Here is a 94,718-nt window from a genome sequence, read left to right on the forward strand (position 1 = left end):
ACCCGCCCGCCGGTCAGGGTCAGCCTGGTTACCCGCCGGCCGGCCCGGGTCAGCCCGGCTACCCGGCGGTCGGTGACCAGCCCGGCGCCTACCCGCCGCCCCCAGGGGGCGAGGCCCCGCCGAAGAAGAAGGGCGGCGCCGGCAAGGTCGTCCTGCGCATCGTCGGCGCGGTCGTCGTCGGCCTGATCATCATCGGTCTCAAGGTCGGCATCGGCTCGGCCCTCTTCGGCGACAAGGCCAAGGACGCCAAGGCGGGCGACTGCATCGCCGCCGGCAAGGAAGTCAAGGACGAGGGCACCACCGAGACCGACGCCGACGTCGTCGACTGCGGCTCGTCCGAGGCCAAGTTCACCGTCGTCTCCCGCATCGACGGCGAGAGCTCCCCGGACAGCAAGTCCTGCGACAAGTTCTTCAAGGAGGGCGAGGAGTTCTACGTCTTCGGCAGCTCCTCCGGCAAGGGCTACCTCCTCTGCCTGCGCCCCAAGGCCTGACGATCCATCAGCGGCCCGGTGCCCCCGTTTTCCCGGGAGCGCCGGGCCGTGCTGTGCTTGATCTGTGATTCCCAGGGAGCCGCGAGCGCGGACCGCCGAGGACGTGCGCCGGGAGGCGGCCGCCGCGTCGTCGCTGGACGTGCTCGACCAGTGCGTCGTCGACTGTTTCGCCTGCCCGCGACTGGTGGCCTGGCGTGAGGAAGTGGCCGCCACCAAGCGGGCGTCCTTCCGGGAGTGGGATTACTGGGGCCGGCCCGTCCCCGGCTACGGCCCGGCCGGCGCCGAGATCGCCATCCTCGGCCTGGCCCCGGCCGCCCACGGCGGCAACCGCACCGGCCGCATCTTCACCGGGGACCGCTCGGGCGACGTGCTGTTCGCCTCCCTCCACCGGGTCGGCTTGGCCAACCAGCCCACCAGCGTCAGCGCCGACGACGGCCTGGAGCTGAACCACTTGCGGATCTTCTCCGCGGTCCGCTGCGCGCCCCCGGACAACAAGCCCCTGCCGGAGGAACGGGACAATTGCGCGCCCTGGGCGCATCGCGAGACCGCCCTCATCAAGGACAGCCTGCGGGTCGTGGTGGCACTGGGCGCCTTCGCCTGGCAGGCCTGGTGGCCCACCCTGACCGCCGTCTACGGCCTCAAGCCACCGGTCCCGCGTCCCAAGTTCGGCCACGGCGCCCTGGTCAGCCTGCCCGGCGCCCCGCACCTGCTCGGCTCCTTCCACGTCAGCCAGCAGAACACCTTCACCGGCCGCCTGACCCCCGGCATGCTCGACGCGGTTTTCCGGCAGGCGAAGAACCTGGCCGGCCTGGCCTGAATCCACGTGTCTGCGGGCAGTACGTTCACCGGTAAGCTCACCCCGGCCGAGCTGGACGACGCCCGCGCGGGCGGGGGAGCCGGCCGGTTGATGGAGACAACGTGGACCTCGGTGCGGTGCGACGCTGGTGGCCTCTGGCCGCCGTCCTCGTGCTGCTCTTCGTGACCTCGCTGGCCGCCACCCGCAGCGAGGCCCAGCTCGACGAGATCGCCCGCGACCAGCCGGTCGGCCAGGCCCCGGCCCTGCCCAGCGCGGTGCCCTCGGCCGCGGCCCCGGCGCCCGAGCCCGAGCCGGCGCGCGGCCTGCCCGACTGGGTGGGCACGGTCGCCCTGGTCGTCATCGGCGTCGTCGGCGTCCTCCTGATCGGCCTGGTCGTCTACGCGCTGCTGCGCGACCGCCGCGGCCGCAAGGGCAAGAACCCGAAGAAGCGCAAGAACAAGCGGGATCAGCCGCGGACGGCCGAGGAGCTGGTGGCCGCCCTCGACGCCGGCCTGGAGGAGCTGTCGGACACCGACCGTGACCCCCGCCGCGCCGTGATCGCCTGCTGGGTGCGCCTGGAGCAGGCCGCCGCGGCCGCGGGCACCCCGCGCCATCCGGGCGACAGCCCGACCGACCTGGTCGGCCGTCTGCTCAACGAGCAGCAGGTGGACGCCGGGGTGCTGGCCGCCCTGCTCGAGGTCTACCGGCAGGCGCGCTACGCGACCCACACGGTCGACGACCAGATGCGCCGGCAGGCCCGCGAGGCCCTGCAGCGGCTGCGGGCCGACCTGGGCGCCCCGGTCGAGGCGGCGGCCCGATGAGCCTGGACGAGCTGTTCGGCCACCGCGAGGAGCCGCCACCGCCGGAGGAGGAGTCCGCGCCGGTCAAGAGGCGAGGGTCGTGGCTGCTGATCAACCTGGTCGTCATCACCCTGCTGACCGTCGTGATCGTGGCCGCCCTCCGCTCGTCCGACATCGACATCTCCGTCGTCTTCGTGGTGACCGCGCTGGTCGCGCTGCGCCTGGTCGTGCTGGCCGTCCAGTGGGTGCGCGCCCCGGCTCTCCCGAGACGCTCGGCCGCCGGGCGCGGCGGGAGCGACCGGTCCGGCCCGGACGCCCTGCGGGCCGCGGTCCGGCGGTGGGAGCAGACCCTCGAGTGGGCCCAGGACAATCCCGATCAGTACTCGCGTAACGTTCTGCCGGTGCTGGCCGAGCTCACCGACGAGCGGCTGCGGTTGCGTCACGGGATCACCCGTCAGTCCGATCCGCGGCGCGCCCGGGAGCTGCTCGGCGACCCGTTCTGGGCGGCTCTGCACGACACCGGGCGGCGTACGCCTAAAGTGCGCGACCTGGAGACGTATGTCGAAGCGTTGGAACGACTGTGACTAGAAGGGTGCCCCGGTGACCGAGACAGGCGTGCAGGCTCTTCCCCCGTACGAGGTGGGCAGACTGGCCAATGCCGTCCTCGACTCGGTCGGCAGCGTCGTGGTCGGCAAGCGTGACTCGCTCGAGCTCGTGCTGGCCGGCATCCTGGCCGGCGGCCACGTCCTCCTGGAGGATCTGCCCGGTCTCGGCAAGACGCTGACCGCCCGCTGCTTCGCCCAGTCGCTGGGCCTCGACTTCCGCCGGCTGCAGTTCACCCCCGACCTGCTGCCGGCCGATGTCACCGGCTCCTTCCTGTACGACCAGCGCAAGGGCGACTTCGCGTTCCGGGCCGGCCCGGTCTTCACCAACATGCTGCTGGCCGACGAGATCAACCGGACGCCCCCGAAGACCCAGGCCGCGCTGCTCGAGGCCATGCAGGAGAAGCAGGTCTCGGTCGAGGGCGTCACCTACCGTCTCGATCCGCCGTTCCACGTGCTGGCCACGGCCAACCCCATCGAGTACGAGGGCACCTATCCGCTGCCCGAGGCCCAGCTCGACCGCTTCCTGCTGCGGGTCTCGTTCGGCTACCCGACCGCCGAGGAGGAGTGGGACGTGCTGCGCCGGCGCATGTCGCGCCGCCAGGAGGAGGCTTTCCTGCCCGCGGTGGTCGACTCGGCCACGCTGCAGTCGATGCAGGCCGCCCTGGAGTCGATCACCCTCGAGGACTCGATCGGCCGGTACATCGTCGCACTGACCTCGGCCACCCGCGAGCACGCGTCCGTCCTGGTCGGCTCGTCGCCGCGTGGCTCGCTGGCCCTGCTGCTGCTGGCCCGGGCCCGGGCCGCGATGGCCGGCCGTGACTTCGTGGTGCCCGAGGACGTGAAGGACGTCGCCGTGCCGGCCCTCGCGCACCGCATCACGCTGCGGCCGGAGATGTGGCTGCGCCGCGTCGACCCGTCGTTCGTGGTCGAGGAGGTTCTCCAGGCGACGCCCGCGCCGGCCAGCGGCGCCCTCCCCACGTACGCGACGTGACCAGCCCCGATCTGCGTCTGCGCCAGGCGGTCCCACCCCCGTCGACGGGTGACGGCCCGTCCGCCCCGGCCTGGGTGCCGACCCGGGCGCTGGGCCGGGCCGTCCTGCTGACCGGTCTGCTGCTGGTGCTGGGCGTGGCGCTGGGCCGGGTCGATCTGGTGCTGCTGGCCGCCCCGTTCGCCGTCGGCGTCGCGATCAGCCTGCGCCGCCGGCCGGGCTCGTTCCCCGAGCTGACCGTGCAGGCCGATCAGGAGTACCTGGTCGAGGGCGGCCGGGTCGAGGCCTCGGTGATCGTCAGCAATCCCGACGAGATCTCGTACGACCTGGTGGTGGTCCGCACCCGCACGTCGCGCTGGCTGAGCCTGGAGCAGTCGGACCGCCCGTTCGCGATCACCGTGGGGGCCGACGGCTGGGCCGCGGTCGAGCTGGAGGGCGAGGCCCTGCGCTGGGGCCGTCAGGCCGTCGGCCCGGCCGCCGCGCGCGTCGCCACCTGCGGTGGCCTGCTGGCCTGCCGCCCGGTGATCACCGACGGCAGCGAGGTACGGGTCTACCCGGTGACCGAGCCGTTCAACGCGATCGAGGCCATGCCGGCCGCGGCCGGGCTGGTCGGCAATCACCGGTCCCGCCGGCCGGGGGAGGGCGGCGAGCTGGCGGGGGTACGGCCGTTCGCGCCGGGCGACCGGCTGCGGCGCATCGACTGGCGCGTCTCCCTGCGGACACGGGATCTGCATGTCGCCTCGACCCTGTCCGACCGCGACGCCGAGGTGGTCCTGCTGCTCGACGTGCTGGGCGAGGCCGGCCTGGCCGGCAGCGCCTCGGTGCTGGACACCACGGTCCGCGCGTCGGCCGCGATCGCCGAGCACTACCTGCAGCGCGGCGACCGCGTCTCGCTGCTGGAGTACGGCGCGACCGCCCGCCGCCTGCGCCCGGCGACCGGCCGCCGGCAGTACCTGATCGTCCTGGAGTGGCTGCTCGACGTGCGCCCGGACCCGATGGAGGCGAGCGAGCACGACTTCGGCGCCCACCACGTCTCCTCGGACGCGCTCGTCGTGGTGCTGACCCCGCTGATCGATCCGCGGTCGGCCGACATGCTGGCCTCGCTCGCCCAGTCCGGCCGGTATGTCGTCGCCGTCGACACCCTGCCGCCGGGCGCCGCCCCCGAGATGCGCGACCAGTGGACCCCGCTGGCCACCCGGCTGTGGCGGATGGAGCGCGAGAACGTGCTGGGCCGTCTGCGCGAGCACGGCGTCCCGGTGGTCGCCTGGGCCGGCGCCGGCAGCCTCGATCTGGTCCTGCGGGACGTCGCCCGCCTCGCCTCGGCGCCCCGGGGGCACTGACGTGTTCAGCCTGTTCGCCCGCAAGCTCACCGGGGCCAAGACCGTCCTGACCCGGGCCACCGTGCTGCCGTTCCTGGTCCGGTGCGCCATCGCGCTGTGCGGCCTGGTCGCGATGGCCGTGGCCTGGCCGGCCGGGCTGCTCGCCACGCAGTTCTTCGCCCCGCTGGCGCTGGTCGCGGTCTACCCGGCGGTGGCGCCGCGGGGCCGGGGCGCCACCTTCGCCGCGCTGGTCGTGGTGGCCGGCTGGCTGGTCGATACGGTCATGCAGGATTCGCCGGTCGCATTGTGGCGGGTCCTGACAATTGCTACGGCGCTCTATCTTGGACATTCGCTGACGGCATTGGCCGCCGTTCTGCCGTACGACGCCGTGGTGAATGCCGACGTGATCGGGGTCTGGCTGGCCCGGGCGCTCGTTGTGGTGATTGTCTCCGCCGTACTCACCGTAGCCATTCTGGGACTCACCGCTGATTTGGCCGGAAGCGCGTTTCTGGTGGCCACACTGGTCGGATTGACCGGTGCCGCGGGGGCCACGCTCCTCATAGCACGCCTCGTTCGCAGGGCGTAAATGTCCTCGAAATATGTGCGTCACGGCACTTGACAAATGGACTTGGGATAGATCACACCAAGAGGCGTGGCGAGCCGCGAACAGCGACAATGGAAGGCGTGAATCCGCAGCGCATTGTCGTCGTAGGGGCAGGTCACGTTGGGCTCTATGCCGCCCTGCGACTGTCGAAGAAGCTCAGCCGCCGCAAGGCCGAGATCGTCGTCGTCGACCCCCAGCCCCACATGACGTACCAGCCGTTCCTGCCCGAGGCAGCGGCCGGCAACATCGAGCCGCGGCACAGTGTCGTGCCGCTCCGCCGCGAGCTCAAGAAGTGCCGCGTCATCGTCGGCGAGGTCACCAAGGTCGAGCACGCGCGCAAGACGGTCACCGTCCAGCCCATCGAGGGCCCGGCCACCGAGATGGAGTACGACCACATCATCGTGGCCCCCGGCTCCGTCTCGCGGACGCTTCCGATCCCCGGCCTCAGCGAGCGCGGCATCGGCTTCAAGACCATCGGTGAAGCCATCTACCTGCGCAACCACATCATGGAGCAGCTCGATGTCGCGGCAGTGACGCCCGACCCCGAGATCCGCAAGGCCGCGCTCAGCTTCGTCTTCGTCGGCGGCGGTTTCGCCGGTGTCGAGGCGATGGCCGAGATGGAGGACGTGGTCCGCGACGCCCTCAAGTACTACCCCGAGCTCGACCAGAACGAGGTCAAGTTCGTCCTGGTCGAGGCCAGCAACCGGATCCTGCCCGAGGTCGGCGCCAAGATGGGCGCGTACGCGGCCCGGCAGCTGGCCAAGCGCGGCATCTCGATCCGTCTCGAGACGTTCCTCAAGTCCTGCGTCGACGGCAACATCGAGCTGTCCGACGGCGACAAGTTCCGCGCCGAGACCGTGGTCTGGACCGCCGGCGTCAAGCCGTCGCCGATGCTCGACGTCACCGATCTGCCGCGCGGCCCCAAGGGTCACGTCAACTGCCTGCCCACCCTGCAGGTGGCCGACAGCGACGGCAATGTGCTCGACGGCGCCTGGTCGGCCGGCGACTGCGCGCAGGTGCCCGACCTGACCAACCCGGGCGGCTGGTGCTCACCGAGCGCCCAGCACGCCGTGCGCCAGGCCAAGGTGCTGGCCGACAACATCAAGTCGGTCGTCCTGGGCGGCCTGCCCAAGGAGTACCGCCACAAGTACGTCGGCTCCGTGGCCGGCCTCGGCCTCTACAAGGGCGTGGCGCACGTCTACGGCATCAAGGTGCGCGGCCTTCCCGCGTGGTTCATGCACCGCTCGTACCACATGAGCCGGATCCCCTCGTTCAACCGCAAGGTCCGGGTCGTGGCCGACTGGACGCTGGCCTTCGTGCTCCGCCGCGAGACGATCGCCCTCGGCCAGCTGCACCACCCGCGCGAGGAGTTCCTCGAGGTGACCCCGCCGGTGCGCAAGCCGGAGGAGAAGCCCGAGGGCCGCACGACCGTGGGCGCCGGCACCCACTGAGGTAATCTCCGTTTCCGCCTCCCGGCCGGCAACCTATACGGTGTCACCAGGCCCGCCCGGGTGGTGGAACGGCAGACACGGCCGCCTTAAAAGCGGCTGCCTCACGCAGGCGTGCGGGTTCGAGACCCGCCCCGGGCACCAGTACGACCATCAGGACCACCGCAGTCAGCTGCGGTGGTCCTTTTGTTGTGCCAGCGCGGCACCACTGTGTGCCAAGTGTCTTGGCTGTGGTGCCACTCGTGTGCCATAGTGGTGCCATGGACTTGACCACGTATGTGAACAACCTCGGCCGCGAGTTCGCCACCCTGGCCGAGGCGGGCGGCGAGGATTCGCGTGCGCTGGTCGAGCGCCTGACCGGTTCCCTCGAGTCGGCGATCCGGATGACCCTGCTGGAGGCGCTCTCCGGCGCCGCCGACGAGATCACCGGCGACCTGGCTCCCGGCTCGGTCGAGATCCGCCTGCGCGGCCGCGACCCCGAGTTCGTCGTCACCGCCCCGCCGGCCCCCACCGCCGAGCCGGCCGCGACGGCCACCACCGCGAACGACGGCGACCTCCCGTTCGCCGAGGACGGCCCGGCCGCGCGGATCAACGTCCGCATGCCCGAGCAGCTCAAGACCGCGATCGAGGAGGCCGCGGCCGCCGAGGGCCGCTCGGTCAACGCCTGGCTCGTCCGGGCCGCCTCCTCGGCCCTGCGGCAGCCCGATCACCATCAGCGCCCCGAGCCCCGCGACACCGGTAAGCGAGCCGCCCAGCGTTTCACCGGCTGGGTGCGCTAACCGCCTCTGACCAGCAGAGACCTTCCGTCGACCCAGGAAGTGGGTACCGCCATGCCAAAATTCGAGACCCCCACATCGATCGCCGTCACGATCGAGTACTACGTCGGCGACGTCCGGATCGTCGCCACCGATCGCACCGACACCGTCGTCGAGGTGCGCCCGAACGACGAGAACGACGAGTCCGACGTGCAGGCGGCCCAGCAGATCAAGGTCGACTACGCGAACGGCGAGTTGCGGGTGATCGGCCCCAAGCGCACCTTCGACTTCTCCAAGAAGTCCAAGGCGGTCGCCGTCTCCATCGAGCTGCCCACCGGCTCGCAGGTCGCCGCGCATCTGGTGATGGGCGGTTTCCGGTGCGCCGGCCGGCTCGGCGACACCCGGATCAAGAGCACCGGCGACATGTGGCTCGAGCAGACCGGTTCCCTGCGCCTGCACACCGGTTTCGGCCACGTCACCGTCGACCGGATCGCCGGCGCGGCCGAGGTGTCCACCGGCTCCGGCCGGATCCAGCTCGGCGAGGTGACCGGCACCGCCGTCGTCAAGAACTCCAACGGCGACACCACGATCGGCGCCGTGACCGGCGACGCCCGGGTCAAGACGGCCAACGGCGACATCGACATCCAGCGGGCCGGGGCCGGCGTCGACGCGAAGACGGCCAACGGCCGGATCCGCCTCGGTGAGGTGGCCCGCGGCGTGGTGGCGGCCGACACCGGGGCCGGCGCGCTGGAGATCGGCATCGCCGACGGCACCGCGGCCTGGCTCGAGCTCAACACCGGCTTCGGTCAGGTGCACAACGAGATGGAACAGGCCAGCAGCCCCGGCGAGGCGGCCGAGACCGTCGAGGTCCGCGCCCGCACCGGTTTCGGCGACATCCTCATCCACCGATCCTGAAGGAGAACCCCAGATCATGGACGATCGGACCCCGGCCATCCGGGTGCACGGATTGCAGAAGTCCTACCAGGACGTGGCCGTTCTGCGGGGCGTCGACCTGGAAGTGGCCCGCGGCAGCATCTTCGCGCTGCTGGGCTCCAACGGCGCCGGCAAGACCACGACCGTACGAATCCTGGCCACCCTGCTCAAGGCGGACGGCGGCACGGCCGTCGTCAACGGCTTCGACGTGGCCGCCGAGCCGCAGCGGGTGCGCGAGTCGATCAGCCTGACCGGCCAGTTCGCGGCGGTCGACGAGATCCTCACCGGCCGCGAGAACCTGGTGATGATCGCCCGGCTGCGGCGGGTGGACGATCCCGCCAAGATCGCCGACGACCTGCTCGACCGGTTCGGCCTGACCGACGCGGCCGGCCGCCGGGTCGGCACCTACTCGGGTGGCATGCGCCGCCGCCTCGACATCGCGATGAGCCTGATCGGCGACCCGCCGATCATCTTCCTCGACGAGCCGACCACCGGCCTCGACCCGCAGGGCCGCCTCGAGGTGTGGAAGGTGATCGAGAACCTGGCCGGCGGCGGCACGACCGTCCTGCTCACCACGCAGTACCTGGACGAGGCGGAGAAGCTGGCCGACCGGATCGCGATCCTGCACGAGGGCGCCATCATCGTCTCCGGCACCCTGGCCGAGCTCCGCCGGCTGCTCCCGCCGGCGAAGGTCGAGTACGTGGAGCGGCAACCCACCCTGGAAGAGATCTTCCTGGCGATCGTCGGCGACAAGAAGGGGCCACGATGAGCACGCACGTCCTGACCGACACCAATGTGATGCTCGGCCGCTCGATGCGGCACATCACCCGCAGCCTCGACACGATCATCACCGTCACGATCATGCCGATCGCGTTCCTGCTGCTGTTCCGCTACGTCTTCGGCGGCGCCATCCAGACCGGCGCCGGCAACTACACGAACTACCTGATGCCCGGCGTCCTGCTGATCGCCATCGCCAGCGGCATCTCCTACACCGGCTTCCGCCTCTTCAACGACCTGCAGGGCGGCATCTTCGAACGCTTCAACTCGATGCCGATCGCCCGCTCCTCGGTGCTGTGGGGCCACGTCCTGACCTCGATCGTCTCCAACGCCCTGTCCTGCGCCGTCATTGTCCTAATAGGACTATTGATCGGCTTCCGCTCCTCGGCCGGCGTGCTCGCCTGGCTCGCCGTGATCGGCATCCTGCTGCTGTTCACCCTGGCCCTGACCTGGATCGCCGTGCTGGCCGGCCTCTCCGCCTCCTCCCCGGACGGCGCGAGCGCCTTCTCCTACCCGATCGTCTTCCTCCCCTTCATCAGTTCGGCCTTCGTCCCGACCGACACGATGCCCACCCCGGTCCGCGTCTTCGCCGAGAACCAGCCGGTCACCTCGATCGTCAACTCGATCCGGGCCCTGCTCGACCAGCAGCCGGTCGGCCACGACATCTGGATCGCCCTCGCCTGGTGCGCCGGCATCACCGTCGTCGCGTACGCCCTGGCCATGCGCGCCTACCACCGCAAGATCTCCTGACCCCACCCCGATCGCCCGCCCGGCGCCTCATCCGTTTCGGATGACGCCGGGCGGTCCGGCATCTATCTACGTTGGCCGCATGCGACTCACGCCGGGGCGTCTGGTCGCCGGGGCAGTGGCCCTGGCGCTGCTGTCGGGGATCACCGGCGGTCTGCTCGGCGCGGCCGCGTCCGGTCCGGACGGTGACGGCCGTCCGGCCGCGGCGGCCGCACCGGCCGGGACGGCCTGCGACGTCACCGCGGTGGCCGGTGTGGTCTTCCCGTCCCTGGTCACCGTCAACGTGCGGCGCGGGGCGACCGGCGGGCTCGGCTCGGGCTCGGTGCTCGACCGCGACGGGAACATCCTGACCAACGACCATGTCATCGCCCCGGCGTTCACCGCACCGGCTCCGGGGACGGGCGCGGTCGCCGCGGGGACCATCACCGTCGACTTCGCCCGTGGGGCGGCCGAAGTGCCGGCGACCGTCGTCGGGCGCGACCCGGCCACCGATCTCGCGGTGCTCCGGGTCGACCCGGCCGCGGCCACCCTCACCCCGATCGCGACCGGCGACTCCTCAGCCCTTGTCGTCGGTCAGCCGGTGGTCGCGGCCGGTTCCCCGCTCGGTCTCAACAGCACCATCACCGCGGGCGTGGTCAGCGCCCTCAACCGGTGGATCGACGTGGGCCAGGGCGACGAGCCGGCCGCCCTGGTCAACGCCGTGCAGACCGACGCCGCGGTCAACCAGGGCAACAGCGGGGGCCCGCTCACCGACTGCGCGGGGCGGCAGATCGGGGTCAACTCGGCCGGCGCCCAGCCCCCGGAGGGCGGCGGCGGCAGCATCGGCCTCAACTTCGCCATCCCGATCGACTTCGCCCGCTCGGTCGCGCAGCAGATCATCGAGGCCGGCCGGGCCACCCACCCGGTCATCGGGGTGATGTCGGTGACCGTGACCGACGAGATCGCGCGGGCCACCGGCCTGCCCCGCGGGGCCCTGGTCGAGCAGGTGGTGCCCGGCTTCGGCGCCGCCCGCGGCGGGCTGCGCCCGGGTGACGTGATCACCCAGGTCGCCGGGACCGCGGTCAACAGCACCGATCAGATGCTGGTGGCGATCCGTACGCACAAGCCGGGCGACACGGTCGACCTCCGGTTCAGCCGCGGTGGCGCCGCCCAGAGCGCCCGGGTGCCGGTGACCGAGCCGTGACCACGACCGAGACCTCCACCGCCCAGAAGCTCACCCTGCTCACGATGACCACGATGGTCATCGGCGGGATGGTCGGGGCCGGCGTCTTCTCGCTGCCCCGGCGTTTCGCCCAGGAGACCGGGGTCTACGGCGCGATCATCGCGTGGGCCATCGCCGGGGCCGGCATGCTCATGCTGGCCTTCGTCTTCCAGACCCTGGCGTTGCGCAAACCCGAGCTCGACGCGGGTGTCTACGCGTACGCCAAGGCCGGTTTCGGGGAGTACCTGGGCTTCTTCTCGGCCTTCGGGTACTGGGCCAGCGCCTGCGTGGGCAACGTGACGTACTGGGTCCTGATCATGTCGACCATCGGCACGATCTGGCCGGCCATGGGCGACGGCGACACCCTGCTCGCGATCACCGTCTCCACGGCCGGGATCTGGCTGTTCTTCTACCTGATCCAGCGCGGGGTCAAGGACGCGGCCGCGCTCAACCGGGTCGTCACGGTGGCCAAGGTCGTGCCGATCATCGTCTTCGTCCTGATCGCGCTCTTCCTGCTCGACCCGAAGGTATTCGCCGACAACCTCAGCGGACCGGCCGACTACGGCTCACTTTTCGAGCAGGTCAAGGGCACGATGCTGGTCACCGTCTTCGTCTTCCTGGGCGTCGAGGGCGCGAGTGTCTACTCCCGCCACGCCAAGCGGCGGCGGGACGTCGGACGGGCCACCATCCTGGGTTTTCTCGGCGTGTTCGCGATCTTCGCGTCGGTCACCATCGTCTCGTACGGCATCCTGCCCTCCAGCGAGATCGCCGAGCTGCGGCAGCCGTCGATGGGCGGGGTGCTGGAGGCGGCCGTCGGCACGTGGGGCAAGGTCTTCGTGAGCGCCGGCCTGATCGTCTCGGTGCTCGGCGCGTACCTGGCCTGGACCCTGATGGCGGCCGAGGTGCTGTTCGTGGCGGCCGCCGACGACGACATGCCGCGGTTCCTGCGCCGTACCAAGCGTGGCGACGTGCCCTTCAACGCGCTGCTGCTGACCTCGATCCTGATCCAGGTCGTCCTGATCGTCACTTGGTTCTCCTCCGACGCGTTCAACTTCGCCCTCGACCTGACCAGCGCCCTCACCCTGATCCCGTTCCTGCTCGCCGCCGCGTACGCCCTGAAGTTGGCCCTGACCCGCGAGACCTATGTGGAGCAGCCGCAGGGGCGGGGGCGCGAGCTCACGGTCGGGGTGCTGGCCGTGGCGTACACGATCTTCCTATTGTTCGCCGCCGGGCCTAAGTTCGTGCTGGTCTCGCTGATCATCTACGCCCCGGCCACGCTGCTTTTCGTCCAGGCGCGCCGGGAGCAGGGCCGGCCGCTGTTCGACGGCCGCGAGCTCGTCATTCTCGCCGTCTCGGTCCTTGGCGCCGTCGTCGGCGTCGTGGCGCTCGTGGCGGGCTGGATCTCCATCTGACGACAAGGAGCTGACATGGAACACGGAGTCCATTCGGAGGTCGGCCGGCTGCGCAAGGTGCTGGTCTGCGCGCCCGGGCTGGCCCACCGCCGGCTCACCCCCGGCAACGCCGACGACCTGCTCTTCGACGACGTCATGTGGGTCGAGAACGCGCAGCGCGACCACGCCGACTTCGTCAACAAGCTGCGCAACCGCGGCGTCGAGGTGGTCGAGCTGCACGAGCTGCTGGCCGAGACGATGGCGATCCCCGAGGCCCGCTCCTGGCTGCTCGACCGCAAGATCATCGCGAACGAGGTCGGCCTCGGCCTGCTCGACGACACGCGGGCCTTCCTGGAGGACCTCAAGCCGCGCGAGCTGGCCGAGTTCCTGATCGGCGGCCTGGCCACCGCGGATCTGCCGCCCGAGTTCCGTAAGTCGGCCTACGTGTCGCTGGCCCGCGAGGCGACCGGGGTCCGCGAATATCTGATGCCGCCGCTGCCCAACACCCTCTACACCCGCGACACCACCTGCTGGCTGTACGGGGGTCTGACGCTGAACCCGCTGTACTGGCCGGCCCGGCACGACGAGACCCTGCTGATGAAGGCGATCTACGAATTCCACCCGGACTACGTGGGCTCGAAGGTCTGGTGGGGCGACCCCGAGCAGGACTGGGGCCTGGCCACCTTCGAGGGCGGCGACGTGATGCCGGTCGGCAACGGCGTGGTGCTGGTCGGGATGAGCGAGCGCACCTCGCGCCAGGCCATCACCCAGGTCGCCCAGTCGCTGTTCGCCAACGGCGCCGCCGGGAAGGTCATCGTGGCCGGCATGCCGAAGCTGCGGGCGGCGATGCACCTGGACACGGTCTTCACCTTCGCCGATCGTGACGTGGTCACCCTCTACCCGAACATCGTGGACGGGATCCACCCGTTCACGCTGGTGCCCGGCTCGTGGGGGGTCGACGTGATCGACGAACAGGGCCGGAGTTTCGTCGACGTGGTGGCCGAGTCGCTCGGCTTCAAGCAGCTGCGGGTCATCGAGACCGGCGGGGACGTGTACGCCTCCGAGCGCCAGCAGTGGGACAGCGGCAACAACGCGGTCGCGGTCGAGCCGGGTGTGGTCTTCACCTACGACCGGAACACCCAGACCAACACCCTGCTGCGCCAGGCCGGCGTCGAGGTCATCACGATCGTCGGGGCCGAGCTGGGCCGCGGCCGGGGCGGCGGGCACTGCATGACCTGCCCCCTCGTCCGCGACGCGGTCGACTTCTAGCGATGTCCTTCAAGTACGACGCCCTGGTCCTGTTCCTGGCGTTGTTCGCCCTCTACAGCCCGGTCGCGGCGCTCTCGTCGTACCTGCCCATCGTCCGGCCCTACACGCACGCGGAGCAGGTGCGGCTCGCCCTCGGCCTGGTCGTCAACGTGGTGGTCTTCGTCCTGTTGGCCATCTGGGTCGGCGAGCCGCTGCTGGAGCTGCTCGGGATCAGCACGGCCGCCCTGACCGCGACCGGTGGCATCGCGCTGATCCTGGCCTCGGTGCCGCTGATGACCGGCAGAGTCGGCCCGGCGTCGGCCACCGCGACGGACAAGCCGGCCAAGTCGGTGCTGTTCACGCCGATCACCTTCCCGCTGACGGTCGGCGGGACGACGTTCGCCTTCGGGGTGGCGGCCGCGGCCGACGTCGGCAGTGTCACCGGTCGATTGCTGCTGTCGGTGGCGGCGCTGGCCTACGCGATCGTCACCGGTCTGACCCTTTACGCCGCCGGCCACGTCGAGCGGCGGATCTCCGGGGCGGCCGCGGCCATCCTCGACCGGATCGCCGGCATCCTGCTGACCGCGATCGCCGTGGTCCTGCTGACCAACGGCTTCACCGAGCTCGCCCTGTCCGCGATCGACCGTTTTCAGTAACTTCACAGTTTCACCTTCAGCTGGTTCACAGCCTTCGGGCGGGCCAGGAAGTGACTCTTGCCCGTACCCTGGAAGAGCACGTCAAGGTGCCATTACCTCGTGCCTCAACCTCAAGGGAGGCTGGACACAGTGAAGACTTCGAACCCGGTGCTCTCGCGCCTCGGCCAGGCGGCCGAGCGGGAGCGTACGGCCGGGTACGGGGCGTACGGCCCCGCCGGTGCCGCCCCGGGTTACGGTCAGCCGTACCCGACGGCGCCGGACTACCCCGCCGCTCCGCCCGCCGTGCGCCCGATGACGGTCGACGACGTCGTCGTCAAGACGGTGACGCTGCTCGGCATCACCGGCATCTCGGCCATCGTCGCCTGGAACGTGGTTCCCGACTCCGCGACCGGGGCGGCCTGGATCGGCGCCGCGATCGTCGGCCTGATCCTGGGCTTCGTGATCTCGTTCTCGCGCATGGCCAACCCGGCGCTCGTGGTGGCCTACGCGGTCATCGAGGGCGTCTTCGTCGGCATGGTCTCCAAGACCTACCAGGAGTTCTTCGGCTACGACGGGATCATCCTGCAGGCGGTGACCGCCACCTTCGGCGTGTTCTTCCTGATGGCGGTGCTCTACCGGGCCCGCGTGATCCGGGCGACGCCCAAGTTCACCCGCGGCCTCATCGCCGTCATGGGTGGCCTGTTCGCCGTCATCCTGATCAACCTGGTGCTCTCGCTGTTCGGCTTCAACACCGGCCTGCGTGACAACGGCCCGCTCGGTTACGTCTTCAGCATCGTCTGCATCGTGGTGGCCGCGCTCAGCTTCATCCTGAGCTTCAACGAGGTCGAGGAGGGCGTGCGGATGGGTCTTCCGCAGCGCTACTCCTGGGTGGCCGCCTTCGGCATCCTGGTCAGCCTCGTCTGGCTCTACCTCGAGATCCTGCGCCTGTTGAGCTTCCTGCAAGGCGACGACTGATCTCTCAGCTCGACCGACAGCGCCCGGCCCGTCTCCCCACGGGCCGGGCGCTGTCTTATGGTCGTCCGGTGACTGACTTCGCGACCTCGATCGAGCGGCTGCTCAACCAGGTGCGCCACTGGGAGGCGCCGCGCTGGCGGGCCGACGGCCGTGGCGACAAGGTCTACGCCCTGGTGCAGCGTCTGGCCGATCTGGCCGCCGACGCCGAGGGCCGGCCGCGGCGGGTGGTCCCGCGCGAGTCCGATCTGGTCCTGCCCGACCAGCTCCGGGTGATGGCCGACGACCTGCCGGCCGCTGCCGCCGCCTCCGCCGAAGCGCTCGCGGCCGTCGATTCCGTACGGCAAAGCCTGTAAAAAGCCGACCGCCGAGCCCGGCCGCTCGTGGCAGGCCGGACCCGGCGGAAATCCGGGGTGAAACAGGCCTTAGCTGAGCCGCTCCAGGACGAGGGCCATGCCCTGGCCGCCGCCGACGCACATCGTCTCCAGGCCGATGCTCTTGTCGTGCCAGTCCAGCGAGTTGAGCAGGGTGCCGGTGAGGCGGGCGCCGGTCATGCCGAACGGGTGGCCCACCGCGATGGCGCCGCCGTTCACGTTCAGCTTCTCGATCGGGATGCCCAGGTCCTGGTACGAGGGGATGACCTGGGCCGCGAAGGCCTCGTTGATCTCGACCAGGTCGACGTCGCCGATGGTCATGCCGGCCCGCTTCAGGGCCTGCCGGGACGCCTCGACCGGGCCGAGGCCCATGATCTCGGGGCTGAGCGCGGTGACGCCGGTCGAGACGATCCGGGCCAGCGGCGTGATGCCCAGCTCGCGGGCCTTGGTGTCGCTCATGACGACCACGGCCGCGGCGCCGTCGTTGAGCGGGCAGCAGTTGGCCGCGGTGACCCGGCCGTCGGGCCGGAAGACCGGCTTGAGCTGGGAGACACCCTCCAGCGTGACGCCGGGGCGGGGGCCGTCGTCGGTCGCCACGACCGTGCCGTCGGGCAGCGTGACCGGGGTGATCTCGCGCTCCCAGAAACCGTCGGCGATCGCCTTCTCGGCCAGGTTCTGGCTGCGGACGCCGAACTCGTCCATCTCCTCGCGGCTGATGCCCTTGATCTGGGCGAGGTTCTCCGCGGTCTGGCCCATCTGGATGTAGATGTCCGGGAGCTTCCCGTCCTCGCGCGGGTCGTGCCACGTCCGGCCGCCCTCGGCGAGGGCCTGGGTGCGAGCCCGGGCCTCGTCGAACTTCGCGTTCTCCCAGCCACCGCCGACCAGCGCCTGGGCCTCGGACGGCAACCCGTCGGAGCTGCCCCGGGCGTACCGGGAGACGGTCTCGACCCCGGCCGAGAGGAAGATGTCGCCCTCGCCGGCCTTGATGGCGTGGAACGCCATCCGGGTGGTCTGCAGCGAGGACGAGCAGTAACGCGTGACGGTGGCGCCCGGCAGGCCGTCGAGGCCGAGTTGGGTGGCGACCACGCGGGCCATGTTGAAGCCCTGCTCGCCCCCGGGAAGCCCGCAGCCGAGGTAGAGGTCCTCGATCAGTGTCCGGTCGAGCTGCGGCACCTTGCTCAGGGCCGCGTCGATGATGGTGGTGGCAAGGTCGTCGGGACGCAGATCCCTCAGCGATCCCTTGGCGGCGCGGCCGATGGGGGATCGGGCGGTGGCGACGATGACAGCTTCCGGCATGGAGTCAATTTAACTCGCGGGTAACTTAGCCGGAAGCACAACTTCGTCACACAGCCGTCATATGCGCTTACTGAACGGAGGAGAGGGCGGCCTTCACGACCGCCGGGTAGAGGGCGTGCGCCCAGACCCGGTAACCGTCGGCCGAGGGATGGAAGCCGTCGTAGCACAGCGTGCCGGCGTCGGCCCGGAACACCGCGCCTGTCTCCTCGGCCAGGTCGACCACCGCGCCGCCGGCCGCTGTGACCGCCTTGGCCTGCGCTTTCGCCATGCGGCGGCCCATCACGCCGGCCACCTGCCGCAGCGGGGGAGCGATGGCCCGCAGCGCGCCCAGGTCGGGGCAGGTGCCCACGACGACCCGGACGCCCGCGTCCCGCAGTCGCCGCACCGCCGTGCCGAGCTGGGCCGCCGACTCCTCGGGGCTGCGCAGGCTCGTCGCGTCGTGGGCGCCGATCAGCACCACCGCCACGTCGGGCCGGTCACCCAGTAAGGCCCGGGCCACCTGCGTGCCCAGGTCGGCCGAGCGCGAGCCGGCCACGCCGACGCTGGAGAGCAGCACGTGCCGCTCGCCGGTCTCGGCCGTGCCCTCGGCCAGCAGCCGGGCCAGCTGGCCACCGACCGTCTCGGAGAGCCACTCCACGCCCACCCCGATCGCCGCCGAGTCACCCAGCAGCACCAGGCGCAGCGGCGGGGCCGAGACCCGGCCCATCGACGTGCGCAGGGCCAGGCCCATGGTCGGCTTCGCGTACCGCCGGGCCTTGGCGGCGAGGATCTCGCCCACCAACAGGGCGGCGCCACCCACGGCGCCGGCGAGCAGACCGGTGGCCGTGGCCTTGCCGATCCGTGCGTTGAGCCCCGCCATGTCGCCTCCCTGCCTATTGATCCTCTGGGGTCCACCCTACGGCGCTCGACGCTGAGCGGCCGCTCGGAACCGTCGTAGTCCCACCGTCGGCCGGGGCCGGCCGATGGCCGAACCAGTGCCGCGGCTCGCCGAACCACGGGTGGCGCCGCAGCACCGCCCAGCGGCCGTGCGCGCTCACCTCGGTGCCCGCCGCCCGCACCGCCTCGTGCGCGGCCTCCTCCAGGCTGTGGACGCCCTCGGTGGCCACCGGCCGGGTGCGGTCGTCCTCGCCCAGCGAAGCCATCAACGTCGGCATCACCACGGCCGCGGCCCGGGCGTACCCCTCGGCGGACGGGTGGAAACGGTCGGAGCTGAACATCCGGACCGGATCGGCGATGAACATCGGGCCCAGCAGGTTGCCCAGCGACACCGTGCGCCCGCCGGCCTCGACCACGGCGACCGTCTGAGCGGCGGCCAGATCACGGCTCCACTTGCGGGCCAGCCAGCGCAAAGGCGGCTTGATGGGCTGGATCGCGCCGATGTCGGGGCAGGTGCCGACCACGACCTTGCACCCGGTGGCGCGCAACCGGCGCACCGCCTCGCCCAGATGGCGCACAGCGCCGGCCCGGTCCGAGTAGTGGGTGACGTCGTTCGCGCCGATCAGGATCACGGCCACGTCGGGCTCGTGCTCCAGGGCGGCGTCCACCTGGTACGGCAGGCCGGACGACATGGAGCCGACCACGGCCAGCCGGTGCAGCCGGACGGGCCGGTGCAGCCGCCGCGACACGCCGGTGGCCAGCAGCGCCCCGGGTGTCTCGCGCGGACGGTGCACGCCGTACCCGGCGGCCGACGAGTCGCCCAGGACGACCATGGTCAGCGGCTTGCCGCCGAATTTCGCCCCGTACACGCCGTCGCCCCGTGGCGGGGGCGCCTCGGCCATGGGAATCACACGCCGCGCGTCCGCGGCCTGCCGCAGCAGCAGCCCGGCCGACACGGCGGTCAGCCCGGCCAGCGCACCCGTCACGCCGCCGAGCACCCGCCCGGCCAGCTTGATCCGGCGCCAGTCGTCCGCGGTGATCTGGATGGTGGTCACGGGCTCCCTCGCTCGCGGGTCAAAACAACGCCAGTAGGGAATTACGAGGCTAACGCGCGACGGCGAGAGGTAATCATGGCGCGCCCAAGTCATGCTGGAGTAGCGGAGAGGGGAACATCATGGCGAAAACACTGAAACGTGCGGCGGCGTTCAGCGCGCTGACCAAGGCACTCGTGTCCGGCGCCCGGGGCGGCCCGTCGCTGAGCAAGCGGGTCGCGGCCATCCCGCGCATGCTCAAGGCCACCGCGAGCGGCAAGTACGACGGCGGCATGCGGCTGGCCCTGATGACCGCCGCCACCGTCTACGTCGTGTCGCCGATCGACGTCGTCCCCGAGGCCTTCCTACTGGTGCTCGGCCTGGCCGACGACGCCGTCATGATCGCCTGGCTGGCCGGGGCGGTGCTCGCCGAGACCGAGCGCTTCCTGGAGTGGGAGAGGCAGCGGGATCGGATCGTCGTAGTCTAGGGCGTGCGCTACTACGACAACGTCGTCGACATCATCGGGGACACCCCCCTGGTCAAGCTGAACAAGGTCACCGAGGGCATCGCCGCCACGGTGCTGGCCAAGGTCGAGTACTTCAACCCGGGCGGTTCGGTCAAGGACCGGATCGCCCTGCGGATGGTGCTCGACGCGGAGGAGGCCGGCCTCCTCAAGCCCGGTGGCACCATCGTCGAGCCGACCAGCGGCAACACCGGGGTCGGCCTGGCCCTCGTCGCGCAGCGGCGCGGCTACAAATGCGTCTTCGTCTGCCCCGACAAGGTCAGCGAGGACAAGCGGAACGTCCTGAAGGCGTACGGCGCCGAGGTCGTCGTCTGCCCGACCGCGGTCGCCCCCGAGGACCCGAGGTCGTACTACAACGTCTCCGACCGCCTGTCCCGCGAGATCCCCGGCGCCTGGAAACCCGACCAGTACAGCAACCAGGCCAACCCGCGCTCGCACTACGAGCAGACCGGCCCCGAGCTGTGGAAGCAGACCGACGGCCGGATCACCCACTTCGTGGCCGGCGTGGGCACCGGCGGCACGATCACCGGCGTCGGCCGCTACCTCAAGGAACAGGGCCCGGTGAAGGTCATCGGGGCCGACCCGGAGGGCTCCGTCTACTCCGGCGGCACCGGCCGTCCCTACCTCGTCGAGGGCGTGGGCGAGGACTTCTGGCCCACCACGTACGACCGCTCGCTGGCCGACGGCATCATCGAGGTCTCCGACTCCGACTCCTTCGAGATGACCCGCCGCCTCGCCCGCGAGGAAGGGCTGCTCGTCGGCGGCTCCTGCGGCATGGCCGTGGTGGCCGCGCTCGAGGTGGCCCGCAAGGCCGGCCCCGACGACGTGATCGTGGTGCTCCTGCCCGACGGCGGCCGCGGCTACCTGTCCAAGATCTTCAACGACGACTGGATGGCCCGCTACGGCTTCCTGCGTACGGTCGAGGGCCAGCCCACCGTGGCCGACGCCCTGGAGAGCAAGGGCGGCACCATGCCACCCCTGATCCACGTCCACCCGACCGAGACCGTCCGCGACGCCATCGACTACATGCGGGAGTACGGCGTCTCCCAGCTCCCGGTCCTCAAGGCCGAGCCCCCGGTCGTCACCGGCGAGGTGGCCGGCTCGATAGCCGAGAAGGCCCTGCTGGACGCGCTGTTCACCGGCCAGGCCCACCTGCACGACACGATCGAGCGCCACATGGGCGACCTCCTCCCCATGATCGGCGGCGGCCAGCCCGTCAGCGAGGCCGTCGCCCTGCTCGAGAAGGCCGACGCGGCGATGGTCCTGATCGACGGCAAGCCCGCCGGCGTCCTGACCCGCCAGGACCTCCTGGCCCACCTGTCCTGACCCAGCGACCGAGCCCGCCGCGCTGATCGAGCCCGGCGGGCCCGCCCTGGCCCGGTTCCGGGAAAATCTGTACAGACTTCGCGCCATCTGCTGCCGGCTTCAATTAGCCGGGCCGGCACGCTGAACCGGCACGGAGCGCCGGGGTAGACCGAAATCCCGAACTCCGTGCCGGCTGTCAGTCGAGTTCGGCGGGCACCGTGACCACGTCGACCAGGGCGTTCTTGCGGAGCAAGGTCATGGGGAGCTGCTGGCCGATGGCGGGGCCCAGCATGAGCTGCTGGAGCTCCTGGACGGTCTGCACCGGTTTGCCGCCGGCGGTGAGCAGGATGTCGCCCAGGTAGATGCCGGCCTGGCCGGCGGGGCTGCCGGGGACGACCTCGACCACGCGCAGGCCCAGTTTCTGGTCGATGCGGGCGGCCAGCTGCGGGGGCAGCGGGGTGGGTACGCCCGCGACGCCGAGCCAGGCTCGGCGGACCCGGCCGGAGGCGACGAGCTCGCCGATGATCGAGCGGGTGGTGGCGTTGATCGGGACGGCCAGGCCGAGGCCGTAGCCGGCGACCGCCGTGTTGATGCCGACGACCGTGCCGGTGGAGTCGGCCAGGGCCCCGCCCGAGTTGCCGGGGTTGAGGGCGGCGTCGGTCTGGATGACGCTGTCGATGATCCGTACGCGGCGGCCGTCGCGGGCCGGCAGGGAGCGGCCGAGCCCGGACACCACGCCGGCGGTCACCGAGCCGGCGAGACCCATCGGGTTGCCGACGGCCACCACGAGCTGGCCGATCTGCAGGGTGTCGGCGTTGCCGAGCGGGGCGGCCGGCGCGCCCGAGTTGTGCACCCGCACCACGGCCAGGTCGGAGAGCGCGTCGGACCCGACCACGTCGAATTTCGTCTCGGTGCCGTCGGCGAAGGTGGCCGTACCACCGTTGGCGCCCGCGACTACGTGCGCATTTGTCAGGAGAAAACCGTCATCGGTGAAGGTGACCGCCGAGCCGGCGCCGGCGCCGCGGGCGGTACGGACCGACAGAGCGGCCACGGAGGGCAGGAGCTTGGCGGCGACCCCGGTCACCACACGGCTGTAGGCATCGAGCGCCCCAGATTCGACACCCGTGTGTTCGGTATCCATGACGGGCTCAACATCGGTGTGAGCGGGGTCGATGCCCGCGGGGGATAAGCCCACGGCGAACGTGCCAGTCACGCATAGTCGCCACAGTCGCACAGAAAGTCCGACCGGAGGATGGCGCTGGGCGGTTGTATGGGTCGTGACAGTCGCATGACGAACGGCGGGGGTGGGGAATGGTCATCGCCGACCGGCCGGTGCCAACCGACATTGTGGACCGACTTCTCTGGCGGGACGCCCAGAGCATGCTCGGGCGCCACACCGAGGCGGGTCACGACGGCAACTGTGTCTGGTGTGGATGGCGCTGGCCGTGTGCTCCGCGCCGGCTGGCCGAGCGGGCCGAGGCGGCCTCCCGGCGGCCCTGGCGGGAAGCGTGGACCGTACGCCACGACCTGAACAGCATTCGCGGGTTGCCGGCGATGCAGCACAAGCGCCCGCAGAACCGCGGCTACTTCAACTGAACAAAGACTTTGGACGTCGCCGTCCGCTTGACCTCCCCCGGCAGGCCACGGCTTGACAGCCCGGTGACGTCCCTCCCGGCGGTGAGTTCGCTGCGCCCCGCCAGCGCGGCGTCCTCCCGCATCAGGACCCGCCCTTGAACTGGCCAGGACCGGCACGCCTCCGCCGGTCCAGCGCCTCCGGCCAGGCGCGACCCCCGGTTCGGGCGGGGCGGTTGGCGGGAGCGCGTGACCACAGGTTCCCCCGTTCCATCTCGGTCGCGCGCTCCCGCCCAACCATCACCGTGCAAGATCGAATGAGTAGCGCAACTGCCGCACCGGCACCCCGTTGATCGGCTCGACGCGGTCGGCGCCGTCCGGCTTCCAGCCGCCGCGCTCGTAGAAGCGGCGCGCCACGTCGTTGCCCTCGAGCACCCAGAGCACGGCCCGCTCCTCACCCAGCCCGCGCAGCTGCTCGAGCGCGTTGACCATCAGCTCGCGGCCCACGCCGGTGCCGACCAGTTCGGGCGCCACATGGATCGCGTACAGCTCGGAAGCCCCTGGGGTCTCGCTGGGCCCGGCGTAAGTGAACCCGACGATCTCGCCGTCCACCACGGCGACCGTCATCTCGTGCGTGTCGCGCTCCCACTTGTAGCGCTCGGCCCACCACTCGCCGAAGCCCTCTTCGGACCGCGCGCCCAGCACCTCCGGGTCGAGGAGGTGCGCATAAGCGGCGACCCGGGAGCGCTGGTGCACGGCGCCCACCGCATAAAGGTCAACTTCCTTGGCCGTACGGAGGGACAGGCTCATCGCTCGACGGTAGCGGGGCGGCGCGCGGGCACCGGGACGCGCATGAGGTCCTCCGCGATCACGATCTCACCGGGGAACTCGGGCCCCGCCTCCTCGAGGAAGCGCCCGGCGTCGGCGTAGCGCTGCGAGAAGTGGGTCAGCACCAGTTTCCGTACGCCCGACTCACGCGCCACCGACGCCGCCTGAGCGGCCGTCAGATGACCGACAATGGCTGCCATCTCCGCGTCCTCGGTCAGGAAGGTCGACTCGATGACGAGCAGGTCGACGCCCTCGGCCAGCTTGTAGACGTTGTCGGTGAGGCCGGTGTCCATGATGAAGGCGAAGCTCTGACCCGGGCGCTCGACGCTGACCTGCTCCAGGGTCACGTCGCCGAGGCGGCCCGCGCGCTGCAGCTCGCCGACGGCCGGCCCGGTGATGCCGTGCGCGGCCAGCAGCTCGGGCACCATCCGCCGGGCATCGGGCTCGTCCCACCGGTACCCGTACGTCGGCAGTGAATGCCAGAGCGGCAGCGCGGTGAGGCGCCCCGCCGGGGTCTCGGCCGAGAAGCTCGCGCCCTCGATCGGCGCGGCGACGATGTCGGCGTTGTCCCAGTAGCTCGTGGCGTGCCGCAGCCGGTCGTAGAACTCCTGGCCGGCGCCGGGGTAGTGCACGGTCACCGGATGCGGCACCTTGTCGAGCGAGATGCGCTGCAGGATGCCGGGCAGGCCGAGGCTGTGGTCGCCGTGGAAGTGGGTGATGCAGATGTGCCGGATGGGGGTGACCGGGAGGCCGGCGAAGAGCATCTGGCGCTGGGTGCCCTCGCCCGGGTCGAAGAGGAACACCTCGTCGTCCCAGCGCAGCAGGTAGCCGTTGTGGTTGCGATGCCGGGTCGGCACCTGGCTCGCGCTGCCCAGAATGACCAGCTCGCGCATGAGACGTCCCCCGAAATGAAGCGACCCCTGGGGACTTCCACGCACGAGTGCGTGGTCCGGTCGGACTAGGCCGGATCCCCAGGGGTCGGGTGGCTGTCTGGTATTCGCCGAACCGCTGCCACACGGTCCCGACGTATTACTTCGAACGAAGCTGTCGAGGACAGCGGCTAGCGGACAGCCACCTCACGAGTCCCGTTGCTATACAACTTCGGACCACCTCCCTTCACGTGTACGGCCACGTTATCCACCCGAGGGGCCCTTCGCCAATGCTTTTTGAATCACTACAGACGAGGGAATACCCGCGGGGACATTTCGGTGCCTTCCACCGCGAGCGAGGCCGGGCCGACGATCAGCGGATCCGGGGTCCCGACGACCTCGGGGTCCTTGTTCTCGTAGTCGAACCGGTTGAGCACGTGCCGCATCGCCTCGAGCCGGGCCCGCTTCTTGTCGTTGCTCTTCACCACGGTCCACGGCGCGTCGGCGGTGTCGGTGTAGAAGAACATCGCCTCCTTGGCCTCCGTGTAGTCGCCCCACTTGTCGAGCGAGGCCAGGTCGTTCGGCGAGAGCTTCCACTGCCGTACCGGGTCGACCTGACGGATGGCGAAACGGGTCCGCTGCTCCTGCTGGGTCACCGAGAACCAGAACTTGACCAGGTGGATGCCGGAGCGCACGAGCATCCGCTCCAGCTCGGGGGTCTGCCGCATGAACTCGAGGTACTCGGCCCGGGTGCAGAAGCCCATGACCCGCTCCACGCCGGCCCGGTTGTACCAGGACCGGTCGAACAGCACGATCTCGCCCGCGGCCGGCAGGTGGGCGATGTAGCGCTGGTAGTACCACGAGGTGCTCTCGCGCTCGTTCGGCTTCTCCAGCGCCACCACCGACGCGCCACGCGGGTTCAGGTGCTCCATGAAGCGCTTGATCGTGCCGCCCTTGCCGGCGGCGTCCCGGCCCTCGAAGAGGACCACCAGACGCTCACCGGTCGACTTGCACCAGTTCTGCAGTTTCAGCAGCTCGATCTGGAGCAGCCGCTTCTGATGGTCGTACTCCTGCCGGGACATCCGTTCGTCGTACGGATAGTCCTCGCGCCAGGTGTCGACCGGGCTGCCGTCCGCGTTGAGCAGCACCGGGTCGTCGTCATCGTCGTCGGCCACCCGATAGCCGTCGAGCTCGGCGATGGAACCGTCGTACGGCTCGCTGTACTGCTCCTGGACCTCTTCGAACTCCGCCTCCGCCTGCATGACCGTCATACTTACCCAGCGAAAGTGAACATCAGCCGATCCATTTCCTAAGGTTCTTCTTCCGCGAGGACTCCACCACGGGCGGCAGCTGCGCGTGGGTCTCGACGCCGACCTGCTCCTAACGCCCGTAGAGCACGCCGAACCAGAAAGCCTCCTCGCCGCTGCCGCCGATCTCCTGCAGCAGCTCGCGGGCGACCACCGAGTCCTGGTGGGCGCCGAGCACGTCCTGCAGCTCGGTCAGGGCGTCGACCAGCTGCTTGCCCGGCTTGCCGGCCCGCGGGGCGAAGACCTCGACCGCGTAACGGGCCCGCTTGTAGGCCTTGCGGGCGTCGTGCAGCTCGTGGTCGATGCCGTCGGCCAGGGCCTGGTCGAGCAGCGCGTCGGCCTTGGTCAGGCTCTTGGCGGCCCGCTTGAGCGGATCCTTCTCGGTGGTCTGCTGCTCGGCCAGGCGGTCGATGCGGTCGAGCAGGGCCAGGTAGCGCTCGCTCTCCAAGGCCTCGGCCAGGGCGGCCCGGCCCCGCTCGACCTGCGCGTCCAGATGCTCGCGGATGCGGGCGGCGACCGGCGCGAACTGCGGGCCGTCCTCGATCTCGGCCAGCAGCTTCTGCTCCTGGACCTGGCCGTCGCGCACCTCGCCCAGCAGGTCGGCCAGCCACTTGAGCTCGTCGCCGATCTCCTGGGCGTCGCCGAAGCTGCGCTTGAACGTCTTCAGGGTGCTGCGCAGCCGCCGCGTGCCGACGCGCATCTTGTGCACCGCCTCGGCCTCACCCTGGCGTACGCCCGGGTCGAACCCGGTGATGGCGTCACGCTGCTCACGGACGTACGCCAGCACGGGGTCCTTGGGGGTTTTGGACGGCTTGCCCGGTTCGGGGTTGCCGAGGGCCCGGGCGACCTTGGAGGGGCCCGCGGCTGGGCGCGCGCCGGCCGCCTCGAGCGCCCGGCCGATCCTGGCCAGCAGCTTCGGGGTGCCGTCGACCAGCTCGACCTCGACCTCCTGCCAGCGCTGCTCCCGGCCGTCCCGCTCGGCGATCACCTGATCCTGCGCGATCAGGGCGAGCGTGGTGCCGTCGGCCTTCTTGAGCGGCGTCTCGACCCGATGCGTGCGCAGGCGGGCGATCGGCTTGAGCTCCCGCCGCCGGATGATCGACCGGACCAGGCCCGCCAGCTCGCTGGGCACGATGTCCGGCTGGCCGTTGAGCGGCAGGCGGTGCTCCTTGCGGCTGAAACCCTCACCGGGCGTCTTCAGATGCCAGCCCGCGTCGGCGCCCCCGCTCCGGCGGCGCAGCGTCCGCCGGTGGCGCAACAAGGTCAGCTCGTCGGTGTCGAAGTAGGTGGCGTCGAGGTCGTGCGTCTCCGCCCCATCGACACGAAAAACACCCGATTCGCCGGCGAAGTCCGGCAACGAGAAGCCGTCGGGCACGTCGTATTTGAGTTCCGTTTCGCTGGCGATCTCCATGTGTTCATGGTGCCCGACTTCCCCCGCTCGACACAGAGAACTGATTGGCAGGTTGTGCACAGCCGGATCTCAGCTTGGTCGGGCATCGTGGTGGCCTACTTCTCGTAGGAGGTACCAGCGTGGAGAAGCCCGACCGCCGCCCGGTGTCCCTGGCCGGCCTCGGCCTGATCGGGGCCGGGGCCGTCCTCGGCCTCGCCCTCACCGGCCCGGCCTCGGCCGCCCCGTCGTCGTCCTCGTCCCCCTCGGCCGCACCGGCCACGTCGACGTCGATCGATCAGCCTTCGAAACCCGCCAAGGAAGACTCCTAGACCCCGGCCGTGCGCACGGTGCGCAGGTAAAGGGCACGCGAATAGGCGGCGGAGGCCGCGCTGTAATACATCGTCGCCAGCCCGACATGGAAGCTGTTGTTGGTCAGCGCGTTCTTGGCGTTGGCCGACGCCGACCAGCGGATCTCCGCATCCGACTCGCTGATGCCCTTGCGGGCACACCGCAGCCGGTTCATCTCCTTGCCCGTCTTCCAGGTCTCGAGCGCCGCCTCGGCCTCCCGCATCATCGCCCGCGCCTGCTCGGCCAGCGACTCGGCAAGATCCCAGGCATGACGCTCCTCGTCAACGAAGAAGGACGGCATGACCCACCTCCCGACGTTCCGCTCCTGGCCCCAGTGTGCGGATCATGTCGGGACATGTCGATCTTTTCCACCCTGACGCATGAATCAAGGACCCGATGTCACACCGGCAGCGGACCCCTGACCGCCGACGCCAACTCCATGATCTTTCGATTTGCCGAGACGCGGCAGGGCCTTCGATTCCAGGATCCCGACCACGAGCGCCTGCGCGATCACGTCCCTGGATTGGACGGCCCGCATCACCGCCTGCGAAACCAGGATCGCTCCGTAGCCGAATGCAAGACCGGTCAGTGCGACCCGCAGGCCGATCGGTAGAGATGATCGCCAGGCCGCCGGCGCGAGGAGGGCTACCAGCGGTACAGCGATGTTCAGCCGGAAGGCGCTCTCGGCCAGGAAGATGAACGACTTCTTCCGACGGTCGAACGTCACGAAGGCTTGCGACTACCTCAAGCCCCACATGTACCGGCTGGCCAGCGAGGTTGCTGCTGACATCGCCAACTGGCTTCGCCAGAAGGCAGAGCGTTGGCGCTCAGCCCCGGCGCCGGTCTCCGCACACACCTCACGCCATGCACGAAGTGGCGGGTCGACCGCCGGCGGATGGCAAGGCAGAAACGAACTGAGCCCGCCCTCGCCTAAGCGAGCGCGAGCCCAGGTCGATAGATCGTCAGTTGGTGCGGGCCACGCCCACCGGGCAGGTCATGCCGTTGGGGCCGTGGTTGCAATAGCCGTACGGGTTCTTCGCGTCCGACAGGTACTGCTGGTGGTAGTCCTCGGCGTAGAAGTAGCCGCCGAGGGGGCGGATCTCGGTCGTGATCTGGCCGTGGCGGGCGGCGGTGACGATGGGCTGGAAGGCGTCCCGGGAGGCCTGGGCGATCCGCGCCTGGTCGTCGGTGGTGGTGTAGATGGTCGAGCGGTACTGGGTGCCGACGTCGTTGCCCTGGCGCATGCCCTGGGTCGGGTCGTGGTTCTCCCAGAAGGCCTTCAGCAGGTCCTCGTACTGGATCTGGCTGGGGTCGTAGACGACCTGGACGACCTCGGCGTGGCCGGTGGAGCCGGAGCAGACCTCTTCGTACGTGGGGTTCCGGGTGAACCCGCCGGCGTAGCCGACCGAGGTCGAGTAGACGCCGGGCAGCCGCCAGAAGATGCGCTCGGCGCCCCAGAAGCAGCCCATTCCGAAGACGGCGATCTCGAGACCCTCCGGCCATGGTCCCTGCAGCGGGGTGCCCAGCACGACGTGCTCGGAAGCTACCGGCATCTCGAGGGGGCGGCCCGGCAGGGCCTGGTCGGGGGTCACCATCTCGGGCTTGCGGAACCGTAGGAACACGGTCACTCCCTTCATCCGGTGTCTACAACACCGGGGTCACCCCAGTTGTTTCGCGATCAGCGCGGCGTACGACGTGGCCTCCTCATCGCTGTCGTAGCGGTGCCGGGGCCAGAAGAAGCCGCGCAGCCCGTCGCCCTTGGTGCGCGGCACGACGTGGAAGTGGAGGTGTGCCACCGACTGCGACACCACGTTGTTGTTCGCCACAAATGTCCCCTGCGCCCCCAGCGCCGGCGGCACCGCCGCCGCCACCTGCTTCACAAGTCCGAAAAACCCTGGCAAAAGCGAAGAAGGCAGCTCGGGCAGCGTCACGACATGGGTGCGAGGAACGAGAAGCACGTGGCCCTTGAAAACCGGGCGGGTGTCCAGGAAACCGACACCGTCGGGGGAGTCGACCACCTTGAAAGCGGGCACCGTCCCCGCCACGATGCCACAGAACACACAGTCGGCCACCAGCTGAGACTAGCCTTGCCCAGCATGACGGCTAACGACTACGGGTTCGACACCCTCGCCATCCACGCCGGCCAGGAGCCGGATCCACGGACCGGCGCGGTGGTGCCTCCGATCTACCAGACGAGCACGTACGCCCAGGATGCCGTCGGCGCCCCGCGGCTCGGCTACGAGTACAGCCGGTCGAGCAACCCGACCCGTGACGCGCTCCAGGAGTGCCTGGCGGCGATCGAGGGCGGCCGGCGCGGGCTGGCGTTCGCGAGCGGCCTGTCGGCCGAGGACACGCTGCTGCGTACGGTGTGCCGGCCGGGCGACCACGTGGTGATCCCCGACGACGCGTACGGCGGGACCTTCCGTCTCTTCTCGAAGGTCCTGGAGAACTGGGGTCTGGACTGGACGGCGGTGCCGCTGGAGGACCTCGACGCGGTACGGGCCGCGTTCCGGCCTGGCCACACCAAGGTGATCTGGGCCGAGACGCCGACGAATCCGCTGCTCAACGTGGCCGACATCGCCGCCCTGGCCGGTCTCGCCCACGAGTACGACGCGCTGCTGGTCGTCGACAACACCTTCGCCTCGCCCTATCTGCAGCAGCCGCTCGGGCTGGGCGCGGATGTCGTGGTGCACTCGACGACCAAGTATCTCGGCGGTCACTCCGATGTGGTCGGCGGCGCGCTGATCACGGCGACCGACGACCTCGGCGACCAGCTCGCCTTCAACCAGAACGCCATGGGTGGGGTGAACGGTCCCTTCGACGCGTGGCTGACGCTGCGGGGGATCAAGACCTTGGGTGTACGCATGGAGCGGCACTGCGACAACGCCGAGCGCATCGTCGGTTACCTCCGGGAGCATCGCGCCGTGGCGAGCGTCCTCTACCCGGGGCTGGAGAATCACCCCGGTCACGAGGTCGCGGCGAAGCAGATGCAGCGCTTCGGCGGCATGGTGTCGTTCCGCGCGGCCGGCGGCATGGAGCAGGCGATCGCGATCTGCAACAAAACGAAGCTCTTCGTGCTCGCCGAGTCACTGGGCGGGGTCGAGTCGCTGATCGAGCACCCGGGTCAGATGACACACCTGTCCGCTGCGGGCTCCGCGCTTGAAGTCCCCGCCGATCTCGTGCGACTGTCTGTCGGCATCGAGACCGTTGACGATCTGCTTGCCGACCTGGAGCAGGCATTGGGCTGATTTACGGAGAAAAGATGACGGACGGGACGACCTGGGTCGGCGCCACCGCGAAGCAGATCGCCCGGGCGGTGCGGCGCGGCGACGTGACCGCCACCCAGGTCGTGGCCGACCACCTCGAGCAGATCGCGATCACCGACCCGTCGCTCGACGCGTTCCGGGTGGTGCGCGGCGGTGAGGCCATCACCGAGGCCGAGAAGGTCGACGACCAGGAGGACCTGGCCAATCTCCCGCTGGCCGGCGTGCCGGTCGCGGTCAAGGAGAACACCGCGGTGGCCGGGCTGCCGGTCTGGTCCGGCTCGGCGGCGGTGCGCTCGGCTGTCGCCGAGGAAGATCACGAGGTCGTACGCCGGCTTCGCGGCGCCGGGGCCGTGGTGGTGGGCGTGACCCGGATGCCGGAGATGGGCCTGTGGGCCGTCACCGACGACGCCGAGGTGGCCACGCGCAACCCGTGGGACCTGGACCGTACGCCCGGTGGCTCGTCGGGCGGGTCGGCCGCCGCGGTGGCCGCGGGCCTGGTCCCGATCGCGCACGGCAACGACGGGCTCGGCTCGATCCGCATCCCGGCCGCGTGCTGCGGTCTGGTCGGCCTCAAGCCGGGCCGCGGCGTCGTCCCGGCCGAGCTGGGCCGGGACAACTGGTTCGGCCTGGTCGAGAACGGCGTGCTGACCACGACGGTGGCCGACTCGGTGGTCGGCTTCTCGGTGCTGGCCGGCCGTGACCCGATCAAGCTGGTCGAGCCGTCCCGGTTGCGCATCGGTGTCTCCACCCGCTCACCGGTGGCCGGCATCCGTCTCGACGAGCCCAACGCGGAGGCCGTGACGACCGCGTCCAAGCTGCTCGTGCAGGCCGGCCATGACACCTTGACAGCCCATCCGGCCTATCCCCAGTCGCTCGGCGTTGGCACGCTGGCCACCTGGTTCGCCTCGGCCTACGTCGAGTCGCGGGACTACGACCTCGCGCAGCTGCAGCCGCGGACCCGCCAGCACATCCGGCTCGGCAAGTGGGCCATGCGCAGCGGCCTGGTCCGCCAGAAGCAGCGCGACGCGTTCCGCGAGCGGTCGATCGGCTTCTTCGCCGACCGCTCGATCGACCTGCTGCTCACTCCCGCCCTGGCCACCGCGCCGCCGTTGGCCGACGGGCACGCGGGCGGGTCCTGGCGGGCGAACATGAGCGCGAGCATGCGCTACGCCCCGTACGCCGCGCCGTGGAATGTCGCCGGCCTGCCGGCCATCGTCGTCCCGATGGGCGTCCGTCCCGACGGCCTGCCGGTCGGGGTGCAACTGGTCGGGCCGCCCGACTCGGAGCCGCTGCTGCTGGCGGTGGCCGGCCAGTTCGAAGTGATGAACCCCTGGAGGCGTCACGCCTTCGGATAGGTCAGTGGCACGATTCAGGTCATGACTGGTGCCCCCCTGCCGCTCGATCTGCTGACGCTCTCCGACATCGAGGCGGCGCGGCGGCTGCTGACCGGCGTGGTCAAGACCACCCCGCTGATCGACTCCCGCCCGCTGACCGAGATCACCGGCGTCGACGCCTGGCTGAAGTGCGAGAACCAGCAGCGGGCGGGCTCGTACAAGGTGCGCGGCGCGTACACCCGGATCAGCCGGCTCTCCGAGGCCGAGCGGTCCCGCGGGGTGGTCGCGGCCAGCGCCGGCAACCACGCGCAGGGGGTGGCGCTGGCGGCCGAGCTGCTCGGCGCCCGGTCCACGGTCTTCATGCCCGAGGGGGCGCCGCTGCCCAAGGTCACGGCGACCCGGGGGTACGGCGCGGCCATCGAGTACGCGGGCACGAGCGTCGACGACTCGCTCGTGGCGGCCCAGGAGTTCGCCGAGAAGACGGGCGCGGTGCTGATCCACCCGTTCGACCATCCGGACGTCATCGCCGGTCAGGGCACCGTCGGCCTGGAGATCCTCGACCAGCTCCCGGCCGCGGCCACGATCATCACGGCGGTCGGCGGTGGCGGGCTGATCTCGGGCATCGCGGTCGCGGCCAAGGCGCTGCGGCCGGACATCCGGGTGGTCGGCGTGCAGGCGGCCGGCGCCGCCGCGTACCCGCCCTCGCTCGCCGCCGGGTCGCCGCAGAAGCTGGCCCAGGGCGTCACGATCGCCGACGGCATCTGCGTGCTGCGGCCCGGCGACCTGAACTTCGCGCACGTCAGCAAGCTGGTGGACGAGGTCGTCACGGTCACCGACGAGGATCTGTCGGCGGCGTTGCTGGTGCTGCTCGAGCGGCACAAGATGGTGGTCGAGCCGGCCGGGGGAGCGGCCTTCGCGGCCCTGCTGACCGGCGCTTACGTGCCGCCGGCGGACGGGCCGGTGGTGGCCGTGCTCTCCGGCGGCAACATCGACCCGATGCTGCTGCTGCGGGTGATCGAGCACGGGCTGGCCTCGGCCGGGCGTTTCCTGCGTCTCGCGGTGCGCTGCGACGACCGGCCGGGGGAGCTGGCCCGGCTGCTGGGCCGCATCGCCGACCTGCGGGCCAACGTGGTCGAGGTCGGCCACTCGCGGCAGAGCCCGCGGCTCGGCTTCGGCCAGGTCGAGGTCGCTCTGTCGGTGGAGACGCGCGGGCCGGACCACTCGGACGCGCTGATCGGCACGCTGCGCGACTCCGGTTACCGGGTGTCGCTGCTGGCCGACGCGACGCCGTAGTTCGTGCGGGGCCCTCGCGGGCCCCGCAAAGTCTCGTCAGCCCTCGAACGGGCCGAACTTGACCACCGTGACCTTGATGTCGGCGCCGCTGGGGGCCGTGTAGGTGACGGTCTGGCCCTCGCCCGAGCCGAGGATCGCCTTGCCGAGCGCCGACTCCGGGCTGTAGACGGTCAGGTCGGTGGTCGAGGAGATCTCCCGCGAGCCCAGCAGGAACGTCTCGGTGTCGCTCTGGTCGTCGTCGAAATAGATCGTGACGACCGAGCCCGGGCCCACCTTGTCGTTCGCGGGGGCCTCGCCGACCTCGGCGTTGCGCAGGAACTCCTTTAGATAGAGGATCCGGCCTTCCTGACGGCTCTGCTCCTCGCGGGCGGCGTGGTAGCCGCCGTTCTCGCGGAGGTCACCCTCCTCACGGCGCGCGTTGATCTCGGCCGCGACCTCGGGGCGGGCGGCGATCATCTCGTCAAGCTCGGCCTGCAGCCGGTCGTAAGCGTCCTGAGAAAGCCAAGTCTTGGGCGCCTCTGAACTGGACACGGTCGATCTCCTCGGGTGGAACGGGCAGGGCGGGAACAGAAAAAGATCAACTCGCTCGCCGCGGCGGATGTCCCGGCGGACCTCGACGGAGCGAATCACTAAGCTTACCAGCGGTACGCACGGGGCCAGAATTGCGGGATTTTCGGCCGATCAGGCCGCGGGTTCACACCCCAGGATGTCGCCCACCGAGCCCCGGGCGGTGGTGGCCACCGTCTCCTTGGCCTCGACGGACGTCTGCCCGGCGGCCGGTCTGACCACGACTGTGCGGCGGCCGACCTCGAAACCGTCGTAGTCCCGGGCCCGCAGGACGCAGCTGGCCGACTCGCCGGCCGGGACGCGCACCCGGAACTGGATGACCATCTCTTTGTCGGTCGGCTCCGACCACCCGACGATCTGGGCGTCGTAGTTCGTCTGGCCGAAGCGCTGGTAGAGCTTGAGCGAGACGGCCAGCGAGACCCCGATGACGACGATGAGGACGACGAGCGGCAGCACCGGCCGGCGGCGGCCGGAGCGGCGCCGTCCGTATCGGCCCGGCGGGAAGACCGGGGCTGTGGTGCGCGTCTCGCTCACCTGACGACCTCTCGTGCGTTCGTTGTCGGCGGGATCAGCCAGAATGGCAATGTTCATTCTGGCAGCCGACACCGGCCCGTCCGACGCGGGTCAGGTCCGAGGAGATTTCAGTGGCTGAGCAGTTGCGTCTCATGGCGGTGCACGCGCACCCCGACGACGAGTCCAGCAAGGGTGCGGCGACCATGGCGAAATACGTCGCCGAGGGCGTCCAGGTGCTGGTCGCGACGTGTACGGGTGGCGAGCGCGGGAGCGTGCTCAACCCGAAGATGGACCGGCCCGAGGTGCAGGCCGACATCACCAACATCCGCCGGGCCGAGATGGACCGCGCCCGCGAGATCCTCGGCGTCGAGCAGGCGTGGCTCGGTTTCGTCGACTCGGGCCTGCCCGAGGGCGACCCGCTGCCGCCGCTGCCCGAGGGCTGCTTCGGCCTGCAGGACCCGGAGACCGCCGCCGTCCCGCTGATCAAGCTGATCCGTGAGTTCCGGCCGCACGTCATGACGACGTACGACGAGAACGGCGGCTACCCGCACCCCGACCACATCATGTGCCACAAGATCTCGGTGGTGGCCTTCGACGCCGCCGGCGACCCGGAGAAGTACCCGGAGCTCGGCGAGCCCTGGCAGCCGCTGAAGCTCTACTACAATTCCGGCTGGACCCGGGCCCGCATGCTCGCCCTGCACGAGGGCATGATCGCGGCCGGCCTGGAGTCGCCGTACACGGAGTGGCTCGAGAAGAGCGCCGACCGCGAGGACCGCGGCGACAAGATCACCACTCGGGTCGAGGTGGGCGAGTACTTCGAAATCCGTGACGAGGCGCTGCGGGCGCACGCGACCCAGGTCGACCCGGACGGCTTCTGGTTCAAGATCCCGCTCGAGCTCCAGCAGAAGGTGTGGCCGACCGAGGACTTCGAGCTGGCCCGCTCACTGGTGGACAGCCCGGTGCCCGAGTCGGATCTGTTCGCGGGGGTTCGCGAGCGCGTCGAGACGCACTAGTACTCTCGACACATGGGCATTCTTGCCGTCAACAACTTCGGAGACACCCGCTCGGGCGGCCTGGCCGGCCCGATGGGTCTCTTCATCATCGTGCTGCTGTCCATAGCAACTGTTTTGCTGATTCGCAATATGAACAAGCGCGTGCGTCGGCTTCCCGACAGTTTTCCTGACGTAAGGCAGACACAGCGTGAGGCTGAGATCGCGCGGCTGAATGCGGATCTCGAGCGTTCCGGGGACGGAACGGCAGCGGATCGTGTCGATGCGGATCGATCGGCGGGCGCCAATCCCCCCGCGGATGGCGAGGTCAAAGCCGTTACTACTGAGCGTGACGGCGGTTCTGCGGACGGCGACGCCCGCGCCGTTTGACCTCGTCGCGGGCGGTTCGATCTTCGGGACCGCCCGCACGGTCCGTATTGGTCTGACGTATGGGTAATACGGGCCGTCAGTCAAGCCTTGTTGTGCTCATGAATATTGATTTAGCCTTCCGCCGGGGGCCTAGCCGCCCCTGATCCCTGCGCGGAAGGGGGCGCCGAAAATGACCATTCCCCGCCCGCAGATTTCTCCTCTGCAGATGCACGTGCATCCGCCAGTGCTGCTGGTGAAGTGGGGTGCGCCATGACCGCGCCCCCGGTGGCCCGCCGTTCCTGGATCGACGTCGCCGGCCTGGCCGGGCGTTCTCCGGGCGTACGAATTCTGACCACTGCCGTCGCCGCGGCGGCCGCCATTCTGGCCGTCCTCGGGATGCTCCTGCCGATCGACCGGCCGGCCGATCGGCCCCTCACGCCGCTCGTCGGAGCGGCCCTGGCCGCCGTTCTGGTGGCGGCCGGTCAGCTCGCCCGGCTCCGGTTCCGGCTCGGCCGCGGTTTCGTCTCCGTCTCCTGGGGCGAGGCCGCCTTCATCATCGGCTTCATCGTGGCCCCACCCGGCTGGCTGCCCGCCGCCACCCTGCTCGGCGCGGTCGCCGCGTGGGCGCTGCTGGCCTGGTGGGAGTCGTTGCGCAACGTGGCCGAGGTGGTCCACCTGGCCGCCTCGCTCACCCTCGGCGCGGCCGGCGCCTCGGCCGTGGCCGGCCTGATCGCCGGCCCGTCCCCGGTGCTGAGCACCCGTACGGTCACCGGTCTGATCGCCGGCGCCCTCACCTACCTGGTGGTGACGTTCGGCCTGGCCACCCTGACCCTGGCGCTGCACCGCGACGCCACCGCGACCCAGATCCTTCTCCGCGCCTCGTACGCGAAGCTCCCCCTGGTCGTCGGCAACGTCGTGGTCGGGCTGGCCGCCGTGGCCGCGCTGGTCAAGGGCCCGTTCTGGCTGCTCGCGTTCCCGCCCGCCCTGTGGCTGCTGCAGCGGACGTACCGCTTCCACCTGCGGGCCGAGGAGGAACGCCGCATGTGGGAGGCGTTCGCCGCCGCCACCGCGACCCTGCCCGGCGGCGCCGAGGCCGACGTGGCCGAGGCCGGACTGCGGGCCGCGCTCGACGTCTTCGGCGCCCGCCGGGTCGAGATCGAGGTGCGCGGCCGCGACGGCGAGCGCCGCTACGCCGAGGACGGCCCCGGTCAGGACAACGCCGTGGCCGGGCTGCCCGGCCCGGCGATCACCCGGTCCATGGCGGTCGACGGCGACCTGGTCGGTGAGCTGACCGTCTGGCTCTCCGAGCCGACCCTGCCCGTCCCGCGCGACGAGGCGGCCATCTCCGCCTTCGGCGACGCCCTGGCCGGGGCGCTGCACGACGCGGCGGCCCGGGAGCGGGTGGCCGAGCTGAGCAAGCAGGCCGCGTGGGACACCCGGCACGACCGGCTCACCGGCCTGCTCGACCGCACGACCCTGCTCGGCGAGGGCGACCAGCTGCTGCGCTCGTTCGACCGCCACCGCAACGTCGCGCTGCTGCTGCTCGACATCAACGACTTCCGCGAGGTCAACGGCACCCTCGGCCACCGGCACGGCGACGAGGTGCTGCGCCTGGTGGCCGAGCGGCTGGCCGAGACGGCCCGCGACGGCGAGCTGGTCGCGCGCACCGGCGACGACGAGTTCGCCCTGCTCGTGCCGAACGTGACGACCCTGACCGACTCGTCGGCGCCGCGCCGCGACCAGCCCGTCCCGCTGCCGATCGTGCTGCGCCGGGCCCGCGAGCTGGTCGAGGAGCTGGGCCGCCCGATGGAGGTGTCCAGCGTCCGGCTCGCCGTCGAGGTGGCCGTCGGCGTGGCGGTCGCCCCGGCCGGGCGCGTCGAGGTGGGTGAGCTGGTGCGCCGGGCCTCGCTCGCCCTGCAGCAGGCGAAGGAGCAGGAGGTGACGGTCGCGGCCTTCGACGCCGCGCAGGACGCGGTCACCACCGACGGCCTGGCCCTGCTGGCCGAGCTGAAGGACGCGCTGACCGCCGACGACCAGATCCTGCTGCACCTGCAGCCCGCGGTCGACCTGGTCACCGCCGCCCCGACCGGTGTCGAGGCGCTGGTCCGCTGGCAGCACCCGCGCCGCGGGCAGCTCTCGCCGAACGAGTTCATCCCGACCGTCGAGCACACCGAGCTGCACACGGCCTTCACCCGCCGCGTGCTCGACCTGGCCCTCGACGCGGCCGGCATGTGGCAGGCGGCCGGCGTCGACGTGCCCGTCTCGGTCAACGTGCCGGCCCGCAGCCTGCTCGACCCCAGCTTCCCGGCCCAGGTCCGCGAAGCGCTGCGCCGCCACCATGCCCCGGCCTCCCGCCTCGTCCTGGAGATCACCGAGTCGGTCGCGGTCAGCGAGGAACGCATCGTCGACGACGTCCTGGCCGAGCTCCGCGACGCCGGCATCCAGCTCTCCCTGGACGACTTCGGCACGGGCTACTCCTCCCTGTCGATAGTCACCCGGGCCCCCGTCGACGAGATCAAGATCGACCGTTCCTTCGTCGACGACATGATCGAGTCCGCGGCCGCCGGCGCCGTGGTCCGCGGGGCCGTCGAGCTCGGCGCCCGCCTCGGCGTCCGCGTGGTGGCCGAGGGCGTCGAGACCACCGAGCAGCGGGCCGCCCTGATCGCGCTCGGCTGCCCCACCGCCCAGGGCTACCACTTCTGCCGCCCCATGCCGGCCGACCGCATCGTCCAGGCCCTGACCCAGCTGAACGAGGCCACCCCGACCAACATCCACCCCCTCCGCGCCGACGACGCGTCCTAGGGGCGCGTTCCGCGGGCGCGTGAGAGGCTGGGGGCATGGCCAACCGCCTCGCTAGTGCGACCTCGCCCTACCTGCTCCAGCACAAGGACAACCCGGTCGACTGGTGGCAATGGGGGGATGACGCGTTCGCCGAGGCCCGCCGGCGGGACGTGCCGGTGCTGATCTCCGTCGGCTACGCGGCCTGCCACTGGTGTCACGTGATGGCCCACGAGTCCTTCGAGGACGAGCAGATCGCCCGGCTGCTCAACGACGGCTTCGTGTCGATCAAGGTGGACCGGGAGGAACGGCCCGACGTCGACGCGGTCTACATGACGGCCACCCAGGCGATGACCGGGCAGGGCGGCTGGCCCATGACCGTGTTCGCCACGCCCGAGGGCGAGCCGTTCTTCTGCGGCACGTACTACCCCAAGAGCAACTTCGGCCGCCTGCTGAACTCGGTGACCACGGCCTGGCGGGAGCAGCGCGACCAGGTGATCGAGCAGGGCGCCTCCGTGGTCAAGGCCATCGGCGGGGCGCAGCTGGTCGGCGGGCCGGTGGCGCCGATCTCGGCCGAGCTCCTCGAGGCGGGCGCGCTCGGGCTGCTCAAGGAGCAGGACGAGATCAACGGCGGCTTCGGCGGGGCGCCGAAGTTCCCGCCCCACATGGGGATGCTCTTCCTGCTGCGGCACCACCAGCGGACCGGGTCGGCCGAGGCCCTCGAGGTGGTGCGGCACGCGGCCGAGCGGATGGGGCGCGGCGGCATCTACGACCAGCTCGGGGGCGGCTTCGCGCGCTACGCGGTCGACGCGACCTGGACCGTGCCGCATTTCGAGAAGATGCTGTACGACAACGCGCTGCTCCTGCGGGCGTACACCCAGCTGTGGCGGCTGACCGGGGATGTCTACGCGCGGCGGATCGCCGACGAGACGGCGACGTTCCTGCTGCGCGATCTCGCCACGCCCGAGGGCGGGCTCGCCTCGGCGCTCGACGCCGACACGGACGGGGTCGAGGGCCTGACCTACGCGTGGACGCCCGCCCAGCTCCGCGAGGTGCTCGGCGACGAGGACGGGCCTTGGGCGGCCGACCTGTTCAATGTGACCGAGGAGGGCACGTTCGAGCACGGCAGCAGCGTGCTCGTGCTGGCGCGCGACATCGACGCGGCCGATCCGGCGCTGGTGGAGCGGTGGCGGAGCGTACGGGCCCGGCTTTATGAAGCACGTCAGGCCCGGCCCCAGCCGGCGCGGGACGACAAGGTCGTGGCCTCCTGGAACGGGCTGGCGGTGACCGCGCTGGCCGAGCACGCGGCGCTGACCGGCGACCAGGATTCGCGCCGGGCGGCGGTCGAGATCGCGACCGTGCTGGCCGAGCGGCATGTGGTCGGCGGGCGGCTGCGGCGGGTGTCGCGGGACGGCGTGGTCGGGGAGCCGGCCGGGGTCCTCGACGATTACGGGTGTGTGGCCGAGGGATTCCTGGCCGTGCATCAGCTGACCGCGGACGGCAGGTGGCTCGACGCGGCGGGGGAGCTGCTCGATGTGGCGCTGGCCCGGTTCGCGACCGGGCAGGGTGGCTTCTACGACACCGCCGACGACGCGGAGCGGCTGGTCACCCGGCCGGCCGACCCGACGGACAACGCGACCCCGTCGGGGGTGTCGTCGGTTGTGGCCGCGCTGGTCTCCTACGCCGCGCTCAGCGGGGAGCCGGAGTACCGCGAGGCCGCGGACGCCGCCCTGGCCACCGTCGGGCCGCTGATCGGCGGGCACCCGCGCTTCGCCGGGTACTCGGCCGCGGCGGCGGAGGCGGCGCTCTCCGGGCCGTACGAGATCGCCGTCGCCACGACCGACCCGGTGGGTGATCCGCTGGTCGTCGAGGCGCTGCGCAGCGCGCCGGCCGGGGCCGTGGTGGTGGCCGGCGAGCCGGATCGGCCCGGCGTCCCGCTGCTGGCGGACCGGCCGCTTCTGGACGGCGTCCCCACCGCGTACGTGTGCAAGGGTTTCGTTTGTGAGAGGCCGGTCACCACCCCGGCCGACCTGATTGCCCGCCTGCAAGTCTGAGCTGCGGCGTCGCTACGCTTGGCGGGCGATGGATACCCGAACCGGTCTGCCCGTAATCGGCATGGTGGGCGGTGGCCAACTGGCCCGGATGACCCACCAGGCCGCCATTTCCCTCGGCCAGTCACTGCGTGTGCTCAGTGAGTCGCCCGACGACAGTGCGGCGCTGGTCGCCGCCGACGTGCGGATCGGCTCGCACACCGATCTGGCCGCGCTGCGCGAGTTCGCCAAGGGCTGCGAGGCGCTCACCTTCGATCATGAGCATGTGCCGAACGAGCACATCCGGGCGCTGGAGGCCGAGGGGATCAAGGTCTTCCCCGGCTCGGGTGCTCTCCTCTTCGCTCAGGACAAGGGCGAGATGCGTTCGCGGCTCGCCGCTTTTGGCGCGCCCGTTCCGCGCTGGGCGCCGGTTGCCACCGTTTCGGACATTGCCGAATTTTCCGGCGGATTTACTGAGCCGGTCGTGGCGAAGGCGACCCGCGGCGGGTATGACGGCCGCGGCGTCTGGATCCTGGACGATCTCGCTGCCGCCACCGCGTTGGTGGAGACCGGCACGCCGCTGATCGTCGAGGAGAAGGTGCGGCTGAAGCGGGAGCTCGCCGCCCTGGTCGCGCGCTCCCCGTTCGGCCAGGTCGCGGCGTACCCCGTGGTCGAGACCGTGCAGAAGGACGGCATCTGCGTCGAGGTGCTGGCCCCGGCCCCCGGCCTGCCCGAGGATCTGGCGCTGAAGGCCCAGCAGCTCGCCATCGACCTGGCCAACGAGCTCGGCGTGGTCGGCCTGCTCGCCGTCGAGCTCTTCGAGACCGACGAGGGCATCGTCGTCAACGAGCTGGCGATGCGCCCGCACAACTCCGGCCACTGGACGATCGAGGGCGCCCGCACGTCGCAGTTCGAGCAGCACCTGCGGGCCGTGCTCGACTACCCGATGGGCGAGACGTCGCTGACCGCCCCCGCCGTCGTGATGGCCAACGTGCTCGGCGGCGAGCCGGGCGGCATCTCCATCGACGAGCGCCTGCACCACCTGTTCGCCGAGGACCCGGGCGCCCGCGTCCACCTGTACGGCAAGCAGGTCCGCCCCGGCCGCAAGATCGGTCACGTCACGGTCCTGGGCGACGACATGACCACGGTCCGGGCCCGCGCGGCCCGCGCCGCCCGCTGGCTCCAGGAAGGCAAGTAATGGCACCCCAGGTCGGCATCATCATGGGCAGCGACTCCGACTGGCCCACGATGGAGGCGGCGGCGCTGGCCCTGGCCGAGTTCGAGGTGCCGTTCGAGGTCGGCGTCGTCTCGGCCCACCGCACCGTCCGCAAAATGGTCGACTACGCCGAGTCCGCCGCCGACCGCGGCCTCCGGGCGATCATCGCCGGCGCCGGCGGAGCGGCCCACCTGCCCGGCATGGTCGCCGCGCTGACCCCGCTGCCGGTCATCGGCGTCCCCGTGCCGCTCAAGCACCTCGACGGCATGGACTCCCTGCTCTCGATCGTCCAGATGCCCGCCGGCGTCCCGGTGGCCACGGTCTCCATCGGCGGCGCCCGCAACGCCGGCCTCCTCGCCGTCCGCATCCTCGGCGCGGCCGACCCCGCCCTGCGCACCAAGATGGCCAACTTCCAGGCCGGTCTGGAGAAGCTGGTCGCCCAGAAGGACGCCGCCCTCCGCGACCAGCTGCTGGGCTGAGGTACCGTCGGCCGCATGTTCCGCCGTTGGCTTCCATCGATCGTCGTGCTGGCCGCGGCGCTCGCCCTCGGGGCCGGGCTGCTCACTGACGGCCGGGTTCTCCAGGCCATAGTGCTGCTGGTGCTGCTCGTGGCCGCCGCCGTCGTTCTCTCCCCGCGCGGCTTCCCCGAGTCCGTCTCCGATGCCGCGGCCCGCGAAGCCAGCACTCGCGACGGTCGCGCCATCGTCTACTGGCGCCCGGGTTGCCCCTATTGCGCCCGACTTCGGGTCTCCCTGGGCCGTCACGCCTCCCGGTTGCACTGGGTGGACATCTGGCAGGACCCCGACGGTGCCGCCTCCGTCCGCGCCGTCGCGGACGGTAACGAGACCGTCCCGACCGTCGTCGCTTCTGGTAAGGCCTTCGTCAATCCGTCGCCGCGCTGGGTGCGTCAGCTAACGCTCTAAGGCAAAAGTACGGAACTTCGGAGAGTCACCGCCTTCGGGCATCGGCGCCGTCGTGGTCACCCTCCGCGCGCAGCTGCCGGGCTGTCCCGCCGGGTCCGGCTGCCCGCGTGGCCGGACATTTCGGGCCGGGGCCGAGGCCTGTGGAGAAGTAAGCCGACCCGCCGGGCCCGCGAGTAGGGTCGAATCATGAGTTCAGCCACCCACCTGCACGGCGATCCGCACGTCGCTCGCTACCTGGAGACCAACGGCGAGGACGGCTTCCACTGGCGCAACGGCACCGAGATCCTGATCCTGTTCACCCGCGGCCGGAAGTCGGGCCGCGAGCGCACCCACGCCCTGATCTTCCGCGAGCACGGCAAGGACTACCTGGTCGTCGCGTCCAAGGGCGGCACCGACGCCCCGCCCGCCTGGTTCGTCAACCTGCAGGCCGACCCCCACGTCGAGGTGCAGATCAAGGGCGACCGCTTCCACGCCAAGGCGCGTGTGGCCACCCCCGCCGAGAAGCCCGAGATGTGGGCCAAAATGGCCGAGGTCTGGCCCGACTACAACGAGTACCAGAAGAAGACCGACCGCGAGATCCCCGTAGTCGTCCTCGAACGCTCCTGACCGAGCCGCCCCACCCCCACCCGGCACGGCCTTCCTGCCGGGCGGCCGCTGCGCCGCGCGGTGGCTCTCGGCCGCGTGGATCGATATTGACTGCCCGCGGTCGGTGTGGTCGGCCACAATGGCCGCCATGAGTGCGCAGATCACGCCGCTTGTCGATCCCTCCGTCAAGAACCGGCTTGTCTGGCTGGCCTCGGCCGGCGACGGGCGTCCATTGGGGACGGCGTCCCTTCGGCTTCCGCCCGGCGGTGGCTACGCCGACCTGGAGCTTGATGTGCATCCGGCTGAGCGCCGGAGCGGGGTCGGCACCCGGCTGTTGGGGGTTGTCATCGAGGCGGCGGCCGCGGCGGAAGGCCTGCGGAGTGTACTTACCCAGCCGGTCCGCGAGGGATCACCCGGCGACCTCTTTTGCGCGGCGCGCGGCCTGCGTCCGGTGCTGAAACTGACGTACACGCGCTTCTCCCTGGACGCGTCGTTGCCCACCCACCCGGACGTGCCCGGCTACCGGTTGATCCACTGGGAGGGCGCCGTCCCCGACGATCTGGCCGCTACGTTCGCGCGTTCGCGCAGTGCCATGGATGACATGCCGATGGACGACGCCGACTACACGCCGGATCCGTGGGATGTCGAGCGCCTACACGCCGTAGCCGACGCTGTGTCACGCCGCGGTGAGACTCTTTGTGTCACTGCCGCCCTGAGTGAGGACGGCGAGATAGCCGGCTTCACCGAGCTGGTGGTTCCTGGCGACGGCGCCGGGGACGCCCAGCACTACGGCACCGGCGTCCTGCCCGCCCACCGTGGCCGCGGCCTGGCCCGCTGGATGAAGGCCGCGCAGATCGCCCGGATTCACGCGAGGTTTCCCGCTCTGACCGGCTTGCTCGCCGACACGGCCGACAGCAACACCGCCATGCGCCGCGTCAACGACTCTCTCGGCTACCGCCCCACCCACCGAAGCTTGATCTACCAGTACGACCTGCAACCGCGCTGAGACCCGGATGCTGCGGGTTCGGTGCGAGCGGCGTCAAGGAGATCAAGGGAGGACCACGCAGCGGCGGCAGCGGGATTCGTAGGTGTAGGTGCCGTCGTCGGGGAGGGCGGTTGAGGGGGCCAGTTCGCGGATCATGGGTTTGCCATGTTCGAGGACCTGGGTGTGGGTGGCGCCGAGGGACCGGCAGACGTCGCAGACGGCCCGGCGGTAGATGACTTTTTCCGGGGCCAGCTCGAACAGGGCGCGGACCGGGGCGAACAGCTGGCCGCGGTGGTCGAGGTCGATGCCGGCGACGACCACTTTGATGCCGCGGCGGACGGCGGCGCCGAGCTCGGCGATGTCGTCGACCGTGAACATGTGGATCTCGTCCACGCCGATCACCTCGAAGCCGCCGTCCGCCGCGCCGGCCAGGGAGGTCACCTTGACCGTCTCCAGGCTGCCGCCGGAGCGGGAGGTCACCGCCGTGTCCCGGCCGTGCCGGGCGGACTGGTAGACGCGATGCGGGATGCCGGCGTGCTGCAACGGGGACAGCAGGCTGATCATCTCGAGCGACTTGCCGCCCTTCATCGGGCCGAGGATCACGGTCAAATCCATGCCGCAGACCGTGCCACCGCCCACCCGGCGAAGATCGACCGCCCACCCGCCCGGAGACGACTGCCACACCCTCTCAGGCGGACGCCCTCGCATGGACGGGCCGGGTGTGGGCGTGGAGGAGGCCGGCGTGGGGTGGCGGGGGCGCCGACGTGGGTCGCGGGCGCGGAGTGGGTGGCGGATGCGGACGCGGGGATGCGGTTGGGTGGCGGGTGCGGGCGTGGGGCCCCTGTGGAGTGGGGTGGCGGGCGCGGGGTGGGACGCGGGCGCGGAGTGGGGTGGCGGGTGCGGGGAAGCCGGCGTGCGGTGGGGTGACGGGCGCCGGCGTGGGACGTGGGGCGGGTTGGGGAGCCCGGCGCGGCGTGGGAGGCGGGCGCGGCGTGGGAGGCGGGCGCGGAGTGCGGGGCGGGGTCGGCAGTGAGATTGAGTGGCAGGACAGCCCGGCAGCCGCGTCGGGAGGGTGACCACGACGGAGCCGGCGCCCGAGAGCGGGTGCTGGGCGAAATTGCGTACCTCTGGGTTATCGCATGCGGACCAAGGCGCCGCGCAGGCCCTCGCGGGTGCGGCGGCGGTTTTCGTTGGTGGCGCCGACCCACAGGAGGATGATGCCCAGGGGGACCAGGACCAGCCAGGGGCCGACCAGGGTGACGGCGAAGTGGATGGCGGCGAAAAGGGTGGCCAGGGCGCCGACGACGACCGGGGCCTGTTGGCGGTTGCGGGAGCCGATGATGAGGGTGGCCACCGCGCCCAGCAGCAGGAGGACCTCTCTCAGTTCGCCGCCGTCGCCGGCCAGGACTATGCCCATGGTGGGGACGAAGGCGGCCAGCAGGGCCACGCCGTACGCGGCCCAGCTGCTCAGGTCGGGGCGGTGGCGGCTCTCGATGACGCCGACGATCAGGGCGAGGGCGGCGAAGGGCAGGGTGTACGCCTCGGGGAGGGCGACGTCGGACAGGGCGATGAAGAGCCACCAGCCGACGATCTCGAAGCCGACGGCCAGCCAGAAGAGCAGGCGGCGCTGGTTGGCGGGGCGGCCCGCGCGGGAGGCGGCCAAGCCCAGGACGGCGCCCCAGGCGGCCAGCAGGGCGGCCAGGTGGGCGGGGGAGTCGAAGGCGAGGATGCCGGCCAGGATGGCCGAGGCGTAGCCGCTCCACTCGACCGTCTGGGCCTCGGTGCGGTACTGGGGCAGGCCCATCCGGGGGACGGTGGCCTCGAGGATGAGCAGGGCGGCGCCGACGGCGAGGACGCCGAAGGCGGCCCAGGGGCGCTGGACGCCGGCGGCGATGGCGGCCGTCAGGACGAAGAACTGGCCCATGACGGCGGTGAAGAGCCAGCCCAGCACGCGGGCGTGGCGGCTGCGGCCGCCGAGGGCGGCGACCAGGCCGACGCCGATGGCCGAGCCGAGGGTGAACAAGGTGAGCCGCTGCTGGGCGAGGCTGCCGGCCAGGCCCGCGTTGCCGGCCAGCAGGCCGATCACGAAGACGATGGTGCGGGTGGTGCGCAGCAGCGACGCGTGGGTGGCGACCGGAGGCGGGGTGAGGGCCAGGCCGAGCATCGAGATCGTGAAGACCACGAGGGCGGCCGAGGTCGCGGTGGGGAAGGGCGCGTGCAGGGCGATCGGGGCGATCAGCAGGGTGATGGCGAGGCCGGGCAGGATCACCGGCACCGACTCGGAGGCCTTGCCGCCGAAGCCGATCGCGGCCAGGGCGGCGGCGCCGGTCAGCAGCACGATGGCCAGGACGCTGGTGCCGTCCACGTAGCCGGAGGCGGGCGCGGACAGCGCCGGGATCGGGCCGTCCCAGATGTGCCGGGCCTGGGCCAGCGGGTCGATCAGGGCGGCCTTGAGCGCCGGCGCGATCGAGAACAGGGCCAGGATGGTCGGCACCAGGGCCAGCACGACGGCGCTGGTGGCCGGGTCGACCAGCCAGCGGCCGCTGAGGCCGAGCGGGCGGCGCGGGCCGCGGAAGCGCGTGTTCGACCAGTAGTGGTCGCGGGCCAGGGTGAGGCCGGGGGCCGGGGTGGAGCCGCGCAGCAGCTCGGCCATCACGCCGAGCAGGGCGGCGGCGGCCGCGTAAAGGGCGGTGGAGTACGGGGTGGGGATCGACACGAACGCGGTGACGGTGGCCCCGAGGACCAGGCCGACGGTCGCCCACGGCAGGTACTGCGGGATGTAGCGGCCGGCCAGCGCCAGCAGGGCCAGGCTCAGGCTGGACGCGGCCAGGGCGGCGGTGAGCGCGACCTGCGCGTCGTGGCCCTGGTCGGCGGCGAGGGCGGCCAGCACGCCGGGCAGCGCCAGCAGCACGGCGCCGGTGGCGGCGCCGCCGATCTGGGCGCGGTGCCGTGGCATGCCGGTGTCGTCGCGGGCCAGGTCGCTCTCGGTCACCACGAACGGCGTCCAGAAGCGGCCCGGGCCGTCGGGCACGGTCTCGTCGTCGACCGGGTCGGGGATCTCGGCCACCGGGGTGCGGGCCATGACGGCGGTCAGCACGCCGACCAGCACCACGGCGAGCAGGGCGAGCGCGGTCGACCAGGGCCGGGCCAGGCCGGCGCCGACCGCGTAGAGCAGGACGACGGCGGCGGCCCCGGCCCGGCAGAGGGCGGCCCGCGGGTCGACCGTGGCCACGGCGGCCATCACGTAGCCGATGGCGACCGCGGCGCCGAGCAGCAGCGGCGACCACCAGGGCAGGCCCAGGGCGAACGGCGCGCCGATGGTGGCCAGGGCCCCGCAGACCGCGGAGATCAGGTAGGAGAACGGGCGGGGCGCCGCGATGGCCGCTGCGAAGGCGACCATGAGCAGGGCGAACGGCGCCTGCCAGGCACCCGGGCCGGGCGCCGGGTAGCGGCTCAGGTCGGCGTCCCAGACGTCGCCCAGCACGGAGATGACGCGGGCGGCGCCGGCCAGCGCGAGCCAGCCCGCGATGGCGCCGACCACGACGCCGGCCACGGCCAGGCCACGGTTGGGGCCGCGGCTCCAGTCGGGCGGCAGGGCGGCGACGCCGAACGCGACGATCAGCACCACCACGCCGGCCACGGCCAGTGGGGCGCTCGGGAAGGCCAGGGCGAAGACCCGGGCCAGGGCGCCGCAGATGGCGACGGTGGCGGCCGCGGCGGCGATGTCGGGGCCGTCCAGCACCCGGTCGCTACGCCGGCCGTTGTCGATCGACCTGGCGAAGAAGAGCAGGCCCGCGGCGACCAGCAGCAGCACCCCGACCCAGACGTCGGGTGGGGTGGCCCCGGGGGACAGCAGCGCGGCCAGGGCCAGCGCGATCGCGCCGAGGGCGGTGCCGGCGGTCAGCGGGGTGCTGATCTCGCGGCGAGCCACCTGGAAGACGGCGGCGTAGCTGAGCGTGGCCGCCACGGCCAGGAAGCCGAGGGCCAGGGCGGGCACGGTGACCGCCTCGGTCGGCGGCGGGCCCTCGCCGTGGTCGGCGACGGCCAGGGTGGCCGTGACCACGGCGCCGGGCAGGGCCAGCGCGGCCGCGCCGGACGCCCAGTCACCGACCAGCCAGGCGTAGAGCCGGATCGGGATCTGCCGGGCCGCCACGGCGATCATCACGCCGGCCCCGGCGATGGCGGTGAGCACGGCGGCGGTCAGCCAGGGCGCGCTGAGGGCCGACCCGAAGCCGAAGAAGCCGACCACGCCGGCCGCGGCCACGTGCACGATCGCGATGCGCCGGGTGGTGGCGGCCAGCCCGGCCGCGCCGATCCCGACCGAGGCGATGACCAGCGGCCAGGGCGCCTCCGACCAGCGCATGCTCAGCGAGGCGGGCAGGGCCAGGGCGGTCAGCGCGATGCCGGCCACCGCGCCCTCGTGCCGGACGCTGCGGGGCAGCGCGAGCGCGGCGGCGATCGTGACGATCAGCGCGCTGAACGCCAGCAGCCAGCCCTGACCCTGGGTGGCCTCGGCCAGCTTGGCCGCGTAGCCCTCGGTGTCGGCCCGCCAGATCGGGCGGGCGGCCTGCAAGGGGGCCAGCGCGGCGCGCAGGCAGTCCACGGCGAGGATGACGCCGACCAGGCCGAGCGTGATGGCCGAGGCGATCTCGGGGCCGCGCCGGACGTCGGCCGGGAGCAGGGTGACGGCGGCGCCGACGAGGGCGACCACGGCCGCGGCGACCACGACGGTCCAGCGCGGGTTGACCACGTCGGCCACCCGGGCCGCCGCGCCGACCACGGCCAGGACGAGCACGCCGCCGGCGATGTTGCGGGCGGTCACGTTGTCCAGCAGCCAGGCCGCGGCCACCGCCGTCAGCGCGGCCAGCACCACGATCAGGCCGGAGCGCAGCGCGTCGGGCACGACCTGGGCCTGCAGCAGGGCGACCGAGGAGTAGAGCAGGGCGCCCGCGCTGGCCACGCAGAGCAGCGCGAACGTGAGCTCGCGGAGCCAGTCGGCCGAGGGCGGGCTGGCCGGCGGGGCCAGCGGCACCGAGCCCGCGGCGGGCGCGCCGGCCGGGCGCGGGCCGGGGAAGATGCGGCTGCGCAGCCACCGGCGCCGGGACCCGGCCAGCCCGTGGATGATCAGGTCGGGCTCCTCCGGGGCCGACTCCGGACGCGCGGGCAGGTCCTCGTCGGCCTCGGCCGGCGTCTCCCGGTCGGCGACGACCGGGCGGTTGATCGGCCAGCGGGGCAGCAGCCGGCCGCGGCGGATCACCGTGGTCAGCAGAAGCAGGTCGAGCACGGCCACGATGGTCAGGGCCATGCCCCAACCGGCCGGGCTCTGGATCAGCGGCTCGGCCAGCAGCAGCGGCACCGGCTGGAGGGCCACCACGGTCGCGTAGCGGGGCGCGGCCAGCCGGGTCACGCCGGCATACAGGAAGCTGGCGACGGCGGTGATGGCGAAGGTGATGCCGAGGTAGAGCGGGATCGGCACGGCGCCGCCGGCCACCTGGCTGCCGTGCAGGGCGAACATCGTCATCGGCAGCAGCACGAGACCGACGCCGGCCACCGTCTCGGCCGTCGAGCTCAGCCCGCGCTTGGCGATGCCGGGCGCGGCGACCAGGGCGATCGCGGTCGCCATGGCCAGGATGGTGGCCCGGGCCAGCGGGTTGCTGACCGCGACGCCGGCGAAGACCACGGCGGCCACGCCGATCAGCAGCGCGCCCAGGGCGAGCGTGATGTTCTGCACCGACTGCGAGGAGGCCTCGGGCGGGTGGACCTCGCCGCCGGTGAAGCTCGCGACCCGGCGCGGCGGCGGGGCGACCCGCTCGGTCGGCGGCGGATCGTCGACCAGGGCGGTGACCCCATCGGTGGCGACGCCGGGCGGGCCGGTGTGCGGCGAGCCGGGCGGGGCCCAGTCGGGCGGCGGGCCGGCCGGCCTGGCCGCCCCGGCCGGCCTGGCCGCCCCGGCCGGCCTGGCCGTCCGGGGCGGGGGCGGCGGTTCGTCGATCACCGTCGTGGCACCGGCCGGGGGCGGAGGCGGGCCCTGGTCGGGTGCCTCGTCACCGGGGCGGCGGCGCACGCGGCGGGGCTTCTTGGCCTTTTTCTGCTGGTTGGCGTGCGACAGGATGTCACGCTGGAACTGCGCCGCCTGGATCTTGGCGGCGATCTGGGTGCGCTCCTTGGCCGCGGCCATGTCGCGAATCTTCAGATCCGCGATCGAGGCCTCGATGCGGGCCAGCTCTTCGTCGTAGCTGTCGGGCTGTTCAGCCTGCGCCACGGAACCTCCTCGACCTGCCGGCCACCTCTCTGCTTAGAGCATGCCCGTGCGACACCTCATTAGAACAGGCTCACGGGGGCGGAGATCTATAGAAAACGCCGCAGACCTCGTACCCGGGGCTCAGGCGGGCGGGCGCCCCATCCCCCGATAGGACCATCCCGCGCTGGCCCATTGGCGCGGATCCAGGCAATTCCGCCCGTCGATGACCTTGCGGCCGGCCACGAGCTCGCCGAGCAGCACCGGGTCGGCGTTGCGAAATTCCGGCCATTCGGTGGCGACGAGGACGAGGGAGACGTCGGTCACGGCCGCTGCCATCGAGTCCGCGTACGTCAGGGCGGGCTGAGCCCGGCGGGCGTTGGCCATGCCCTGGGGGTCGTAGACGCGCACGTGCGCCCCGGCCGCGGACAGGGCCGCCGCCACGGCGAGGCTCGGCGCGTCGCGTACGTCGTCGGAACCCGGCTTGAAGGTCGCGCCCAGCACGGCGATCGCGGTGCCGGAGAGGTCCGGCCCGGCCGGGCCGACCGGGCGGTCGAGCAACTCGGCCGCCAGCGTCAGCACCCGGGAGCGGCGCCGGGTGTTGATCAGGTCGACCTCGTGCAGGAAGCGCAGCGCCTCGCCCGCGCCCAGCTCCTGCGCCCGGGCCTGGAAGGCGCGGATATCCTTGGGCAGGCAGCCGCCGCCGAAGCCGAGCCCGGCCTGCAGGAAGCGGTTGCCGATCCGCGGGTCGTAACCGATGGCCCGGGCCAGCTGGGTGACGTCCGCCCCGGCCACCTCGCACACCTCGGCCATCGCGTTGATGAAGCTGATCTTGGTGGCCAGGAAGGCGTTCGCGGCCACCTTGACCAGCTCGGCCGTGGCGAAATCGGTCACCACGACCGGAACGTCGCGATCCTCGGTGGCGGCCAGGTCGAAGACGCCCTTGTGGGCGGCGTGCAGACGGTCACGGGCCCACTCGGTCCGGGTCCCGCAGATGATCCGGTTGGGCCGGAGCACGTCCTCCACCGCGTACCCCTCCTGCAGGAACTCCGGCGACCAGGCGACCTCGACCCCGAGCGCGGGGTCGGCGTGCTTGGCCACCAGCTCCTCGACCCAGTCGGCGGTGCCCACCGGCACGGTCGACTTGCCGACGATCAGCGCCTTCCGCCGCAGCCGGGGCGCCAGGTTGGTCACGGCGCTCTCGACATAGCTGAGATCGGCGCCCATGCCGTCCGCCCGCTGCGGCGTGCCGACGCAGATGAAGTGCACGTCGGCGAAGTCCGCGACCTCGTCGTACGTGGTCACGAAGCGCAGCCGCCCCGACGCGAGGTTGCGGCGCAGCAGATCGTCCAGCCCCGGCTCGTGGAACGGCACCTTACCGCTCGCCAGCTTGGATATCTTCGCCTCGTCGACGTCGAATCCGAGGACCTCGTAGCCGAGCTCGGCGAAGCAGATGGCATAGGTGGCCCCGAGATAGCCGGTGCCGAGGAACGACAGACGCATCACGACAGGCCTAACGACTTTCCCCCCGGTGGGCGTACGCTACGCGCGAGTAACATCGCTTAGGAGAGGGCCCCAGCATGAGTGAGTTCGACGCCTACCGGCTTCCGGAGGATCACGAGACGATCCGTGCCGCCGTGCGCGAGGTGTGTGACGCGCGGGTGGCGCCGAACGCGGCCGAGGCCGACGAGAACAGCGAATTCCCCAAGGCGTCGTACGACGCTCTGCGCGCCTCCGACTTCCACGCCCCGCACATCCCGGTCGAGTACGGCGGCGCCGGCGCCGACGCGCTGGCCACCGCGATCGTGATCGAGGAGGTGGCCCGGGCCTGTGCGTCCTCGTCGCTGATCCCGGCGGTGAACAAGCTCGGCACGATGCCGCTCATCCTGTCGGCGTCGGAAGACCTCAAGCAGCGTTACCTGCCCAAGGTCGCTTCGGGTGAGGCGATGTTCTCCTACTGCCTGTCCGAGCCCGAGGCGGGCTCCGACGCCGCGTCGATGACCACCCGCGCCGTCCGCGACGGTGACTTCTGGATCCTCAACGGCGTCAAGCGCTGGATCACCAACGCGGGCGTGTCGGAGTACTACACGGTGTTCGCGGTTACTGACCCGACGGCTCGCTCTCGCGGCATTTCCGCTTTTGTCGTGGAAAAAGCCGACGAAGGCGTGTCTTTTGGGGCGCCGGAGAAGAAGCTGGGGATCAAGGGGTCACCGACCCGCGAGGTCTACTTCGACAACGTCCGCATCCCGGCCGACCGCATGATCGGCGCCGAGGGCACCGGCTTCGCCACGGCCATGGCCACCCTCGACCACACCCGTGTGACGATCGCGGCCCAGGCGCTCGGCATCGCGCAGGGCGCGCTCGACTTCGCCAAGGGCTACGTCAAGGAGCGCAAGCAGTTCGGCCAGCCGGTCGCCGACTTCCAGGGCGTCCAGTTCATGCTGGCCGACATGGGCATGAAGATCGAGGCGGCCCGCCAGCTCACCTACGCCGCCGCCGGCAAGAGCGAGCGCGGCGACGCCGACCTGACCTACTTCGGCGCGGCCGCCAAGTGCTTCGCCTCGGACGCCGCCATGGAGATCACCACCGACGCCGTCCAGCTCCTCGGCGGCTACGGCTACACCCGCGACTACCCGGTCGAGCGCATGATGCGCGACGCGAAGATCACCCAGATCTACGAGGGCACGAATCAGGTCCAGCGCATCGTCATGGCCCGCCAGCTCCTGAAGGACTAGCAGCCTGAGTAGCCGGAGTAGTTGGTGAAGCTGGCGGCGCTCGTGCTGTCGTAGCTGGACGGCAGGGTGGCCGGGGTGAAGCCGGGCCAGCGGTCCTGAGGTGGGTGGCCGGCCGAGGGCTGAGGGGACGGCTCGGGCAGTTCGGCCAGTTCGTCCAGACGGTCCTGGTCGGTGAGCAGTTGCCGCAGCTCGCGGAGCGCGTGCTGGTCGCGGTGGCCGCGGCGCCAGGCTGTCCAGGCCTCCTCCTCCAGGCGCTCCAGCAAATCCTGCTCGCGAAGGAAGACGGCGGCTTCCGGGAACTGGGGGAAGTCGCCGTCGGGGCCGACGCGCATCAGCTCGGTGGCTTCATCGAGGCGGCCCTCGGCGGCCAGGTGGCGGGCCAGCCGGACGTGGTAGCCCGCCTGGCGGCGGTCGATCAGCTCGCGCCACACCGAGGGGTCCGGGGTGCCGGCCTCGTCGAGCACATTGGCCAGGCCGGTCAGGACCGAGGTGTTCGCCGGGTCCGAGTGCCGTAGCTGTTGAGCCGCTCGCAGCAGTCCCGGTCCGTCGATGCCGGGCCAGGGGGAGAAGAGGGGACTGCCCCGGTGGAGCCGCCCGTCGGCGAGGGCCTGGCGCAGTCGCACGATGTCGGCGGTCCGGCCCTGGTCGGTGAGGACCGCCAGCAGCAGCTGGTAGGCCTCGGCGTCGCCTCGTTCGGCGAGGTCCCGCAAGACCAGGATCTGCTCGGCGTGATCGCCGGCGGCGCCGCACGCGGCGGCCAGCTTGAGGGAGGTCTCCCGCTCCTGGACCGGCGAGGTGCCGATCACGTGGCGCAGGTACGCGCGGGTGCCGGGCCACGGCACCAGGGCCACGGTGGCGATCAGGGCGGCCAGCGTGATCAGTAGCGCCAGGCCGGGCGCCCACGGCGCCCGGCCGTGCAGAAGGGCCTAGGCCGCCGGGAAGATCACCACGACGACGGCCAGCCGGATCATCCGGGTCTGAAGGACCACATCTTTCCTGCGCTGCTCGTGCAACAGTGACATCGGGCATCGCCTCCCCCCTCAGTGTCCGGGGTGGAGGGTCGGGACGCAGGGGGTTGCAGCTGTGATTGACGTCGCCGCGGGGATCGGGTGGGACGTGCGGGACGGGGTGGGGTGGGTGACCATCAGCAATCCGGCTCGGCGCAACGCGCTGTCGGTGGCGATGATGGGGGCGCTCGCGGCGGCCGTCCGGGAGCTCGACGAGGATGCCGGGGCCCGCAGCATCGTGCTGGTGGGGGCGGGGGAGACGTTCTGCGCGGGGGCGGACATCTCCGAGTTCGCCGCCCATCACGAGTCGGCGGAGCAGCGGCAGGCGTTCGACGAGACGCTGAGCGGGCTCTTCACGACGCTGAGCGGGCTGCGGACACCGCTGATCGCGATGATCCGGGGGCACTGTCTGGGGGCCGGCATGGCGCTCGCGCTCAGTGCCGATCTGCGGATCGCGGCCAAGGGCAGCCGATTCGGTGTTCCGGCGGCGCGGCTGGGGGTCGGCTACCCGATGGCGCTGGCCGAGACGCTCGTGCATGTCGTGGGGCCGGCCCATGCGGGCGACATCCTGCTGACGGCGCGGACCTTCGATGACGGCGAGGCGCTGGCGGCCGGGTTCGTCAACCGGGTGGTTCCGGCCGGGGAGCTGGAGGCTGACGTGCTGCGAACGGCGGCGGCCATCGCGGCCAACGCGCCGCTGTCGGTGCGGGCGGCCAAGGCGTCGATCCGGGCGGCCGCGCATCCGGAGCTGGCCGGGCGGGCCCGGGAACTGATCGCCGCCTGCGCCGGCAGCGCCGACGAGCGGGAGGGTCAGCGGGCCTTCATGGAGCGGCGGCGGCCGGACTTCAGTGGCCGGTAGGAGTCATCGACAGCGACCTGTCCCGGACCAGCGGGACGGCCCAGACCAGCACGATCGCCGCGGCCAGCAGGAGGGGCTGTGGGCCCTGCCCGGCGTGGGCCAGCAACACGATCAGCCATGGGGCCAGGATCAGTGTTCGCAACATGAGCATGGTGGTGGACTTCCCTTCGCGATGACCCGGAGGGGCCAACGGTGGCCCGCCCGGGTCACCGCGGATAGCGGGGCAGGTTGACCTCCATGGCCAGGCCGGCCGGGGAGAGTGGTCGCGCCCGCACGGTGCCGCCCAGCGACGTCAGCAGCTGCCGGACGATCCACAGGCCGAGGCCGCGCTCGTCCGGCGGCGGGGTGCGGCGGCGCAGCGCGGTCTGCAGGGCCGGCGTCGGGCCGCCGCCGTCGGTGACGGTCAGCCGGAGGTGGCGGGCCCGCACGGCCGCGGTGAGCCGCGCCGGCCCGGCCCCGTGCCGGGCGGCGTTGCCGGTCAGATTGGTCAGGATCTGCCGGGTGTGCGCGGGATGGACGGGCCACTTCAGCGCGGCTCGACTGGCCGAGATGGACACCTTCGGCTCGACAAAACCCGACAAGACACCACGCAGTGGTTCAGCTGGGGCGTTGACGCTGTGGCCGTACGCGGTGGAAGCCGCCTGGCTCAGCACGGCGCCGGCGTACTCGACGTGCTCCGCGGCCAGCCGGGCCAGTTCGCTGCGGCGCGGCTCCGGCGGGGCCTCCTCCAGCGCCCGGAGCAGGGCGGCGAGCGTGGCCATGGGCGGGCGGAGCTCATGGCAGAGGCTGCGGGCGAGCACGAGACCGGGGTCGGCCGGCCGGCGCCGGAGAGTCAGTCGCATGACTTGCCCCGCATCGGGCACCCGGGCGTCATGCGCAACATCCGGATCGCCGTCGTCGATGACCACAACCTGTTCGTCCGCGGTCTGGAACTGCTCCTGCCCGAGGTCAGCGACGGGCGGGCCACCGTCGTGGCGACCACGGGGGACGCCGCGTACGCCGCGAGCGTCGTCCGCCACGCCGTGCCCGACGTGGTGCTCGTGGATCTGCGCATGCCCCCACCGGGTGGCCTGCGGGCGATCGAGTCGGTGCGCCGGGCCGCGCCGCGGGCCCGGGTCCTGGCCATGTCGGGCGACGACGACCCGGAGTTCGCGATCGAGGCGTTGCGGGCCGGCGCGAGCGGCTTCCTGCCCAAGAGCAGCGACGCCGCCGACATCATCCAGCCGCTGCTCGCCGTGATCGACGGATGGTCGGTGCTGCCGGAACGGCTGCTGGCCGAGCTCGTCAAGAAGCCGGCGCGGTATCCGGCCACGGAGGCCCTGTCCGACGACGAACGTGACCTGCTGCGGCTGATCGCCGTCGGCGCCTCGACCGTCGAAATCGCCACCAAACTCCACGTCTCGGAACGCACGGTGAAACGTCTTACCGCCACGCTCCTGCGCAAGCTGCGAGTCTCCAGCCGAGCGGAAGCGGCCGCTCTAGCCGGCAGCGCCGGACTGCTGTAGGTCTGCATGGGCACCCGCTTTCCCCCATTTCCTCCGGTCAACCCAGCGTTCTGACCAGCAGAAGCACATTCAAGGCGATGATCAGCAGGGCGGCCGCGGACGCCACGACCGTCGTGATCGGACGGTTCGCCTGCTCGCCCATGATGTCCCGGCGGCGGGTCAGCCAGATCAACGGGACCAGGGCGAACGGCACGCCGAAGGAGAGGACGACCTGCGACCAGACCAGCGCGCTGGTCGGGTCGGCGCCGAGCAGGAGGACGGCCATCGCCGGCGCCATGGTGATCAGGCGCCGGGCCGCCAGGGGGATCGTACGGCCGATGAAGCCCTGCATGACCACCTGGCCGGCGTAAGTGCCGACGCTGGAGGACGCGAGGCCGGAGGCGAGCAGGGCAATGGCGAAGGCCATGGCCGCGTGCCCGTCGAGCACCGAGCCCAACCCGGCGTGGATGCCCTCCAGCGAGTCGGTGTCCTTCACGTCCGAGCCGAAGAACAGCTGCGCCGCGATCACCAGCATGGCCAGGTTGACCAGCCCGGCCGCGCCCAGCGCGACCAGGGTGTCGACGCGCTGGTAGCGCAGCGCCCGGCGCAGGTCCGGCGCCCCGGCCCGGGTCTTGGTCAACGCCGAATGCAGGTAGATCACGTGCGGCATCACGGTGGCGCCGAGGATGCCGGTGGCCAGCAGCAGGCTGTCCGGGCCGTCGAAGGCCGGCACCATGCCGGCGCCGAACCCGCCCACGTCGACGCCGGAGCGCAGCGTGTTGTAGAGGAAGCCGATCAGAATGACCGCCAGGAAGGCGCCGATCACCGTCTCGAACCGGCGGATGCCGCGCCGTTGCAGCTCGAGCACGGCGAACGCGGCGGCGCAGGTGATCAGGCCGCCGGCCGGCAGCGGGATGCCGAAGAGCAGGTAGAGGGCCAGGGCGCCGCCGATGATCTCGGCCAGGTCGGTGGCCATGGCGACCAGCTCGGCCTGCACCCAGAGGCCACGGGCGACCGGCTTGGGCAGCTGCTCCCGGCACAGCTCCGGCAGGTCGCGGCCGGTGACCAGCCCGAGCTTGGCCGACAGGGACTGGATCAGCATCGCCATCAGGTTCGCGGCCACGATCACCCAGACGAGCAGATAGCCGAAGCTCGCCCCGCCGGTGAAGTTGGTGGCGAAGTTGCCGGGGTCGGCGTACGCGATCGCGGCCACGAAGGCGGGACCGAGCCAGGGCGCCACCCGGGACACCCGCTGTCTTAAAGGGAGAGCAACCACCATGCGGACCCGGGTGCCCTCGGGCCGAGGCCCGTACGGGCCGCGGCCGTCCCCGCCGGGCCAACCGTGCGGGTAGCCCGATGTCGTAGGCCAACGACACCCCCGTAAGGAGCACGACATGTTCAAGCACGTCGACTACCTGCAGTTCCAGGCCAAGCCCGAGAAGCCGGACGCGTTCTTCGCGGCCAAGCTCCAGGAGCTCGTGGGTGGCCAGTTCGGCGAGATGACCGTGATGATGCAGTACCTCTGGCAGGGCTGGTCGTGCCGGGTGCCCGGCAAGTACAAGGACATGATCATGGACATCGCGACCGAGGAGATCGGTCACGTCGAGATGCTCACGACCATGCTGGCCCGCCTGCTCGAGGGCGGCCCGGCCGAGGCCACCGAGAAGGCCGCCGCAGCCAACCCGGTGCTGGCCGCGGTGCTCGGCGGGCAGAACCCGCAGCACTCGATCGTCACCGGCGGCGGCGCCATGCCGACCAACAGCCAGGGCGTGCCCTGGAACGCCGGCTACATCGTGGCCAGCGGCAACCTGCTGGCCGACTTCCGGTCCAATGTGTCGGCCGAGGCGCAGAGCCGGCTGCAGACCAGCCGCTGCTACAACATGACCGACGACCGTGGCGTCAAGGACATGCTGCAGTTCAACCTGGCCCGCGACACGTACCACCAGCAGCAGTGGCTGCTCGGCATCGAGCAGCTGATCGAGGACGGCTTCACCGAGAACGGCATCGAGGACTCGAACGCGGAGTTCGAGCACCCGGAGGCCAACCACACGTTCTACAGCTTCGACCCGGAGAGCACCGCGGGCGAGGGCCGGTGGGCGCGCGGACCGGCGCTCAACGGCAAGGACGAGATCATCTACGTGCCGGACGCGCAGCCGCTCACCGACGACAAGCCGCTCGGCCCGGCGCCGGACCCGAAGCTGTACGTCACCTACGACGGCTCGATGGGCAAGGGCAAGCCGGGCACCGGCGCCGGCGCGCACGCCCAGGGCATGGCCAATGTGGTCAACAAGATCAAGGACGTGCTCGACTAGTCCGTTTATCGATGCCCTCCCGAGGTAAGCGGCTCCTGAACCGAACGAAAGGGACGGATCATGGGTCGTACCGGAAGGGCTCTGCTCATAGCCGCGCCGATAGCGGCCGGCGCCGCCGTGGTGGCGGCGAAACGGCGAGGCGGCCGGTCACCGGCATCACGTCGCACACACGTGGTCACGGTGAACCGGCCGCTCTCCGAGCTGCCGGAGTCGCTGGAGGAGCTCAGCCGCAGCGTGGAGATCAGCCTGACGGCCGCTCCGGGCGATCGGGGGACCGAGATCGCCGTACGCATCCCCGAGGGGTCCCCGGTCAGCGAGGGCGAGGTCCGCCGCGCCCTGCGCGAGACCCGTTCGCTGGTCGAGGTCGGCTACGTGCTGAGCCCGGCCGGCCCCCCGACCACTGAGAAGACCCTGTTGAACAAGCCGCTGCGCACGGCCACCGAGCACGGACGCGAGGGAGGACTGCTGTGAAGGCGTTGCAGTGGCAGGGCGTCAACAAACTCGCCGTCGGCACCGTGCCCGACCCGGAGCTGCGCAACCCGGGCGACATCATCGTCAAGGTGAGCCGCACCGTGACCTGCGGCTCCGATCTGCATCTGATCGGCGGCTACATCCCCTTCATGGAGAAGGGCGACGTGCTCGGGCACGAGTTCCTCGGCGAGGTCGTCGAGGTCGGCGCGGACGTGAAGCGGCACCGCGTCGGCGACCGGGTCGTCGTCTCGTCGTTCATCGCCTGTGGCAGTTGCTGGTACTGCGACCAGGAGCTCTACTCGCTGTGCGACAACGGCAACACCAACCCGGCGATCACCGAGACGCTGTGGGGGTACGCGCCGGGTGGCTGCTTCGGCTACTCCCACGCGATGGGTGGCAACGCCGGCAGCCACGCCGAGTACATCCGGGTGCCGTTCGCCGACGTCGGCGCGTTCACCGTGCCCGACGCGGTCAGCGACGAGCGGGCGCTGTTCGCCTCGGACTCGGCCGCGACCGGCTGGATGGGCGCCGACCTCGGCGGCGTGAAACCGGGCGACGTGGTCGCGGTCTGGGGTGCGGGCGCGGTAGGCCAGATGGCGGCCCGGGCCGCGGTGCTGCTCGGCGCCGAGCGGGTCATGGTCATCGACCGGCTGGACAACCGGCTCGACCAGGTGGAGAAGTACACCGGGGCCGAGACGATCAACTACGAGCGCACCGACGTCGCCGGTGAACTGCGCGAACGCAGCGGCGGCCGCGGACCCGACGTCTGCATCGAGGCGGTCGGCATGGAGGCGCACGCGCCGGGCGCCCACTTCGGCTACGACCAGATCAAGCAGCAGCTGCGGCTGCAGACGGACCGGCCGATCGCCGTCCGCGAGGCCGTGCACGCCTGCCGCAAGGGCGGCTCGGTCTTCGTGCTCGGCGTCTACGCCGGTTTCGTCGACAAATTCCCGCTCGGGGCGCTGATGAACAAGGGCCTGACCATGCGCGGGGCGCAGATGCACGGTCAGCGCTACATCCCGATGCTGCTGGAGCGGATGGCCAAGGACGAGGTGGTCACCGAGCACCTGGCGACTCACGTGATGCCGCTGGAGCAGGGACCCGAGGGCTACCGCATCTTCAAGGACAAAGAGGACAACTGCGTCCGTACGGTCTTCGTGCCCTAAGTCTCGTTTCCCCCGGGACGGCTCCGGGGATCCGGGACCATGCGGAAAGCGATCCTTGCAGCAGGAGCAGCCGGCCTGGTCATCGCGCTGGGTGGCTGTGGCTCCGGTGGTGACTCGAGTGCGGCGCCCGCGGCAACGCCGTCGAGCGCCGCGCCGGACACCACGACGGCACCAACAACAGCTCCCACGGCAGCACCGGCGACAAGTTCCGCTGCGCCTGCGGTCAAGGCGTGCCTGAGCAGGAACCTCGAGGTCACCGACGAGGCGGACGAGGGCGGCGGGGCGGCCGGCCATCACGGTGAGCTGCTCGTCTTCGCCAACAAGGGCGACGGCGCCTGCACACTGTACGGCTACCCGGGCGTCTCGTTCGTCGCCGGGGACCAGGGCAAGCAGGTGGGCAGCGCCTTCACCCGGACGCCGGGAACCAAGAAGACTGTCACCCTGGAACCCGGCGACAAGGCGCGCGCGACGATCCTGATCGCCGACTACTTGAACGTGGACGCGGCTGCCTGCAAGCCCGTCCAGGTACGCGGCTACCGCGTCTACCCACCGAACGAGACCGCGTCCGTCTTCGTGGCCAAGCCGCAGACCGCCTGCTCCGCCCCGAACGAGGCAGCCGGCCAGGTCCAGCCCGTGCAGTAAGTTCCGCGACTGTTTCGCCGGATCGGGCCCGCGCCTTAACTGTGACATTTATGCTACAGTGATGGCGTCGGGGATCCGAAGGGACGGGCATGGCGACCGCTAACAGCGCTTTCTGGGAGGACCTCGCCGAGGACCTCAAAGATCCCGAGTTTCTCCGTGCCTACGTCGTCGAGTCGGTCCGCATCGCGACCATCGACGCCGTGGTCAACGCCCTCGACGAGGCCCGCGAGGCGGCCGGCCTGTCCAAGGCCGCTCTGTCCCGGGCCATCGGCGCCAATCCTGACGCCATTCGCCGCCTGTTCACTCACGGATCAGTTAATCCGACCGTGAGTACCGTCGCCGAGATAGCGGCAGCCCTCGGAATGCGCCTCACGCTCGAACCGCTCCCCGCCGCCGAACGCGAACAGATCACGAAGCCGCTTGTCAGCGGCGAGCACAGTGACACCGCAGCCCTTGCCGCCCACCTGCAGATAATGCGGCAGCCGCGGCCGGCTGCCGCCTGAGCACGCTCTACATAAGCGACCGTGGATTGCGGGACCGGTACTCGTCGCCGAGCTCCCGCACCATCTTGTAATCGGTGTCCGACAGCGTCGTGCGGAACGGCTTGTCCAAACCGGTGACCACCACCAGCATCGGTTTGACCCGGCCGGCTGCGCTGTAGTCGAGCAGGCAGTACAGCCGGAAGTGCTGACGACCGGGGCCGTCCACGCGCACCTCGAACCATCCGGTCATGTCGCCGTGCATGGCTTCCCAATAGCCGCCTCCGGCGAACCGCTTCGGCGGTGCGCTTGCCACCGCGACAAGGACCGCGTTGAACTTCGCTCGGACTGTGGGCGGGCAGGCCCTGAGGAATTCACGTCCGGGCACAGTTTCGGCCGGATCGTCGTCACTGTGCCGACGAAAATAGACAATCTCGTGCACGTCATCTGGGGACGGCCCTCTGCGGATGCTCGAAGCCTGCTGAGTCGGCCTTCGAACGTTGCGGCTACGCCGGGAGGCGCGGTCGGGGGACACGGCGCCAGATGCTAGCCATGGCCGCGATCGCACCGTTCCGGCGAACCGCGCCTTGCCACATACGAAACCGCAGCTCTCACCTTTCTCTATCGAAGGTCGCCCTTGTGGCACCGGTATCTAGCGGCGTCAAATTCAGCCAAACGTGTCGCAGTAGGCCAGCTGTAATCGAAGAGCCTGCCCCATGCATGCTCACGCAGTAAGGTCCCCGGCTGCTCCTCGAGCGTGTCAGGGCCAAATTGGGGCCCATGCCGCTTCTGGAGCGCGAGCATGCTTTCGCCTCGCTCGACGACTACGCTCGCGACCCCGAGGTCGGTCTCGTGCTGATCGCGGGTGAGGCCGGTGTCGGTAAGACCAGCCTGGTTGAGGCGTTGCGTTCGCACAGTGGCGCTCTCTGGGCGTGAGGGCTGTGCGACGGGTTGTTCACGCCGCGGCCGCTCGGTCCGCTGTTCGATCTCGCGGCCGAGCTCGGTGGCCGCATCGGTGAGCTGTGTCGCCGTGGGGCGCCGCGCGAGGAGCTCTTCGACGCGTTGCTGCAGCAGGTCAATGCCCGGCCGTACCTTCTGGTGATCGAGGATCTGCACTGGGCCGACGAGGCCACAGTGGACCTCGCCCGCCGCCTGCGGGGCACGCGGCTGATCGTGGCCTACCGGGATGACGAGCTCGACCCGCACCGGCCGTTGCGGATCGCGCTGGGCCGGCTCGGGTCGCTGCGCGGCCCCGCCGGATCCGCCTGGCGCCGCTTTCGCCGGGCGCGGTCGAGGTGCTGGCCGGTGACAGTGGGCTCCTGGCGGCCGAGCTGCACCGGCTGACCGGCGGTAACCCGTTCTTCGTGACCGAAGTGCTCCGGGCCGGCGGCCCGGCTCAGCCGGCGTCTGCTGACCGAGGTTGAGGCGTCGCCCATCAACCGGATCAGCCCGCTGCTCGGCCTGGCCACCGTGCTCGTGCGGCGCGGCGACGAGGACGTCGCGCCGCTGCTGGACGAGGCGGCCGAGACCGCGGACGGCTCGGCCGAACCCCAGTGGATTGTTCTCGCCCGCCTGACCAGGGCGGAGTGGCGATGGTTAGCCGGCTACCCGGAGGAGGCACGCCGCGAGGCCGAGCTGGCGGATGACGTCGCGGGTGAGGGCAACGGGTGGTGGCGCGGAACGGTCGCGGTGTGGCTACGGCGTACGGCCTCGGACCGATCCTGGAAGTCTCCCGTGCCCGAGCCGTTCCAGCTTTTCCTCGACGGCGATTTCGCCGCCTCGGCCGTGCTCGGCAAGCTCGGCGCGCCGTCGCGCACCGGGGCCGCCGTGCTGGCCCGCCGCCGCGGCCTGGTGACTGGGTAGCCGGCGAAGAAAGCTGGGTAACCGCTCCCGATCTCCCGGGCCGGGCCGGCGGTGATAGTCGAAGTCATGAACACCTACATGGATGTCCACACCGTCTCCGGCGGCGTCGACCTCGACGACGTCACGAAGGCCCACCAGGCCGACCCCGCGACCCAGGGCGAGTTTCACGTGAACTACCTGCGCTACTGGGTCGACGAGGCCCACGGCAAGATCTTCTGCCTGGTGGCCGATGAGATTTACCAGGTCAACGAGGGCGCCTGACACCCAACTAGTCAGGCTGTCTGCTAAGCAGCTAGCCTGACTACATGACACCGCGGCCGTGGTTGCACGGCTTTCTCGACCTGTGCCTGCTCGCGATGCTGCGCGAGCGGCCCGACTACGGTTACGGCCTGGCCCAGCGGCTCTCCGCGGCCGGCGTGGCCGACGTGCCCGGCGGCACGCTCTACCCGGCCCTGCTGCGCCTGGAGCAGCAGGGCCTCGCCGTGCCCGACTGGCAGCCGTCGGAGTCCGGCCCCCGCCGCAAGTACTACGCGATCACCCACGCCGGCCGGGAGTTCCTCGACGGCCAGGCCACGGAGTGGCGGCAGTTCCGCGACGGGGTCGACACGCTCATCGAGGCGAGGGCGCCCCGATGAGCGACTGGCCCGAGATGTTCGAGGCCGAGCTGCTCCGCCTCGGCCTGCAACCGGGCCGGGCCAGCCAGCTCGCCGAGGAGACGACCCAGCAGGCCGCCGAGTACGCAGCGCCGCCGGCCGACGTCTTCGGCCCGGCCCACCTCTACGCGCGACACCTGCTGGCCGAGCTCAAAGCCGTTCCCCTGAAACGGCTCGAGCCCGGCCCGGTGCTGCTGCAGCTGCGCGGCGTCGCCAAGCGCTACCGCCGGCGCACCGTCTTCGCCGGCGTCGACCTGCGGGTCCGCGGCGGCGAGGTGGCCGCGATCGTCGGCGCCAACGGCTGCGGCAAGTCCACCTTGCTCAAGATCTGCGCCGGCCTGACCCGGCCCACCGCGGGCGAGATCCGCCGCACCCGGCGGGTCGGTTTCGTCCCGCAGGACGGCGGCACGGCCGGGTGGCTCACCGCCGAGGAACACTTCACGCTCTTCGGCGCCGCGGCCGGCATGGTCCCCGGGCGGGCCCGCTCCACCGGCATCCACCTGGCCAGCCGGCTCGCCTGGCGACCGGGGCGGCGGCAACCCGTACAGCAACTGTCCGGCGGCACCCGGCAGAAGCTCAACCTCGTGCTCGGTGAGCTGCACGCCCCCGACCTGCTGCTGCTCGACGAGCCGTACCAGGGGTTCGACCAGGGCACGTACCTCGACTTCTGGCAGCAGGTCTTCGCCTGGCGCGACGCCGGGCGGGCGGTCGTGGTCGTCACCCACCTCCTGCACGACCTGCAGAACGTCGACCACGTGCTCGATCTGGGCGCGTACTTGACCGGAGGGGAACGATGACGGCCCTGGTGGTGGCGAGCCTGTCGGCCCGCGAGATCTCCCGGCGGTGGGTCGCGCTGGCCCTGGTCGTCGCGCTTCCCCTGTGGTTCTACCTGGTACGCCGTGACCTCGCGGGCCAGTCGACACGCATGCTGGCCCTGGGCATCGGCTGGTCGGTGTCCACCTTGACGCTGTTCGTGGTGAACGCGTCCCGCAGCGTCGACCCCCGGCTCCGGCTGACCGGCGCGTCGACGGCCGGGATCATCGGCGGCCGCTTGCTCGCGCTCTCCGGCGTCGGCCTCTCCGTCGCGTTCGCGTACTGGCTGCTGGTCGGCGTCGACCAGGATCTGCGGAACTGGTGGCTGGCCGGCCTCATGATGGCGGTGACCGCGCTGGTCGCGGCCCCGCTCGGCAGCCTGATCGGCGCGCTGCTGCCCCGCGAGCTGGAAGGGGCGCTCGCCCTGCTCAGTATCTGCGCCGTGCAGATGCTGGCCGACCCGAGCGACACGGTGGCCAAGCTGATGCCGTTCTGGTCGACCCGCGAGATCGGCACGTACGCCGTCGACGGCGGCAGCCTCGACATGGTGTGGCGCGGCCTGGGACACGCCGGGCTGGTCTGGCTGATCTGCACCGGGGGCACTTTGGCCATCTTCAGTAAACGTCTTCGACTGCAAAACTATCCAGAGCCCACCTGACCTGCGAATTCGCTTCTTTGCCGGCCGAGGTGAAGTGGCGTGCGGCACAAACGGTCAGCCAAGATCAGCCGAAAGTACGTATTCGCCTCCACAAGACTTTTATGTCCGATATGCCACGATCTGTGGCGTAAGGCGAAAACAAAGTTGGAGGTCAAATATGAACAAGGCAGTCAAGATGCTGACCATGGCGGGCATGGGTCTCATGGCCAGCGCCGCCATCGGCGCCCCGGCCCTCGCCGCCGACAGCAGCTCCACGGCGACCGCCAAGGGCAACGACACCGCCAAGGTGCAGCGGCACGACCGCGACCAGGTCGTCGGCTTCTACCGGACGCTGCGCGACTGCGAGAAGGCCGGCCGCATCGGCGAGTGGTTCGACCGCTGGGAGAGCTACGACTGCGACCGGGTCCGCTTCGGCTTCCGCCGCGGCTACTGGGCCCTCGAGGTCGAGCGCAACTGGCGTGGTGGCCACGACTTCCGTGACCGCGGCCGTGACCGTGACTTCCGCGACGGCGACCGTGACCGCAACCACCACGACCGCAACCGGGGCGACCACAAGGGCCCGCACCGCAACAACTGAATAACCGCATGACGCGCCGCCGGCCGTGACGCCCCGAACCGTCCCGGCCGGCGGCGTGAGGTAAACCCACCCCGGTGCTCGGGCCGTCCCCTTTCGGGGAGGCGGCCCGAGCATTTATTTATATGTTTTAAATACGCCGCAGGACGCTGACGACCTTGCCGAGAATCGTGGCATCATCACCGGGAATCACGTCATAAGCCGCATTGCGCGGCACCAGCTCGACATGACCGTTCGAACGGCGCAACACCTTCACGGTCGCCTCACCGTCAAGCATCGCGGCGACAATCTCACCGTCCTCCGCCACCCGCTGCTGGCGGACCACCACGGTGTCACCGTCACAGATCGCGGCCTCGACCATCGAATCGCCCTTGACCCGCAGGGCGAACAGCGTGCCCTTGCCAACGAGGCTCAACGGCAGAGTGAGCTGCTCCTCCACATGCTCGTCGGCCAGAATCGGCGCACCGGCGGCAATCGCACCAAGCACCGGCACCGACACATTGCCGTCATCCGGGCTGCGGATGTCGATCGCCCGCGACCCGCGCGCCCCCCGGCGAATCAGGCCACGCTCCTCGAGCACGCCAAGCTGATGAGCCACCGACGACGGCGACTCCAGCCCCACCGCCGCCCCGATCTCACGGATGGTCGGCGGATAGCCATGCCGGTCGATCCAGTCACGGATCATCGAGTAGATCTGCTGCTGTCGCTTACTGAGGGGCACGTCATCCGGGGACGTCATGCGTGCATGTTACTACATTCTTCGATCACCTGTACGAAACACTTTCGAGTGACATCGCCGGATGGCTGCGCCCGGATGGCCGCGCGCAAACGGCCGCGCGCCCGGACGGCCGCGCCGGGCTTGACCGCGGCTTCGGCCGAGGGGTCCGACCCGCCCATGGAGTCCCGACTCGCCTCTGGAACCGTCTGCGCCCATCGGCCCTACTTCGCCCACGGACCTGCCGCTGCCCACGGACCTGCCGCTTCGCGCCGACCTGCCGCGCCCCACGGAGCCCGCCCTCCCTAGGGGGCCTCCTCCTCGGGCAATTATCGCGGAAAAGTGCGAGATCATGTCCGGCCGACAGGCCCGCCTGTGGATAGCCGATGGCCTGTGGATAAGCCGGGGTTGGGTGCTTCGGTGCGGTTAGTCTTCGGAGGGTCGGCGCTGGGTCGGGAGCTCATCCGGCGGGCGTTCCATGCTCATGACAGTCATTTCGCGCTTCTCCGGTTCGGCGCCGCGCGGTGCCGGCGGGATCACCCGGCTGGTCGGGTCGTTGGAGATGTCCGGCTGCTCGGCGTCCACTATGGACATCCGGGAGGCCGGCTGGGGATCCGTGGGGATCTCCGCGGGGCTTGACTGGGGCTGCAGCCGGATGATTTCGGTGCGTTCGCCCGGGGGCTCCACCGAGCCGGGGCGGACTATCCAGGTCTGCTCGGGATCCCGAGGCTGAAGCCGGATCACCTGGGTCTGGTCTCCGCCGACGTCGCCGGTGCCGGTCCCGTTCGCCGTGTGCTCGCCATTGGCGGTGGACACGGTGGCCAACCCGTCAACGCTGATCGCCCGAGTCCGATCCGGGTCCGGTGCGCTGAGCGACCGTGTGGTGTCTGGGTTCGGCGCGCTCAGCGGCCGGGCGGTGTCCGGATCCGGCGCTCTGAGCGGCCGGGTGGTGTCCGGGTCCGGCGCGTCGAGCGATCGGGTGGTGTCCTCGTCACGGGCGGTCAAGGAACGGGTTGTGTCGGGATCCACGGCGGTGGGCGGGCTCGTGGGGTTCTCGTCGGCGTGCGTGGTTGGGGTGGAGCCGTTCGGCAGCGCTATGGGGGCGGTCTCCTCCGGGGGTGTGGCTTCGGCGGAGGGGGTGCTGATGCCGGTCGACTTGACCAGGACGGTGGTGGGGGGCTCGTAGGAAGGTACGGCGACGCGGCGGGTTGACTCGAAGCCCGGAAGTTTGATCGCGCGGGTCTTGTCGGGGTCCGGGGCGTCCAGGGAGCGGGTCCGCTCGAGCCCGGGGGGTACGGCCCGGATGCTCGGAGGGGCCTCGACCTTGCCGGTGACGAGCGAGTATTCCGGCTCCTCGGATTCGCCCGCGGCGGCGATCGGCTGGAGGGGTGACGTTCGCTCGGACTCGTCCGCGGCGGTGGTGGACTGGGCAGGTGAGGTTCGCTCGGACTCGTCCGCGGCGGTGGTGGGCTGGGCAGGTGAGGTTTGCTCGGACTCGTCCGCGGCGGTGGTGGGCTGAGCAGGTGACGTTCGCTCGGACTCGTCCGCGGCGGCGATCGGCTGGGGAAGCGAGGCTTGCGCGGACTCGGGAGCGGCGGTGATTTGCGCGGCCGGCGAGGGTGCGGACTGTGCCGACGTGGCTTGGTCCGGCTCCTCGGGTTGGGGCTGGGCCGCGGCGGGGGTGGGCTGGTCGGTGGGTGTGCTCGGGGGAGCTGGGGCGGCGGCTGAGCGGCTGGTGGTCGGGCTGGTGCCGAAGGCCGCGACGGAGGTGGACTCGTCGGAGGAGACCACGACCGAGGTGGGGCGGGCGGTGGGGGCGATCAGCCGGGAGAGGGTGGACTCCAGGTCGCGTTCGTCGGAGGTGGAGGGTGTGGTGGCCGGTTCCACGCGGATCGGGCTGGCGGCTGGGGCCTTGGTGGTGTGGCCGTTCTCGGTGGGTGCGGGCTGACCAGCGGGGGCGGGCGGGGAAGGCTCGGCGTTGGTGACCGTCGCGGATTCGTCGGAGGTGACCACTACGCCGGTGGGGCGGGGGGTCGGGCCGATCAGGCGGGCGAGGGTTGATTCGAGGTCGCGCTCGTCGGAGGCGTAGGTCGTCTCGACCGGGTCCACGCGAAGAGGCTTGGCCGCCGGGGCCTTGACCACCTGGCCACTTTCGGCCGGGGTGGCCGTCGCGGGGGCGGTATCCCCGATGACGGAGGTCGGCTCGTCGCCACCGGGAGAGACCACGGTGGGCTCGTCGTCGCTGGGAGACGCCGCGGTTGGCTCGTCGCTTGGCGCGCTGACGGATGCGGTGGTCGGCTCTTCGGGGCGGAACGCGACGGTGGGGTCGTCGTTCGATGAGTGCGGGGGCGGAACGACGATCGTGGGGTCGGCGGCGGTGGAGGGCAGGCGCAGGACCGTGGTCGGGTCGCTCCCGCCGGTGGGATGGGAGGTGGGCAGCACCGTCGTCTCCAGGACGGCGGCCGGGGTGGTCGGAGCGGGAGCGGCGCCGCGGAAGCGGCCGATCTGGCCGATCAGCGGGAGGACCGGCGGCTCGTAGCGGGCCCAGCGGCGTGCGCTCAAGGCCGTGCAGATCAGCGGCACGGCCAGCATCGCGGCCAGGCCGTAGCCGGGGCGGCTCAGGTCGAAACCTTCCTTGGCCACGTCGGCCGGCCACAGATCGGCGTAGGCCGAGGGTGACTCCAGGGCCCAGATCGAGACCCCCAGGAAGGCCAGGCCCGCCACCAGCGGTCCGAGCGGGGAGATCGGGGCGAGGAGCAAGATGCCGTACGCCGCGCCGGCGAGCAGCAGCAGGGACAGTCCGCCCCAGGATTCGACCGCGAAGTCGTCGCGCCCGCGGGTGGTCAGGTCTTGGGTGAGGCCCACGCCGGCGAGGATCCACACCGCCGGTGCCAGCACGAGGGCGTACAAGATCGACCGGAAGTGACGCAAGGTTTTTCTCCCACCATGGCTCGCTGCTCAGGAACCGTACCGTCGTCGGGCAAGCCGCGAAAAGGACGCAGTAGCGTACGCCGCATGAGTGATCAGCCCACTGGTCGGCCGACGTCGTACTCGCGGGTCACGCTGAGCCGGATCATGACCGCGGTGGACGTCAATCTGTACGGCACCGTGCACGGCGGGGTGCTGATGAAGTTCGTCGATGACGTGGCCGGGGCGGCCGCGGCCCGGCACAGTGGCGGCACCGCGGTGACGGCGGCGATCGACGAGATCGTGTTTCTGGAGCCGGTGCGGGTGGGTGACCTCGTGCACGCGTACGCGCAGGTGAACTGGACCGGCACGAGTTCGATGGAGGTCGGCGTGAAGCTGGTGGCCGAGCGCTGGGACGTGGTCAGCCCGGAACCGCTCACGGTGGCCACCGCCTACCTGGTGTTCGTCGCGGTGGATGTGGCCGGTCACCCCCGGAACGTGCCTCCGGTGTTGCCCGAGCACATGGACGACGAGCGCCGTTTCCGCGAGGCTCTGATCAGGCGCGAGCACCGGCTGGCCCGCCGGTCGGCGATTCAGCGGGCCCGGGCCGAGGCGAACGCGACGGAGTGAGCGTTGACGCGAACGTGACTGAGTGAACGTTAAGGTGAGCGCATGACGGGCAGAGTGTTGTGGGAGCCGCCGGCCGACGTCCGCGAGACCTCGCGGATCGGGGACTACATGTCCTGGCTGGGCAAAGACCATGCCGACTACGCGTCGCTCTGGCAGTGGTCCGTCGACGACCTGCCCGCTTTCTGGCGCTCGATCTGGGACTACTTCGACGTCCAAGCCGATCGGCCGCCCCAGGAAACGCTGAGAGACACGGGCATGCCCGGCGCCGAGTGGTTCCCCGGCGCCACGCTCAACTACGCGGAGAACGTGCTCCGCATGCCGGGTCTCGACGACGATGAGCCGGTCGTCATTGCGTACAGCCAGAGCCGTGACCGCAAGCAGCTGACCGTGCGTGAGTTGCGCGATGAGGTCCGCCAGGTCCGAGCCGGGCTCAAGGCCCGTGGCGTCACCAAGGGGGACCGGGTCGCGGCCTACGCCCCGAACATCCCCGAGACGTACGTCCTGATGCTGGCCACCGCGAGTCTCGGCGCGATCTTCTCGTCGTGCGCGCCCGAGTTCGGCGTACGCAGCGTGATCGACCGCTGGCAGCAGATCGAGCCCAAGGTTCTGGTCGCGGTCGACGGCTACATGTACGGCGACAAGGCCGTCGACCGCCGCGCGGAAGTCGCCGCGATCGTCGAGGCGCTGCCGTCCATCGAGCATCGGGTGACGATCGGTTACCTGCACGGCGGCGGCGACTTCGACGATTTGAAAAACGACGAGCCGATGGCGTACGAGCACGTGCCGTTCGACCATCCGCTCTACGTGCTCTACAGCTCCGGCACGACCGGCCTGCCCAAGCCCATCGTCCACGGCCACGGCGGCATCCTGCTGGAGCATCTGAAGATGCTCGCCCTGCATCACGACCTCGGGCCCGGCGACCGCTTCTTCTGGTTCACCACGACCGGCTGGATGATGTGGAACTTCCTGGTCAGCGGTCCGGCGGTGGGCGCGGCGATCGTCATGTTCGACGGCAACCCGGCCTATCCGACCCTGTCGGCCCTCTGGGATCTGGTCGACGAGGCCGGCATCACCTACTTCGGCACCTCCGCCCCGTACCTCATGGCCTGCCGCAAGGCCGGGCTGACGCCGCGCAAGCGGCTCAAGGGCATCGGCTCGACGGGGGCGCCGCTGCCGGCCGAGGGCTTCGACTGGGTCTACGAGGCGGTCGGTTCGGAGCTGCAACTGCAGTCGCTGTCCGGCGGCACCGACGTGTGCACCGGCTTCGTCGGGTCGGCGCCGCTGCTGCCGGTGGTCGAGGGCAAGATCGCCTGTCGCGCTCTGGGGGCCAGGGTCGAGGCGTACGACCCGTCGGGCCGGCCGGTGATCGGGGAGCTGGGCGAGCTCGTGATCACCGCGCCGATGCCCAGCATGCCGGTCGGTTTCTGGAACGACCCGGACGGCAAGCGTTACCGCGAGGCGTACTTCGACTACTTCCCGGGGGTCTGGCGGCACGGCGACTGGATCACCATCGGCGAGGACGGGAGCTGTGTGATCACCGGGCGCTCCGACGCCACGCTCAACCGGGGCGGCGTGCGGCTGGGCACGGCCGAGTTCTACTCGGTGGTCGAGAGCCTGCCCGAGATCGCCGATTCGGTCGTCGTCCACCTCGAACAGGACGGCAACCCGAACGGTGAGCTGCTGCTGTTCGTCGTGCTCGCCGAGGGTTTCATCCTCGACGAGGCCCTGCGCAAGCGGATCGGGGGAGAGCTGCGGGGGGCGCTGTCGCCCCGGCACGTCCCCGACGAGATCCATGCCGTACGGGCGGTGCCGCGCACCCTCTCGTCGAAGAAGCTCGAGGTGCCGGTCAAGCGGATCCTCACCGGTACGCCGGTCGAGTCGGCCGCGGCCACCGGGGCGCTGGCCAACCCGGATTCACTGCTGGAGTTCGTGGAGCTGTTCAGTAGACGAAGGTGACCTTCTCGGACTCGGCGCGGGCCTCGGTCTTCGCCGGGTCCAAGTGGGCGCAGAGGACGATCGAGGCGCCGGCGACCAGCGGGGCGAGCAGCCACTCGACCGGGTCGGGGTGCCGGGCCGCGTCGATGAGCACGCGCGCGCCGGCCGGGATGCCCATGGCCGCGGCCTCGGCCAGCACGTCACGATGCGTACGGCCGTTGAGCGCCTTGTCGTCCGCCGCGACCGGCTGCCCGGGGAAGTAGTCGCCGTGCTGGCGTACCTCCAGGACGTAGTCGGCGAAGCCGGCGGGCAGCTCGCGTAGGGGCATGGCGAAGGGCAGCAGGCCCGTGGCGTACCTGTCTGGTGCTTTTGTCGCAGTGGTCTGTCCTGGCGTGGCGAACACGACCTCCGCCGACTCTGTGTCCTCGGTCTCGGCGGCCAGACCGGCCGACCACGCGCCAAGCAGGACGGCCGCGGTCTGCCAGTGCGGCGGCAGGTGAACGGCGGCGGTGTCGCCGCTGCCCAGCCCGAGACCGTCGACCAGCAGATTCGCTGTCTTGGAGACCCAGTTGTCCAGAGTCGCGCCGGACAATTCGGTTCGATCACCACTGGCGTCGTCATAGAACGTCAGCAGCGGAGAAGCCGGGTCATTCCGGACGGCGGCAGCGAAGATCCGCGGGATCGTTGGGTCCACGGCCACCACGATAGTGTCGTGACTGTCGGTAATCGATCCTGGACGCGCGATGAGTTCGCCGAAACGCCGGGAACAACGCGGTGTCGCCGTCACATGCGCGATGCATTGCGGGCGTAGTCTTGCGAGTGGTCTGAATTACAACCTCTTTTGGAGTTGCCTCGTGACCGCCGGTCGCCCCCCGCGAGTGCTCGTAGACGCCACTAGCGTCCCCGCCGACCGAGGAGGCGTCGGCCGATACGTCGACGGCCTGCTCGGAGCCCTCGGGCAGATGGACCCGGACCGGGTCGATCTGGCCGTCGTGGCCCAGCGTTCGGATGCGGAGCGTTACAGCCGTCTGCTCGACGACAAGGCCGAGGTGATCGCCGGCCCGGCCGCCGTCGCCCACCGGCCCGCCCGGCTGGCCTGGGAGCAGACGGGCCTGCCGCTGCTGGCTCAGCAGGTCGGCGCCCAGGTGCTGCACTCGCCGTTCTACACGTGCCCGCTGCGCGCGGGCTGCCCCGTCACGGTGACCGTGCACGACGCCACGTTCTTCACCGAGCCGGAGCATTACGACAACACCAAGCGGACCTTCTTCCGCAGCGCGATCAAGACGTCGCTGCGCCGGGCGGCCCGGGTGATCGTGCCCAGCAAGGCCACCCGGGACGAGCTGATCCGCCTGCTCGACGCCGACCCGACCCGCATCGACGTGGCGTACCACGGGGTCGACCAGGCCGCGTTCCACGCGCCGACCGAGGAGGAGAAGGCCCGCGTGCGGGCCCGTCTCGGTCTGACCGACGCCGGCTACGTCGCGTTCCTCGGGGCCAAGGAGCCCCGCAAGAACGTTCCGAACCTGATCCGCGGCTGGGCCCGCGCGGTCGCCGACTGGCCGCACCCGCCGGCGCTGGTGCTGGCCGGCGGCCAGGGCCACGACGACGAGATCGACCGGGCCGTGGCCGAGGTGCCGTCGCACCTGCGGCTGCTGCGCCCGGGCTACCTGCGCTACGCCGACCTGCCCGGCTTCCTCGGCGGCGCGCTGGTCGCCTGCTACCCGTCGTTCGGCGAGGGCTTCGGCCTGCCGATCCTCGAGGCCATGGCCTGCGCCACGCCGGTGCTCACCACCCCGCGGCTCTCGCTGCCCGAGGTCGGCGGCGACGCGGTGGCCTACACCACGGAGGACCCCGACCGGATCGCATCGGACCTGGCCGATCTGCTGCACGACGAGCCGCGCCGGTTGACGCTCGCCAAGGCCGGCTTCGATCGGGCCAAGGAGTTCACGTGGCAGTCGAGCGCCGAAGTACATGTCACAACCTGGAAACGAGTTGCGGCCCTCTGACCTTTACACTCTGTGCACATGAGCGATCAACTCGGTGGTCTCTACGGCGTGGTACTGGCCGGTGGCACAGGCACTCGTCTATGGCCTCTGTCCCGGGCGGGTCACCCGAAGTTCCTGCACCCATTGACCGGCACTGACGCCTCGTTGCTGCAGGCCACGGTCCAGCGGCTCGACCTGCTGGCGCCGCTCGACCGGATCTTCGTGGTCACCGGCGTGGCCCACGCGGCGGCGGTGGCGCGCCAGCTCGACAGCGTGCCCGACACCAACGTGCTGGTGGAGCCGTCCCCGCGCGACTCGTGCGCGGCCATCGCGCTCGCCGCGGCCGTCATCGCCCGGCGCGACCCGCAGGCGATCATGGGCTCGTTCGCGTCGGACCACCTGATCGCCGACAAGGAACGGTTCACCGAGGTCATCCGGCAGGCGATGGTCGGCGCCCAGCAGGGTCTGCTGATGACGCTGGGCATCACGCCGACCCGCCCGGAGACCGGCTACGGCTACCTCCAGTGCACCGCGCCCCTCGGCGACGGCCCGGTGCTCGGCGTCGAGGAGTTCAAGGAGAAGCCGACCTACGACGTGGCCGAGAGTTACGTGAAGTCGGGCAACTATCTCTGGAACGCCGGCATGTTCGTCTGGCGGGCCGACGCGTTCCTGGCCGAGCTGTCGCGGCAGCAGCCGCAGCTGGCGGCCGGCATCTCCCGGATCGCCGCGGCCTGGGAATCGCCCGAGCGCGAGGAGGTGCTGGGCGAGGTCTGGCCCACGCTGCCCCGCATCTCGGTCGATTACGCGGTCATGGAGGGTGCGGCCACCGTGGGCCGGGTCGGCACCGTCCCCGGCGACTTCGGCTGGAACGACGTCGGCGACTTCCACACCCTGGGCGAGGTTCTCGCGGCCGACCCGGCGGGCAACGTGGTGGTCGGCCAGGCCGTCGAGCAGCACGCCAAGTCGGGCGTGCTCCTGCGCGACGCCGAAGGCCTGGTCGTCGTGCCGACTCCGGGCCGGCTGGTCGCGGCCATGGGCGTCCGCGACCTGATCATCGTGGACACGCCGGACGCCGTGCTGGTCTGCCCGCGCGAGCGCGCCCAGGAGGTCAAGCACCTGGTGGACGAGCTCAAGGAGCTGGGCGAGCACGACTACGTGTAGCCGGCCCCGGCCCAGCGTGCGGGCCCGGCCCGCGCGGCTCACCCCGCTCGGACATTTCGGAAATTTCTGACTGCGGTAAAGTGCCCGGATGTCTGACGACGACTTCCGGGCCGACGTGATCAGCGCGGCCGAAGAGCTGGTCCGCGAGCGGCTGGGCGCCGACGCCACCGGGCACGACTGGTTCCACGCCGACCGCGTACGGCGGATGGCCCTGCGCATCGCCCGCGAGGAGGGCGCCGACCTCTTCGTCGTGGAGCTCACCGCGCTGCTCCACGACATCGCCGACTACAAGTTCTCCGGCAGCGAAGAGGCCGGCCCGCAACTCGCCCAGGCCTGGCTGATCGGCAAGGGCGTCGGGACGGAGACGGCCGAGGCGGTCGCCCACATCATCAGGCACCTGTCCTACAAGGGCGCCGGCGTGGCCGACGTGGAGCTGAGCCTCGAGGGCCAGTGTGTCCAGGACGCCGACCGCCTCGACGCGCTGGGCGCCATCGGCGTGGGCCGCGCCTTCGCCTACGGCGGCTGGGACAAGCGCCTCATGCACGACCCCGACGTCGCGCCGACCATGCACGCCGACGTGGCGTCCTACCGGGCGGCCAAGGGCACCACGGTCAACCACTTCTACGAGAAGCTGCTGCTGCTCAAGGACCGCATCAACACCAAGGCCGGCGCCCGCATCGCCGAGCACCGCCACCAGGTCCTGTCCGACTTCCTGGACGAGTTCCTCGCCGAGTGGGACGCCAAGGACTGAGGCCCCCGGGCGGGGCCGCCGGCTCGCCGACGGCCCCGCACGCCCGCTCAGGATCGGCCGAGCGCCGCGAGCAACGCCACCGCCCGCCCGGGTTACGAGTGGCTCAGGGCCGCGAGCAACGCCGCCTCGCGCTCAGGCGGCAGGGGTTCTGTTCCGGCCGCCGGGCCGCCGCGGGCCCGGTCCCAGGCGAGGGTGTCGGCGACCGTCTCGGTCAGCGGGCGGTGATTCAGCCCAGCCGCCCGGGCCCGGGCGCCGTCGACGAGGTTGGCCGCGGACCACTCCGGGTCGGCGATCCACAGCGGGACGCCCATCCACGGGTCGAGCCCCGCCGCCAGCAGCACCGGAGTCGGAACCCACACCAACTCGGCCGGCACCCCGGCCACGTGGCGGCAGGCCTCCAGCAGCGTGGCCATCGGCAGGGTCTCGCCGACCGCGTTGAAAATGCCGGACGCCTCGGTCGTGACCAGCCAGCGCGCCAGGTCCCGGGCGTCGATGACCTGCATCGGGTCGGCCGGCCGCCCCGGGGCCAGCACCCGCCCGCCCCGGGCCAGCCGGCGCGGCCAGTACGGGAACCGCTCGGTCGGATCGTGCGGCCCGACGATCAGCCCCGGCCGCACGACCAGGGCGCGATCGCCGAACCCGTCCAGGACGACGCGTTCGCAGGCTGCCTTGAGCCCGCCGTACGAGTCGTCGACCAGCGTCGCCGCCCCTTCAACCGGCGGAACGCTCTGATCGGCGTAGACCGACGCCGACGAGATGAACACGTAACGGCCGGCGCCGCCTTCCAGAGCGGCGACCGACTTGGCGACCACCTCGGGGCGATAGCCGGCGACATCCAGCACGGCGTCGAAGTGCCGCCCGGCCAGCGGGGACAGATCGGCCGTCCGGTCCCCGAAGACGCTTTCCGCCTGCGGGAAGAGGCCGGGATTGGTGAGGCCGCGGTGGAACAGGGTCACGTCATGACTGGCGGCGAGCGCCGCCTCGACGACGGCACGACCGGCGAACCGGGTGCCGCCGAGCACCAGAAGATGCACGGGAGAATTCTCCAAACGATGAGTCAGATCGATTTCGGGCATGCGAGGACCAGGCACTGAGCGTGCATAACCTCACCCCGATACGAACTCATCGCTCGACGTCCCCCGACGGGACCGAGACGGCGACAGCTTAGCCGCCGGAGAGCTCCAGGCGCAGGCCGTCCTCGTGGGGCAGGGAGAGGGTCGGGATGCCCTCGGCGGCCAGGGCGGCGCGCAGGCGGTGGGCGTCGGCGCCCAGGGTCATGTAGCCGGCCGGGCTGGCGTCGCGGGTGCTCAGGTGGAAGGCGGCGGTGGCGCCGCTGCCGGCGATGGCCTCGGCGGGGGCGAGCACAGTGGCGTGCGACAGCGTGACCAGGGACAGGGCGCGCTCGACGGCGGCCGGGTCGACCGGGTGGCCGGGCAGGGCGGCGAGCGGGCCGTCGGGGAGCTGGGCGGCGTCGCGCAGGCCGGCGGCGCGGGCCTCGGCCGTGCCCAGGCTGAACATGTCGCTGGCGGCGTCGCGGAGCAGGACCGCGGCGCCGTCGGTGTCGCGCAGACCGGAGCGGGGGTAGCCGCGGACCACGGCCACCGGCACCGCGTCGACCTTGCCCTTGACCAGCTCGCCGGCCGCGGCCAGCTCGTCGATCACGGCCATCTGGGTGATCTCGAGCAGGTTGCCGTACGGGTCGGTCTCGCCGCGGTGGTCGCGGACCGGCTCGATGCCGGCCGCGCCCAGGGCGACGTCGGTCAGGCCGTTGCGCCAGGCCCGGCCCATCGTGTCGGAGACGATGACGCCGACGTCGAGGCCGTGCGCGCGCAGCCCGTCGCGCAGGCGCCGGGCCGAGGCGTCCGGGTCGGCCGGGAGCAGGACCAGGTGGGTCTTGTCCACGTTGGAGGCGTCGATGCCGGCCGCGGCCATCACGAAACCGTGGTGGGTCTGCACGATCGTGGTCGGGCCGCGGCGGGCCACCACCCGGGCCGTCTCCGACTCCAGGGCGGCGACGCGGGCGGCGTCGCGCTCGGGACCGTCGGCCGGCACCTCGACCAGGCGGCCCTCCGCCTTGGAGACGATCTTGCTGGTCACGACCAGGATGTCGCCGTCGGCCAGCCAGGGCGCGGCCGCGGTGATCAGGGCGGCCAGGTCGTCGCCGGCCACGACGTCGCCGATGCCGCGCACCGGCCGGATCTCGAGCCCGTCAGTCACGCCAGTCGCCCTTCTCGAGCAGAGAGGTCACCGCGCCATCCTTTCCCGCCGGCGGGCGGGTGAGGCGCGGAGGAGAGGAGCGTCACGCCACGCCGGCCAGGGACAGGGCGTCGGCGACCATCCGGGCGGTGGTCTCCTCGGAGCTCATCCAGAGCGGGACGGCCCGGGTCCGTACGCCCGGGATCTCGACCCCGGCGTCGCTGGAGTCGACCAGCCAGCCGTCGAGCACGCCCTCGCCCGAGCGGGCCCCGTAGAGGGCCCCCACGGCGGCCGGGGTGACCTCGACGCCGATCGTGGCCAGGCATTTGTCGGCCATGCCGCGGATCGGGGAGTCGCCGATGATCGGGGAGAGGCCGACCACCGGGGCCGGCCCGGCCACCAGCGCGTCGCGCAGCGGGCCGACCGCGAGGATCGGGGCGATGCTGACGACCGGGTTGCTCGGGGCGATCAGCACCACGTCGGCCGAGGCGATCGCGTCGAGCACGCCGGGGGCGGGCTTGGCCGCCTCGGCCCCGACGAAGACGAAACGGTGGGTGGGCACGTCGCCGCGGTAGCGGACCCACCACTCCTGGAAGTGGATGGCCTTGCGCTCGCCCTCGACGTCGGCCACCACGTGGGTCTCGAGCCGGTCGTCGGTGGCCGGCAGGATCGTCACACCGGGCTCCCAGCGGGTGCACAACGCGGCCGTGACCTGGGACAACGGATAGCCGGCGGTGAGCATCCGGGTCCGTACCAGGTGGGTTGCCGTGTCCTTGTCACCCAGGCCGAACCAGGACGGCTCGGCGCCGTAGGCGGCCAGTTCCTCTTTGACCACCCAGGTCTCGCCGACCCGGCCCCAGCCGCGCTCGCGGTCGTGGGCGCCGCCCAGCGTGTACATCACCGAGTCGAGGTCGGGGCAGATCTGCAGGCCGTGCATGCGTACGTCGTCGCCGACGTTGACCACCGCGGTGACCTCGGCCCCGATGGTCTTGGCGTGGGCGCGCACGCCGACGAGGAATTTGGCGCCGCCGATGCCGCCGGAAAGGACCACGATCCGCATCCCCCCATCCTCGCGCACGGCGTATCGGTGCACCGTGCGGCCCCGGACTACGCTGAGCCGACCCATCACTGTCGTTCGCCAGGGAGTTCCCGTGACCAGCCAACCGCAGCCGCCACCGGGCGAGGGCAAGACGGCCGGCCAGTACCTTCGCCCGCTGCGTGACCTCGCCGCCTGGGCGCTCGTCGGCGCGCCCGCGCTGCTGCTGTTCGTGGCGATCGTCCGGCTGATCCCGGACGGCAACGCCGGCTTCGGCCTGCGCACGCAGGACAGCTTCTACGGCTTCGTGAACACCGAGACGATCTTCTTCCCGATCGCCGCCGTGCTGCTGTCGCTGCTGGTGAAGCCGCGCCACCCCAAGACCCCGCTGATCGTGCTGGCCGCCCTGGTCGAGTACGCGGTGGCCGCGTTCTTCGGCGTGCTCTTCGGCGTGCTGATCGGCCTGATCAACCTGGCCGGCAACAACGGCGCCCGGGTCGCCTTCGAGGAGCTGCTGGTGCGCGCCGCCTGGCTCGCCGTCTTCGGCGTCGCGGGCTATGCGGTCTTCCGCATCTGGCAGGGCATGTTCCAGGTGCACAAGCCCAAGCCCCAGCCCGGGGTGTACGGATCGCCGCAGTACAACCAGCCGGGCACGTTCCCCGGCCAGCCGGGCTACGGGCCGCCCCCGGGCCAGCCCGGGTTCCCGCCGCCGCCCGGTCAGCCGGGCCAGCCGGGTTATCCGCCCCAGCCGGGCCAGCCGGGCTACCCGCCGCAGGGTGGCTACCCGCCCCCGCCGCCGGGCGCCGCCCCTTACGGCCAGCCCGTCTACGGTCAGCAGCCGCCCGCCTGGAACCAGCCGGCCGTTCCCATGCCGGCCTCGGGCCCGCCCGCCTACCCGTCGTCCGCGCCGCCGGCCTCGGCCCCGCCCGCGCCCGCCTACCCGCCGCCGCCGTTCACCGATCCGACCCGGGTGGCGCCGCCGGAGAACCCGCCGCCGGCCGCCGGCGACCGCACCGAGAAGATCCCGGACGACCGCCCCGGCTTCGGCCCGGCCGACCAGGACCCGCCGAGGCGGTAAAGAACGCCTGGCCCGGGCGCCGTGTCCTATCCCACTGCGCGCGCCCGGGCACCGCTGGGGCAGCGCCCGGAAATCCGGCCTAGGCTGCTGTGGTGGTCGAGGTCAACGCGGCAGTAGCGAACATCAGCATCACGCCCACCGAGCCGGCGCCGACGGAGGCTCAGATCAAACGGGCGCTGCGCCGCGCCGCCGACGGCAAGGCGGTCGATGCCGAGGAGGCGGCCGCCCTGCTGGCCGCCACCGGCGAGCAGTTCGACGAGCTTCTGGCCATCGCCGGCGGCATCCGCGACGCGGGTCTGCGCGAGGCCGGGCGGCCGGGCGTCGTCACGTACAGCCGGAAGGTCTTCATTCCCTTGACCCGGCTCTGCCGGGACCGGTGTCACTACTGCACCTTCGCGACCGTGCCGCACAAGCTGCCGGCCGCCTTCCTGGAGCGCGACGAGGTGCTCGCCATCGCGCGGGAGGGCGCGGCCCAGGGCTGCAAGGAGGCCCTGTTCACGCTGGGCGACCGCCCCGAGGAGCGCTGGCCCGCGGCCCGGCAGTGGCTCGACGAGCGCGGCTACGACTCGACGCTGGACTACGTGCGGTCGGTCGCGATCGCCGTGCTCGAGGAGACCGGCCTGCTGCCGCACCTGAACCCGGGCGTGATGAGCTGGGCCGAGCTGCAGCGCCTGAAGCCGGTCGCCCCCAGCATGGGCATGATGCTGGAGACCACGGCGACCCGTCTCTGGTCGGAGAAGGGCGGCCCGCACTTCGGCTCTCCGGACAAGGAGCCGGCCGTACGGCTGCGGGTGCTCGACGACGCGGGCCGGGTGGGCGTGCCGTTCACCACCGGCATCCTGATCGGCATCGGTGAGACCCGGGCCGAGCGGGTGGACGCGATCTTCGCGATGCGCCGGGCCGCCCGCGAGTACGGGCACATCCAAGAGGTCATCATCCAGAACTTCCGCGCCAAGCCGGACACGGCGATGCGCGGGATGCCCGACGCGGAGCTGCGGGAGCTGGCCGCGACGGTGGCGGTGGGCCGGATCATCATGGGGCCGCGGGCCCGGGTCCAGGCCCCGCCCAACCTGATCGACGCCGAGTTCTCGCTGCTGCTGCGGGCCGGCATCGACGACTGGGGCGGCGTGTCCCCGGTGACTCCCGATCACGTCAACCCCGAGCGTCCCTGGCCGCAGATCGACCTGCTGGCCGAGAAGTCGGCGGAGAGCGGGTTCGAGCTGCGGGAGCGGCTGACGATCTACCCCGAGTACGTCCGCCGCGGCTCCGAGGGCTGGCTCGACCCCCGGGTGGCCGCGCACGTGGCGGCCCTGGCCGGTCCCGATGGTCTCGCCCGCGCGGACGCGCCGGTGATCGGCCGTCCGTGGCAGGAGCCCGACGACGCGTACGGCTCGGGCCGCACGGATCTTTTCGCCACGATCGACACCGACGGCCGTACGGCCGATCGCCGCTCCGACTTCGACGACGTCTACGGCGACTGGGAAGAGGTCGCCGCCCACGTCACCACCGACACCCGGACGACGCTCGACAGCGACGTGGTCAAGGGCCTCAAGCTGGCCGGCGAGAACCCGGCCAAGCTTCTGCTGCCGGAGCATGAGGACGAGGCCATGGCGCTGTTCAACGCCGACGGCCCGGCCCTCGACGAGCTCGCCCGCATCGCCGACGACCTGCGCAAACACGTCAACGGCGACGACATCACGTACGTGGTGAACCGGAACATCAACTTCACCAACGTCTGCTACGTGGGCTGCCGGTTCTGCGCGTTCGCCCAGCGGGAGAAGGACGCCGACGCGTACCGGCTCTCGGTGGACCAGGTCGCCGACCGGGCCGAGCAGGCGTGGCGGGACGGCGCGTCCGAGGTGTGCATGCAGGGCGGCATCGACCCCAAGATGCCCGTGACCGCGTACGCCGACCTGGTCCGGGCGGTCAAGCAGCGGGTGCCCGGGATGCACGTGCACGCGTACAGCCCGATGGAGATCGTCACCGCCGCGGCCAAGGCCGGGGTCTCCGTGCGGGAGTGGCTGATCGAGCTGCGTGAGGCCGGTCTGGGCACGATCCCCGGCACCGCGGCCGAGATCCTCGACGACGACGTGCGCTGGGTGCTGACCAAGGGCAAGCTGCCGGCCAGCGCCTGGGTCGACGTGGTGACCACCGCGCACCAGGTCGGCGTGCGGTCGAGTTCGACCATGATGTACGGCCACGTCGACCATCCTCGACAGTGGCTGGGCCATTTCCGGGTGCTGGCCGGCATCCAGGACGTGACCGGCGGGTTCACCGAGTTCGTGGCGCTGCCGTTCATCCACACCAACGCGCCGATCTATCTCGCGGGCATTGCGAAAGCGGGTCCGAGCTGGCGGGAGAACAGGGTCGTGCACGCGATGGCGCGCATTCTGCTGCATGGCCGGATCGACAACATCCAATGCTCATGGGTGAAACTCGGCGACGACGGAACGCGAGAAATGCTCAACGGCGGCTGTAATGATCTCGGCGGCACCCTGATGGAGGAAACGATCTCCCGAATGGCCGGATCCGAGCACGGTTCGGCCCGTACGGTCGCCGAATTGAAGGAGCTGGCGGCCACGGCCGGACGGCCCGCGGTCGAGCGGACGACGACCTACGGTCGACGGTAGGTTACAAATCGGGTTAAATTGGACTCGTGCAGCGTAGAGCGCGTTACCTACCGGGGCTCCGGAGAGATAGGGCAGGAACGGGACCACGACGCGCCGAAGGCGCGCCGGGGAAACGGGCCTATTTATCAGGTTCGGCTTGACGACGCACGTCTTACACGCGTGTAATTTCGGTGGGGTTGTGGGCTGGGCGCCGCGAAATGCGTGCCCGGCTCGCAAAAAACACGCTGCGTGCGTGGGGGGTCAGCACCGGCATCGCTGCCGGTGCGGAAATTGGGAGGCACGCCGATGGAAGCGCAGGTTGAAGGGGTCGACCTGCTCGGGGACGCGCCCGAGTGGCAGGAGCGGGCGCTGTGTTCGCAGACCGACCCGGAGGCCTTCTTCCCGGAGAAGGGGGGGTCCACCCGGGAGGCAAAGAGGATCTGCGGCCGCTGCGAGGTCAAGGCCGAGTGCCTGGAGTACGCACTGGGTCATGACGAACGCTTCGGCATCTGGGGTGGACTGTCCGAGCGGGAACGCCGCAAGCTCAAGCGACGAGTCGCCTGATTCTTTTCAGGAAAGCTCGTCCGGATCCACCCCGAGCAGGTTGGCTACCTGCTCGATGATCACATCGTGGACGAGGTCGGCGAGGTCCTCACGGTCCATCGCCCGGAATTCCAGCGGCCGCCGGTAGAGCACGATCCGTGGGGGGAGCTCCTGCCGGCCGGGGCGGCCGGGCAGCAGGCGGGCCAGTGGCACCTCGCCGTCCTCGAGCACGTCGGAGTCGTAGACGTTGAGATCGGGCGGCACGTCCTCGACCGCGAACTCGACGCCGGCGAGCTCCTTGGCGTAGCGCCGCTCGAGGCCCTCGACCGTGTCCAGCACCAGGTCGTCGAAGACCTCGGCCTTGGTGCGGGCCAGGGGGACCGTCGCCGGCACCAGGCGCCCGCGCAGGCCACGACCGTGCCTGTCCCGGCGGGCGGGATGGCCCGGGCCGGCTCTGCGGGGCGATCGCGCCGGTTCGCTGCGGCTGCGTTCAGGGCTGGTGGTCACCGGACAACTCTAGTCCTCCGGCGGTGTGACAAGGCCCCAGGCGGCCGGACAGCGTGTCGTGCCCGAATTCGCCCCTTCGGGGCGGCGTGTCGGCCCGGCATCGCCGAATCGTGATGCATCGCGGGTCGGCGTGTCGCGGCCCTTCCGCGCCCCTGGGGCCCGCCGGAGCGATAAGTTGCCGCCGTGAGGTCACCACGGCGCTGCTCCCGGAACGGCTGTCCCCGACAGGCGGTCGCCACCCTGACCTACGTCTACAGCGATTCCACGGCCGTCGTGGGCCCCCTCGCGGCGTTCGCCGAACCCCACACGTACGACCTGTGCGAACCACACGCCCGTAGCCTCACCGCCCCCCGAGGCTGGGACCTGGTCCGCCACGACGGCGACTTCGCCCCACCCCCGCCCACCACCGACGACCTGGTCGCCCTGGCCGACGCCGTCCGCGAGGCCGCCCGGCCGGCCGCCCCACCCCCGCGTACCGACGAGCCCGACGCCCCCGGCCACCAGACCGGCCGCCGAGGGCATCTGCGGGTCATCCCGCCGTCTTAGGCCGCTGTCACGGCAGGGCGATCAGCTGGTAGCGCTTGCGGAGGTACGGCAGCAGGGTGCGGTACGCCGCGATGGTGTCGGGCTGGGCGTAGTCGTGGGACAGGATGATCGAGCCCGGGTGGGCGTGTTTCTCGATGGTCGCGATGACGCGGGAGCGGTGGGCGGCTGAGGACTCGCCCTTCTTGTGGTCCCAGTCGCGGGGGTCGAGCTTCCAGTAGATCGACGACATGTGCAGCTTGTTGGCCACCGAGACCAGCCGCGGCGTGAAGTTGCCGCCGGGGGCCCGGAAGTACTTGATTCTGGCCTTGGGGACGGCCCGGAGGATGGCGTTGTTGGTCCGCATGAGGTCGCTGCGGATCTTCCCCTCCGGGTCCTTGCCGATCTTCAGGCTGTGGTCCCAGGTGTGGTTGCACAGGGTGTGGCCGTCCTTGACGATCTGGCGGACCAGGTCGGGGAACTTGGCGGCGTTCTTGCCGACCAGGCAGAACGTGGCCTTGACGTGCTGCTGGCGGAGCATCCGGAGCAGCTGCGGCGTGGTCGCCGGGTCGGGGCCGTCGTCGAAGGTGAGCGCGATGCCCTTGGAGCCGGTCATCGTGCGGCTGCCGGCCGGCCCGCCGGCGTACGAGATGCTCCGGCCGGTCGCCTGCGGGCCCTTGACGGGTTTCTTGGGCGGGGCCGGCGCCTTGGTCGCGCTTTTCGACGGCGCGGGCTTCGCCTTGACGGGGGCCGGAGCCGAGGCGGGCGCGGAGACCGGCGCGGCCACGGGCTCCCCGGGGGTGGACTGGGCGGCCGCCCGTCCGGTCAGGCCGACCGCGATCACCACCACCCCGAGCAGAACGGCCTTCCTGGCCCGCGACATCCGCATCACAACCTCCCCGAACTTTCCGGTTCCCGACGTTGCCGGGTCCGAGGGGTGTTCCGCTACATCTGTGGCGCTTTCGGCACGATCTGGTGAGGCGGCACTGGGTCGATTGGCTCCAAATAAGAGCGTTATGAACCATTTGTCGACCCGAACGAGGAAGTGGCCGATCACTGCGAGGAACCGGCCGGCCACGGTGGCTAGGCGGCTGAAGGTTTTTCGCATGTCCCGCAGGCTGGCATACGCCCGGTTGGTGGAGTTCGGCACGCTCGTCCTCTGTGATCCGGCCCAAACGACACAGTGAAGTACGTGCGGGCAAGGCGACCGGATCACAGAGGACGGGACCGGGGCGTCTACGACGAGAGCTCGGTCAGCTCCTCTGGGGTGAGCAGGCGGGAACGGATCAGGAACCGTACGCCCTCGGGGGCCTCCAGCGAGAAGCCGGAGCCGCGGCCGGGGACCACGTCCACCGTCAGGTGGGTGTGCTTCCAGAGCTCGAACTGCGAGGACGACATCCAGAAGGTGATCGGCTCGTCCACGCCCTCGATCTTCAGCGATTCGAGGAGGACGTCCGACTGCCCGGTCCGGAACTCGCCGTCGAGGTAGCACATCGGGGAGCTGCCGTCGCAGCACCCGCCGGACTGGTGGAACATCAGGGGACCGTGCTGCCCCCGCAGCCGCCGCATCATGTCGGCGGCCGCGGGCGTGACATCGACTCGGGTGGCCATCGGTCTAGAAGAAACCCATGGCCTTCGGGCTGTACGACACCAGCAGGTTCTTCGTCTGCTGGTAGTGGTCCAGCATCATCTTGTGGTTCTCCCGGCCGATGCCGGACTGCTTGTAGCCACCGAACGCGGCGTGCGCCGGGTAGAGGTGGTACGCGTTGGTCCACACCCGGCCCGCCTTGATCGCCCGCCCGGCCCGGTAGGCCTGGTTGATGTCGCGGGTCCACACGCCGGCCCCGAGACCGTAGAGCGTGTCGTTCGCGATCTTGATGGCGTCCGCGTAGTCGGCGAACGAGGTCACCGACACGACCGGCCCGAAGATCTCCTCCTGGAAGATCCGCATCGCGTTGTTGCCCTCGAAGATCGTCGGCTGGACGTAGTAGCCGCCGGACAGGTTGCCGCCCAGGTCGGCCCGGGCCCCGCCGGTCAGCGCCTTGGCGCCCTCCTGGCGGCCGATGTCCAGGTACGACAGGATCTTCTCGAGCTGGTCGTTGGAGGCCTGCGCGCCGACCTGGGTGTCGGTGTCGAGCGGGTTGCCCTGCTTGAGGTTCTCCACCCGCTTGACCCCGGCGGCCAGGAAGTCGGGGTAGATGCTCTGCTGGATCAGCGCCCGGGACGGGCACGTGCAGACCTCGCCCTGGTTGAGGGCGAACATCGCGAAGCCCTCGAGCGACTTGTCGTAGAAGTCGTCGTCGAGGCGGCTCACGTCCTCGAAGAAGATGTTCGGGCTCTTGCCGCCCAGCTCGAGGGTCACCGGGATCAGGTTCTCGGACGCGTACTGCATGATCAGCCGGCCCGTGGTGGTCTCGCCGGTGAAGGCGACCTTGGCCACCCGGTTGGACGAGGCGAGCGGCTTGCCGGCCTCGACGCCGAACCCGTTGACGATGTTGACCACGCCCGGCGGCAGCAGGTCGGCCACCAGCGACATCCAGTAGTGGATGGAGGCCGGGGTCTGCTCGGCCGGCTTGAGCACGACCGCGTTGCCCGCGGCCAGGGCCGGGGCGAGCTTCCAGACCGCCATCAGGATGGGGAAGTTCCACGGGATGATCTGCGCGACCACGCCCAGCGGCTCGTGGAAGTGGTAGGCCACCGTGTCGTCGTCGAGCTCGCCCGCGGTGCCCTCCTGGGCCCGGATGGCGCCGGCGAAGTAGCGGAAGTGGTCGATCGCCAGCGGGATGTCGGCGGCCAGGGTCTCGCGCACCGGCTTGCCGTTCTCCCAGGCCTCGGCGACGGCCAGCTTCTCGAGGTTCTGCTCCATCCGGTCGGCGATCTTGTTGAGGATGTTGGCCCGCTCGGCGGCCGAGGTGCGGCCCCACGCGTCGGCTGCGCCGTGCGCGGCGTCGAGCGCCTTCTCGACGTCCTCCGCGGTGCCCCGGGCCACCTCGCAGAAGTCCTGGCCGGTGACCGGGGACGGGTTGGTGAAGTATTGGCCCTTGGCCGGCGGGACGTACTCGCCGCCGATGAAGTGGTCGTAGCGGGACTCGTAATTGACGATGGCGCCGTCGGAACCGGGCGCGGCGTAAACGGTCATGGTTGGCCTCCGTACCGTCAGGGGTAGGGCCGAACCTAGTTACGGGGACGTTGCAAAGACGTTGCAGAGAGTCCGTACTCGTGGCTGAGCTCGCGGATGCGGGCCCGGGCCAGTGGGTTCAAGGGCGAGACCCGGGCGTACGCCTCCCAGACCGCCAAGTCGTCCGAGCCCCACGACGAGTTGAGCCAGCCGCGCATCAGGTCGGCGTCGCCACTGCTCAGGACGGCCGACCGGAGCTGTCCGTCGACCAGGCGGCGCAGGCGGACGACGCCCGGCGCCTCGGAACCGGGCAGCAGCGGACCCCCGTACTGCCGCAGTGCCTCCAGAGGTCGCCGCTCCTCGAGCAGGCCGATCACCGTGCCGAAGTCGGCCTCCAGCTCCGCCCGCAGGCGATAGGGCCGGGCCTGGATCAGCTCCGGGCCCAGCATCCGCCGCAGCCGCGACAGCTCGGCCCGCACGGTGACCGGGCTGACCTCGTCGCCGTACAGCTCGAAGCCCAGCTCCTCGCCGGTGCTGCCCTCGGGGTGGGCGAGCAGGAGCACGAGCAGCTCGGAGTGGCGCCGGCCGAGCCGCCACCGGCGCCCGCCAAAGCTCAGCAGGGCCTCGTTGCGGCCCAGCGCGGTGACCGTGCCCTGTCGGGCCGGATCCGGACCCCGGAGGTACGCCTCGGCGGCCAGGGCCGTCGCGCGCACGAGGGCCAGGCTGTGCGGGTTGGCCAGGTGATCGCCGCCGGTCACGTCGATCGCGCCGAGCAGCCCACCGGTGGCCGGGTCGTGGATCGGGGCCGCCGCGCACGTCCAGCGCTGCACCGGACGGCTGAAGTGCTCGGTCGCGAAGATCTGCAGCGGATGGTCGACGGCCAGGGCGGTGCCGGGCGCGTTGGTCCCGGCGTGCGCCTCGTCCCAGCGGGCGCCGGGCACGAAGTTCATCTCCTCGGCCCCGCGCAGCACGTTCGCGGTGCCTTCGACCCACAAGAGCCGGCCGTACGCGTCGCAGACCGCCATCAGATGCTCGCCGTCCTCGGCGAGCCCGCCCAGCAGGTCCCGGAAGATCGGCAGGACCCGGGCCAGGGGATGGGCCGCCCGGTACGCCTCGAGCTCGCCGTCGCCGAGCTCGATCGGGGCGGTGCTGTCGGCGCTGGGCAGCGCCACGGCCGAGCGCCGCCACGAGTCGGCCACCACCGAGCGGATGTCGCCGGCCGTCTTCCCGCCGCCCAGGAACCGCTCGTGGGCGCGCCCGACCTGCCGGATGCGCTCCGCTGGGTCGGCGCCGGCGTCCAGGGCGAGCCATGGGTTGGCCACCCCCATATCGTGACCTCCATCACGGCCGGCGACAAGCGCAACCCGTACCGGTGGTGCCGCGCCGTTCCGGCTTTTCGTTCTTCCGGCTCGGCTAGTCTCGGCGGGTCGTCAAGGAGCAGGGGGAGCAGTGTCCGATCTGTCCGGCATCATCAAGGCGTACGACGTGCGCGGCACCGTCCCCGATCAGTTCAACGAGGTAGTCGCCCGGGCCATCGGCACCGCCTTCGTCGAGATGCTGCGCGAGTCCGGCGACGACGCCGACGAGATCGTCGTCGCCCACGACATGCGCGAGTCCGGCCCCGGCCTGGTGGCCGCCTTCGCCCGTGGGGCCAACGCGAGCGGCGCGGCCGTGGTGAACATCGGCCTGGCCTCGACCGACGAGCTGTACTACGCGTCCGGCTCGCTCGGCCGGCCCGGCGCCATGTTCACCGCCAGCCACAACCCGGCGCAGTACAACGGCATCAAGATGTGCCGGGCCGGGGCCAAGCCGGTCGGGCAGGACAGCGGCCTGGCCGTCGTCCGCCGCCGCGCCGAGCAGCTCCTCGACGACCTGAACGCCGAGGCCGACGGCCCGTCCCGGGTCGAGTCGCGCGACCTGCTGGCCGACTACGCGGCCCACCTGCGCTCGCTGGTCGACCTGTCCGGCATCCGCCCGCTCAAGGTGATTGTGGACGCGGGCAACGGCATGGGCGGCCACACCGTCCCGGCCGTGCTCGGTGACCAGGTGCTGCCGGCGCTGCCGCTGGAGATCGTCCCGCTCTACTTCGAACTCGACGGCTCGTTCCCCAACCACGAGGCCAACCCGCTCGACCCGGCCAACCTGGTCGACCTGCAGCGGGCGATCCGCGAGCAGGGGGCCGACATCGGCGTCGCGTTCGACGGCGACGCCGACCGCTGCTTCGTCATCGACGAGAAGGGCGACCCGGTCTCCCCCTCGGCCATCACCGCCCTGGTGGCCAAGCGTGAGCTGGCCAAGTTCCCGGGCAGCACGGTCATCTACAACCTGATCACCTCGGCCGCGGTGCCCGAGATCATCACCGAGAACGGCGGCCACCCGGTCCGGAGCCGGGTCGGCCACTCGTTCATCAAGGCGGAGATGGCCCGCACCAACGCGGTCTTCGGCGGCGAGCACTCGGCCCACTACTACTTCCGCGACTTCTGGTTCGCCGACACCGGCATGCTGGCCGCCATGCACGTCCTGGCCGCCCTCGGTGGCCAGGAGCGGCCGCTGTCGGAGTTCGCCGCCGAGTTCGAGCGCTACTCGGCCTCCGGCGAGATCAACTCCACCGTCGACGACGCCAAGGCCAGGATCGCGGCGGTACGGGCCGCCTTCGCCGGGGCCGAGTTCGACGAGCTGGACGGCCTGACCGTGTCGCTGCCCGACGGCGCCTGGTTCAACCTGCGAGCGTCCAACACGGAGCCCCTCCTGCGCCTGAACGTCGAGGCGGCCAAGCCCGACCGCATGGCATCCGTGCGCGACGAGGTGCTCGCGATCGTCCGCGGCTAGGATCGGCATTCGACAGCCCTCCGCGACAAAAGGAGCCGTTCGGTGGCCCTCGATCCGCAGTTGCTGGACATCCTGGCCTGCCCGGACACGCATCACGCGCCGTTGACCTACGACGCCGGTGCCCAGACCCTCACGTGCACCGAGTGCGGCCGGGTCTTCGAAGTCCGGGACGACATCCCGGTCCTGCTCCTCGACGAGGCGCGCGACCCGCAGGGAGGTGCGGCCTGATGGCGGGTCCGCTGGAGGGCGGCGCGGCCGGGGTCCACGGGCACCGGCACGCCGACGAGAGCCTGCTCGACGACGAGAAGGCGATGCTGGCCAACGACCCGGGCGGCATGCTGCGGGCCACGGCCTCGGCCGGCGCCCAGGTGCGCGAGTCGGCCGCGCTGGCCGCCGAGACCGACCTGAGCATGCTGATCGACGAGGGCCGCCCCCGGGCGGTCGTCGTCGCCGGCATCGGCACCGCCGGGCTCACCGGCAACATCCTGGCCACGGTGGCCGGCCCCCGCTGCCCGGTGCCGATCATCGGGCACCGCAGCGCCGGCGTGCCCGGCTGGGTCGGCGCGGCCGACGTGGTCATCGCCGTCTCCGCCTCCGGGCGCAGCCCCGAGGCGCTGGCCGCGGCGGACGCGGCCGCCCGTCGCGGCGCCCGCCTGGTCGCCATCGGCAACCCCGACTCCGAGCTCGAGGCGATGGCCGCCCGCGCCCGCGCCCCGTTCATCCCGGTCCCGCGCCGGGCGCCGGCCCGGGCCAGCCTGTGGGGCCTGACCGTGCCGGTGCTGCTCGCGGCCCGGGCCATCGGTCTGGTCAAGGTGACCGAGGCCGACCTGGCCGAGACCGCGACCCGGCTCGACGCCGACGCCGAGCGCTGCCGCCCGGCCGCCGACTCGTTCGTCAACCCGGCCAAGGCGCTCGCCCTGGGCCTGGCCGGCTCGATCCCGATCGTCTGGGGCTCGTCGCCGCTGGCCACCGTGGCCGCCCGCCGGTTCGCCGACACCCTGGCCGCCAACGCCCGCTACCCCGTGATGGCGGGTGCGCTGGGCGAGGCCGGCCGGGGCCGGGTGGGCCTGCTCGACGGCGTCTTCGGCGGTCTGGCCGAGTCGTCGCGCGACATCTTCGCCGACCCCGACGAGGAGGAGGACTCGGCCACCACGCGCCTGCGCCTGGTCGTCTTCCGCGACGGCGGCCTCAACCCCGAGGACGACGCGGACGAGCCGGTCGCCGTCGAGGAGCGCCGGGCCGACGCCGTGCAGACCCTGGCCGAGCGCCGCGGCGTGCGCTGCGACGTGCTGACGGCCGAGGGCGGCTCGACGCTGGAGCGGCTGGCCTCACTGACTTCGGTGCCCGACTTCGCCTCGCTGTATCTTGCTCTGGCGCACGGCCTCGACCCGATGGCCGTGCCCGCCATCAGCGAGATGAAGGAGCTGTCGAACCCGATGCCAGAGGCAATTCAGTGAGCGCTGAAGGTGGCACCAAGGCGATTCTGGCGGCGCTCACCGCCAACCTGGGCATCGCGGTCACGAAGTTCGTGGCCTGGCTGCTGACCAGCTCGTCGTCGATGCTCGCGGAGTCGATCCACTCGGTCGCCGACTCGGGCAACCAGCTCCTGCTGCTGATCGGCGGCAAGCGCTCCCGGCGCGCGGCGACCCCGGAGCACCCGTTCGGCTTCGGGCGTGAGCGCTACATCTACGCGTTCATCGTGTCGATCGTGCTCTTCAGCGTCGGCGGCCTGTTCGCGCTCTACGAGGGCTACCACAAGATCAGCCACCCGGAGCCGATCCACTCCTGGCAGTGGGTGCCGGTGGCCGTGCTGGTCGTCGCGATCGGCCTGGAGTCGTACTCGTTCTACACGGCGATCAAGGAGTCGAACCACACCCGCGGCAAGACCTCCTGGGTCAACTTCGTGCGCCGGGCCAAGGCCCCCGAGCTGCCCGTGGTGCTGCTCGAGGACTCGGGCGCCCTGCTGGGCCTGGTCTTCGCGCTCTTCGGCGTGGCCCTCACCCTGATCACCGGCAACGGCGTCTGGGACGGCGTCGGCACGCTGCTGATCGGCGCGCTGCTCGTGGTCATCGCGTTCGTGCTGGCCATCGAGACCAAGAGCCTGCTGCTGGGCGAGGGCGCCAACCCGGAAGCGGTCCGCCAGATCGAGCAGGCCGTCCTGGCCGGCGAGGGCGTGGAGCGGATCATCCACATGAAGACGCTGCACCTCGGCCCCGAGGAGCTGCTGGTCGCGGTGAAGATCGCGGTGCCGAGCTCGGAACGGGCCGACGAGGTGGCCCGGCACATCGACGAGACCGAGAAGCGCATCCGGGCCGCGGTGCCGATCGCCCGGGTCATCTACATCGAGCCGGACATCTACCGCCCGGCCCAGGCCGCGGCCGGGGCCGAGACCGAGCCGGCCCCCGCCTGACGCCGGGCCGATCTCCCGGCCGTCAACCGCCACCCATCGCCGCACCAAAGGGTAATTTTCCCGCTATGAGCGTCTTTCCGCTGACCGGGGTCGTCCGGCCGTACGCCTGGGGTTCCCGCACCATCCTGGCCGAGCTGCAGGGCCGGCCCGCGCCCACCGACGAGCCCGAGGCCGAGCTCTGGCTCGGCGCCCACCCCGGCGACCCGTCGACGGTCCCCGGCCCGGACGGCCCCGTGAAGCTGGACGCGCTCATCGCCGCCGACCCGAAAGCCCAGCTCGGCGAGCCGGTCGAGGCGGCCTTCGGCCCCCGCCTGCCGTTCCTGCTCAAGGTGCTGTCCGCGGAGAGCCCGCTCTCGCTGCAGGCCCACCCCGACTCGGAGTACGCCAAGCAGGCGTACGCCGCGCAGGAGGCCGACCCGAGCCGGCCCAAGAACTACACCGACGCCTACCACAAGCCGGAGATGCTGGTCGCGATCACGCCGTTCGAGGCGCTGTGCGGCTTCCGCGACCCGGCCCAGGCGGCCGACGCCCTCGAGGCGTTCAATGTGCCCGCCCTGGCCCCCGTGGTGACCGCGCTGCGCGGGGGAGACCTGCGCACCGCGGTCGAAACCCTGCTGAGCTGGCCCGCCGCCGACCGCCCGGCCCTGATCGACTCGGTCGTGGCGGCCGCCCGGCCCGCCGGCCCCGGCTCCTCCATGGCGCTCGCCGTGTCGCTGGCCGACCACTACCCGGGCGACCCCGGCGTGCTGGTCGCGCTGCTGCTCAACCACGTACGCCTCGAGCCCGGCGAAGCGATCTGGATGCCCGCCGGCAACCTGCACGCCTACCTGAAGGGCGCCGGCATCGAACTGATGGCCGCCAGCGACAACGTCCTGCGCGGCGGCCTCACCCCGAAACGCGTCGACGTCGCCGAACTGCTGAACGTGCTCCGCTTCGAAGTCCTCGACGACCCGATCCTCCACGCCGAGACAGTCGCCCCCGGCATCGACACGTGGCCGGTCCCCGTCGCCGACTTCGTCCTCTACCGCATCACCCTCGACGGCACCCGCCCCCCAGCCGAGGTCCCGGCCACCGGCCCCCGCATCATCGTCTCCGTCGCCGGCGACGTCTTCGTCGGCGAAAGCGTCGACGGCAACCCGGTCGAGCTCACCCCAGGCACGGCCGCCTTCGCCCCGGCCGACGCGGGCCCCATCAAGGTCGCCGGCACCGGCCAGCTCTTCGTAGCCGCCGTCCCGGCCTGAGGCCCACCACGGCCTGACTCGCCCGCCGAGCCGAGGTCGCGGGCCGAGGCTGGTCTGCGCGCCTCGGCCCGGCTTGCGTCCGGAGCTGGCCTGCGCGCCTCGGCCCGGCTTGCATGTGGAGCTGACCCGCGCGCTAGGCCCGGCTTGCTAGCGGAGTTTGGCTCGCGCCCCGGTTCGGCCTGCGTGCCGAGCCGGCCCGCGCCTCCGTGCCCCTGCGGCCCCGCGCCTCCGTGCCCCCGCGCCTCCGTGCCCCCGCGCCTCCGTGCCCCCGCGCCTCCGTGCCCCCGCGCCTCCGTGCCCCCGCGCCTCCGTG

At 71.3% G+C, this 94,718-nt stretch carries 97 protein-coding genes and 1 tRNA gene; 65 read left to right on the top strand and 33 right to left on the bottom strand.

What is annotated here, in order from left to right; translation table 11 throughout:
- The 19 genes from AB0J66_RS22500 to AB0J66_RS22590 form a co-directional block, all read left to right on the top strand.
- On the top strand, window positions 1-491 hold a 491-nt coding region (locus tag AB0J66_RS22500), incomplete at its 5' end, for a hypothetical protein (RefSeq protein ID WP_364663667.1).
- A gap of 64 nt (window positions 492-555) precedes the next feature.
- Window positions 556-1,308 (top strand): uracil-DNA glycosylase, encoded by a 753-nt coding sequence (locus AB0J66_RS22505; protein ID WP_364663670.1) that lies wholly within the window; start codon window positions 556-558, stop codon window positions 1,306-1,308.
- A gap of 101 nt (window positions 1,309-1,409) precedes the next feature.
- Window positions 1,410-2,108 (top strand): DUF4129 domain-containing protein, encoded by a 699-nt coding sequence (locus tag AB0J66_RS22510; protein WP_364663673.1) that lies wholly within the window; start codon window positions 1,410-1,412, stop codon window positions 2,106-2,108.
- Window positions 2,105-2,671, top strand: coding sequence for a hypothetical protein (locus tag AB0J66_RS22515; protein WP_364663676.1), 567 nt, complete (start codon window positions 2,105-2,107; stop codon window positions 2,669-2,671). The genes AB0J66_RS22510 and AB0J66_RS22515 overlap by 4 nt, the downstream gene beginning before the upstream one ends.
- Window positions 2,672-2,687: 16 nt before the next feature.
- Entirely contained in the window at window positions 2,688-3,683 is a 996-nt protein-coding gene (locus AB0J66_RS22520) for a MoxR family ATPase (protein WP_364663679.1), read from the top strand.
- 17 nt (window positions 3,684-3,700) lie between these two features.
- Window positions 3,701-5,020, top strand: coding sequence for a DUF58 domain-containing protein (locus AB0J66_RS22525; RefSeq protein ID WP_364663946.1), 1,320 nt, complete (start codon window positions 3,701-3,703; stop codon window positions 5,018-5,020).
- Window position 5,021: 1 nt separating this feature from the next.
- Window positions 5,022-5,585, top strand: a complete 564-nt coding sequence (locus AB0J66_RS22530) for a hypothetical protein (protein WP_364663682.1) — start codon at window positions 5,022-5,024, stop codon at window positions 5,583-5,585.
- Between the two features lie 98 nt (window positions 5,586-5,683).
- Window positions 5,684-7,054 carry an NAD(P)/FAD-dependent oxidoreductase gene (locus tag AB0J66_RS22535; RefSeq protein WP_364663685.1) on the top strand — a complete coding sequence of 457 codons (1,371 nt, stop codon included), beginning with the start codon at window positions 5,684-5,686 and terminating at the stop codon, window positions 7,052-7,054.
- Between the two features lie 54 nt (window positions 7,055-7,108).
- Window positions 7,109-7,195 (top strand) — tRNA-Leu (locus tag AB0J66_RS22540).
- Between the two features lie 116 nt (window positions 7,196-7,311).
- Window positions 7,312-7,830, top strand: a complete 519-nt coding sequence (locus AB0J66_RS22545; protein WP_364663688.1) for an Arc family DNA-binding protein — start codon at window positions 7,312-7,314, stop codon at window positions 7,828-7,830.
- Between the two features lie 51 nt (window positions 7,831-7,881).
- On the top strand, window positions 7,882-8,721 hold the full coding sequence (locus AB0J66_RS22550) for a DUF4097 family beta strand repeat-containing protein (RefSeq protein WP_364663691.1): 840 nt from the start codon (window positions 7,882-7,884) through the stop codon (window positions 8,719-8,721).
- A 16-nt stretch (window positions 8,722-8,737) separates the two neighbouring features.
- Window positions 8,738-9,508 (top strand): ATP-binding cassette domain-containing protein, encoded by a 771-nt coding sequence (locus AB0J66_RS22555; RefSeq protein ID WP_364663694.1) that lies wholly within the window; start codon window positions 8,738-8,740, stop codon window positions 9,506-9,508.
- Window positions 9,505-10,266, top strand: a complete 762-nt coding sequence (locus AB0J66_RS22560; RefSeq protein WP_364663697.1) for an ABC transporter permease — start codon at window positions 9,505-9,507, stop codon at window positions 10,264-10,266. The genes AB0J66_RS22555 and AB0J66_RS22560 overlap by 4 nt, the downstream gene beginning before the upstream one ends.
- A gap of 79 nt (window positions 10,267-10,345) precedes the next feature.
- On the top strand, window positions 10,346-11,446 hold the full coding sequence (locus tag AB0J66_RS22565; RefSeq protein ID WP_364663700.1) for a trypsin-like peptidase domain-containing protein: 1,101 nt from the start codon (window positions 10,346-10,348) through the stop codon (window positions 11,444-11,446).
- Window positions 11,443-12,876, top strand: a complete 1,434-nt coding sequence (locus AB0J66_RS22570) for a basic amino acid/polyamine antiporter (RefSeq protein ID WP_364663703.1) — start codon at window positions 11,443-11,445, stop codon at window positions 12,874-12,876. The genes AB0J66_RS22565 and AB0J66_RS22570 overlap by 4 nt, the downstream gene beginning before the upstream one ends.
- 15 nt (window positions 12,877-12,891) lie before the next feature.
- Window positions 12,892-14,124, top strand: coding sequence for an arginine deiminase (locus AB0J66_RS22575; RefSeq protein WP_364663706.1), 1,233 nt, complete (start codon window positions 12,892-12,894; stop codon window positions 14,122-14,124).
- A 2-nt stretch (window positions 14,125-14,126) separates the two neighbouring features.
- On the top strand, window positions 14,127-14,759 hold the full coding sequence (locus AB0J66_RS22580; protein WP_364663709.1) for a MarC family protein: 633 nt from the start codon (window positions 14,127-14,129) through the stop codon (window positions 14,757-14,759).
- Window positions 14,760-14,888: 129 nt separating this feature from the next.
- On the top strand, window positions 14,889-15,713 hold the full coding sequence (locus AB0J66_RS22585) for a Bax inhibitor-1/YccA family protein (protein WP_364663711.1): 825 nt from the start codon (window positions 14,889-14,891) through the stop codon (window positions 15,711-15,713).
- Window positions 15,714-15,781: 68 nt separating this feature from the next.
- On the top strand, window positions 15,782-16,066 hold the full coding sequence (locus AB0J66_RS22590) for a hypothetical protein (RefSeq protein WP_364663714.1): 285 nt from the start codon (window positions 15,782-15,784) through the stop codon (window positions 16,064-16,066).
- 69 nt (window positions 16,067-16,135) lie between these two features.
- On the opposite strand, the gene AB0J66_RS22595 is transcribed toward AB0J66_RS22590, so the two are convergent.
- The 3 genes from AB0J66_RS22595 to AB0J66_RS22605 form a co-directional block, all read right to left on the bottom strand.
- Entirely contained in the window at window positions 16,136-17,380 is a 1,245-nt protein-coding gene (locus tag AB0J66_RS22595; protein ID WP_364663717.1) for an acetyl-CoA C-acetyltransferase, read from the bottom strand.
- A gap of 67 nt (window positions 17,381-17,447) precedes the next feature.
- Window positions 17,448-18,239: an SGNH/GDSL hydrolase family protein gene (locus AB0J66_RS22600; protein ID WP_364663720.1), complete on the bottom strand. Its 792-nt coding sequence runs from the start codon at window positions 18,237-18,239 to the stop codon at window positions 17,448-17,450.
- 13 nt (window positions 18,240-18,252) lie between these two features.
- Complete coding sequence (locus tag AB0J66_RS22605; RefSeq protein WP_364663723.1) at window positions 18,253-19,311, bottom strand: SGNH/GDSL hydrolase family protein; 1,059 nt, start codon at window positions 19,309-19,311, stop codon at window positions 18,253-18,255.
- Window positions 19,312-19,430: 119 nt separating this feature from the next.
- On the opposite strand from AB0J66_RS22605, the gene AB0J66_RS22610 reads away from it, so the two are divergent.
- On the top strand, window positions 19,431-19,775 hold the full coding sequence (locus tag AB0J66_RS22610; protein ID WP_364663726.1) for a YkvA family protein: 345 nt from the start codon (window positions 19,431-19,433) through the stop codon (window positions 19,773-19,775).
- A 3-nt stretch (window positions 19,776-19,778) separates the two neighbouring features.
- Window positions 19,779-21,137 carry a cystathionine beta-synthase gene (locus AB0J66_RS22615; protein WP_364663729.1) on the top strand — a complete coding sequence of 453 codons (1,359 nt, stop codon included), beginning with the start codon at window positions 19,779-19,781 and terminating at the stop codon, window positions 21,135-21,137.
- A 175-nt stretch (window positions 21,138-21,312) separates the two neighbouring features.
- On the opposite strand, the gene AB0J66_RS22620 is transcribed toward AB0J66_RS22615, so the two are convergent.
- Window positions 21,313-22,257 (bottom strand): trypsin-like peptidase domain-containing protein, encoded by a 945-nt coding sequence (locus tag AB0J66_RS22620; protein WP_364663731.1) that lies wholly within the window; start codon window positions 22,255-22,257, stop codon window positions 21,313-21,315.
- A 206-nt stretch (window positions 22,258-22,463) separates the two neighbouring features.
- Here AB0J66_RS22620 and AB0J66_RS22625 point away from each other — a divergent pair, with 206 nt between their 5' ends.
- Entirely contained in the window at window positions 22,464-22,712 is a 249-nt protein-coding gene (locus AB0J66_RS22625; RefSeq protein ID WP_364663733.1) for a hypothetical protein, read from the top strand.
- Between the two features lie 276 nt (window positions 22,713-22,988).
- Here AB0J66_RS22625 and AB0J66_RS22630 read toward each other — a convergent pair whose 3' ends face one another.
- From AB0J66_RS22630 to AB0J66_RS22645, 4 genes are all read right to left on the bottom strand, one after another.
- Window positions 22,989-23,498, bottom strand: coding sequence for a GNAT family N-acetyltransferase (locus AB0J66_RS22630; RefSeq protein WP_364663736.1), 510 nt, complete (start codon window positions 23,496-23,498; stop codon window positions 22,989-22,991).
- Window positions 23,495-24,409, bottom strand: coding sequence for a ribonuclease Z (locus AB0J66_RS22635; protein WP_364663739.1), 915 nt, complete (start codon window positions 24,407-24,409; stop codon window positions 23,495-23,497). Before AB0J66_RS22635 ends, AB0J66_RS22630 begins: the two co-directional genes overlap by 4 nt.
- 281 nt (window positions 24,410-24,690) lie before the next feature.
- Window positions 24,691-25,647: a polyphosphate kinase 2 gene (gene ppk2 / locus AB0J66_RS22640; protein ID WP_364663742.1), complete on the bottom strand. Its 957-nt coding sequence runs from the start codon at window positions 25,645-25,647 to the stop codon at window positions 24,691-24,693.
- A 118-nt stretch (window positions 25,648-25,765) separates the two neighbouring features.
- Entirely contained in the window at window positions 25,766-27,103 is a 1,338-nt protein-coding gene (locus tag AB0J66_RS22645; RefSeq protein WP_364663744.1) for a CYTH and CHAD domain-containing protein, read from the bottom strand.
- A gap of 119 nt (window positions 27,104-27,222) precedes the next feature.
- On the opposite strand from AB0J66_RS22645, the gene AB0J66_RS22650 reads away from it, so the two are divergent.
- Window positions 27,223-27,411 carry a hypothetical protein gene (locus AB0J66_RS22650; protein WP_364663747.1) on the top strand — a complete coding sequence of 63 codons (189 nt, stop codon included), beginning with the start codon at window positions 27,223-27,225 and terminating at the stop codon, window positions 27,409-27,411.
- On the opposite strand, the gene AB0J66_RS22655 is transcribed toward AB0J66_RS22650, so the two are convergent.
- From AB0J66_RS22655 to AB0J66_RS22670, 4 genes are all read right to left on the bottom strand, one after another.
- Window positions 27,408-27,731, bottom strand: coding sequence for a hypothetical protein (locus AB0J66_RS22655; protein ID WP_364663750.1), 324 nt, complete (start codon window positions 27,729-27,731; stop codon window positions 27,408-27,410). The two genes, AB0J66_RS22650 and AB0J66_RS22655, sit on opposite strands and share 4 nt — an antisense overlap.
- 84 nt (window positions 27,732-27,815) lie before the next feature.
- On the bottom strand, window positions 27,816-28,157 hold the full coding sequence (locus AB0J66_RS22660; protein ID WP_364663752.1) for a hypothetical protein: 342 nt from the start codon (window positions 28,155-28,157) through the stop codon (window positions 27,816-27,818).
- 235 nt (window positions 28,158-28,392) lie between these two features.
- Window positions 28,393-29,052 (bottom strand): peptide-methionine (S)-S-oxide reductase MsrA, encoded by a 660-nt coding sequence (msrA, locus tag AB0J66_RS22665; protein WP_364663754.1) that lies wholly within the window; start codon window positions 29,050-29,052, stop codon window positions 28,393-28,395.
- Window positions 29,053-29,088: 36 nt separating this feature from the next.
- Complete coding sequence (locus AB0J66_RS22670; protein ID WP_364663757.1) at window positions 29,089-29,502, bottom strand: HIT family protein; 414 nt, start codon at window positions 29,500-29,502, stop codon at window positions 29,089-29,091.
- A gap of 24 nt (window positions 29,503-29,526) precedes the next feature.
- On the opposite strand from AB0J66_RS22670, the gene AB0J66_RS22675 reads away from it, so the two are divergent.
- From AB0J66_RS22675 to ilvA, 3 genes are read left to right on the top strand one after another with little or no spacing between them, the layout of a single operon-like run.
- Entirely contained in the window at window positions 29,527-30,678 is a 1,152-nt protein-coding gene (locus tag AB0J66_RS22675; protein ID WP_364663760.1) for a cystathionine gamma-synthase, read from the top strand.
- Between the two features lie 14 nt (window positions 30,679-30,692).
- Window positions 30,693-32,051: an amidase family protein gene (locus AB0J66_RS22680; protein ID WP_364663763.1), complete on the top strand. Its 1,359-nt coding sequence runs from the start codon at window positions 30,693-30,695 to the stop codon at window positions 32,049-32,051.
- Between the two features lie 21 nt (window positions 32,052-32,072).
- On the top strand, window positions 32,073-33,323 hold the full coding sequence (gene ilvA, locus AB0J66_RS22685) for a threonine ammonia-lyase (RefSeq protein ID WP_364663766.1): 1,251 nt from the start codon (window positions 32,073-32,075) through the stop codon (window positions 33,321-33,323).
- Window positions 33,324-33,359: 36 nt separating this feature from the next.
- Here the strand turns inward: ilvA and greA are convergent, their stop codons facing one another.
- A complete protein-coding gene (greA, locus tag AB0J66_RS22690; RefSeq protein WP_364663769.1) occupies window positions 33,360-33,854 on the bottom strand; it encodes a transcription elongation factor GreA in 495 nt (164 codons plus the stop codon).
- Between the two features lie 150 nt (window positions 33,855-34,004).
- A complete protein-coding gene (locus tag AB0J66_RS22695; RefSeq protein WP_364663772.1) occupies window positions 34,005-34,424 on the bottom strand; it encodes a DUF4307 domain-containing protein in 420 nt (139 codons plus the stop codon).
- 110 nt (window positions 34,425-34,534) lie between these two features.
- On the opposite strand from AB0J66_RS22695, the gene mca reads away from it, so the two are divergent.
- The 9 genes from mca to AB0J66_RS22740 all read left to right on the top strand — a co-directional run bounded on the left by mca (window position 34,535) and on the right by AB0J66_RS22740 (window position 44,299).
- Complete coding sequence (gene mca, locus AB0J66_RS22700) at window positions 34,535-35,416, top strand: mycothiol conjugate amidase Mca (protein ID WP_364663774.1); 882 nt, start codon at window positions 34,535-34,537, stop codon at window positions 35,414-35,416.
- A gap of 12 nt (window positions 35,417-35,428) precedes the next feature.
- A complete protein-coding gene (locus AB0J66_RS22705; protein WP_364663777.1) occupies window positions 35,429-35,782 on the top strand; it encodes a hypothetical protein in 354 nt (117 codons plus the stop codon).
- Between the two features lie 249 nt (window positions 35,783-36,031).
- The gene (locus AB0J66_RS22710) at window positions 36,032-38,563 is read left to right on the top strand and encodes a GGDEF domain-containing phosphodiesterase (RefSeq protein WP_364663780.1); all 2,532 of its coding nucleotides are present in this window, start codon (window positions 36,032-36,034) and stop codon (window positions 38,561-38,563) included.
- 35 nt (window positions 38,564-38,598) lie between these two features.
- Entirely contained in the window at window positions 38,599-40,593 is a 1,995-nt protein-coding gene (locus AB0J66_RS22715) for a thioredoxin domain-containing protein (protein WP_364663782.1), read from the top strand.
- 28 nt (window positions 40,594-40,621) lie between these two features.
- Window positions 40,622-41,767: a 5-(carboxyamino)imidazole ribonucleotide synthase gene (locus AB0J66_RS22720; protein WP_364663785.1), complete on the top strand. Its 1,146-nt coding sequence runs from the start codon at window positions 40,622-40,624 to the stop codon at window positions 41,765-41,767.
- The gene (gene purE / locus AB0J66_RS22725; RefSeq protein ID WP_364663788.1) at window positions 41,767-42,264 is read left to right on the top strand and encodes a 5-(carboxyamino)imidazole ribonucleotide mutase; all 498 of its coding nucleotides are present in this window, start codon (window positions 41,767-41,769) and stop codon (window positions 42,262-42,264) included. The genes AB0J66_RS22720 and purE overlap by 1 nt, the downstream gene beginning before the upstream one ends.
- Window positions 42,265-42,279: 15 nt before the next feature.
- Window positions 42,280-42,708 carry a glutaredoxin domain-containing protein gene (locus AB0J66_RS22730; RefSeq protein ID WP_364663791.1) on the top strand — a complete coding sequence of 143 codons (429 nt, stop codon included), beginning with the start codon at window positions 42,280-42,282 and terminating at the stop codon, window positions 42,706-42,708.
- A gap of 186 nt (window positions 42,709-42,894) precedes the next feature.
- Window positions 42,895-43,314 carry a nitroreductase family deazaflavin-dependent oxidoreductase gene (locus tag AB0J66_RS22735; RefSeq protein WP_364663793.1) on the top strand — a complete coding sequence of 140 codons (420 nt, stop codon included), beginning with the start codon at window positions 42,895-42,897 and terminating at the stop codon, window positions 43,312-43,314.
- Window positions 43,315-43,441: 127 nt separating this feature from the next.
- Window positions 43,442-44,299, top strand: a complete 858-nt coding sequence (locus AB0J66_RS22740) for a GNAT family N-acetyltransferase (protein ID WP_364663796.1) — start codon at window positions 43,442-43,444, stop codon at window positions 44,297-44,299.
- A 42-nt stretch (window positions 44,300-44,341) separates the two neighbouring features.
- Here AB0J66_RS22740 and AB0J66_RS22745 read toward each other — a convergent pair whose 3' ends face one another.
- The 3 genes from AB0J66_RS22745 to AB0J66_RS22755 form a co-directional block, all read right to left on the bottom strand.
- Window positions 44,342-44,893: a thymidine kinase gene (locus AB0J66_RS22745; protein WP_364663799.1), complete on the bottom strand. Its 552-nt coding sequence runs from the start codon at window positions 44,891-44,893 to the stop codon at window positions 44,342-44,344.
- A 517-nt stretch (window positions 44,894-45,410) separates the two neighbouring features.
- Entirely contained in the window at window positions 45,411-50,540 is a 5,130-nt protein-coding gene (locus AB0J66_RS22750) for a hypothetical protein (protein WP_364663801.1), read from the bottom strand.
- 120 nt (window positions 50,541-50,660) lie between these two features.
- The gene (locus tag AB0J66_RS22755; RefSeq protein WP_364663804.1) at window positions 50,661-52,019 is read right to left on the bottom strand and encodes a UDP-glucose/GDP-mannose dehydrogenase family protein; all 1,359 of its coding nucleotides are present in this window, start codon (window positions 52,017-52,019) and stop codon (window positions 50,661-50,663) included.
- A 77-nt stretch (window positions 52,020-52,096) separates the two neighbouring features.
- On the opposite strand from AB0J66_RS22755, the gene AB0J66_RS22760 reads away from it, so the two are divergent.
- Window positions 52,097-53,251 carry an acyl-CoA dehydrogenase family protein gene (locus AB0J66_RS22760; RefSeq protein WP_364663807.1) on the top strand — a complete coding sequence of 385 codons (1,155 nt, stop codon included), beginning with the start codon at window positions 52,097-52,099 and terminating at the stop codon, window positions 53,249-53,251.
- Here AB0J66_RS22760 and AB0J66_RS22765 read toward each other — a convergent pair.
- Window positions 53,248-54,102 carry a hypothetical protein gene (locus tag AB0J66_RS22765; RefSeq protein WP_364663809.1) on the bottom strand — a complete coding sequence of 285 codons (855 nt, stop codon included), beginning with the start codon at window positions 54,100-54,102 and terminating at the stop codon, window positions 53,248-53,250. The genes AB0J66_RS22760 and AB0J66_RS22765 overlap by 4 nt on opposite strands.
- A 232-nt stretch (window positions 54,103-54,334) precedes the next feature.
- Here AB0J66_RS22765 and AB0J66_RS22770 point away from each other — a divergent pair, with 232 nt between their 5' ends.
- Window positions 54,335-55,117 (top strand): enoyl-CoA hydratase-related protein, encoded by a 783-nt coding sequence (locus tag AB0J66_RS22770; RefSeq protein WP_364663812.1) that lies wholly within the window; start codon window positions 54,335-54,337, stop codon window positions 55,115-55,117.
- On the opposite strand, the gene AB0J66_RS22775 is transcribed toward AB0J66_RS22770, so the two are convergent.
- Complete coding sequence (locus AB0J66_RS22775) at window positions 55,104-55,262, bottom strand: hypothetical protein (RefSeq protein WP_364663815.1); 159 nt, start codon at window positions 55,260-55,262, stop codon at window positions 55,104-55,106. The genes AB0J66_RS22770 and AB0J66_RS22775 overlap by 14 nt on opposite strands.
- A 61-nt stretch (window positions 55,263-55,323) precedes the next feature.
- Window positions 55,324-55,959: an ATP-binding protein gene (locus AB0J66_RS22780; RefSeq protein WP_364663818.1), complete on the bottom strand. Its 636-nt coding sequence runs from the start codon at window positions 55,957-55,959 to the stop codon at window positions 55,324-55,326.
- 30 nt (window positions 55,960-55,989) lie between these two features.
- On the opposite strand from AB0J66_RS22780, the gene AB0J66_RS22785 reads away from it, so the two are divergent.
- Window positions 55,990-56,622, top strand: coding sequence for a response regulator transcription factor (locus tag AB0J66_RS22785; RefSeq protein ID WP_364663821.1), 633 nt, complete (start codon window positions 55,990-55,992; stop codon window positions 56,620-56,622).
- A 37-nt stretch (window positions 56,623-56,659) separates the two neighbouring features.
- Here the strand turns inward: AB0J66_RS22785 and AB0J66_RS22790 are convergent, their stop codons facing one another.
- Window positions 56,660-57,880 (bottom strand): Nramp family divalent metal transporter, encoded by a 1,221-nt coding sequence (locus tag AB0J66_RS22790; RefSeq protein WP_364663824.1) that lies wholly within the window; start codon window positions 57,878-57,880, stop codon window positions 56,660-56,662.
- Window positions 57,881-57,995: 115 nt separating this feature from the next.
- Here AB0J66_RS22790 and AB0J66_RS22795 point away from each other — a divergent pair, with 115 nt between their 5' ends.
- From AB0J66_RS22795 to AB0J66_RS22815, 5 genes are all read left to right on the top strand, one after another.
- Window positions 57,996-58,913 (top strand): manganese catalase family protein, encoded by a 918-nt coding sequence (locus tag AB0J66_RS22795; RefSeq protein WP_364663826.1) that lies wholly within the window; start codon window positions 57,996-57,998, stop codon window positions 58,911-58,913.
- 60 nt (window positions 58,914-58,973) lie between these two features.
- Complete coding sequence (locus AB0J66_RS22800; RefSeq protein ID WP_364663829.1) at window positions 58,974-59,384, top strand: hypothetical protein; 411 nt, start codon at window positions 58,974-58,976, stop codon at window positions 59,382-59,384.
- Window positions 59,381-60,550 (top strand): zinc-dependent alcohol dehydrogenase, encoded by a 1,170-nt coding sequence (locus AB0J66_RS22805; RefSeq protein ID WP_364663832.1) that lies wholly within the window; start codon window positions 59,381-59,383, stop codon window positions 60,548-60,550. The genes AB0J66_RS22800 and AB0J66_RS22805 overlap by 4 nt, the downstream gene beginning before the upstream one ends.
- 39 nt (window positions 60,551-60,589) lie before the next feature.
- Window positions 60,590-61,192, top strand: a complete 603-nt coding sequence (locus tag AB0J66_RS22810) for a DUF4232 domain-containing protein (RefSeq protein ID WP_364663835.1) — start codon at window positions 60,590-60,592, stop codon at window positions 61,190-61,192.
- 89 nt (window positions 61,193-61,281) lie between these two features.
- The gene (locus AB0J66_RS22815; RefSeq protein ID WP_364663837.1) at window positions 61,282-61,695 is read left to right on the top strand and encodes a helix-turn-helix transcriptional regulator; all 414 of its coding nucleotides are present in this window, start codon (window positions 61,282-61,284) and stop codon (window positions 61,693-61,695) included.
- Between the two features lie 7 nt (window positions 61,696-61,702).
- On the opposite strand, the gene AB0J66_RS22820 is transcribed toward AB0J66_RS22815, so the two are convergent.
- The gene (locus tag AB0J66_RS22820; protein WP_364663839.1) at window positions 61,703-62,113 is read right to left on the bottom strand and encodes a hypothetical protein; all 411 of its coding nucleotides are present in this window, start codon (window positions 62,111-62,113) and stop codon (window positions 61,703-61,705) included.
- Between the two features lie 338 nt (window positions 62,114-62,451).
- Here AB0J66_RS22820 and AB0J66_RS22825 point away from each other — a divergent pair, with 338 nt between their 5' ends.
- The 8 genes from AB0J66_RS22825 (at window position 62,452) to AB0J66_RS22860 (ending at window position 66,235) form a co-directional block, all read left to right on the top strand.
- Window positions 62,452-62,607: an AAA family ATPase gene (locus tag AB0J66_RS22825; protein WP_364663841.1), complete on the top strand. Its 156-nt coding sequence runs from the start codon at window positions 62,452-62,454 to the stop codon at window positions 62,605-62,607.
- A 15-nt stretch (window positions 62,608-62,622) separates the two neighbouring features.
- Complete coding sequence (locus tag AB0J66_RS22830) at window positions 62,623-63,015, top strand: hypothetical protein (RefSeq protein WP_364663844.1); 393 nt, start codon at window positions 62,623-62,625, stop codon at window positions 63,013-63,015.
- 126 nt (window positions 63,016-63,141) lie between these two features.
- On the top strand, window positions 63,142-63,534 hold the full coding sequence (locus AB0J66_RS22835) for a hypothetical protein (protein WP_364663847.1): 393 nt from the start codon (window positions 63,142-63,144) through the stop codon (window positions 63,532-63,534).
- 66 nt (window positions 63,535-63,600) lie between these two features.
- Entirely contained in the window at window positions 63,601-63,795 is a 195-nt protein-coding gene (locus AB0J66_RS22840; RefSeq protein WP_364663850.1) for a nickel-binding protein, read from the top strand.
- Between the two features lie 44 nt (window positions 63,796-63,839).
- Window positions 63,840-64,169 carry a PadR family transcriptional regulator gene (locus AB0J66_RS22845; protein ID WP_364663852.1) on the top strand — a complete coding sequence of 110 codons (330 nt, stop codon included), beginning with the start codon at window positions 63,840-63,842 and terminating at the stop codon, window positions 64,167-64,169.
- On the top strand, window positions 64,166-64,984 hold the full coding sequence (locus AB0J66_RS22850) for an ATP-binding cassette domain-containing protein (protein WP_364663855.1): 819 nt from the start codon (window positions 64,166-64,168) through the stop codon (window positions 64,982-64,984). The genes AB0J66_RS22845 and AB0J66_RS22850 overlap by 4 nt, the downstream gene beginning before the upstream one ends.
- Entirely contained in the window at window positions 64,981-65,658 is a 678-nt protein-coding gene (locus AB0J66_RS22855; RefSeq protein ID WP_364663858.1) for a hypothetical protein, read from the top strand. Before AB0J66_RS22850 ends, AB0J66_RS22855 begins: the two co-directional genes overlap by 4 nt.
- 157 nt (window positions 65,659-65,815) lie before the next feature.
- Window positions 65,816-66,235, top strand: a complete 420-nt coding sequence (locus AB0J66_RS22860; RefSeq protein WP_364663861.1) for a hypothetical protein — start codon at window positions 65,816-65,818, stop codon at window positions 66,233-66,235.
- A gap of 127 nt (window positions 66,236-66,362) precedes the next feature.
- On the opposite strand, the gene lexA is transcribed toward AB0J66_RS22860, so the two are convergent.
- A complete protein-coding gene (gene lexA, locus AB0J66_RS22865; protein WP_364663864.1) occupies window positions 66,363-66,971 on the bottom strand; it encodes a transcriptional repressor LexA in 609 nt (202 codons plus the stop codon).
- A 402-nt stretch (window positions 66,972-67,373) separates the two neighbouring features.
- Window positions 67,374-69,812, bottom strand: a complete 2,439-nt coding sequence (locus tag AB0J66_RS22870; protein WP_364663867.1) for a hypothetical protein — start codon at window positions 69,810-69,812, stop codon at window positions 67,374-67,376.
- A gap of 150 nt (window positions 69,813-69,962) precedes the next feature.
- Here AB0J66_RS22870 and AB0J66_RS22875 point away from each other — a divergent pair, with 150 nt between their 5' ends.
- Window positions 69,963-70,484, top strand: coding sequence for an acyl-CoA thioesterase (locus tag AB0J66_RS22875; RefSeq protein ID WP_364663869.1), 522 nt, complete (start codon window positions 69,963-69,965; stop codon window positions 70,482-70,484).
- Between the two features lie 42 nt (window positions 70,485-70,526).
- Complete coding sequence (locus AB0J66_RS22880; protein ID WP_364663872.1) at window positions 70,527-72,440, top strand: acetoacetate--CoA ligase; 1,914 nt, start codon at window positions 70,527-70,529, stop codon at window positions 72,438-72,440.
- Here the strand turns inward: AB0J66_RS22880 and AB0J66_RS22885 are convergent.
- Complete coding sequence (locus AB0J66_RS22885) at window positions 72,424-73,113, bottom strand: TIGR03089 family protein (protein WP_364663875.1); 690 nt, start codon at window positions 73,111-73,113, stop codon at window positions 72,424-72,426. The two genes, AB0J66_RS22880 and AB0J66_RS22885, sit on opposite strands and share 17 nt — an antisense overlap.
- A gap of 160 nt (window positions 73,114-73,273) precedes the next feature.
- Here AB0J66_RS22885 and AB0J66_RS22890 point away from each other — a divergent pair, with 160 nt between their 5' ends.
- From AB0J66_RS22890 to AB0J66_RS22900, 3 genes are all read left to right on the top strand, one after another.
- A complete protein-coding gene (locus AB0J66_RS22890; RefSeq protein WP_364663878.1) occupies window positions 73,274-74,425 on the top strand; it encodes a glycosyltransferase family 1 protein in 1,152 nt (383 codons plus the stop codon).
- An 18-nt stretch (window positions 74,426-74,443) separates the two neighbouring features.
- Window positions 74,444-75,565, top strand: a complete 1,122-nt coding sequence (locus AB0J66_RS22895) for a sugar phosphate nucleotidyltransferase (protein WP_364663880.1) — start codon at window positions 74,444-74,446, stop codon at window positions 75,563-75,565.
- Window positions 75,566-75,653: 88 nt separating this feature from the next.
- Window positions 75,654-76,316 (top strand): HD domain-containing protein, encoded by a 663-nt coding sequence (locus tag AB0J66_RS22900; RefSeq protein WP_364663882.1) that lies wholly within the window; start codon window positions 75,654-75,656, stop codon window positions 76,314-76,316.
- A 92-nt stretch (window positions 76,317-76,408) separates the two neighbouring features.
- Here the strand turns inward: AB0J66_RS22900 and AB0J66_RS22905 are convergent, their stop codons facing one another.
- From AB0J66_RS22905 to cofD, 3 genes are all read right to left on the bottom strand, one after another.
- The gene (locus AB0J66_RS22905) at window positions 76,409-77,350 is read right to left on the bottom strand and encodes an NAD-dependent epimerase/dehydratase family protein (protein WP_364663885.1); all 942 of its coding nucleotides are present in this window, start codon (window positions 77,348-77,350) and stop codon (window positions 76,409-76,411) included.
- Between the two features lie 130 nt (window positions 77,351-77,480).
- A complete protein-coding gene (locus tag AB0J66_RS22910; protein WP_364663888.1) occupies window positions 77,481-78,533 on the bottom strand; it encodes a coenzyme F420-0:L-glutamate ligase in 1,053 nt (350 codons plus the stop codon).
- An 82-nt stretch (window positions 78,534-78,615) separates the two neighbouring features.
- A complete protein-coding gene (cofD, locus tag AB0J66_RS22915; protein WP_364663891.1) occupies window positions 78,616-79,572 on the bottom strand; it encodes a 2-phospho-L-lactate transferase in 957 nt (318 codons plus the stop codon).
- A 91-nt stretch (window positions 79,573-79,663) separates the two neighbouring features.
- Here cofD and AB0J66_RS22920 point away from each other — a divergent pair, with 91 nt between their 5' ends.
- From AB0J66_RS22920 to AB0J66_RS22930, 3 genes are all read left to right on the top strand, one after another.
- Entirely contained in the window at window positions 79,664-80,626 is a 963-nt protein-coding gene (locus tag AB0J66_RS22920; RefSeq protein WP_364663893.1) for a hypothetical protein, read from the top strand.
- Between the two features lie 128 nt (window positions 80,627-80,754).
- Window positions 80,755-83,256, top strand: coding sequence for a bifunctional FO biosynthesis protein CofGH (locus AB0J66_RS22925; protein WP_364663949.1), 2,502 nt, complete (start codon window positions 80,755-80,757; stop codon window positions 83,254-83,256).
- 285 nt (window positions 83,257-83,541) lie between these two features.
- Window positions 83,542-83,799, top strand: a complete 258-nt coding sequence (locus AB0J66_RS22930) for a WhiB family transcriptional regulator (protein WP_014688021.1) — start codon at window positions 83,542-83,544, stop codon at window positions 83,797-83,799.
- Window positions 83,800-83,805: 6 nt separating this feature from the next.
- Here AB0J66_RS22930 and AB0J66_RS22935 read toward each other — a convergent pair whose 3' ends face one another.
- Window positions 83,806-84,186, bottom strand: coding sequence for a metallopeptidase family protein (locus AB0J66_RS22935; protein WP_364663952.1), 381 nt, complete (start codon window positions 84,184-84,186; stop codon window positions 83,806-83,808).
- Between the two features lie 282 nt (window positions 84,187-84,468).
- On the opposite strand from AB0J66_RS22935, the gene AB0J66_RS22940 reads away from it, so the two are divergent.
- The gene (locus AB0J66_RS22940; protein ID WP_364663895.1) at window positions 84,469-84,831 is read left to right on the top strand and encodes a DUF3499 domain-containing protein; all 363 of its coding nucleotides are present in this window, start codon (window positions 84,469-84,471) and stop codon (window positions 84,829-84,831) included.
- A gap of 7 nt (window positions 84,832-84,838) precedes the next feature.
- Here the strand turns inward: AB0J66_RS22940 and AB0J66_RS22945 are convergent, their stop codons facing one another.
- The 4 genes from AB0J66_RS22945 to AB0J66_RS22960 form a co-directional block, all read right to left on the bottom strand.
- Window positions 84,839-85,690 carry a polysaccharide deacetylase family protein gene (locus AB0J66_RS22945; protein WP_364663898.1) on the bottom strand — a complete coding sequence of 284 codons (852 nt, stop codon included), beginning with the start codon at window positions 85,688-85,690 and terminating at the stop codon, window positions 84,839-84,841.
- Between the two features lie 353 nt (window positions 85,691-86,043).
- A complete protein-coding gene (locus AB0J66_RS22950) occupies window positions 86,044-86,418 on the bottom strand; it encodes a DUF779 domain-containing protein (protein ID WP_364663901.1) in 375 nt (124 codons plus the stop codon).
- 4 nt (window positions 86,419-86,422) lie between these two features.
- The gene (gene adh / locus AB0J66_RS22955; protein ID WP_364663903.1) at window positions 86,423-87,946 is read right to left on the bottom strand and encodes an aldehyde dehydrogenase; all 1,524 of its coding nucleotides are present in this window, start codon (window positions 87,944-87,946) and stop codon (window positions 86,423-86,425) included.
- Between the two features lie 35 nt (window positions 87,947-87,981).
- Window positions 87,982-89,247 carry a GAF domain-containing protein gene (locus tag AB0J66_RS22960; RefSeq protein WP_364663906.1) on the bottom strand — a complete coding sequence of 422 codons (1,266 nt, stop codon included), beginning with the start codon at window positions 89,245-89,247 and terminating at the stop codon, window positions 87,982-87,984.
- A gap of 127 nt (window positions 89,248-89,374) precedes the next feature.
- Between AB0J66_RS22960 and AB0J66_RS22965 the strand changes: the two genes are divergently transcribed.
- The 5 genes from AB0J66_RS22965 (at window position 89,375) to manA (ending at window position 94,405) form a co-directional block, all read left to right on the top strand.
- Window positions 89,375-90,754, top strand: a complete 1,380-nt coding sequence (locus AB0J66_RS22965) for a phosphomannomutase/phosphoglucomutase (RefSeq protein WP_364663909.1) — start codon at window positions 89,375-89,377, stop codon at window positions 90,752-90,754.
- A 42-nt stretch (window positions 90,755-90,796) separates the two neighbouring features.
- Entirely contained in the window at window positions 90,797-90,982 is a 186-nt protein-coding gene (locus tag AB0J66_RS22970; protein ID WP_364663911.1) for a Trm112 family protein, read from the top strand.
- A gap of 11 nt (window positions 90,983-90,993) precedes the next feature.
- Window positions 90,994-92,211, top strand: coding sequence for an SIS domain-containing protein (locus AB0J66_RS22975; protein ID WP_364663955.1), 1,218 nt, complete (start codon window positions 90,994-90,996; stop codon window positions 92,209-92,211).
- Window positions 92,208-93,164, top strand: a complete 957-nt coding sequence (locus AB0J66_RS22980; RefSeq protein ID WP_364663914.1) for a cation diffusion facilitator family transporter — start codon at window positions 92,208-92,210, stop codon at window positions 93,162-93,164. Before AB0J66_RS22975 ends, AB0J66_RS22980 begins: the two co-directional genes overlap by 4 nt.
- Before the next feature lie 65 nt (window positions 93,165-93,229).
- Complete coding sequence (gene manA / locus AB0J66_RS22985) at window positions 93,230-94,405, top strand: mannose-6-phosphate isomerase, class I (RefSeq protein WP_364663916.1); 1,176 nt, start codon at window positions 93,230-93,232, stop codon at window positions 94,403-94,405.
- Window positions 94,406-94,718 lie beyond the last annotated feature (313 nt).

This window comes from Actinoplanes sp. NPDC049598 (genome assembly GCF_040675435.1).
GTDB lineage: Bacteria > Actinomycetota > Actinomycetes > Mycobacteriales > Micromonosporaceae > Actinoplanes.

Coding starts and splice junctions, on each gene's coding strand:
- AB0J66_RS22730 (WP_364663791.1), top strand. CDS start 42,280: ATGTTCCGCCGTTGGCTTCCATCGATCGTCGTGCTGGCCGCGGCGCTC.
- AB0J66_RS22775 (WP_364663815.1), bottom strand. CDS start 55,262: ATGTTGCGAACACTGATCCTGGCCCCATGGCTGATCGTGTTGCTGGCC.
- AB0J66_RS22735 (WP_364663793.1), top strand. CDS start 42,895: ATGAGTTCAGCCACCCACCTGCACGGCGATCCGCACGTCGCTCGCTAC.
- AB0J66_RS22600 (WP_364663720.1), bottom strand. CDS start 18,239: ATGGCGGGGCTCAACGCACGGATCGGCAAGGCCACGGCCACCGGTCTG.
- AB0J66_RS22550 (WP_364663691.1), top strand. CDS start 7,882: ATGCCAAAATTCGAGACCCCCACATCGATCGCCGTCACGATCGAGTAC.
- AB0J66_RS22745 (WP_364663799.1), bottom strand. CDS start 44,893: ATGGATTTGACCGTGATCCTCGGCCCGATGAAGGGCGGCAAGTCGCTC.
- AB0J66_RS22895 (WP_364663880.1), top strand. CDS start 74,444: ATGAGCGATCAACTCGGTGGTCTCTACGGCGTGGTACTGGCCGGTGGC.
- AB0J66_RS22840 (WP_364663850.1), top strand. CDS start 63,601: ATGAACACCTACATGGATGTCCACACCGTCTCCGGCGGCGTCGACCTC.
- AB0J66_RS22715 (WP_364663782.1), top strand. CDS start 38,599: ATGGCCAACCGCCTCGCTAGTGCGACCTCGCCCTACCTGCTCCAGCAC.
- AB0J66_RS22565 (WP_364663700.1), top strand. CDS start 10,346: ATGCGACTCACGCCGGGGCGTCTGGTCGCCGGGGCAGTGGCCCTGGCG.
- AB0J66_RS22815 (WP_364663837.1), top strand. CDS start 61,282: ATGGCGACCGCTAACAGCGCTTTCTGGGAGGACCTCGCCGAGGACCTC.
- AB0J66_RS22760 (WP_364663807.1), top strand. CDS start 52,097: ATGAGTGAGTTCGACGCCTACCGGCTTCCGGAGGATCACGAGACGATC.
- adh (WP_364663903.1), bottom strand. CDS start 87,946: ATGACCGTTTACGCCGCGCCCGGTTCCGACGGCGCCATCGTCAATTAC.
- AB0J66_RS22595 (WP_364663717.1), bottom strand. CDS start 17,380: ATGCCGGAAGCTGTCATCGTCGCCACCGCCCGATCCCCCATCGGCCGC.
- AB0J66_RS22790 (WP_364663824.1), bottom strand. CDS start 57,880: ATGGTGGTTGCTCTCCCTTTAAGACAGCGGGTGTCCCGGGTGGCGCCC.
- AB0J66_RS22800 (WP_364663829.1), top strand. CDS start 58,974: ATGGGTCGTACCGGAAGGGCTCTGCTCATAGCCGCGCCGATAGCGGCC.
- AB0J66_RS22785 (WP_364663821.1), top strand. CDS start 55,990: ATGCGCAACATCCGGATCGCCGTCGTCGATGACCACAACCTGTTCGTC.
- AB0J66_RS22645 (WP_364663744.1), bottom strand. CDS start 27,103: ATGGAGATCGCCAGCGAAACGGAACTCAAATACGACGTGCCCGACGGC.
- AB0J66_RS22705 (WP_364663777.1), top strand. CDS start 35,429: ATGGGCATTCTTGCCGTCAACAACTTCGGAGACACCCGCTCGGGCGGC.
- ppk2 (WP_364663742.1), bottom strand. CDS start 25,647: ATGCAGGCGGAGGCGGAGTTCGAAGAGGTCCAGGAGCAGTACAGCGAG.
- AB0J66_RS22850 (WP_364663855.1), top strand. CDS start 64,166: ATGAGCGACTGGCCCGAGATGTTCGAGGCCGAGCTGCTCCGCCTCGGC.
- AB0J66_RS22860 (WP_364663861.1), top strand. CDS start 65,816: ATGAACAAGGCAGTCAAGATGCTGACCATGGCGGGCATGGGTCTCATG.
- AB0J66_RS22950 (WP_364663901.1), bottom strand. CDS start 86,418: ATGGCCACCCGAGTCGATGTCACGCCCGCGGCCGCCGACATGATGCGG.
- AB0J66_RS22630 (WP_364663736.1), bottom strand. CDS start 23,498: ATGAGCCTGTCCCTCCGTACGGCCAAGGAAGTTGACCTTTATGCGGTG.
- manA (WP_364663916.1), top strand. CDS start 93,230: ATGAGCGTCTTTCCGCTGACCGGGGTCGTCCGGCCGTACGCCTGGGGT.
- AB0J66_RS22875 (WP_364663869.1), top strand. CDS start 69,963: ATGAGTGATCAGCCCACTGGTCGGCCGACGTCGTACTCGCGGGTCACG.
- lexA (WP_364663864.1), bottom strand. CDS start 66,971: ATGACGTCCCCGGATGACGTGCCCCTCAGTAAGCGACAGCAGCAGATC.
- AB0J66_RS22635 (WP_364663739.1), bottom strand. CDS start 24,409: ATGCGCGAGCTGGTCATTCTGGGCAGCGCGAGCCAGGTGCCGACCCGG.
- AB0J66_RS22575 (WP_364663706.1), top strand. CDS start 12,892: ATGGAACACGGAGTCCATTCGGAGGTCGGCCGGCTGCGCAAGGTGCTG.
- AB0J66_RS22515 (WP_364663676.1), top strand. CDS start 2,105: ATGAGCCTGGACGAGCTGTTCGGCCACCGCGAGGAGCCGCCACCGCCG.
- AB0J66_RS22795 (WP_364663826.1), top strand. CDS start 57,996: ATGTTCAAGCACGTCGACTACCTGCAGTTCCAGGCCAAGCCCGAGAAG.
- AB0J66_RS22845 (WP_364663852.1), top strand. CDS start 63,840: ATGACACCGCGGCCGTGGTTGCACGGCTTTCTCGACCTGTGCCTGCTC.
- AB0J66_RS22740 (WP_364663796.1), top strand. CDS start 43,442: ATGAGTGCGCAGATCACGCCGCTTGTCGATCCCTCCGTCAAGAACCGG.
- AB0J66_RS22825 (WP_364663841.1), top strand. CDS start 62,452: ATGCCGCTTCTGGAGCGCGAGCATGCTTTCGCCTCGCTCGACGACTAC.
- AB0J66_RS22545 (WP_364663688.1), top strand. CDS start 7,312: ATGGACTTGACCACGTATGTGAACAACCTCGGCCGCGAGTTCGCCACC.
- AB0J66_RS22755 (WP_364663804.1), bottom strand. CDS start 52,019: ATGCGTCTGTCGTTCCTCGGCACCGGCTATCTCGGGGCCACCTATGCC.
- AB0J66_RS22810 (WP_364663835.1), top strand. CDS start 60,590: ATGCGGAAAGCGATCCTTGCAGCAGGAGCAGCCGGCCTGGTCATCGCG.
- AB0J66_RS22620 (WP_364663731.1), bottom strand. CDS start 22,257: ATGGATACCGAACACACGGGTGTCGAATCTGGGGCGCTCGATGCCTAC.
- AB0J66_RS22720 (WP_364663785.1), top strand. CDS start 40,622: ATGGATACCCGAACCGGTCTGCCCGTAATCGGCATGGTGGGCGGTGGC.
- AB0J66_RS22780 (WP_364663818.1), bottom strand. CDS start 55,959: ATGCGACTGACTCTCCGGCGCCGGCCGGCCGACCCCGGTCTCGTGCTC.
- purE (WP_364663788.1), top strand. CDS start 41,767: ATGGCACCCCAGGTCGGCATCATCATGGGCAGCGACTCCGACTGGCCC.
- AB0J66_RS22560 (WP_364663697.1), top strand. CDS start 9,505: ATGAGCACGCACGTCCTGACCGACACCAATGTGATGCTCGGCCGCTCG.
- AB0J66_RS22855 (WP_364663858.1), top strand. CDS start 64,981: ATGACGGCCCTGGTGGTGGCGAGCCTGTCGGCCCGCGAGATCTCCCGG.
- AB0J66_RS22710 (WP_364663780.1), top strand. CDS start 36,032: ATGACCGCGCCCCCGGTGGCCCGCCGTTCCTGGATCGACGTCGCCGGC.
- AB0J66_RS22675 (WP_364663760.1), top strand. CDS start 29,527: ATGACGGCTAACGACTACGGGTTCGACACCCTCGCCATCCACGCCGGC.
- AB0J66_RS22930 (WP_014688021.1), top strand. CDS start 83,542: ATGGAAGCGCAGGTTGAAGGGGTCGACCTGCTCGGGGACGCGCCCGAG.
- cofD (WP_364663891.1), bottom strand. CDS start 79,572: ATGCGGATCGTGGTCCTTTCCGGCGGCATCGGCGGCGCCAAATTCCTC.
- AB0J66_RS22880 (WP_364663872.1), top strand. CDS start 70,527: ATGACGGGCAGAGTGTTGTGGGAGCCGCCGGCCGACGTCCGCGAGACC.
- AB0J66_RS22610 (WP_364663726.1), top strand. CDS start 19,431: ATGGCGAAAACACTGAAACGTGCGGCGGCGTTCAGCGCGCTGACCAAG.
- AB0J66_RS22655 (WP_364663750.1), bottom strand. CDS start 27,731: ATGCCGTCCTTCTTCGTTGACGAGGAGCGTCATGCCTGGGATCTTGCC.
- AB0J66_RS22945 (WP_364663898.1), bottom strand. CDS start 85,690: ATGTCGCGGGCCAGGAAGGCCGTTCTGCTCGGGGTGGTGGTGATCGCG.
- AB0J66_RS22680 (WP_364663763.1), top strand. CDS start 30,693: ATGACGGACGGGACGACCTGGGTCGGCGCCACCGCGAAGCAGATCGCC.
- AB0J66_RS22580 (WP_364663709.1), top strand. CDS start 14,127: ATGTCCTTCAAGTACGACGCCCTGGTCCTGTTCCTGGCGTTGTTCGCC.
- ilvA (WP_364663766.1), top strand. CDS start 32,073: ATGACTGGTGCCCCCCTGCCGCTCGATCTGCTGACGCTCTCCGACATC.
- AB0J66_RS22555 (WP_364663694.1), top strand. CDS start 8,738: ATGGACGATCGGACCCCGGCCATCCGGGTGCACGGATTGCAGAAGTCC.
- AB0J66_RS22900 (WP_364663882.1), top strand. CDS start 75,654: ATGTCTGACGACGACTTCCGGGCCGACGTGATCAGCGCGGCCGAAGAG.